This window comes from Salininema proteolyticum, from assembly GCF_042685645.1.
Lineage (GTDB): Bacteria > Actinomycetota > Actinomycetes > Mycobacteriales > Micromonosporaceae > Salininema > Salininema proteolyticum.
Genome location: NZ_JBHUNX010000001.1, coordinates 2,717,667 through 2,833,009, shown reverse-complemented (window position 1 = coordinate 2,833,009; position 115,343 = coordinate 2,717,667). Strand labels below are relative to the sequence as shown.

Sequence of the window (115,343 nt, the reverse complement as noted above, 5' to 3'; positions counted from 1 at the left end):
CTTACTGCCAGGACTGCGATCTCGCCGGCCCGGCGACTTCGGACGACATGCTGGTAGGCGGTTACAAACCCTGGGTCCGGGACACGGACGCGGCGGAGAGGCTCTGGGAGCTCTCGGCGGGATTGACGGGAGTGGACGGGTTCGGCTGACCCGCCCTCAGGGGTTGGTGTCCGGCAGTCGCCGGTCCTGGACCTCGTCCCCGACGTCCTGAGACGACGTCGGCTCCGGCTCGGTGGAGTCCGACGGGTCGGGTTCCTGCTCGGTGGGTTCCGAGGGGTCCGGTTCCGAGGTCTCGTCGGTGGGTTCCTCGGTGGGCGGCTCCTCCGTGGGCTCCTCGCTCGGTTCTTCCGTCGTCTCCTCCGGCGCGGACTCGGTCGGGTCCTCGGTGGGCTCCTGAGTCCATTCCCTTGTGCCCTCGGGGCTGGGCGGGGTGGACTTCTCCGGCTCCTTGACGGGTTTGGAGTCGTTGTAGTACGTGTCGAACTCGCCGGTGGTGGTCTGGCCGATGATGGTGAGGGCGCCCATGGTGAGGGCGAAGACTATGAGGCTGGACAGAGAGAGGACGAGGGCGTTTCGCTTGACCTTCCTCCGGCGGGCGGTCTTGTCCTGCTCCTCGGCGTCGACGAGGTGGAACTCCTGGGTGTCGCCGATGTCGGCGTCGGGGTCGGCGGCCACGAGGACCGTGTCCTCCCCGAACGTCCTCCCGGAGCCGAGCGGCCGGGTGTCGTCGGGGTCGAAGGCGCGGGTCGCGTCGTCGGCCCCCACGGCGGCCTGAACGCGCGTGCCGTCGGCCGCGGCGGAAAGGGTTCCGCCGGTTCCCGTCGCCTTGCCGAGCCCTGCTCCTCCGGGGAGCGTCCGGGTGGCGTCGGCGTCCTCCGGGGCGATGAGGGAGGGGTCGGCCTGGATCTCGGAGGGCACGCGGAACACCGCGGTGGCCTTCTCTGGTGTGCCGCCGCTCTTGCCGGGCTTGAAGGAGGAGCTGAAGTTGGACATCTGCGTTCTGACCTTGCTGTGAGTGGAACGCATGACCCGTTGCAGATAGACGGTGCCGACCGTGGCGCAGATGCTCAGTATGGCCGTGCCCCAGACGGTGCCCCAGAGGCCCGTCAGCTTGGCCACGATCGCTCCGATGGTGGAGGCGCCCGCGGCGGCGGCGATCTGTCCGAGGCTCAGCCCGCCCTCCGGGCTCTTCTCCTCGGCGGCCTCTCCGCCTTCGCGGCGGGACCCCGTGTTCTGGGCGGGCACCCGCCGGCGAGTGTCCTCGCCCTTGTCATCGGCGCTGTTCGGCGGCACCGGGCATCGCCTCCTGGAGTGTCTGGAACGGTGGTCGCCGCTTCGAGCGAAGGGAACCACCCGAGACACTCCATGGTCTCTTGTGCGAAGCCGTCTGCCTACGGATTGTGCGAACCATTACGATTCAATATAGGTTCGGTAACTAATACTATTCGAATCTCGTCCCGGGCGAGCCCGCGAATGTCCGAAGAGGCCAGTGAATAAACACACATTGATATAACAACGCGTGCATCCTCTATGACTCGGTATCCGCGACCCGCGGCGACGGCGAAGGGCTGGGGCTCGGACTGGGCGAGGGAGACGGCGAGGGCGAAGGCGACGGCGACGGAGACGGGGAGACCGACACGGAGACGTCGGTGGTGGGGGAGGCGCTCTCGGACTCCGTGACCGACACCGACGGCGAGGGCGACACCGACTCGCGCGGCGAGGCGGTGACGGTGACCGTCCGAACCGGCGTGATGTACCGGTCGGCCTGGCCGCTGAACACGCCCAGCAGGAACAGGGCCCCCAGGGTGATGCCGAAGACGACGAGGCTCGCGGCCACGATGCTCACCATCGTGCGGCGCCGCGAGGACGCACGGTGGACGTACTCGTCGGAGGTGGCCTTGAAGGACTCGATGACTGTCGTGTCGTCGTCGGAGGCGGACGGCTCGGACTCGGGCGACGCGGGCTCCTCCGTCCCGTCGTCGGCGTCGTCGGCCCCCGGTTCGGCGGCGTAGGCCTGCTCCTCCCACTCGCCCCCGGCCCCGCGCTTGATCGGCAGCTTTCCCACGGTCCTCTTGGTGTGGTGCATCGCCCGCAGGATGAACACGGACCCGGCGGTGGCGGCGACGCTCAGCATCGCGGTGCCGATGATGGTCCCCCAGATGCCGATGGCCTGGATGACGAGGGCCCCGATGGTGGAGGCCGCCGCCGCGGCGACCACCTGGCCCACGGTGACGGTCGGCCCGTCCTCCCGCTCGTCCCCGTCCTTTGGCCCGCTTCGCTCGGACCCGGCGCTCCTGCCTCCTCGGTAGAGCCCCATTCGCCACCTCCGGTCGTCGTCCCAGGCGAATGACCGCTCGCTCCGGGAGGCCGGGCCGCCGCGGGCCAGGGGTGGTCCCTTCGCCGGCAGCGGTCTCGCGGCCGCCGCCGTCGGCGATCAATCGTCTAGAACTAGAGGTTAGGCGCCCGGCGGCCCCCGGGGAGGGGAATCGGGGGCAAAGGGGAGGAACGGGCGGGAAGGGGTCCCGTACGATGGGGGACATGACAGTCGACGCGGCGGCCGAACCGGCGGAGCGCAGCGGGGAGCCCCCTCGCCGACCCGTGCGCGGATTCTGGAGGCCGTGGATGGGCCCGGCGGCGGTGCTGGCGGGATTCGCGGTGGCGGCCTCGGCCGTGCTCGCGACCGACCCCACCGACAACGCCGGCCCGACGACCTGCCTGTTCAAAATGATCACGGGCTTCGACTGCCCCGGCTGCGGCGGGACCCGCGCCTTCTACCACACGCTCACCCTCGACTTCCCCGAGGCGGCGCGCAACCACGCCCTGGCGCTCTTCGCCGCGCCGTTCCTGGTGTGGCTCTTCGTCCAGTGGGCGGTGCCCAGACTCATGCCGAAAGTGAGGTGGAGGCTTCCGCGCCTCCACCTCACTCCCCGGATCGTCGTCGGATTCTTCGCGGTGTGGGCGGTTTACTGGGTGTTGCGCAACCTGCCCTTCGCGCCGTTCACGCTTCTCTACGTGTAGGACGACGATCCCGCGTGCCGCGTCCGCTCCGCGGGGCGACGCCCGGCGGAACGAACCGGCCGACGCCTAGTTGCGCACGGCCCGGTGCAGGTAGACGTCGCCGGAGATGGAACGCGCGTTGATCTCGACGTTCCCCACGCCCTCCTCCGGCTTGGGGGAGGTGTCCCCGGCGGCCAGGTCGGTGACCACCGATCCGGCCTTGGAGTCGAGGTCCATCCACACGTCGGTGCCCGCCAGGACGCCGATGTTGATCGACCCCGACACCGACTTGGCGTTCACGGTCCCCTTCGACACGGAGTCGAGGGTGATCGAGCCGGACACGGTCTTGGCCTTCACCGAGCCCTCGGTGCGGTAGACCTGCACCGCCCCCGAGACGGTGTTGGCGCTGAAGTCCCCGCCGACGCGGTCCATGTCGACGGTGCCCGAGGCGGTGTTGACCCGCACGTCGTCGGAGGCCGACCGGACGGTCACCGAGCCGGAGGCGGTGGTGGCGCGGACGGTGGTGGCCTGCTCGACCTCGATGTGCCCGGCGGCGGAGTGGGCCGCGACCGGTCCCATGCGGCCGTGCGTCGACAGCGGCGCCGAGGCCGACTTCAGGGTGATGTCGGAGCCGAAGGGCACCTTCACGTCGACGTGGACGGCGATGTCCTTCTTGAAGAACCAGTTGGTCTGCTTCTCCGGTGCGACGATGCGCAGGTGGTTGGACTCGAAGTCCACTTTTGCCAGGTCGGCGGCGTCCTCGGCGTCGTCGCCGCGCTTGGCCGCGCGGATCTCGACGAAGACGGTGTCGGCCTCGTGGCCGGTCACGGTGGCGGAGCCGTCGGCCAGCGTGATGGACGCCGTGATGGGGCCGTCGGCCTCGAATTCGGTGTACTCGTTCATTGCTCGTTCCTTAGAGAGTGCGCTCGCGGTGGTGTCGGGCAGGGGGACGGCGGTGGTGCTCAGGCTCGCGCGTAGCCGGTGATGCGCTGGCTGTGGCGCGCTCCGCGAGCGGAGGTGGAGTTCTTGGAGTGCACGGCGGTGTTGATGGCGCGCACCAGCCACGCGTTGACCGAGACGCCCGAGCTCGCCGCGGCGGTCTCCACGTCCTCCTTCAGGGACTCGGGCAGGCGGAGGGTGATCCTGGCTACGTCGTCGTCCGTCGGCGGGGCCGGCGGCACGGCGGGAGCCTCGGTCTCCTCCATGTCGTTGATGGTGAAGCTGACCTCTTTGCCGCGGATCTTGAGGTCGACCGAGGCCGACGAGCCGGCCTTGTCGAGGTCTTCCGTGATCTCCGCGGCTGCCTCGGAGAGCGCCTCCATGAGGGCCAGCCTGGCCCCGGCATCGAGGGCCTCTGCCAGAAGTTCGGCGGTCCGCGCGGCGTCGTCGCCTGCCGGTGCGGCGGCAGCGGTGAGGCTGCGGCGGAGCGAATCGATGTACGGTGTCAAGTCCATGACGCCATAATGACATCATTATTGACGTCTGTCAACCGGGACGGTGAAAAAGAGCCTCCGAACCCGACCTCGGGGAGTCGCGGAGCACACGGCCGGTCACACTGACTATGTCATCGGCCAACCCGCGCCGGGGAGCGGCAGGGCCGGTCCGCGGTGCTAGTAGAGTCATTAGAGGCGCACGCGCCGCACCAGACCGGAACGCCGGGAACCCGGCAGTGAACAGGGGGACACTTCCATGCCAGAGATCGCTCCGCTCAACGTCCGACTCGTCGCCTGGACGCATTTCGAGCCCCCCGCCGACGTCCCGTGGGACACCGACGCCGAAGGCGGGCAGGCGCTCGCCGAGTTCGCCGGCCGCTCCTGCTACCAGTCCTGGAAGAAGCCCAACCCGAAGACGGCCACCAACGCCGGCTACCTCGACCACATCCTCCGGGTCGGCCACCTGTCGGTCCTGGAGCACGGCTCGGTCAGCTTCTACTTCACCGGAGTGTCCCGCTCCCTGACCCACGAGCTGATCCGCCACCGCCACTTCTCCTACTCGCAGCTGTCCCAGCGCTACGTCCCCGAGCGCGACGCCGCGATGGTGGAGCCCGACGTGATCGCCGACGACCCCGAACTGCACGAGAAATTCACCGCCGCCGCCGAAGCAAGTCAACAGGCCTACACCGAGCTGCTCGAAGGCCTCGAGAAGAAATTCGCCGACGTGGAGAACCGCACGCTGCGCCGAAAACAGGCGCGACAGGCGGCCCGCGCCATCCTGCCCAACGCCACCGAGACACGCATCGTCGTCACCGGAAACTACCGCGCCTGGCGCCACTTCATCGCCATGCGCGCCTCCGAGCACGCCGACGTCGAGATCCGCGCCCTCGCGATCGAGTGCCTCCGGCAGCTGCAGGACAAGGCCTCCAACGTCTTCGCGGACTTCACCATCACGGCCATGGAGGACGGCACGGAGGTCGCGAGCTCTCCGTACGTCACCGAAGGCTAGGAACCCGGTCCTCCACCGGGGAAGTCCCGAACAGCGAACACCTTCGAAGGAACATTGAGGGCCGCCCGCGGGGCGGCCACAATTGAGATAGTTGATTTGAGCAGGCTCGCATTGCAGTACGCTGCAAGGCGAGCCCAGAACAGTATTGGTGAAAAGACATGCGCAATGTGACTCGGCCCTTCGGGCGGACCTTGACGGCCATGATCACTCCGTTCACGCGCTCGGGGGAACTCGACGCCGACGGCTCCGCCGAGCTGGCCCGCTACCTCGTCGACGAGCAGGGCTGCGACGGCCTCGTCCTCAACGGCACGACCGGTGAGTCCCCCACCACCACCGACGCCGAGAAAATCCAGCTGATCGAGACGGTCGTCGACGCCGTGGGCGACCGCGCCCACATCCTCGCCGGCACGTCCAACTACAACACCCGCCACTCCGTGGAACAGGCCAAGTCCGCCGAGAAGGCGGGCGCCAACGGCCTGCTGCTGGTCACCCCGTTCTACTCCCTGCCCCCTCAGGACGGCATCGCCGCGCACTTCACGGCCATCGCCGACGCCACCGAGCTGCCGGTCATGCTCTACGACATCCCCGGCCGCAGCGGCATGGGCATCGCGCTGGACACCTATGGAGAACTGGTCAAGCACCCCCGCGTCATCGCGGTCAAGGACGCCACCCACAACCTGGCGTTCTCCCAGTACGTCCGCAACCGGACGGGCATCACCGTCTACTGCGGCGTCGACCCGCTCAACCTCGCCGCCTACTCCACCGGAGCCGTCGGCGTCGTGAGCGTCATCGGGCACCTCTTCGGCCGCCACATCAACGCGATGTTCGACGCCTACGACCAGGGGGAGGTCGAGAAGGCGCTGGCCATCTCCGACGCCCTCCAGCCCGCCCTGGAGGCACTCCAGGGCGGCGTCCAGGGCGTCATCGCGGTCAAGGCCGCGCTCGCCCTCAAGGGGCTGCCCGGCGGAGAGCCGCGCCTGCCGCTGACTCCGGCCGACGACGCGATCGTCGACCTGATCAAGAACAATCTCGCCGAGGTGGAGGAGATCCTGTGAGCCTGACCCGACCCAACGACCTCGGGGCCCCGGCGCCCATCGCCGACGGCGCCCTGCGCGTCGTCCCGCTCGGAGGCCTCGGCGCCATCGGCCGCAACATGACCCTGTTCGAGCACGACGGGCGCCTGCTGGTCGTCGACTGCGGCGTGCTCTTCCCGGACGTGGACCAGCCCGGCGTGGACCTCATCCTGCCGGACTTCACGCCGATCCTCGACCGCCTCGACGACATCGAGGCCATCGTCATCACGCACGGCCACGAGGACCACATCGGCGGCATCCCGTTCCTGCTGCGGCACAAGAACGACATTCCGCTGGTCGGCTCGCAGTTCTCCATCTCTCTGGTGGAGGCGAAGCTCAAGGAGCACCGCATCCGCCCGACCTCGACGGTCGTGGCGGAGGACGAGACGCTCGACCTCGGCCCGTTCGGGCTGGAGTTCCTGGCGGTCAACCACTCCATCCCCGACGCCCTGGCGGTGGGGATCCGGACCTCGGCGGGCACCGTCCTGCACACCGGCGACTTCAAGATGGACCAGCTGCCGCTGGACGGCCGGATCACCGACCTGGCCGGCTTCGCGCGGCTCGGATCCGAGGGGGTCGACCTGCTCCTGTCGGACTCGACCAACGCCGAGACGCCCGGCTTCGTGGCCTCGGAGCGGGAGATCGGCCCGGTCATCGACGACATGTTCGACGGCGTCACAGGCCGCATCATCGTGGCCTCCTTCGCCAGCCACGTCCACCGCGTCCAGCAGATCTTCGACGCGGCGCACAACCACGGCCGCAAGGTCGCCTTCGTGGGCCGCTCCATGGTCCGCAACATGGGCATCGCCCAGGACCTCGGCCTGCTCAACGCCCCGGCGGGGCTCATGGTGAGCATGGACGAGGCGGTCACCCTGCCCAAGGACAAGGTCGTGTTCATGTCCACCGGTTCGCAGGGCGAGCCGATGAGCGCCCTGGGCCGCATGGCCTCCGGCGACCACCGGCACATCAAGGTGGAGCCGGACGACACCATCATCCTCGCCTCCTCGCTGGTGCCGGGCAACGAGACGGCCGTCTACGGCGTCATCAACCGCCTGGCCATGACCGGCGCGACGGTGATCCACAAGGGCGTGGCCAAGGTGCACGTCTCCGGGCACGCCCCGGCGGGCGAGCTGCTCTACGTGCTCAACACCGTCAAGCCCTCCAACGTGCTGCCCGTCCACGGTGAGGCGCGGCACCTGCAGGCCCACGCCCGCCTGGCCGTCCAGTCGGGGGTGGACCCCGAGCAGGTCATCGTCGCGGAGAACGGCGACGTCATCGACCTCGTCGACGGAAAGGCCGTCCTGGCCGGGCACGTCGACAACAAGCTCATCTACGTCGACGGACTCTCGGTCGGCGACGTGGGCGAGCCGGTCCTGCACGAGCGCCGGATCCTCGGCGACGGCGGCTTCATCGCCGCCACGGTCGTCATCGACTCCGAGAACGGCAAGGTCGTCGGCGGGCCGACCATCTCGGCCAAGGGCTTCTCGAACGACCCCAACGCGTTCGACGACGTCCTGCCGCTGATCAGCGACGCCATGGAACAGGCGGCGTCGGAGGACGTCTCCGACCCCTACCAGCTGCAGCAGATCCTGCGCCGCACGGTCGGCAAGTGGGTCAACGACACCTACCGGCGCCGACCGATGATCGTGCCGCACGTCCTGGAGGTCTAGGAGTCCGCGGATTCCACGAGGGCGGGGATCGCTCCCCGCCCTCTTCTATGCCCTGGGCGGCGTTGCCATGCCCTGGGCAGCGGACTACTCGGGTGTCATCACGCCGGCGGCGCGCCGCCTCCGGGCGGTGCCTGCGGGCCCCCGGCGGGCGGTACCTGGCCCGGCTGGACGTTCACCGCCGGGCGGGCCGGCTCCTGGGGAACGTAGTACTGCGGCGCGGGGCGCTGCTGGATCCTCAGGTCCATCAGGAACGTCGCGGCGGCCAGGATGACCAGGCCGGCCGCGATGAGCCAGAAGCCGGTGCCAGCGCTGACCTCGATCTCCGGACCGCTGGAGGGCTCGGGTTCGAACGGGCTGCCCTCGTCGACCTGCTGCTCCTCCTCGGCCATCTTGATGAAGGCCTTCACCTGCGCGGTCGGCCCGTAGGCCGCGGCGATGCCGACGACGGCCAACAGGACGGCCGCGCCCCGAGCGGCCCACCGGGCGGAGGCAATCCGCATGACGGAGAGCGCGACGGCGGCGATGAGGAACGGGACGACGAGCGTGACCTGGCTGTCAGTGCTCCCGCTGAAAAGGCTGGAGAAACCGAAGAATCCGAGGGGGTCGCTCCCGCCCCCGTCACCCTCGATATTGGTCGGCGGCTGGGTCAGCCCGACCGCGAGCAGGAACGCGCCCAACAGGGCGACGCCCAGGCCGATCCCCAGGCCGGGAGTGAGCGCGGACCGCGGCGGCTCGGCCGCGACGGGCGGCGGAGCCGCGACGAACTGCTGTTGAGGCTGCTGAGCGGCGGGCGGAGGGGGCTCCGAAGCGGGGGCCGCGGCGGGCTGGGCCGCGCCCTCGGACGGAGCCTGGCCCGCGGGAGGGGCCATGTCGGGCACGTCCGGAGGAGAGGGGTTCTCCCCGGCCGGTTCCGGAGACGGATTCGTATTGGTCATGACTTCACCATACTGGACACCCGCCCCGGCCACCGGCCGTGGAAGATCAAGGACGGAGGCTCCCCGGCCTCTCAGAACTTGGCGGCCGACATCGACAGCGGATTCGGCGGGGCGATCCGCACGTCCTCGAAGACCATGTCGGAGGGCGCGTCGACCAGGCCGACCACCGTGTCGGCCACACTGGCGACGCTCGTGGCGCGCTTCGGGTCGTACTCGGCACCGATGTCCTCGCGCACCTGGCGCTGCATATCGGTGTCGAAGTGCGATGGGAACAGGCTCGACACGCGCACCCCGGCCGCCCTCTCCTCGCCGCGGAGCGTGTCCGCGACGGCCTTCAGCGCGTGCTTGGAGGCGGCGTACGAACCCCACTGGGCGCTAGCCGACAGGCCGGCACCGGAATTGACGAAGACCACGTGGCCCTCCGCGCGGCGCAGGGCCGGAAGCAGGAGGCGGGTCAGCTCGACCGGGGCCAGCACGTTGACCTCCATCGTCTGGCGCCACTCCTCCAGCGGCTGCTCCTCCACGGTACCGATATGGGCGACGCCCGCATTGTGGATCAGCACGTCCGCGCGCTCGATCTCCGCGTCGGCGACCGGCGCGGCCAGCGAGTCCGGATGCGACAGGTCCGCGATGACCGTCTGCGCCGCCCGAAGGCCCGCGAGCGACTGCTCGGAACGGACCACGGCGATTACGCGGTCGCCCCGCGCGATGAACTTCTCCGCCAGGGCGCGGCCCAGCCCGCGCCCGGCTCCAGTGATGACGATTGTCTTTGGCACCCCGCCACCATAACTCGCTCGGTCGCGCATCGCGATCGGACCGCGGGCGCTATCCTCGTGTACATGGCCGGAACCAAACGCCCCCGCAAGAGCTCGGGAGCCGCACGCAAGCGCACCGCCTCCTCGGGCGCTCGCCGCACGGCGTCGGGCCGGAAGACCGGCTCCGGGACGGCAAAGAAGGCCGCTCCGGCCAAGCGCCGCAAGACTCCCGCGCAGAGGGCGGCCGCCAAGAAGCGCCGCGCCGAGATGATCCCCGGTCCGTCCGAAGTGGCGGGCAAGGCGGCCAAGGGCATGTGGAACGGCACCGCGAAGGCCACTGGAGCCGTCGCGCGCTCGGTGCGCCAGGAGGCCGCCTCGGCCCGCGAGCTGGAACCCGAGCACCGCCGGGACGCCCTGGGGTTCTTGTGGATAGCCGTGGCCATCGTGCTGGGCGCCGCACTCTGGTGGGACGTGACCGGAGTCGTCGGCGACTACCTGACCTCCGCCCTGGAACTGGTCATGGGCCTGGCCACCCGCGTCCTGCCCGTGCTGTTCCTCTTCTGGGGCATCAAGATCATGCGCCAGGTGCCTCCGGAGGAGGGCCACGGCCGCTCCCTGATCGGCTGGATGGCCATGTGGGCCGCGAGCCTCGGACTCCTCCACCTGATAGACGACCGCCCGCAGACCATGACCGACATCATGGACGCCGGCGGCTACGTCGGCTGGGCCGTGGGCGGAGCCCTCTCTCTGGGCGTCTCCCCGTGGGTGGCCGTGCCGCTGCTGGTCCTGCTGCTGTTCTTCGGAATCCTCGTCGCCACCGCCACCCCCGTCCGGGCGCTGCCCGAGCGCCTGGGGTCCCTGTGGGCGCTGGCCACGGGAAGGGTCCCCGACTACGAGTCCGGAGAGGTGTTCCCGGACGAAGAGGAAGAGCCCGAGGAGAAGCCGAAACCCAAGAGGCGCAAACGCAAGAAGGAACAGGACGCGCAGGAGACCCTCCCCATAGAGCTCGGCGAGGACGGGGAGCCCGCCCTGCCCAGGCTGAAGCCGCAGGAGGTCCCCCAGCTCAACGCCGACGAAGAGGACGAGGAGCCTCCGCCCCCTCCGGCGCCCAAGCCGGCCGCTCCCAAGGAGAGGCCCGCCGCGGCCAAAGAGGTCGACACCCCGCTGGTCAACGAGATCGCCGACGGCGGCCAGTACCGCCTGCCCGAACTGGACCTGCTGACCGTCGGCCCGCAGGCGAAGAAGCGCTCGCGCGCCAACGAGACCGTCATCGCCTCCCTGCAGGAGGTCTTCGAGCAGTTCAACGTGGACGCCGCCGTCACCGGATTCACCCGCGGCCCCACGGTGACCCGCTACGAGATCGAGATCGGGCCCGCCGTCAAGGTCGAGCGCGTCCTCCAGCTGTCCAAGAACATCGCCTACGCCGTCAAGAGCGCGGACATCCGCATCATCAACCCGATCCCCGGCAAGAGCGCCGTGGGGGTGGAGATCCCCAACACCGACCGCGAGGCAGTGGCGCTGGGCGACGTGCTGCGCTCCAAACAGGCCAAGGACGACTCCCACCCGCTCGTCAGCGGCCTGGGCAAGGACATCGAGGGCGGCTTCGTCCTCGCCAACCTCTCCAAGGCCCCCCACATGCTCATCGCCGGAGCCACCGGCAGCGGTAAATCGAGCTGCATCAACTCCATTCTGGTGTCGCTGCTCATGCGCGCCACCCCCGACGACGTCCGCGTCCTCCTTGTCGACCCCAAACGCGTCGAACTGACCTCTTACGAGGGAATCCCGCACCTGGTCCACCCCATCGTGACCAACCCCAAGAAGGCCGCCGACGCCCTCAACTGGGTGGTCAAGGAGATGGACCAGCGCTACGACGACCTCGCCAAGGCGGGGGTCCGCCACGTCGAGGAGTTCAACCGCAAAGTCGACTCCGGCGAGCTGAAGACCATGCCCGGCTCCGACCGCCCTGCCCGCCGCCACCCCTACCTGCTGGTCATCGTCGACGAGCTGGCCGACCTCATGATGGTCGCCGCCCGCGACGTCGAGGAGTCGATCGTCCGCATCACCCAGCTGGCCCGAGCGGCCGGCATCCACCTCATCCTCGCCACCCAGCGGCCCTCAGTCGACGTCGTCACCGGCCTCATCAAGGCCAACGTGCCCTCGCGGCTGGCCTTCGCCACCTCCTCCCTCGCCGACAGCCGCGTCATCCTCGACCAGCCCGGCGCCGAGAAGCTCGTGGGGCGCGGAGACGGCCTCTTCCTCCCCATGGGAGCGGCCAAACCCGAGCGCATCCAGGGCTCCTGGGTCGACGACGACGAGATCGAGGCCGCCGTCGCCCACGCCAAGGACCAGCTCTCCCCGCAGTACATCGAAGAGGTCACCGCCACCCTCCAGCCCAAGAAGGACATCGACCCCGACATCGGCGACGACCTCGACGTGCTGTGCCAGGCGATCGAACAGGTCGTCACCACCCAGTTCGGCTCCACCTCGATGCTCCAGCGCAAACTGCGCGTCGGCTTCGCCAAGGCCGGCCGCCTCATGGACCTCATGGAGACCAGGGGAGTGGTCGGACCCTCCGAGGGCACCAAGGCCAGGGACGTCCTCGTCAAACCCGAAGACCTGGACGGCGTCATCTCCTCCATCAGGGGAGAGCCCGCCGCTCCGCCAAGCGACGTCCCCTTCTAGGGGACGGGTCCCTGTGTACCCGAAACAAGGAGGCTCGACGATGAGCGGACACAGAGAACGAGGCGTCGAGAGCGCCATCGAACAGGCCATCAGGCAGGGCGCGTTCGACGACCTGCCCGGCGCGGGCAAACCGCTGGAGAACCTCGACACCTCCGAGGGCTGGTGGCTGCGACAGAAGAGCACGCGGGAGAAGATCGGCGAAGAGGCGCTCCCCGCCACCATCCGGCTCCGCAAGGAGCTCGACGAGCTCGAGGACCGGGCCGACGGCTTCACCAAGGAGTCCGACCTGCGCGAATACCTCGAAGACCTCAACGCCCGGCTGAAGAAGGCCCTCATGTACCCCGGCGACGGTCCCCCGATCAACCGGGGCCTGGTCGACATCGACGAAGAGGTCGCGGCCTGGAGTGACAGAAAGAACCCGTAGCGCTCAGGCGCCGGCGGACGTGAGTAACGCATGTCCCACTCTCGTCCGCCGTCAATCCGCCCGGCGCGGTCGGTAGAATTCATCCAGTGTCAGCAGCGGAACAGAAAACAAGAAAAGTCTCGGTGATCACCCTCGGCTGCGCCCGCAACGAGACGGACTCCGAGGAGTTGGCCGCCCGGCTCGGCCACGGCGGCTGGTCCCTCACCGAGCAGTCCGACGAGGCCGACGTCATCATGGTCAACACCTGCGGATTCATCGAACAGGCCAAGACCGAGTCCATCGACGTCATTCTGTCCGCCTCCGAGACCGGCAAGAAGGTCGTCGCCACCGGGTGCATGGCCGAACGCTACGGCGACGACCTGGCGAAGTCCATGCCCGAGGCCGACGCCGTGCTCGGCTTCGACCACTACCCGCACATGGCCGAACGCCTCGACCAGATCCTCGCCGGCGAGACGATCGACGCCCACCGGCCCTCCGACCGCCGCAAGATCCTGCCGCTCAGCCCCGCCAAGCGCCAGGACGCCGCCGCGGTCGTCCCCGGCCACAACCGCGAGGCCCAGGCCGACGGGACGACCCTCGACCAGGGCCCCGCCCACCTCACCGTCATGCGCCACCGCCTCTCCAAGGGCCCCGTGGCCAACCTGAAGATCGCCTCCGGCTGCGACCGGCGCTGCACCTTCTGCGCCATCCCCAGCTTCCGCGGCGCCTTCGTCTCCCGCCACCCCGACGAGATCGTCGCCGAGGCCGCCTGGCTCGCCTCCGACGGCGTCAAGGAGCTCAACCTCGTCAGCGAGAACACGACCTCCTACGGCAAGGACCTCGGCGACCCCGACGCGCTCGCCGACGTCCTCAGGCGCCTGGCCGACATCGACGGCATCGAGTGGATCCGCCTCTCCTACCTGCAGCCGGCCGAACTGCGCCCCTCCCTGGTCTCCGCCATGGGAGCGATCGACAAGGTCGTGCCCTACTACGACCTGTCCTTCCAGCACTCGGCGCCCAACGTGCTGCGCCGCATGAAGCGCTTCGGCTCCACCGACAACTTCCTCGCCCTGCTCGACCAGGTCCGCGAGTACGACCCGGCCGCCGGCGCCCGCACCAACGTCATCGTCGGCTTCCCCGGCGAGACCGAGGAGGACGTCGCCGAGCTCGTCCGCTTCCTCGAGAACGCGCGCCTCGACGCGGTCGGGGTGTTCGCCTATTCGGATGAAGACGGCACGGCCGCCGCCGACCTCGACGGCCACCTCGACCAGGAGGTCGTCGACGCGCGCGTCGAGAAGATCTCCGGACTGGTCGACGAGCTCATCAGCCAGCGCTCCGCCGACCGCCTCGGCGAGACGCTCACCGTCCTGGTCGAGTCGGTGGCCGACGACGGCGTGGACGGCCGCGCCGCCCACCAGGCCCCCGAGGTCGACGGCACCACCGCCCTGGTGGGTGACGTCGACGGACTCGCCGAGGGCGATTTCGTCACCGCCCGGGTGGTCGACAGCTACGGTGTAGACCTGATCGCCGAAGTGATAGAGGTTTCACGGTGAACGACCAGCCCAAGCCCGTCTCGGCCTGGAACATCGCGAACGCCATCACCGTCGCCCGCATCCTGTTGGTGCCGGTGTTCGCCGTCCTCGTGGTCCAGTCGGGAATGGTGGACTCCGGCCTGCGCGTCGCCGCCTGCGCGGTGTTCCTCATCGCCTCGCTGACCGACTTCCTCGACGGCTGGCTCGCGCGCTCGCGAGGCCTGGTCACCTCCTTCGGCAAGCTCGCCGACCCGATCGCCGACAAGGCCCTCATCGGCACCGCCCTCGTCCTGTTCAGCCTGGACGGCGTCCTGCCGTGGTGGGTGACGGCGGTTATCCTGGTGAGGGAATTGGGAATAACGGCACTGCGGATGGCCGTTCTGAGACACGCGGTGATCCCCGCCGGCCGCGGAGGGAAGGCCAAGACGGTCTTCCAGATCACGGCCGTGGCCTGGTACCTGTGGCCCTGGCCCGAGTGGCACCTGGGCACGTGGGAGATCCCCTTCGTTCCGTTCGGCCACGTCCTGATGGGCGCGGCGGTCGTCCTGACCGTCGCCACCGGTATCGACTATCTGTGGAAAGCCTGGAAAGTGACTGGACGCGGTGTCGGGAAGACGGGGTAGGCTATAAACCTGTACTCATGTGAAGAGACTTGGAGGACGCGATGGTCTTGATGAGGGAATTGCTTGGACAGACCCTTCGCCGACGTCGCCGCGCCCAGAAGCGGACGCTGAGGGACGTCTCCAAGGACGCCAACGTCAGCCTGGGCTACCTCTCGGAGATCGAGAGGGGCCACAAGGAGCCGTCGAGCGAACTGCTCTCGTCGGTGTGCGGCGCACTCCAAGTGAAACTCAGCGAAGTGCTGGCCGAGGTCGCCCGCGAGGTCTCCAAGTCGGAGCGCGAGGAGCGCATGCAGGCCGAGGGCACGCAGGTCCGCCTGCTGCCGCGTCCGCAGCTGCCCGCCACCGAGCACCGCCGCCCGCTGGGCGCCGGCTCCGACAAGGCTCGCCCGGGCAACAACCTTCCGGCCAATCCCGGTCCCAAGCGGGGATCCGGCGGAGAGGTGACGAACTCTCTGCTGGAGACGGTCCGCTAGGGTCCCGGAGGGCCTTTCGCGAGACGGCGGACAACCGGCGCCGACTCGCCTTATCCGCCTAGGCGAGTCGTATTAGAATTGTGTCATGACCTGTCGGTAGTGCCGCAAGAGCGGTATCTACAATCAAGGAGTGCCCGTTTCGCGTCATGGCGGGGATGGGGCACACTGGTCACCGGAACGGTACGTCCCCCTCACAGGGGAGTCTCCGGTCCGATCGACACCCAATTGGCACCGAAGCGTCGGCGTAGAGCAAACCACCGGAAGGACCCGAGAAATGGCCAATCCGTTCGTCAAGGGCTGGAAATACCTCATGGCGCTGTTCGGCGCGAAGATCGACGAGCACGCCGACCCGAAGATCCAGATCCAGCAGGCCATCGAAGAGGCCCAGAAGCAGCACCAGACCCTGGTGAGCCAGGCGGCCTCGGTTCTCGGCAACCAGCGCCAGCTGGAGATGAAGCTCAACCGCTCCATGGAGGAGGTCGAGCGGCTCCAGTCGCAGGCCCGCCAGGCGCTCGTGCTGGCCGACAAGGCCCGCGCCGAGGGTGACGAGAGCAAGGCCCGCGAGTTCGAGAACACCGCCGAGGTCCTGGCCGGGCAGTTGGTCTCCACCGAGCAGTCGATGGAGGACCTGAAGGTCATGCACGACCAGGCTCTGCAGGCCGCCGACCAGGCGAAGCAGGCCGTCGAGAACAACCAGATGATGCTGCAGCAGAAGCTCCAGGAGCGCACCAAGCTCCTCGGCCAGCTGGAGCAGGCCAAGATGCAGGAGACCATCGCCTCCTCGCTCGAGTCCATGTCCGACACCGCCGCTCCGGGAAGCACTCCCGACTTCGGGGAGATCCGCGACAAGATCGAGTCGCGCTACTCCACGGCCATGGGCCGTGCCGACCTGGCCTCGAACTCGGTCGAGGGCCGCATGCTCGAGGTCAACCGCGCCACCCGCGACATGGCGGGCGTCTCGCGCCTGGACCAGATCCGCTCCTCCCTGGAGGGCGACAAGCTGTCGGGCTCCGGCTCCGGCTCCGGCGCCGGCGAGGAGAAGAAGGACGCCGCTCCGGCCGAGTCGAAGGACACGGTCACCAACGCCCGCCTGGCCGACATCCGCGCGTCGCTCGACGACGGCGGCGAGGCCGAGGCCTCCAAGGGCTAGCACGCCGACTTCAGCGGGAAGGGCGCCGGAATGGTCCGGTGCCCTTTCTCATGTCCGCGTCACGGGCGTCTTGTCCGTTCGGCGAGGGTAAGGGCGCTATCGGTGTTTTAATGTCGGAGTGCGCACAACACAACGCTCTGTCATAGCCCTGGTGTTGCTCCTGATGGCGGCGCTGCTGCCGGCCATGCCCGCGCAGGCGCAGGCCGGGAGCGCGGACATGGAGGTGACCTCCCAGCCGATCTCCGGGGCGCCGGGACAGACGGTCCGGGCGAAGGTCGGCATGCACAACCTGGGGCCCGACGGGTTCCTCGAACCGACCTTGTCGATCACCGCCCAGGGCCCGATCACGTTTCAGAGCGTCGAGCTGGTGGGGATGACGGGAGAGGCGTTCACCTGCAGCGTTCAGCTCTATTTCATCCAGTGCGACACGCCGCCGGGGTACTCTTGGCCGGCTGACGGAACCGGATACGTCATCGTCACCGGCACGCTCTCCGGCTCCAGCGGCCAGTCGGGCCAGATCTGCGGCAACGCGATCGACTCGCACCAGCAGGACACCTACAACCCCAACAATTACTCTTGCGCCGACGTCGTCGTCACCGACAAGGTGGCCGACCTGGCCGTGGTGACCACGGACGACCAGCACTCCTACCGCACGCCCACGACGGCCGGCGCCACCGTCGACCTCCCCTTCAAGGTCGTCAACAACGGGCCGGACGCGGCGGGCGTCCCTCAGGTCAACTTCTTCCCGCCCGAGGGGTACACGATCACCGCCATCACCCCTCCCGCCGGCTGGACCTGCGATCAGGAGCTGTACTCGTGCACCGGATCGCCCGGCTCGCTCGCCGCGGGCGACACCGCCGAGTTCACAGTGACGGGAACCGTCCCCGACAACGCCCAGCCGGGCGACGAGTTCCCCGTCCGCGCCGAGGTCTCCGTCGGCGGCGACTCCGCCGACACGAATCCCGACAACGACGTCGCGGTCAACACCCTGTACATCAGCGACGAAGAACCGCCGGTCATCGCGGTGGACAAACGGGCCCCGGCGACGGTAGAGCCGGGCGCCGACCTGACGTACACGGTCACCGTTTCCAACGACGGCGCCGGCGACGCGCCGGGAGTGTCCTTCACCGACACCGTCCCCGCGTCGCTGAGCGGCGTCACCTGGACCTGCGGAGAGGAGACGGGCGGGGCCGCCTGCTCCGAACCGTCGGGGAGCGGCAACGACATAGCCACCGCCGTCGACCTTCCCGCCGGTTCGAGCGTCACCTTCACCATCACTGGAACGGTGGCCGATGACGCGGGCGGCACGACGATCACCAACACCGCCAAGGCCACCGACCGCGACGGAGCGACGGCGGAGGACTCCGCCGACACGGACGTCCCGGTCGCCAACGACATCGCCCTCACCGGCTTCACCGAGGAGATCACCCCCGGCGAGTCGATACGGGTGACCGCTACCGTGACCAACAACGGCCCGTCGGACCTGGCCGGAGTCGCGACTGTCACTCTCCCCGCGCCCAACGGCATCACGTACTCCGACCCGCCCGACGGCTGCGCGTTGCAGGACGACGGTTCCCTCCAATGCGTCATCCCGGCCGCCCTGCTGCCCGAGGGCGGCAGCGTCGAGCTGACGTGGACGGCCACGGCCGACCCGGGCCTAGGCGCGGGCACGCGCGGCGAGGACGGGGACGTGGTCGCTTCGGACGACCCCGACGAGTCGAACAACGCCGACCGCCTCGAGTTCATCGTCGAGGCACCCTCGGCGGACCTCTCCATCGACAAGCGGCCCGCGTCGACCGACCCGGTCGCCCCGGGCGAGACGTTCGAGTACGTCCTCGCCGTCGCCAATGGCGGACCGTCGACCGCGACGGACGTGGCGGTCACCGACACCCTGCCGGAACAGCTGTCCTTCGTGTCCTCCGGCGACGGGTGCACCGCCGCCGGACAGGACGTCACCTGTCCCGCCCTGGCCACGCTCGAACCGGGCGGCAGCGCCTCCTTCACCATCACGGTGAAACTGGACCCCGCCTACACCGGCGACGGCAGCGACATCGTGAACACCGGGACGGTCGCCGGCTCGACCGACGACCCCGACGAGTCGAACAACACCGACACCGACTCCCCGTCCGTGGGCGATCCGGAGGCCGACCTGGCCTTGGACAAGGCGGCTCTGTACACAAGCCCGCTGACCCCGGGCGGCACGGTGACCTACCAGATCAGGGTGACCAACAACGGGCCCTCTGCCGCACAGGGTTACACCGTCACCGACCAACTGCCCGACGGAGTCGCCTTCGTATCCTCCATCTCCGGCTGCGCCGCCTCCGGCCGGACGGTCACCTGCGACTCCGCGGACACTCTCGAACCAGGTGACTCGGTCCTGCTGCGCTATCGCGCCCAGGTCGACCCCGCCTACACCGGCGACGGCTCCGACCTGGTCAACAACGCGGCCGTCACCTCGACGACCGACGACCCCGACGAGTCCAACAACAGCGACGGCACCGACCTCGACGTCGGCTCCCCGGAAGCCGACGTGGCGATCGCCAAGACCGGACCCTCCACACCGGTCAGCCCGGGAGACACCTTCGACTACCGGGTCACCGTCACCAACAACGGCCCCTCCGACGCCGAGGGGGTCACCGTCACCGACACCCTGCCCGCGGAGACGGCCTTCCAGTCCGGCGACGGCTGCACCGAGTCCGGCGGCACCGTCACCTGCGGGCCGATCGACACCCTGGCACCGGGCGAGACCCGCACCTACACCATCACGGTGCGTCTGGACTCCGGATACGTCGGCGACGGCTCCGACCTGGCCAACAGGGCGCACGCGGAAGCGGCGACCGACGACCCCGACCTCTCCAACAACGACGTGGAGATCGCCGGCCCCGTCGTCGGCCCCGCCACGGCCGACCTGGCCGTCACGAAGGAGGTCGAAGGGGATCCCGTCATCAGCCCCGGCGAGACCTACACCTACAAGGTGACCGCCGTGAACAACGGCCCGTCCACGGCGATCAACCCCCAGGCCGTCGACACCGTGGACGACGACCTGGAGATCGTCGACCACCCCGACTACTGCCGCGTCTCGGGACAGGTCATCACCTGCAAGCCGCCTCCGACCGGCGGCAAGGTCCTCGAACCCGGTGAGACTGTGGAAGCGACGATCACCGTGCGGCTCAAAAGCTCCTACACCGGCGACGGCTCGGACCTGACCAACGCGGTCACGGTCTCGGCCGACACCGCCGACCCGGACGAGTCGAACAACACGGCCACCGTGACCGGCGACGTCACCGTGGAAGACCCCGAAGCGGACCTGGCGATCACCAAGGCGGTCAGCCCGGACGAGCCGGTCGTCCCGGGCACGGCCTTCACGTACACCTTCACCGTCGTCAACGACGGGCCCTCGGACGCCGCCGACGCGACCGTCACCGACACCCTGCCGGAGGGCGTCGTCTACCGGGGCTCCGTCGACGGCGAATGCTCCGCCGGACCGGGCGGCCGCGAGGTCACCTGCTCCTCCGGGGCGCTCGCGGCGGGGGACTCGCACACCTTCACCGTCACCGTGCTCCTGTCCCCCGACTACACGGGCGACGGTTCGGACCTGCCCAACACGGCCACCGTCTCGTCCACGACCGACGACCCGGACGAGTCGAACAACACCTCGACGGCCGTCACGCCGACGATCGCCGACCCGGTCTCGGACGTGTCGGTGCGCAAGCGGATCGGAGACCGGCGAGAAGTCCGCCCCGGCACCGAGTTCACCTACCACCTCTTCGTCGCCAACGACGGCCCGTCGTCCACCACCGGGTTCACCCTGGTGGACACGCTGCCCGACGCGGTGTCCTTCGTGTCCGCCACCGACCCGTCGTGCACGGCCTCCGGACAGACCGTCACCTGCGACCTCGGCGACTTCCCCGTGGGAGCCAAGCGCATCGGCATCACCGTCCGCCTGGACGACCAGTACACCGGCGACGGCTCGGACCTCGTCAACACGGTCGTCGTCTCCTCGGACAACGACGACCCGGACGAGTCGAACAACACCGACGACGCGACCGGCCCCGACGTCCTGGAGCCCGAGGCGGACCTGGAGATGTCCAAGGAGATCCGGGAGGCGTCGGCCGCACCGGGAGAGACCTTCACCTACACGCTGAAGGTGACGAACCACGGGCCCTCGGCGGCTGTCGACACGACAGCCGTGGACACACTGCCCGACCGAGCCGAGTTCGTGTCCTCGCCAGACTGCACGGCTTCCGGACAGACCGTCACGTGCGGGCCGGAGGCGGTCCTCGAACCGGGATCCGAGGCCCGATACGAGATCACCGTCCGCCTCGACCCCGCCTACCGGGGCGACGGCACGGACCTCGTCAACACGGCCACCGCGTCGTCCTCCACCGACGACCCCGACGAATCGAACGACACCGACACCGCCACCGGTCCGTCCATCGACGAGCCGCGCGCGGACGTCGCGATCGAGAAGACGGGACCGGCCACCGCCGTGGCGGGCGAGAACGTCGAGTACACGCTGACGGTCGTGAACCACGGACCGTCCACCGCCACCGACGTCACGATCATCGACGCGCTGCCGGAGAACACCGAACTCGCCGGCTCGGACGCCGACTGCACGGCCACGGCGGAACGGGTGGTGCGCTGCGACATCGGCGACCTCGCCGTCGGAGAGACCAAGACGGTGACCCTGACGGTGAACGTCCACGGGACCGTCCCCGACGGAGTCGCCCTCCGGAACACGTCCGCGGTCACCGCCGCGGAGGACGACCCGGACCCCGCGAACAACGAGTCGGACACCGTGGTCGAGGTGGCGTCCAACGCCGACCTCGCGGTGTCCAAGCGGGCGAGGCCACAACCGGTCCGCCCCGGCGACGAGTTCGAGTACGTCGTCACCGTGGTGAACAACGGCCCCTCGTCGGCGATGTCGGTGGAGGTGACCGACGAACTGCCGGACGTCGTGGAGTTCGTCTCCTCGGCCTCGGGCTGCACCGCTGACGGACGGGCGGTCATGTGCCCGGAGATCGCCTCGCTCGACGAGGGAGAGAGCAGGGAGTACGTCCTCACCGTGCGGCTGGACGAGAACTACACCGGCGACGGTTCCGACATCCTCAACACGGCCACCGGAACCACGCATTCGCAGGACCCCGACGAGTCGAACAACAGCGACACGATCGACCTGGCGGTGACACCGCCCCCGTCGCCCTCTCCCTCGCCGACCGAACCGGTGGACCCCACCGAGCCTCCCTCGCCGGAGCCCACGGACACGCCCGAACCCGGCCCGCTCCCGGTGTCCGGCACGGACCTCGCCGGAGTCCTGGGCGCGGCCCTGCTGTCGCTCGCGCTCGGGGCCGTCCTGCTCGGCGCCGCACGGCTCGCGGCGAAACGGAGGACGGACTGACGCCGCGCGAGGACTATCATTGTCCCGCAACCTAAAACAATGAAGGAGGCAGGCGCATGCGCGTTGTCATCGCCGGAGGGCACGGAAAGATCGCGCGGGAACTCGAAGGGCTCCTCTCCGCCAGGGGAGACTCGGTGGCGGGCATCGTCCGCAACCCCGACCACGCCGCCGACCTCGCGGAGCGGGGCGCCGAGACGATCGTGAAGGACCTGGAGGACACGACCCCCGCCGCGCTCGCCTCCGACCTGGAGGGGGCGGACGCGGTCGTGTTCGCCGCCGGCGCGGGGCCGGGCAGCGGCGTGGAGCGAAAGTTCACCGTGGACCGCGACGCGGCGATCCTGCTGGCCGACGCCGCCGAGCGCGCGGGCGTCGAGCGGTACGTGCTCGTGTCGGTTCTGGGCAAGTACGCCTACACCGCCGAACAACTGGCCGACCCGGTCTACGGCCCCTATATGGACGCCAAGATGGAGGCCGAGGAGGACGTCCGGCCCCGGCCCGGCCTCAAGACGACGATCGTCCGGCCCGGCAGGCTCACCGACGACCCCGCGACCGGTCGAGTGAGGATCTCCGACCGGACCGGGCGCGACAGCGTCACGCGCGCCGACGTGGCCGGAGTCGTTCTGGCGGTTCTGGACACGCCCGGGACCATCGGCCAGACCTTCGAGGTCGTCGGCGGAGAGACGCCGGTAACCGAGGCTGTCGCCGAACGGGCCTAGGGTCCGGTGGCCCGGGTTAAGCTGATCCCGTGAACGAACCCATGCTGAAACGCCTGTCCGACCTCGACGAGGAGGCCCTCTTCGCGGCCTACGCCCCGCCTCGCAACCCTTGGCTGCGAGTGAACTTCGTGTCATCGGCGGACGGGGCGGCCACGGTCGACGGGCTCAGCGGGGGCCTGTCCGGCCACGAGGACAAGCGCGTGTTCAAGATGCTGCGCGCCCGCTGCGACGTGCTGCTGACCGGGATGGGAACGGTGGAGGCCGAGGCCTACGGGGCGCTCCTGCTCAGCCCCGAGCGGCGCCAGTGGCGGCTCGACCAGGGGCTTCCGGAGTTCCCCGTCATGGCCGTCGCCTCCAACTCCGCGCGCCTGGACCCCCACTCGAGCCTCATCCGGGACGCCCCGCGCAAGCCCGTCCTCGTCTGCGCCGCCGACGCCCCCGCCGAGAGGATCGCCGCCCTGCGGAACGTCGTCGACGTCATCGCCGTCGGCGAGGGATCCATCGACTATCCCGCGGCCGTGGAGGGCCTGCACGAACTCGGCCACCTGCAGGTGCTCTCCGAAGGCGGCCCGCACGTCTTCGGCGAGCTGCTGAGGGCCGGCCTGGTGGACGAACTGGACGTCACCTACTCGCCGCTGCTGGTCGGCTCGGGGCCGACGAGGATCGCGGGCGGACCGGAGGGGCTGGAGAAGACCCAGGAGATGACCTTGGCGCACGCGCTCGAAGCGGGCGGCAACCTCATCGCCCGCTACGTACGGGCCTGAGGCCGCGCAACGGCACCCGGACCGCGCCTCTCTCCCATCACCCGCTGTGCGCGGAACTGAGGCCGGCCGGAAAACCGGAGGCGGTCCGGGGCGGACTCGATTAGGCTGACGCCATGAACGACAACTCCCGGACCTCCCCGTTCCTGCCCAAACCGACCCTGAAGGGCGCGCTGACGACCCTCGAGCCGGCGACGCTCGACCACCTCCCCGACCTGGCCGAGGCCGTCTCCGACCCCGAAGTCGACCGCCTGACCGGCACGCACGCCACCTTCACCACGGGCCAGCTCGAGAAATGGTACGGCTCCCGCGCCGACCAGGACGACCGCGCCGACTTCGCCATCGTCGACAACGAGACCGGCCGCGCCGTCGGCGAGACCGTCCTCAACGGCTGGGACGAGGACAACCGCAGCGCCTCGTTCCGGACCTTCATCGGCGCGAAGGGGCGCGGCCGCGGGCTCGGAACCGAGGCGACGGCCCTCACCGTCGACTACGGCTTCCGCACGATCGGCCTCAACCGGATCGGCCTGGAGGTCTACGCCTTCAACCCCCGCGCGATCCACGTCTACGAGAAGGTCGGTTTCGTCCGCGAGGGCGTCCTGCGCCAGGCCCTCCGGTGGGAGGGCGAGTGGGTCGACGCGATCGTCATGTCCGTCCTCTCCGAAGCCTGGACGGCCCGGGTCACCGACATGGGTTCCTGACGGGCCGGAGAGCGGCGGAGAGGGCCCTATCTGGACGAATACTGGCCCATTCGGCCCCTCCGCGGGTCCGGTGATCTCTAGAATCACGACATGCGACCCGACCCGAGGCGGACCGGACGGCACCGTCGGCAGGACACCTGGCGGTTCCCCACCACCCGCCAGGGCCATGCGGGCGCGCCCTACACGAGCACGCCGCGCCGCTACGAGGACGGCGACGACGTCTGGACGAACCTCAGCCACGGCGCCGGGCCCCTGATCGGACTGCGGATCCTGCCGCTGGCGATCATGGCGCTCGTCGTGACCGTCAACCTCCTCTTCGCCCCCGAGGTCGAGGTGCGCTACTACATGTTGGCGGCCCCGCTGCTGATGGCGCTGGTCAACGGGCCGATCGTGACGCTCGCGGTCTCGGCCGCCGTCCTGGCCGTCTACGTGGCGGGGGAGGACTGCCCCGTCTCCGACTGCGAGTACGGCGGGACCTTCTGGGCGCGGGTGGCGAGCCTCGGAGGGCTGTTCCTCCTCGCCACCGGCATCACCTGGCTGCGCGGGCGCGTGCGGCGCCGCTACGAGAGCATCACGGCCGTCGCGGAGAAGACCCAGGAGGCCATCGTCCCCGAGGCGCCCGACCGGGTGGGCCCCTTCGCGATCGCCTCGGTCCTGCGCACGCCCGAGGGCTACGCGAACCTGGTGGGCGGCGACTTCTTTGCCGTCGAGCCCTACGGGCGCGGCATCCGGCTCATCCTCGGGGACGTCAAGGGACACGACCTGGCGACCATCCAGCTGACGAACATCCTCATGGGGGCCTTCCGCGAGCGCGCCATGGAGGAGTCCGACGTCACCGAGGTCGCCCGGCGCCTGCACGAGCGCCTGTCGGTCTTCAACGGCTCCGTGGAGCCCTTCGAGGAGTACTTCGCGACGGCGGTCGTCGCCGAGTTCGATCCCGACGCCGAGTCGGTGACGCTGGTCAACTGCGGCCATCCGCCGCCGGTGTTCGTCGGGCGGGAGGCGGACCTGGTGGAGGTCCGGCCGCTGCCCCCGTTGGGCGTGGAGCACGGGGAGAGCTTCTGCGGGAGGGCGCTGCGGCTGCCCTTCCGGCGCGGGGACATGGTCCACTTCTACAGCGACGGGATGTCCGAGGCGCGCAACCACGGCGGGGAGGTCTACCCGATGGTGGGGCTCATGAACGAGTATCTGGCGCGGGGGCTGGTGCGGGAGCCGGAGCCGCTGATCTGGTTCCTGCGCGACCAGTTCTACTCGCACGGGTTCGTCATCGCCGACGACATGTCCAGCCTGACCATCGGGTACGGGAACGACGAGGAAGAGGACTCCCAGTGAGGCGGGGCCGGCGGCGCGGTGTCGGGTTCGGCGGGGGACGTGCCGGACCGGGCCCGTGTCGGCGGGGCCGGTCCGGCGTCGCCGTCAGGCGGTCGGTTCCTCCATGCGGTGGAACCAGTCGGTGGGTAGCTGCCCGAGGATGACGGACAACCAGTAGATCTGCGAGGCGGCCGTGCTCTCGGCCAGCCACCCGCGGTACTCGGTGCGACCCATGCTCACGCGCGAGAGCGTCATGACGTGCTGGTCGGTTCGCGTGTCGTGCACGTCTATCGTCTCGTCCTGGAAGGTATAGCGGAAGTCCACGTTAGAGTCCCCTTGTCATTGCGTTCCAACAACACCAGGATCAAGGTAGACCGGCGGGGCCTGGAAGACAAGGGTTTCGGGAGGGGCGTCCGGGCTTTGTCCCGTCGGGACGGACGCGATCCCGGACATTCCGCGCGAATCGCCGGTCGGCGTCCAGCCGTATCGCCCGCCTGAGGGAGTTCACGCTCCCGGGCCAGTGGACGGGGAAATTGAGGGTTTCCCCATCGGCCGGACTCGTATAGGTTCTCACGATGGACCGAGCCGGAAAATCCTCCCCGCCTCGACCGCGCTCTCACGGCAGACCGAGCCTGATACGAAGGGCCGGTGCCGCGTCGGTTGTCGCCACCATTGCCGCTACGGCCTTTGCCCCCGTCGTTCTGGCGGCTACCGGTGGATCCGCGATCGCCGTTGCGGCGGGTGCGACCGCAGGTGGCCTCGGAGTCAACCAGTTGACCTCTCTCCTGGAACGCGCGGTGAGCCGACTCCGCAACGGCAAGGTCCGACCGACGGAGGAAAAGGTCGACCGGACGCTGGAGCGGCTATTCAGAGAGGGCCTGGAGGAGGTCGGTGCCGACTCGGAGAAGCTCCGCGACGAGATCATCGCGGAGCTCCAGCTGAGGACCGAGGACTTCGAGCGGGCGGCTCGACGGCACTCCGCCGAGTTCGCCGACCTCGCCGAGGCGCTCGGGATACTGGGCTCCGACCTCCACGAAGGCATCGCCGACATCGACCGACGCACCAGGCGGATCGAGTCCGGACAGGAACGGAGGTTCCACGACCTCTCGGCGCAAATCGCATCGATCGAGCGGCGCCTGGAGGAAACGGACGAGGTGCCCCGCACTTCGGCCCGAGACATCGCGCCCTCTCACCTTCAAGCCGAGTCCGTCAGCGCCGGGCCCGTGGAATGGGCCGGCGGGGACCTGGTCCGAATCAACGGCACGGAATACATGCTCTTGGCCGAGCAGTGTGAGGTCCGGCCCTACCGCGACGGATCGGGTCGGGAGAAGCTCGCTCTGGCGACTTGCGTGACGGCACCTCCGAACACCCGGGCGGACTTCGTGTGGATACACCGTGTCGAAAGGCTCGGCCGTTCGGCGGTCCACGACACGGTGGTGGAAGGGCTCCGCCGCCGGTACCGCCTGCTTCGCCGCCATGCCCAGAACCGAGTCGTCCCCGATTACGTCGACGGCGCAGCCGATGAGAACGGTGCGACCCTCGTTTTGGCGTGGCCGACCGATGACGGCGGTGGGCCGGCTACCACCCTTGAACGGCGCTGGACCGAGGTGCTGCCCGCGTGGAACCCGGCCGAGGCACGTCACTGGCTCTCCAGGCTCGGCGATCTGGCCTCGGGGATGGCCGACATCCATAAAACCGGAGACGCTTCCGAAGGCCTTGCGCCCAGTCGCATAACGGTGGGTCGGAGAGACCGTTTCCTGTTGCGGGACGTCGGCCCTTCCCTATGGACGAAACCCCGATCCCAGGTTGACGGCCGACCGGTCGACGTCCTCGCGATCTGCCGGACGGCGGCGGCCATCGCGTCAGGATCCGGCTTCGACTCCCCGGCCCGACCTCCGCTGGCCGTCCGGCAGGCTGTCGCGAACAGGACGTCGATCGCCGCTTGGGAAGAGGGCCTGGGGCCCGACGCCACTTCGCGACCCTCGATGAAGGAGGTGGCCGAGTCATTGCGCCGCCTGTGAGAAAGGAACAGCCCGTGGTCGAATCCTCCACCCGCTCCCTGCGGCTCCCGTATCCCCTGGTCGTCTTGGAGAGCGGCGCCTTCCGTCGGAAAATCGCGGAGGTTCGCGGACGCAGGCCCGAGATCCCCGGTAATCCGGCGGAGTTGGTGGAGGACCTCCAGCAGGGCCTGAGGGCAGAGGGGCTCGCAGTCCGTCTCTCACGGAACGCGGAGTCCGTTTTCGCGATCTTGTACACATCGGATTACAAGGTGGGACTGTACCCGACGAAGTTCGAGGACGCTTACCGCTTGGGGTGGATCGGATTGGTGTCGACCAACGACCGTATGGACGTGGCCGGGCGGCGTCTTCACCTGCGAACCGGAGGTCTCCGCCTCTGCGAGCGCCCCACGGACATACCGCCGAATTCCAAGAGCGGTTGGGAAGAACTTCAGAAGAACTGGGATCGGACCTCCGAACCCCGCCCTCGAACCGGAGACGACGGGTGGCCGACCCGGAGCCAGCTCGGCTTCCTCGACGGAGTCGAGAAGGTCGTCGACAAGGAACGAGACCTGGGGAAGTCGGCCCTGCAGTCGCCGTGCCAGTACAAGTCGGTCGAATCGACCGGGGAACGGCGTACCGGCGGCGAATCGGTCTACCTGTTCACGTTGCTGCAGATCGGCGAACTCAAGGAGGGAGACCTCGTCGAAGTCTACTCCCGGCCTCCCCGCCGCGGAAGGGTCGAGCGGATCCGCGGCCGGCGGGCCACGGTCGCGTTCGAGGGAACGGTCGATCTGGAAGAGTTGCCACCGCACGGGCGCATCGGCATCCGCGAGTCGTCGACCGTCTATTGGAAGAAGAAGGAAGCGCTGAAAACTCTGCGCGACGGCGCCTCGAAACACCCGAACCTCCTGAGCGCCGTCGCCGACGGTGAAGCTCCGCCGGCTCTGCGATCCGAGGTGAAGCCGGCCGCGGACCTCGACGGAGACCAGCTCGACGCTTTTCAAACGGCGCTGCACACGCCGATCCACCTGGTACAGGGGCCTCCGGGCACTGGAAAGACGACCACTATAAAGCAGATCGCGCGTACCAACGCGTTGACGTACGACCGCCGGGTGCTCATCACCGCGCACACCAATCGAGCGGTGGACAACATTATCGCCGACATGCCCGTCGAATTGGAAATCGTGAGGGTGGGGTCGCAGGTCAACGAGGATGCGAGGCCGTACCACCTGTCGGTACGCGCTCGGGAACTGGTCGAGCAGTCCAAGGCCAAGGTCTCCTCCGACCTGGATCGCTACAGGGCGCTCGACGAGGCCGCGGGCCTCGCCGACAGGTTGAGGGAGGATCTCGCCTCGCTGGGCGTCGCCGAACGTGCCGGACGCGACGCCGTGTCAGTCCATGAACGCCTTCGTGGCGAGGTACTCGGTCCCCTTCTCGCCGCCCTCGATACGGCTCGCCAATCCGGAGCAGTCGCTGAAACGGCGGAGAAGAAAGCGGCCAAACGCCGAGCGGCGTGGGACGGATGGTGCCACCGGTTCGAGAACCTGCGCGCCGGCTGGTTCGGATTCCTCTTCATCCTGGTGTTGAAGCTTATCCGACCAAGGTGTGACAAGGCCGAGAGGAACTGGCGCCTCGCCCTGGCCGAGGTGGAAAGTGCCGCTGCCTGTACCCGGCGATTGGAGTCCGATTGCGAACAGTGCGAACGCTCTGACCCCCGGCTCAGGAAGTCCGCTGAGGCGGTGAGCCACGCGGAGAAGGCAGTCGGCGAACTCGTCGCCGCCGTCGAAGACGTCGCCGAGCACACGGCCGAGTGCATTAGGTCCCTCCCCGACCCACTGGTCGGCGAACTGTCATTCACAGCCACCGGCGACCATGCGAGTTGCCGGAGATCGGTCGAAGCGCTTCTGGACCGGTTCGGCGCCTGGGAGCCTCTGCTTTCTCAGCGACGTGCCCTCTTGGGCGAATGGCGTTCACAGATCGAACCCGACTCCGCGAAGATTCAGGTCGAGCTGGTCCGGTATGCGCATGTCGTCGGCGCGACCTGCATCGGCGCGGCCACCGCACCGGCTCTGGAAGGGCTGGATTTCGATGTGGCGATCATGGACGAGGCGGGTCAGGTCAGTCTCCCGATCGCCTTCGTCCCACTTGTCAAGGCCGAGCAGGCGATCTTGGTCGGAGACCACATGCAATTGCCGCCTTTCGCGGACCGGGGCCTCCTCGACTGGGCCCGGAAGGAGGGAAGGGAGACCCTCGGCCTAGTGGAGAAGAGCGCCTTGGAGTTGCTGGTGAGCTCCCTGGACCCGCAGCTCTGCACCATGCTCCGAACCCAGCGCCGTATGCCGCCTGCCGTCGGTTCGTTCATCTCCGACAGTTTCTACCAGGGGAGGTTGCGGACGGAATACCATGGTGACCACCGAGATCCCCTGTTCAGCAAGGCACTCAACTTCATAGACACGTCGGGTCTCTCGACGGGGCGCCGATTCGAGCGGCCGGCCGCCGGAGGAGGGTGGGTGAACGAGGCGGAAGCGGACGTCCTGGAAGAGCTGATCGCTTACTACCACCGCTTCGAGGGGCGCCTGACCTGGGCGGCGATCACCGCGTACCGCGGCCAGCAGAAGGTCTTGCGAGACAGGCTCTACCGGCGGATCGGCGACACCGACCTGGTCGATCTGAACGTCGGCACGGTCGACTCCTTCCAAGGCGGGGAGCGGGACGTGATCTTCTACAGCTTCACCAGGAGCAACAGGGAGAACAGGGTCGGTTTCCTCAAGGAGTTGAGGCGCGCCAACGTAGCCCTTACCCGCGTGCAGAAGCGCCTAGTCCTGACGGGTGACCGCAGAGCGTTGGAGAACGCCGCCGACCCGGGGTTCCAGAGGTTGGCACGGAGGCTGTTCACCCATACCGAGACCGAGGGCAGCGTACTCGCCCATACCGACGTCGTGCGCGAGCTGAGGAGTCGGAATGGCCGCTGAGTCCTTCGAGTACTTTCCCAATAAGAAACCTCAGGCGGTTCTGGACCACGCCGTCTTCAACCTCGGCATGTCCCCGGAGCGGCTGCTGGCCTTCTTCTTCCCGCTCTGGGAGGTCGAAGTGGAGGTAGAGGTCGACGCCGACGAGGAATGGGACCTGATCGACCGGTTTCTCATCCTCGGGGTGGGAAAGGGGCGCCTGTCCACGCCCGAAGAACTGGCCGCCTTCTACAGCCTGGACGAACCGCTCGTGCGCCAGGCGTTGGGCTTCCTCACCTCGATCGGACACCTTCGGGGGGAGGGGCGGGGATATGAGCTGACGGACCTGGGGTTGCAGAGCATGGAGGACGATCGGCGGCGACGAGCGCCCAAGACGGACCGCCGCCGCCTGTACTTCGAGGCCTATGCCTGTTCGCCGTTGAAGCAGGCCTACTATGATTCCCGCCAGGTCGCCATCCTCGAGCATGCGCAGCTCGCCGAAGTCAAGCGGGAGGTGGAGGACGGGCCGCGGCTAGCCGCTTGTGAGACGGTCGACGCCTTGTACGGCTTCGATGCGGAAGCGCTCTCTTCGCTGGAGAACAGGCCCGATCGCAAGGAGTACAACATACCGGCCGGCGTGGGGTCCATGAAGGCGGTGGGGTCGCCGCGAAAAGTCTTCCTGCCGGCTTACCTGGTCCGTGATAAAGGCGAGAGGGGCGGGCGCATCGCCTGCTACACCCGCGCGAAGCAGGGGCCCGCAGGATACGACGAGCAGTTGAGCGCGATGTTGGGACAGGTCGATGTCGTCCAGGTGCTGTTCCACAACCTCGCAGGGGCCTCCCCCGGAACCGCCACGGACGAGCGAATCCTCAAGTGGGCCGGCAAGAATGCCCTTCCCGGCGTCGAGGCCGGAGCCTCTTCCAACGGAGTTCCGAGAGCGATACTGACGCCCGAGGCGGCCGAGTCGGTGCCGATGGTCGGGGACTTCGTCCTGGGCGGTGGAATGTACTTCCAGGTCTGGTGCGAGGACGAGCAGGTGCGCGTCGATTCGCTGCTGCGGCGTGCTTCGCGCTACTTCGCCGCTGGGGCGACCGCCGGTCCCGACCGGCTCTCGGCCTGGTTGCGAACCCTGCTGAAGCGACTCGAGTTCGAGTCCTGGGACTATGAGAGGGTGGCGTCCGTGGCAGAGAACGCCGGGGAAGGGGATTTCGCGGCCGAGTTGAGGAGGTGCTTCCGAGACGCTCCGTTCTGACGACTTCCGTACATGACCGACGTCATGTGGTTCGCGGGCGACGGGCCGACCGACGGCGTCGAACGTCGGTGGAGTCTGGAACAATGACGACCATGAGCGAAGCGATCGGACGAGTCCTGGGTACGGAGGACGCCACCCCCCTCGTGTTCTGGGTCGCGGTGGACACCGAGGCCTATGCCCAGCTGGACGACGTGCTCGTCACCGAGCGGGACGTCCCGGGCGTGGGGACGGTGCGCATCTCGGGCGTCGTGACGGCCGTGCGCAGCCGCCATGAGGGCGCCCAGTTCGACTCGGACGTGTTCGCCATCTCCGACGGCATCCTCCCCGCCCAGGTCCAGGAGGCGGCGGAGGTCACGGTCACGCGCGTCGAACCGGAGGTCTTCGTGCCGCCGCTGCCGGGGGAGACGGTGGAGCGCGCGGCGGGGGACGACCGCGAGCGCGCCCTGTACTTCGACGGCATGGAGCGCCAGGTCCCGCTGGGCTTCTCCCGCGACGGCATGCCGGTGTACCTGAACGCGGACTTCCTGACCGGCCGCAGGGGCGCGCACGTGTCCATATCCGGCATCTCGGGCGTGGCGACGAAGACCTCCTTCGCCACGTGGCTCTTGTACTCGCTGTTCCGCTCCGACGCCCTGGAGGGCGAGGCGGCCAACACCAAGGCCCTGATCTTCAACGTCAAGGGCGAGGACCTGCTGTTGCTGGACCACCCCAACACCCGCCTGGACGAGGCGATCTCCGACCAGTACGAGCGCCTGGGCCTCACCCCCGGGCCGTTCCCCTCCGTCCAGGTCGACGCGCCGCCGCGGATCGGGGACGCGAAGGGCGTCCCGGACGTGGCCTGCCGCTCGACGGGAGTGGAGGCGCTGTACTGGACGCTCGCGGAGTTCTGCTCCGAGGGGCTCCTCCCGTACGTCTTCGCCGACGCCGACGACGACCGCCAGCAGTACACGATGGTCGTCAACCAGGTGACCGCGCGGCTGCGCAAGGAGGCCCGCCCCAAGGACAACGGCGCGGTGGCCGTGGAGGGCGAGCTGATCACGAGCTACAACGGCCTGGTCGACTACGTCTGCGCGCGCCTGTCCGACGAGGCGGAGCGCGCCCAGTGGGCCGGCACGGCGGTCGGCCTGGGCACGATCTCGGCCTTCATCCGGCGGCTGGTCGCCAGCCAGCGGGACATCGGCCGCATCGTCCGCGGCGACCTGCCCAAGAAGCCCAAGGGCGCGGCCGAGGCGCAGGTGCGGGTGGTGGACCTGCACAATCTGCCCGAGCGGGCGCAGAGGTTCGTGGTCGGGGTCATCCTCCAGATGGAATTCGAGCGCAAGGAGAAGGCGGGGACGTCCCGGCCGCTCCAGTTCATCGTCCTGGACGAGTTGAACAAGTACGCTCCGAAGGACGGCTCCAGCCCGATCAAGGACACGCTGCTCGACATCGCCGAGCGCGGGCGCTCGCTGGGCATCGTGCTCATCGGGGCGCAGCAGACGGCCTCGGAGGTCGAGCGGCGCATCGCGGCCAACAGTGCGGTCCGCGTGGTCGGGCGGCTCGACGCGGCCGAGGCGACCCGGCCGGAGTACGGTTTCCTGACCAGTGCCCAACGGCAGCGGGTCCTGATGGCCAAGCCGGGCACCATGTTCGTCGCCCAGCCGGAGCTTCCGGTGCCGCTGGTGGTGGGCTTCCCGTTCCCGGCGTGGGCGACGCGGCCGGAGGAGGCGGGCAAACCCCCGCAGGGGAAGGCCCGGTCGGTGACGGCCGACAAGGACCCGTTCGACCTGGCCGACGATGACGACATCCCGTTCTAGAAAGGGCGCGCAGTGAGAATCCTCCACACCTCGGACTGGCATGTGGGCGTGGGCCTCAAGGGCCGCGCCCGCCTCGAGGAGCAGACCCGGGTCCTGTCCGAGATCATAGACGTCGCGCGGGAGTGCGAGGTGGACATGGTCATCGTGGCCGGGGACCTGTACGACACGGCGGCGCCCTCGTCGGCGGCGCAGAAGATCCTGACCACGGCGCTGTCCCGCCTGCGGGACACCGGCGCGGAGGTCGTCGCCATCGCGGGCAACCACGACAACGGACCCGCCCTGGAGGCGCTCCGCTCGTGGGCGCACGCGGCCGGCATCCACTTGCGCGGCCGCATCACCGGCGCGGCCGACCACGTCATCCGCGGGGAGACGCGCGAGGGGGAGAAGTGGGTCCTGGCGGCCCTGCCGTTCGTCTCGCAGCGCTACGCGGTGCGGGCGGCGGAGATGTTCGAGCTGAGCGCCGCCGAGACGGAGGCGAGCTACGCCGACTACATGCGCCGCCTGGTCATCAAGCTCTCGCAGTCCTACGCGGACGACACGGTCAACCTGTTCACCGGGCACCTGACGGTCGTGGGCGGGACGACGGGCGGCGGCGAGCGGGAGGTCCACACCGTGGCCGACTACGCGGTGCCGGCGTCGATCTTCCCCTCCCGGACCTCGTACGTGGCCCTGGGGCACCTGCACAAGGCCCAGACGGTGAGCGGGCCCTGCCCGATCCGGTACTCCGGAGGTCCGGTCCAGGTGGACTTCGGCGAGGAGACCTACCGCCCGTCGGTTTCGATCGTGGACGTCACGAAGGACACGCCCGCGCGGATCGAGGCCGTCGAGCTGGAGGGGTCCAAGCCCTTCGCGACGGTCAAGGGGACGCTGGAGCAGTTGAAGGAGGCCGAGGTCGAGGAGGACGCGTTCCTGCGCGTGTTCGTCCGCGAGCCCTCGCGTGCCGGACTGCGCGGCGAGATCCAGGACCTCTTCCCCGAGGCGGTGCAGATCCACATCGAGTCGCCGGTCCGCGACGACGACCTGCCGAAGCAGCGGCGCACGGGCCGGAGCCCGGCGGAGCTGTTCGAGAGCTACCTCAAGGAGAACGGCCACGAGGACCCGGCGGTACTGGGGCTCTTCAACGAGCTCTACGCCGAGTCGCAGACGGGGGAGGACGAGTAATGCGCCCGGTGAGGCTCGACCTGAACGGCTTCGGATCCTATGCCGAGGGCACGTCCCTCGACTTCTCCGACGTGGACTTCTTCGCCCTGACCGGGCCGACCGGCTCGGGAAAGTCGACCGTCCTCGACAGCATCTGCTTCGCGCTCTACGGGCGCACTCCGCGGCTGCGGAACAAACTGGACTTCACCATCGCGCCCTCGGCCACCGAGGGCAGCGTCCGGCTCGTCTTCCACGCCGGCGACGATCGCTACGTGGTGACGAGGAGCCTGCGCCGCAATAAGAACGGCAAGGTCAGCACGACCAACGCCGGGATCGAGCGGCTGCCTCGCGACGTCGACGCGACCGACGACGAGGCCCTGGTGGAGAACCTGGGCGTCCCGGTGGCCACGGGGGCGGCCGGGGTGACCAAGGCCGTGGAGCGGATCATCGGCCTGCCCTTCGAGCAGTTCACCAAGTCGGTCCTCCTGCCGCAGGGCGAGTTCGCGGAGTTCCTCCACGCCTCGGCCTCGGAGCGGCGCGACATCCTGGAGAACCTGCTGGGGCACGGCGTCTACGCCGACATCCAGAAGAAGGCCGCCGCCCGGCGCGACACCGCCGACACGACCAGGAAGACCCTCGAAGCGCAGGCGGCGAAGATCCCCGCGGTGACCGACGCGGACCTGACCGCCGCCCGCGAGGCCGTCGCCGGGCTGGACGCGGCCGGGCCGCGCGTGCGCGAGAGCGCCGAGGAGCTCGACTCGCTCTCCGGCGCGCTACAGGGGATCAAGGACGACCTGGCCGCGATCGACAAGCAGCTGGCCGGACTCACCTACATCAAGCGCCCCGCCGGGCTCGACGACCTCACCGAGCGACTCGAGGAGGAGCGCGCCCGCCTGCGCGAGCGCGGCGAGGAGGTCGAGTCCGCGGAGGCGGCGGACGAGGAACTGCGCGAACGGCTCTCGGGCCTCAACCTCGCCGTCATCACCCGCCAGCTCGACGCCTGGCAGCAGTTCCACGAGTGCGAGATCAACATAACCAAGGGCACCCAACTGGTCGACGCCCTCCGCGAGGAGATCGAGGAGCAGCGCGAACTGGTCGACGCCGCGCGCGAAGAGGTCGACGTCCAGACGCACATGGTCGAGCAGGCCCGCCTCGCCGACTTCGCCGGGAGCCTGCGCGAGCAGCTCTCCGAGGGGCACCCCTGCCCCGTCTGCGACCAGGAGGTCGAGGACATCCCCGAGCGCGACATCAACCAGGCGCTCATGGACGCCCAGTCCGCGGTCAAGGAGGCCAAGGACGAACTGGACCAGGCCGAGAAGCACCTCCAGAAGGAGGAGGCCAAGCTCGTCCAGTACGAGACGCGCCTCAAGGAGCGCCTGGACGAGAAGAAGCGCCTCAAGCGCAAACTCGCCGACGCCCCGGACGCCGAGGTCCTCAAGGGACAGCAGGAGGAGGCCGAAGCCGCCGACGCGCAGCTGAAGGCCAGCTCCAACACCCTGTCGGCCTCCCGCAAGGCCCTGCGCGCCGCCCAGAAGCGCTTCGACTCCGTCGAGGAGCGCCACCGGGGCGCCTGGCACGACTTCCGCCACGCCCGCGACCAGGTCGCCGCCCTCAACCCGCCCGTCGCCCCCGACGACCTCAACACCGCGTGGAACGACCTGGTCGACTGGGCGAAGGAGCTCCTCCTCAAGACCCAGGAAAGGCGCGAGGAACTGCGCACGCGCATGGAGAACTCCGGGGCGAGGGCCGAAGACCTGCGCCGCACCATGAAGGCCGACCTCCTCGACCTCGGCGTCAAGGCCGCCTCGGCGGTGCGCGGCACGGACTTCATCACCGCCCATCTCCAGGCCCTCGCCGACGCCGAGCACCGCCTCGAAGGACTCGTGGACGCCCGCGCGCGCCGCGTCGACCTGGAGGCGGACATCAGCCGCAACCTCCGCGATTACGAGATAGCCAAGGCCCTGACCGACCACCTGCGAGCCAACCGCTTCACCGGATGGCTCCTGACCGAGGCCCTCGACGAGCTCGTCGCCGGCGCCTCGCGCACCCTCCACCGGATCACCGGCGGACAGTACGACCTGGTGCGCCGCGACAACGAGTTCTGGGTCGTCGACCACCACGACGCCGACCTGGAACGCCCGGTGCGCTCGCTGTCGGGAGGGGAGACCTTCGCCGCCTCGCTCTCGCTCGCCCTCGCGCTGTCGGAGCAGTTGGCGGCCATGTCGACCGGCGGGACGGCCCTCGACTCGATCATGCTCGACGAGGGCTTCGGCACCCTCGACCCCGAGACCCTCGACTCCGTGGCCACCATCCTGGAGGCCCTGACGACCAGTTCGACGCGGATGGTCGGCGTGGTCACCCACGTCGCCGACCTCGCCGCGCGCGTCCCGGTCCGCTTCGAGGTCACCAAGAGCGGCAAGGGCTCGCGCGTGGAGAAGACGGTGAACTAGTGGAGATCACGGTAGACGCCTGGGACCCGTCCTTCGCCGAGAACGCCGAATCCCCCTCGCAGGGCGGCGCGGCGATCGTCGACGCCAACGTGGAGACCGACGCGGCGAAGTGGGAGCCGGTGCGTCCCTTCTCGGACGAGCCGCGCCGCATCGCCGTCGTCGACGGCGTCCGGCGCCTGGACGCGCGCGTGGAGCTGAGCGATGGTCCTGAGCGCTGGCCCGGCCTGTGCGTGTCCTGGGGCGCCGGAGCCGTCCTGTGCGACTTGGACGCCGGCAGGGCCGCCGTCGTGACCTCCGAGGTGCGCCGGGGCCTGTTCTGCGGCGCGGAGCCCGATCGGGACCTCAAGCCCTATCCGCACTTCCCGGTGGACTCGGACCAGATCGCCGACCTCGTCAACGCCTCGCAGAACTCCATGTCCGGCCTCGAGGCCGACGTGGCGGCGGGACTGGACGGGGCGGACCTCGCCGTGCTCGACGGACCGCTGCGGGGCCGGCGCGCCTCGGCCGGGGCCGTCGGCTATGTCAAGAGCCACCAGCGCTCGTACCTGGCCGGAGAACTGGGCGCCATGGTCGAGACGCTGCGGCCGGGCGAGCGGACGCCGGTCTTCCAACTGACCACGACCTGGCCGCGCTACAGCGCCTATGTGAGACTGCCGAGTTCGAGCCCGCGCGGCTGGAACGGGATCGCGCGCCTGGAGGCCCCCGACAACGGTGCCCCCGCCGACGCGGCCGAGGCGGTGCGGCTCATCGACTCAGCAGCGGCGGTCCTGCCCCGGCTGGCCTCGCAGAGCTTCAAGGACCCGCGCGCGCCGCAGAACCTCACGCCCATAGCGGGCCTGGAGAGGCGGCTCAAGCACCTCATGGGCGACGCCAGACTGCTGTTGCGCACCGTCCGGCGGAACTGAGTCTCAGGCGTCCTCCACATCGGAGGGCGAGATGTCGCCGACCGACCCGCTCAGGCAGGCGTCGACGAAGAACTGCCGGGCCTGCTCGTCGAAGCGCTTCTGCGCCGAGATGCCGACGAAGTCCGGGGCGTCGGAGTCCAGCGCGTCGAAGAGCTCCTCGCAGCGCTGCTCGTCCGGTTCGCCGTAGGTCTCCCGGATCAGGTCGTGGACCTCGGCCCCCTGTTCCGACACAGTGGACAGATAGTCCTTGCGCTCCTCGAAGCTGGGATCCTGCATGCAGCCGGACAGCACGGCCAGCAGCGCCGCGGCGCCGACCGCGAGCGCGGTGGTTCGGTCCTTCATCGTCTCCCCGCCAATCCTCGAAAAGGGACGGATGGATTATAGGGCCGAGCGTTCCTCTCGAGCGGGATTTCACGGCGCGGCAGGCACCCGATCCGGCTCCTCTCCGTCCAGCAGCGCCTCGACGACCTCTGCCACGCCGTCCTCGTCATTGGAGGAGGTGCGCTCCTCGGCCGCCGCGAGGGCCTCCGGGTGGGCGTTGGCCACGGCGAAACTGCGCCCGGCCCACTTCAGCATGGGGACGTCGTTCGGCGCGTCGCCGAAGGCCACCACGTCGCCGGCCCGGACTCCCAGGGAGGCGCACCACTCCTCCAGCGCCCCGGCCTTCTCGACGCCCTCGGCGGTCACTTCGAGCAGCCCGGCGCCGCCCGAGTGGGAGAAGTCCACTCCGGACGGATCGGCTTCCCGTGCCGCCGTCAGCAGCTCGTCGGCCGTCCGCTCGGGATGGTGGAAGAGCAGTTTGGCGATCTGCCGGGCCTCCGAGAACACGGCCTCGGTGTCGGCGGCGGTGATCCGCCGCTCGCCCACCGAGTCGACCCGCTCGTAGGCCGGTTCGGCCACGACCTCGAAGCCCGTCTCGACCGCGACGGTCAGGCCCGGGACGGCGGCCTTCAGCGCGAGCGAACAGGCCAGTGCCGTCTCCGCCGCGATGGTGCGGGAGGCGAGGACTTCGTGCGTGCTCGGACGGTACGTGATCGCTCCTCCGGCGCACAGCGCCACGTCCACCGACTCGCCCACCAGCGTCCACTCGTCCAGGACGCGCGGGGGACGCGCCGTCACCGCGGCGATCTCCCAGCCAGCGCGACGGGCCGACAGGAGCGCGCGGTGGCTGCGGTCGGAGAGGGACTTGTCGGTGCGCAGCAGGGTTCGGTCGAGGTCGGTGGCGATGACTCCAAGGCTCATTCGCCCATCCTCCCCTGTCCGGGACGGATTCGGGGGACCCTCAAGGCGAGGACGGTTCGGGGTCACAGCCGTCGGCCAGGGCGTCGGCCGACAGCCCCAGCTCGCGGCACAGGCTCGCCACGGTGAAGAAGGCGGGGCTGGAGATGCGCCCCGACTCGATCTTGCGAAGGGTCTCGGGGGAGATGTTCGCGCCCGCAGCGACGTCGGACACGGTGCGCCCGCCGCGAGCCTCGCGGAGAATCCTGCCGAGGGTTCTGCCGCGTTCGCGTTCGCCGGGGGTCTGCGGAAGCCGGATCATGATGGTATTATAATACCGGTATTATAATACCGGAAGGGATTACCGTGATCGAATTCTTCGAGCCGGACGAGGTCGAGCGCATGCGGCCCGCCGGCCGCTTCGTGGCCGAGACGCTGGCCGAACTCACCCGGGACGTCGTCCGCCCCGGAACGGACCTGCTGGAGATCGACGCCCACGTGCGCGACCGCATCGAGTCCCACGGGGCCGAGTCCTGCTACGTGGACTACCACCCGTCGTTCGGGGCCAAACCCTTCGGGCACTACATCTGCACGTCGGTCAACGACGCCGTCCTGCACGGGCTCCCCCACAAGTACAAGCTGCGCGACGGCGACCTCCTCACCCTCGACCTCGCCGTGAACGTCGGCGGCTGGGTGGCCGACAGCGCCGTCAGCGTCATCGTCGGCGGGGAGGGGCCCGACCGGGCCGAGGACCGCCGCATGATCGACACCTGCCAGGAGGCCCTCGACGCCGCCATTGCTATCGCGGTGCCGGGCAACCGGATCGGCGACATCTCCGCGACGCTCGGCAAGGTGCTCACCGGCGCCGGGTACGGCGTGAACACCGACTTCGGCGGGCACGGCGTAGGCCGCACCATGCACGGCGACCCGCACGTTCCCAACAACGGGCGCGCGGGGAAGGGGATGAAGCTCAGGCCCGGCCTGGCCATCGCCATCGAGCCGTGGGTCCTGGCCGGCACCGACCAGTACCGCTACGACCCCGACGGCTGGACCCTGCGCAGCGCCGACGGCTCGCGCGGAGCCCACGTCGAGCACACCATCGTCATCACGGAGGACGAGCCCATAGTCCTGACCGACCGCTCGTCGCTCTGACCCGTAGCGGAAGAGCCTCAGAACACGCCGGCCCCGACGGATCGTCCGTCGGGGCCGACGCTCCTTGTGACTGGAGCAGAGGTCCGTAATCAGGCCAGGGCGCCGCCGATCGCGTCGGCGGCGAAGTTGACCAGGGCGATGTAGGTGAGCGTGCCGAGCCCCACGCTGAGGAGAGTGCGCCTCCCGCAGCACAGGTGGACGGCGACCGTGACGCCGACGGCAAGGAGCGCGCTGAGCGCGTGCCCGGGGTCGTCGACGATCGTGCCGCGCAGAGTGGAGGCGGCGAGGATGGCGAGCACGCCGACCGGCATCCACACCGAGAGCCGCTCCACCATCACCGATTCGCGCAGGGGCCGCAGCACGGCGAACGGCACGGCGCGCAGGGACAGGTTGACGGCGAAGACGATCGCGAGCACGGCGGCTATGTACCAGGGTTCAGGCATCGGAGACGCTCCTGAATCGACGGGCGGTGACGAGGTGGCGCACGAACAGGAGCGCTGTGAACAGCAGCAGGGCGACGAACAGGATCGCGTCGGGCGCGGCGACGACGGCGACGGCGAAGCTCAGCGCCGCCAGCAGCAGCGAGGGAACCTGGCCCTTGGAGCGGGCGGCATCCAGGGTCAAGGTCACGAACAGCGCGCACAGGGCGAACTCGAGGCCCTTGATCGTCCCCGGCAGGGCCGAGGCCAGGGCAACCCCGGCGAGGCCGCCGGCCACCCAGTAGACCTGGAAGGACAGCTGCATCGACACCAGGCGCCACCCCGTCCACCTCTCCCTGGAGGCTGCGGTGACGGCGTAGGCCTCGTCGATCAGCGCGTACACCGAGTACGCCCGCGCCGCCCTGTTGCCGACCACGTGCAGGGGAAAGGAGAATGCGTAGAAGACGTGGCGGAAGTTCACCAGGAAGGTAGTGAGCGCGATGGTCGCCAGCGGCACGGCGGCGGCGATCATGCCGATCAGCAGGAGCTCCACCGACCCGGCGAAAGCGGCGACGGACAGCGCCGGGGCGATCCACCAGGGCAGTCCGGCCTGGACGACCAGCAGCCCGAACGCCACTCCCAGCGGGACCATGCCCAGCCCCGCCGCGAGCGAGTCCTTCACGCCTCGCGCGACCTCTTCGCGCGGCGGGCGCTTCACACGCACTTCCGGCGCGCCCGCCTCCGTCTCGATGCTCATACTCACAATTTTCGCAGGATTCCCGCGCACTACGATTGTTAAAATTGCCCGATCGAGGTCGAGAGGCGCAATATATGACGATGGACGAGATAGACCGCGCAATAATAGCCGAGCTGGAACAGGACGGGCGCATCTCCAATGTGGAGCTGGCCGACCGGGTGAGGCTCACGCCCGCACCCTGTCTGCGCCGGGTGCAGCGCCTGGAGGCCGACGGCGTCATCCGCGGGTACCGGGCCGTCATCGACCCCGAGTCCGTGGGCCGCGGATTCCAGGTCATCGTCGACGTCGACATCTCCAACGAGATCGGCAACGTCGAGGCCTTCGAACGGACCCTCTCGGACTTCGACGAGGTCGCCGAGATCCACCGCATGTTCGGCTCGCCCGACTACCTGGTGCGGATCGCCGTAGAGGATCTGGACGCCTACGAGCGGTTCCTCACGCGCCACGTTCTGACACTGCCGGGCATCATGCGCGTCAACTCGCGGTTCACCATGAAGACCGTCAAGCCCGACGGCGGCTCCGCACGGTGAGGCGGACTCCGCCCGGACATGTCGCACCCGTGTGTCACCATGCAGTCGCAGAAGGAGGAGCACATGATTCCGAACGAACAGGTCCACCGAGCCGTCGAGCGCTACCTGGGGGAGCACCCGGGCGACAAGGAGTATCTCCGCGAACTGACCGAGGCGATGGGCACCGGCGAGCTGCTCGCCTCCCGCCTGCGCGCCGAAGGGCACGTGACGTGCGGCGGCATCGTCGTCAACGAGAAACGCGAGATGCTGCAGATCCTGCACGGCAAGTTCGGCCGCTGGTTCTTCCCCGGCGGGCACACCGAGCCGGAGGACTACACGCTGCTCGGTGCGGCGGCACGCGAAGTGGAGGAGGAGACGGGGCTCTCGGACGTCGAGCCGGTCGGCGTAGAGGCGGAGCCCGTCCACATAGGCATGCACCGCGTGTCGAAGTGCGGCGGGAACGAGGGGGCCGAGCCGTGGCACTTCGACTTCCGCTACCTCTTCCGCCACCGGGGTGAGGGGGACCTCTCCCTCCAGTTGGAGGAGGTCGACGACGCCCGGTGGGCCCCGGTGGGCAGCCACAGCAACGACATCCTCAACGAGCGCGTCGAGGCGGCGCTCGCCCGATAACGCGATCGCCCTCGGCGGCGGCCGCCCCGCTGGCCGCTGCTACTGCCGACCATTGCTTCTGCCGGCCGCAGCCTCCGCCGGCCGCCGCACGCGGCGGCTCGACGGCTCCGATGCGTGGACGGTATCCGGCATTATGAATATATGTATTTAGAACTGGGGCCCTGGGGCACTCCCCTTTACATCCTCGTCCTGCTCGTCGTCGCCGGAGGCGGATTCTGGCTGTGGCGCCGCCGTAGTCGGCAGAAGAGCGGTCTGCAATCCGAGCTCGACTCCGCCGCCGCCCGCCTCCCCTCCGAGGCGCACCGGAGGGGGTGGAGCTATGAGCCCAGGAACGACGCCGCCAACCAGATCGTCGCTTTCCGAGACGCCGAGGTCGACCGCCATGCCGGGCCGCCACAGCCGGGTCAACCGCCTGACCCGCGGGGCGCCGACGGGAATCGGCGCGGCGGGCGAGGCGTCCTCCAGGGCGTGTTCCACCTCAACCCGACCGCCCGCGCCGAGCACGTCATGAACTTTCAGGGCCGCTTCGGTCCGTGCACCGTCTTCCAGCACGGCCACAACGAGTCGACGCGCGAGCGCGACAGGCTCGTCTACGTCGCCGACCCGGTCGAGAGGGCGAAGTACGTCTCGGTCTTCGCCGTGCGGCTGCCCCGCGCCATGCCGTACGTCAGCGTCTTCCGCCGCTCCGGGATCGACCTCCAGAGCCTGGACGTTCGAGTGGAGAACCACCGCTTCAACGAGGACTTCTTCGTCTTCGGCGACCAGCGGCGCTACACCATCGACATTGTTCACCCGCAGTTCGTGGAGTGGGCTGTGGCCAACGACTTCCCGAAGGGCACCTACCTCGTCATCGCCGGCGGATGGTGCGTCATGGCCTATGAGGGCGTCCTGGACCCCGATGGGATCGACCAGAGGCTGCGGCTGCTCGACGAGTTCCGCTCGCTCGTCCCCGAGCACACTTGGCGGACCGACTACTCCGGCCGGAACTGACCCCCGCCTCGCGGCTTCCCTTCCCCGAGGCGTCTTCGCTCCCGATTCCTCAGGGGCGGAGTGGAACAGGCGTCATACGATGGCCGTATGCACACGGCTCAATCATTCTTCGACGGCGGCATGGCAGGTCTTCTCTGCATAATCTCCGTGTTCGTCGTCTTCGGCCTGATCGCTCGCTACGGAGCGCGCGGCGGCAGAGGATTCGGTAGCGGCAGGGGCTCCGGAGGGGGCGGCTACTTCGGCGGAGGCGGGTCCTCCGACGACGGATTCGGCGGTGACGGCGGCGGGGGAGGAGACGGCGGCGGGGGCGGCGGAGGAGGCGACTGAACCCCGTCCGCCGCCCGGGCGCCGCTTACGAGTAGTCCCCGGTGATCAGGGCCTTGGCCAGGCCCGGGTCGAACTGCCCGGCGGGAATCCCCGCGCCGGAGTTGCAGTCGCCGTCCGAGTCGCCGGGCACCTTGACCCACAGCAGGGCGTCGGCCGGGCCCTCGGGAGTGGCCCGCGACGGCTCGCCGAGCGTCGCGCCGACCGGGTTGCACCAGCCGTCCTCGCTGTCGTCGGTCTTGCCCGACCCGTTGCGGCTGGTGTCCACGACGTAGCCGGCGTCGTAGCCGAGGAAGTAGTTGATCGTCCCGGCCTTGTCGTGGGAGGCGCCAGTGTCGTAGTGGTTGGAGACATTGAGCGAGAATCCGCTGATCTTCTCCACGCCGGCCTGCTCGAGGGCGTAGGCGATCTCGGAGGCGTCGCCGGGCCAGGTCGCGTTGCCCGCGTCCAGGTAGACGTTCGCGTTGACGGCCTTCGAAGCGAGCGCGTCGACCGCGTAGGCCAGCAGCTCCTCGCGGACGGGCTTGTCGTCGCCGCAGTCCAGCGACTGGGCCAGCGCGTCCGGTTCGACGATGACGACGGCCTCGTGATCCCCGATGTCGGAGGCGAAGGCGTCGATCCATGCCTTATAGGCATCGGGCGAGCTGGCGCCGCCGCCAGAGTGCCCGCCGCAGTCGCGGTCGTACATGTTGTAGGCGACCACGATCGGCGTCTGCCCCGTCGCGGTGGCGTCGGAGACGTACTCGCCGACGGGTTGGACGTCCCACGGGTCGTCCAGCTGGGTGCCGTACCACTTGGCGCCGGCCTTCTCGGCGATCTCGGCGCGGATGAGGTCGGCGTCGGGGTGGTCGGGATTCTCGCTCAGCCAGGCGTAGGGGTTGGAGTCGGGGTCGGTGTAGAACTCCGCGTCGGCCAGGGCCGCGGGCTGCTCGGGCGCCGGGGCGTCGTTGTCGTCGGCGTTGGCGGTGAAGGGGAGCGCCACCAGAGGGACGGCGACGGCCGCGGCGGCCGCTCCTCCGAGGACGAGCTTGCGTCGGGTGTTCACAGGGTTCTCCGAACTGTTGTGTTGGGGCGGTGGATGTCTCGGGGCACGGGGGCGGGCATTCCGAGTATACGAAACGGGGGCGCGACACCTCGCGCCCCCGTCGGGAGATCCTGTCGGCCGTCAGTGCGTCGGCCCGAGTCCGTTCGCTAGCAACTGGTCAGGTCTTTCGTTGAGCCGCGCGCGGAGCGTCGCGGCGGTAGCGGTGGAAGGAGCTCAGGCCGCTGCCGGAGGCGGCTTGCGGGCTCTGCGCAGTGCGTTAGATTGTGCCGATCGTGAGGTCCGATGGGCGGAAGCCCTATCGGACCTCGGGATCGGTGCAAGCTGTGCTTCCGGGGCGGCTCCGCCGACGCGCGTGCTGCGGAGGGGCTGAGCGGACACCCGACCACATACGTTCGCTACAGCGTCGCGCGCGCGTCGCGCAGGCGCCGCAGGCTGACCTCGCGGCCCAGCAGCTCCATCGACTCGTACAGCGGCGGCGAGACGGTCTTCCCGGAGACGGCCACGCGCACCGGCGCGAACGCCTTGCGCGGCTTCAGCCCCATCTTCTCCACCAGAGCGTCCTTCAACGCGGCCTCGATGGCCTCGGTGGTCCACTCCGGGAGTGCCTCCAGGGCCTCGACCGAGGCGTCCAGGACGGCGTCGGCGCCCTCCTTGAAGCCCTTCTTGGCGTGGTCGGGGTCGATCGCGAAGTCGTCGCCGGCGAAGAGGAACCGCAGCATCTCGGCGGCCTCGGCGAGGTTCGCCGAGCGCTCCTGCACCATCGGCATGGCGGTGCGCAGCACGTCCATCTGATCCGAGGACGGCGCCTCCGGCAGGAGCCCGCGGTCCTGCAGGAACGGCACGACCAGCTCCGCGAGGTGACCGGAGTCGACCGAACGGAAGTGGTCGGAGCAGATGGCGCGGAACTTCTTGTCGTCAAAGCGGGCCGGGTTCGACTTCACGTCGTGCAGGTCGAACGACGCCAGGAACTCCTTGACGGTGAAGACGTCGCGGTCGGGGCCGATCGCCCAACCGAGCGTGGCCACATAGTTGAGCACGCCCTCGGGAAGGTAGCCCTCCTCCTTGTACTGCAGGAGGTTCGAGCGCGGGTCGCGCTTGGACATCTTCTTGCCGCGCTCGTCGACGATCAGCGGCAGGTGCGCGTAGGAGGGCACGCCGTCGGCCAGCCCCAGCTCGGTCAGGGCCCGCCACAGCACGACCTGGCGCGGGGTGGACGGCAGCAGGTCCTCGCCGCGCACCACGACGTTGACCTTCTGCAGGGCGTCGTCGACGGGGTTGGTCAGCGTGTACAGCGGCGAACCGTCGCCGCGCGCGATCACGTAGTCGGGAATGGTCCCCGCCGGGTAGGTGACCTCGCCGCGCACGAAGTCGTCGATCGTGATGTCCTCGTCGGGCATCCGCATCCGGAAGACGGGCTTGCGGCCCTCGGCTCGGAAGGCCTCCTTCTGCCCGTCGGTCAGGTCGCGGTCGAAGTTGTCGTAGCCCAGCTGGGGGTCGCGCCCCGCGGCCTCGTGACGGGCCTTGACCTCGTCGGCCGTCGAGAAGGCCTCGTAGACGTACCCGGCGTCGATGAGCTTGGCGATGACGTCCTGGTAGACGTCGCCGCGCTCGCTCTGGCGGTAGGGCCCGTAGGGGCCGCCGATGTCCGGGCCCTCGTCCCAGTTGAGGCCCAGCCAGGTCAGAGCCTCGAGCAGCTGGTTGTACGACTCCTCCGAGTCGCGCGCGGCGTCGGTGTCCTCGATGCGGAAGATGAAGCCGCCGTCGTGGTGGCGGGCGTGGCCCCAGGAGAAGAGGCAGGTCCGCACGAGTCCGACGTGCGGGGTGCCCGTGGGGGACGGGCAGAAACGGGTGCGAATGTCACTCACTTGCGATCACCTTGTTGGTCAGAGTTCCGATGCCGGCCACGGAGACGGAGACGCTGTCCCCCGACTCGAGCGGGCCGATGCCGGCGGGCGTTCCGGTCATGATGACGTCGCCGGGCAGGAGCGTCATGACGTGCGAGACGTACGAGACGATCTGGGCGGGGTCGAAGACCATGTCCTTGGTGGAGCCCAGCTGGCGCACCTCGCCGTTGACCTCGCAGCGCACCTCGGCGTCGGCGGGGTCGAACTCGGTCTCGATCCACGGCCCGATGGGGCCGAAGGAGTCGAAGCCCTTGGCGCGGGCCCACTGCCCGTCCTTCCTCTGCAGGTCGCGAGCGGTGACGTCGTTCGCGCAGGTGTAACCGTAGATGGAGGCCGGAGCGGCCTCGCGGGAGACTTTGCGCGCGCCGGGGAAGCCGATGACGATGGCCAGCTCGGCCTCGTGCTCGACCTCGTCGGAGACGTCGGGGAGCACGACCGAGTCGCCCGGCCCCGCCACGGAGGTGGAGGGCTTGAGGAACAGCAGCGGTTCGGAGGGCACCTCGGCGTCCTGCTCGGCGGCGTGGTCGGCGTAGTTGCGGCCGACGCACACGACCTTGGAGGGCAGCATGGGCGACAGCAGCCGCACGTCATCCAGGGCCCACCGTTGGCCGGTGAGCGTGATCTCTCCGAACGGGAGCCCCTCGATCTCGGCGGCGGTGGCCCCGGGGCCCTCGCCGTCCAGGCGAACGAACGACATGCCCTGCGGGTGGGCGATTCGCGCTATGCGCACGCGTGTCTCCTTGTACTACTGGGAGGCGAGCAGGAAAAGTCCGCTGAGCACGGCGGTGATCAGGATCGACCCTATCGCGATCCCGAACCCGAGGCGGCGGAGCCTGCCGGACAGTCCGACTGCAAATCCTAGCGCGCACGCGGCCGGAGTGGCGACGAGACACGACAGCACTGTGGTGCCGAGCCGCACACGCCACGCGAAGTCCGGCGACAGGAAGAAGCCGAGGATGATCGCGAGCAGCAGGGTGACCACCATGCCGAGGACGATGCCGGCGCCCATTCGGCGCCTGTTGTAGACGGCCTGATCGCCGTATTGTTCACTGGGTCGCACGCCTCAAGGGTATAGGGTGTCCGCACCCGTTCCGGTGGAGGCGGGCGGCGGAGTCTCAGCTTCGGGGAGCGCGGCGCATGCGCCGGTGGGGGATGCCGTCCTCCAGGAACTCTTCGCCCACCGGTTCGAAGCCGTGCTTGGCGTAGAAGCCCATCGCGTAGGTCTGCGAGTCGAGGACCATCGCTGCGGGGTCCTTGAGGGCGACGGCCTCGGCCATGAGGCGGGCGCTGAGCCCGGTCCCCCTGTGGTCGGCGGCCGTGCAGACCCGTCCGATCTTCCAGCCGTCCTCATAGGGGTAGAGACGCAGGCAGCTGACGACATCGCCGCCGTCTTCGGCCCACAGGTGGACGGTCTCCGGCTCGGCGTCGAGGTCGTCCATGTCGGGGTAGGCGCAGTCCTGTTCGACCACGAAGACGTCCTGGCGCAGGCGCATCATGGAGAACAGGCTCGCCCCTGCCATCTCGGCGAGGGCGGCGTGGTGCAGTGCGGGAAGGTCGGACATGGCGGCAATGGTAGCTCCGAGCGGGAGCATTCCCGGTATTTTGACGCGGCTCACGTGATTTCCGGTGACGGGTCAGACAGGGAAATCTCGCGGACCGGGGAATAGGTCGCCAAAGGACTGGGATGTCTAGGGAAAAGCGCCGTCATTCGCTTCCGGCGTCACGAAAGAGAAGGCCTTTCGCATTGGGTCACAGTCGCACCGGTCGCGGGGGTCACGTCCCGGGGTCTCGAACAGGGGCCCTTTCCGCTGTTTCGGGCCTTTGTGCCAGTCGGCGTAACTACACTTCCGGGTAACGACATCACCGCGACAAACGAATGGTTGAACATGGACGTGCTCGACGTTGCCCGACTCCAGTTCGGAGTGACCACGGTCTACCACTTCCTGTTCGTTCCCATCACCATCGGACTGTCCATGGTGGTCGCCCTCCTGCAGACCATGTGGAGGGTGACCGGCAGGGACGCCTACCTGAGGGCCACCAAGTTCTGGGGGCACCTCTTCCTCGTCACCTTGGCGATGGGGATCGTGACGGGAATCGTCCAGGAATTCCAGTTCGGCATGAACTGGAGCGCCTACTCCCGCTTCGTCGGCGATATCTTCGGAGCCCCGCTCGCCTTCGAGGCGCTCCTCGCGTTCTTCCTCGAGGCGACCTTCGCCGGCATCTGGATCTTCGGCTGGGACAAGCTCAAGCCCTCCCTCCACCTAGCCTGCATCTGGCTGGTCGCCTTCGGCACCGCCATCAGCGCCTACTTCATCCTCGCCGCCAACGCCTTCATGCAGAACCCGGTCGGCTTCAAGTTCAACGAGACCTCCGGACGCGCCGAGCTGACCGACTTCTGGGCGATCCTCACCAACCCCGTGGCGCTCTCCGCCTTCCCGCACACCCTGTTCGCCTCCTGGCTCACCGCCGGCATGATCGTCATCGGCGTCAGCGCCTGGCACTTCCGCCGCGGCAACGACCTCGACGTGCACCGCCCGGCCATGCGCCTGGGAGTGCTCACCTCCGTCGTCGCCGGCATCGGGCTCGTCGTCTCCGGCGACGCCCTCGGCAAGGTCATGACCTCCACGCAGCCGATGAAGATGGCCGCCGCCGAAGCGCTCTACGAGACGACGTCCTCGGCCCCCTTCTCGGTGCTCAGCATCGGCAACCTCTCCGGCAGCCACGGCACGCCCATCATCGAGATACCCGGACTGCTCTCCTACCTCGCCACCGGGAGGTTCGGTGCCGAGGTCCAGGGCATCAACGACCTCCAGGCCCAGTACAGCGCCCAGTTCGGTCCCGGCGACTACACGCCCTACGTCCCCCTCACCTACTGGTCGTTCCGCGCCATGATCGGCTTCGGCATGCTCGCCGTCATCATCGCGCTGTTCGTCTGGTGGCGCACCCGCAAGGGCGCCATGCCGCAGAGCCGCTGGTTCTGGCTGATCGCCGTGTGGTCGATCGCCCTGCCCTTCGTGGCCAACTCGACCGGATGGATCTTCACGGAGATGGGCCGCCAGCCCTGGGTGGTCTTCTCCCTGATGCTCACCGAAGACGGGGTCAGTCCGACCGTGAGCGAGGCGGAGGTCTGGACGTCGTTCATAGGGTTCACGCTCGTCTACGCGATCCTGGCGGTCGTCTGCTACAAGATCTTCGCCAAGTACGCCCGGAAGGGCCCGCCCGACGCCGAGTCGGCCAAGGCCTCGGCCTCCGGGCCCGACGACGGCGACTCCGAAAAACCCATGGCGTTCGCCTACTAGACCAAGGACCGCAACATGGATCTCACGACAATCTGGTTCATCGCCATCGCCGTGCTCTTCACCGGCTACTTCGTCCTGGAGGGCTTCGACTTCGGGGTGGGCATGCTCCTGCCCGTCCTGGCCAAGTCCGACCGCGAGCGGCGCCTGGCCATCAACACCATCGGCCCCGTCTGGGACGGCAACGAGACCTGGGTGATCACCGCCGGCGGCGCCATGTTCGCCGCCTTCCCCGTCTGGTACTCCAGCCTCTTCTCCGGCTTCTACCTGCTGCTGTTCCTCATACTCCTGGCGCTCATCGTCCGCGGCGTCGCCTTCGAGTACCGCGGGAAGGGCAAGGGCGAGGAGTGGAAGGTCGCCTGGGACAGGGCCATCACCATCTGCTCCTACACCGCCGCGTTCCTGTGGGGCGTCGTGACCGCCAACCTCGTCTTCGGGGTCGAGCTCAACGCCGAGCACTACTTCACCGGCTCGGTCCTGGACCTGGTCAACTTCTACTCGCTGCTGGGCGGCATCACGTTCGTCCTCCTGTTCGCCGCGCACGGAGCGAGCTTCCTGGCGCTCAAGACCGCCGGCGAGTTCTCCGCCAAGGCCCACGCCCTGTCGTGGAAGCTCGCGCTGGCCACGGCCGTCCCCGCGGCGGTCTGGCTCATCTGGACCCAGGTCCACTCCGGATCGACGCTCTCCGGCGTGTTGATCGGCCTGACGGTCGTCTCACTGCTAGCGTCGATCGGGAGCAATCTGGCGGGAAAGGACGGGTGGGCCTTCACCTTCACGGCCGCCACCATCGGCTTCGCCGGGTTCGGGCTCTTCTCCGCCCTGTGGCCGAACGTCCTTCCCTCCACCGTGGACCCCGCCTACTCGTTGACCCACGAGAGCGCGGCCGCCACGAGCTACACGCTCACGATCATGACCTGGGCGGCCGTCATATTCCTCCCCGTCGTCCTGCTCTACCAGGGTTGGACGTACTGGGTGTTCCGGAAGCGGCTCAAGCTGGACGACATTCCGGCCTGACGACGGCCTGAGGCGGGCGGGGACTCCCCGCCCGCCCACACCACGACAGATCGGGGACCGACGTGACAGCGACAAGCACGAACTCACTGGAACCGCCGCGCACCCGCGGCATCGACCGGCGGCTCTTCCGCTACACCAGGGGAACCCGCCGCTATATCGTCCTCTCGGCCGTGCTCGGCGCGGTCACCACCGCCTGCATCATCGCCGGGGCCTGGTCCATCGCCACGCTCGTGTCCGGGGCCGTCGCCGGCGAGCTGACCCTCGAGGGCTCGATGCGGGAGATGGCGGTCCTCGCCGGGGCCATGGCCCTGCGCGCCATCGCCGCCTCGGTCCAGGACAGCGCCGCCCAGGCCTCCGCCTCCGGCGTCAAGCGCGACCTCCGCTCCGCCGCCCTCGCCTCCCTGGCCCGGCAGCCCGAGGACGGGCGCCACTCCGGCGAGACGGCCAACCTCCTCGTCCGCGGCATCGAGTCGCTCGACTCCTACTTCTCCCGCTACATCCCGCAGCTCGTCCTCGCCGTGCTCGTGCCCCTCTCCGTCATCGCCGTGATGGCCACCGCCGACGTCACCTCCGCCGTCGTGGTCGTGCTGACCCTGCCGCTCATCCCCGTCTTCGGCATCCTCATCGGCCTCTACACCAGCGCCCGCGCCGAGAAGCAGTGGAAGGTCACCGCCCTCCTCGCCCGCCGCTTCACCGACCTCGTCGCCGGACTGCCCACCCTCAAGGCCTTCGGCCGCGCCGAGCGCCAGACCGAGCACCTGCGCGCGTCCACCGTCGACTACCGCAAACGGACCATGAGCCTCCTCAAGGTCGCCTTCATGTCCGCCCTCGCCCTCGAACTGGCCGCCTCCATCTCCGTGGCGATCGTGGCCGTCGAGATCGGCGTCCGCCTCGTCCACGGCGACCTCTCCGGCATGGTCGGGCTCCAGATCGCCCTGTTCGTCCTCATCCTCGCCCCCGAGGCCTACCTGCCGCTGCGCCAGGTCGGCGTCCACTACCACGCCAGCGCCGAAGGCCTGGCCGCCGCCGACGAGCTCTTCGCCACCATCAAGGAAGAGGACACCGGAGAACCCGCCCGCGCGCCCGCCGCCGTCGCCCGGAGCGCCCCTATGATCCAGGTGCGCCGCGCCCGCTTCGCCTACCCCGGACGCGAACCGCTGCCCGAACTGTCCATGACCATTCCCGCCGGCGCGATCACGGTTCTCACCGCGCCCTCCGGCGCCGGGAAGTCCACGCTCTTCTCCGCCCTCCTCGGATTCCGCACCCCGCAGAGCGGCTCCCTCCTGGTCGGTGAACAGGACCTCGCCGAGGCCGACCTCGACCAGTGGCGCCACCGCACCGCCTGGATGCCGCAGAAACCCGTCCTCGTCGACGGCACCATCGCCGACAACGTCCGCCTGGCCGTCGCCGACGAAGTGCCCGACTCCATGGTGGAAGAGGCCGTCGCCGCCGCCCAAGCGCCCGACCCCTCCCGCAGCGTCAGCGCCTCCGGCTCCGGCGTCAGCGCCGGAGAGGCCGCCCGCATCGGACTGGCCCGCCTCTTCCTGCGCGTCAAGGCCCTCAACCCTCCCGTCCTCATCCTCGACGAACCGACCGCCCACCTCGACCGGGACACCGAGGCACGCGTGCTCGACGGCATCCGCCGCCACGCCGAAGGACGCACCGTCCTCATCGCCTCGCACCGGCCCGCCGTGGCGGCCATCGCCGACCGAGAAGTGACATGGTAAGCGCCGAAGGGACCGCAGCATGAGGAAAAGACTGTCGCTCGCCGCCCTCCTCGGGGCGCTCTCCCAGATCAGCGGGATCGGCCTGATCGCCGTTTCCGCCTACCTCATCTCCCGCGCCTGGGAACAACCTCCGATCCTCCACCTCATGGTGGCCATCACCGCCGTCCGCGCGCTCGGCCTCGGCCGCGGCGTCTTCCGCTACGCCGAACGGATCGTCAGCCACGACACCGCCTTCCGCGGCATGGAGAGCCTGCGCGTCGCCGTCTGGCAGAAGCTCATGCGCCTCGCGCCCTCCGGCCTGCCCCTGTGGCGCAACGGCGACCTCCAGACCCGCCTGATCGACGACGTCGACGGCGTCGGGCAGCGCTGGATCCGCGGCGCCATCCCCGTCATCACCACCTGCATCACCATGGCCGTCGCCCTCGCCGTCGAGTTCGCCGTATATCCTCCCGCCGGATGGGTCATGCTCGGCGCCGTCGCCCTGGCCGCCGTCGTCTCCCCGGCGCTCGCCGCACTCGCCGGCAAGACCGGTGCCCGCGCCACCGCCGAGGCCCGCGCCCATCTCACCGCCGGCGTCCAATCCTTCCTCGCCGGACGCGAGGAACTCGTCGCCGCCGGCACCGCCGACAAGGCCCTGCACGCCATGGACCAGGCCCAGGACAGGCTCACCCGCGCCGAAAAGCGCACCGCCTGGACCGCCGGGCTCGCCTCGGCCTCCATCTGGCTGGCCATGGGAGCCGCCGTCGCCGGAGCCCTCTACGTCGGCATGCCCGCCGTCGCCGACGGCAGCCTGCGCGGAACCCTCCTGGCTGTCATCGTCCTCACGCCCCTGGCCGCCTTCGAGACCCTCCAGGCCCTCCCACAAGCGGTCCAGGAGATCGGCAAGTCCCGCGCCTCCGGGCGCCGCCTCACCGAGATCTCCGAGACCCCGATCCCCCGCCCCGACCCGGCCGACCCCATGGAGGACCCGGTCGACCCGTCCATGGGCCCGCCCATGATCGAGGCCAAGAACCTCACCCTCCGCTGGCCCGGATCCGCCCTCCCCGCCGTCGACCGGCTCACCTTCAAGATCCGGCCCGGCGAGCGCATCGGGATCCAAGGCCCCTCCGGAGCGGGCAAGTCCACCATCGCCGCCGCCCTGGCCGGGTTCATCCCCTACGAGGGATCGCTGCGCATCGGCGGCATAGAGTTCTCCGACCTCACCGGAGACACCGTCCGCGAGAACATCGCGCTCTGCGGACAGGACGCCTACGTCTTCGACGCCACCATCGCCGAGAACCTCAAGATCGCCCGCCCCGAGGCTTCCGACGAGGACCTCGTCCGCGCCCTCCGGTGGGCCGGACTGCGCGACTGGTTCGACTCCCTCGATGACGGCCTCGACACCCGCCTGGGGGAGTTCGGCAAGGAGGTCTCCGGCGGGGAACGCGGCCGCATCGCCCTCGCGAGGGCCTTCCTCGCCTCCCGCGAAGTCGTCGTCATAGACGAACTCGACGCCCACCTGGACGCCGCGCTCGCCGAACGGGTCCTCCGGACGGCCGCCGCCGCCCTCGAAGGGCGCTCGGCGATCATCATCAGCCACCGCGACCTGCCCGACGGAGTGGCCGACCGGATCATCGACCTCCAGCCGCCGGCTGCCCTCGAACCCCGGACCGAGTCCGATTCCAAGGCCGCTGCCAGCACAGTCGCCCGATGACAACCATCCGGTTGTTTTTTGAAACGACATGATGAGAAAAACCAACCACGATCTTCCTAAGTCCGACCGGGCCGTGGAACCGTCCGGTCCCGACCGACCCCACACAGCCATGACCGGCGACGACACGAACCGCTACGACCGGGTAGGTTTAAGGCGTGCGGCAGTTGAGTACCAAGATCGCCGAACGCCTGGTCCTCCTGTGGTCGACCACGGCGCTCCTTCTCGCTGCGCTCACCGGCGTCGGACTCATCGCCTTCGCCGCCGCCTCCGGGATGCTCGTCCTGTTCTGGATAGGCATCCCCGCCACGCTCCTCTCCTTCGCGGCCATCCGCGCCTGGGCCAACTGGCACCGCCGCGCCCTGCTCCGCTACTGCGGCCACGAGATCGGCGTACCCTACCGCGAACCCGAGGCCCGCTCCTGGGACCGGCGCCTCCTCGCCTGGGTCAAACAGGCCGCCACCTGGCGCGACGTCGCCTGGCTGGCGATCAACTCCACCCTCGGCGTCCTCGTCTACACACTGCTCCTGGCCGTCCTGGTCGGCGGGATCTACCTGACAGTCCACCCGTTCCTCAACTGGTGGGTCTACGACCACCAGTCCGCCTTGGCGCCCGTCGCCACCCTCAACTCCGACTCCCCTTGGCGGGCGTTCCTCTTCCTCCCCGTCGGCCTCCTCCTCATCGCCACCTGGTGGCACTGGGGACTGCGACTGGTCCGCTGGTACACCCGCATGGCCAACGTGCTCCTCGGGCCCACCCGCGCCATGCGCCTGCAACGCCGGGTCTCCGAACTCAGCCGCTCCCGCGCCGACACCGTCGAAGCCGCCGCGGCCGAACTGCGCCGCATCGAACGGGACCTGCACGACGGGGCCCAGGCCCGGCTGGTCGCGCTCGCCCTGAACCTCGGCCTCGCCGAAGAGGTCCTCGCGACCTCCCCCCAACAGGCGCGCAAGCTCGTCGTCGAGGCCCGCCACGAGACCCAGTCGGTGCTCTCCGACATCCGCGACCTGGTGCGGGGCATCTATCCCCCCGTTCTGGCCGACCGGGGCCTGTCCGGCGCCCTCGTCTCCACGGCCCTGGGCCACCCCCTGCCCGTCGCCGTCGTCGACACCGCGCAGGTCAGCCTCCCCCTTCCCCTGGAGTCCGCCATGTACTTCGCCGCCAACGAAGTGCTCACCAACGTCTCCAAGTACGCCCGTGCCGGGGAGGTCACCATGACCGCCTCGACCACCGACGACGGTTACCGCCTGGAGATCGTCGACGACGGTCGCGGCGGCGCTCGCTTCACGCCCGGCGGCGGACTGGAGGGGATCCGGCGGCGCCTGGAGCCCTTCGACGGCGCCATCTCCGTGTACAGCCCCGAAGGCGGCCCTACCCGAGTGGCGATCGAAGTGCCCTGCGACGATATGAAGCCCCGGCGAGCCCCAACGCATCGAGAGGACGGACCATCGACATGAGAGTCGTGCTGGCGGAGGACAATTCTTTGCTTCGCGAGGGCCTGATCCGGCTACTGGAGGTGCACGACTTCGAAGTCTGCGCCGCCGTGTCCGACGGTGAGGCGCTCACCGAGGCGCTCCTGGAGCACCGGCCCGACGTGGCCGTCGTGGATATCCGCATGCCCCCGACCTTCACCGACGAGGGACTCAAGGCCATCGTCGCCGCCCGGAAGGTCATCCCCGAACTGCCCGTCCTCGTGCTGTCCCAGTACGTCGAGCAGCTCTATGCCCGCGAACTGCTCAGCGACGGCAAGGGCGCCGTCGGCTACCTGCTCAAGGACCGCGTGGCCGACGTGGGGGAGTTCGTCCAAGCGCTGCGGCGCGTCGCCTCCGGCGGCACCGCGATGGACCCCGAGGTCATCGCCGAGCTGATCGGCGGGCAACACAACCGGCTCGAAGACCTGACCGCCCGCGAACGCGAAGTTCTGGGCCTCATGGCCGAGGGGCGCACCAACACCGCCATCGCCGCCGAACTGCACGTCACCGAGAAGGCCGTCGGCAAGCACTCCGCCAGCGTCTTCCGCAAGCTGGGCCTGGCCCAGTCGGAGGACGACAACCGCCGCGTCCTCGCCGTGCTCGCCTATCTGGAGAACAAATAGGACTGGACGTATGTTCAAGGGACATATTCGCCCCGATCCATACCAAGGAGCCTGCCATGGGCAAACTCATCCACTTCGTCGCCCAGTCGGCCGACGGATTCATTCACGGGCCCAATGGAGAGTTCGACTGGCCCGTCATGGGGCCCGAACTGTCCGCGTACTCCCGCCGCTTCACCGAGACCGCCGGCATGTTCCTCTACGGGCGCGTCGTCTACGAGATGATGGCCGGATTCTGGCCCAAGGCCGAGGAGTACTCGGACGACCCGCACGACCATGCCTTCGCCCCGATCTGGCGCGAGTTCCCAAAGGCCGTCTTCTCCAACACCCTCCAGTCCGCCGACTGGAACACCAAGGTCGTCAAGGGCGACTTGAAGACCGCCGTGGCCGACCTCAAAGCCTCCGTCGACGGGGACCTCGTCCTCTTCGGCGGATCCGCGCTCGCCAACGCGCTCACCCGGGAGGGGCTCGTCGACGAGTACCAGATCAGCGTCCACCCCGTGGTTCTCGGTGGGGGACAGCCGACCTTCGACGGTTCGGCGGGCCGATTCGACCTGAAGCTCCTCGACGCCAAGGTCTACGACGGCAAGGTGACCCTGTTCCGCTACGCCCCGGCGTAGGCAACGGTGGGTGGGGTCGGCGCACCGCCGGTCCCACCGTGCCGCTACTGCCGAGGCCGGAACGTTCCCGCCGCCGAACGCACACCCCCACAAATGGCCCAGCCCCACGACCATCCATCATGGGTACAGTCCCGCCCGGCCCTAATCCCGCCACAGGCACGTTCCCACTGCCGATTCCGAGACGCCATATCCGCCTTCTGCGCGCAGTCAACGTCGTTCCACAGGCGCACCCGCTGGTACAGCTGCTTCCCGCTCCGCCTTCGATGGGCGTAGCTTTATACTTGTCGGCCTCCCGGCCTCCCGGCCTCCCGGCCTCCCGGCCTCCCGGCCTCCCGGCCTCCCGGCCTCCCGGCCTCCCGGCCTCCCGGCCTCCCGGCCTCCCGGCCTCCCGGCCTCCCGGCCTCCCGGCCTCCCGGCCTCAGCCATCACGTCCGAAAATGCCCACAGCCCCTTGGCACTAGCGTCTCGATCACAAGTGCGTGCGAATAGACGCTCTCCCTAAAGGTCCCTACAAACCCTTTCCCTCTCCTCACAAGAGACGCTCACCCTTGCCACACTTCTCAATTCCAACCGCCAACTCTCTCTCCCCTCCAAGGGCCGCCCCCCAACTACAACTCACCCCGATGACCCGCATTGATGCCATAAAACTCCGAACCCTAGCTTGCACATGAATGGCATTCCGAACAGATATCAAAATCGTTAGGTCCTCGCGCCACCAACGCCGGAAGCCGACTCCCACACCATGTCCCAAACGACTAGACGAATTGGAGCCCACACGACACGCCGAGCCGTGTCGTTCTTGACTTCCACAGAAAACTTGAGTGACACTGAGCATTGGTCCCGCAGACCCGACGTCTGTGGGAGATCGCGATCGCGCACCCAGCTCGATTTCGATAGCGGCTCGCCGGACCTTTGGTTTCGCGGCCTAACTCCGACGAGCCGCCCACAACAAACAATCCTCGAAAGGAGCGTTGTACCGACTCATCCTAGTTGATCAGGCTGTCTGAATCCAGCCGACTTTCCCTCTTCCGACGCGCGCGTTCCGTCGCGTCTATCTCGCGCCGTGCTCTGGCGCGCCTTGAGACCACACACTTTATCTCCCCCTGCGCTTTTGCAGGAGATCGGAGGGGCGAAGCATGCCCGTCATACTTTCCCGGCTCACCCTGGCCGGCTTCCAGATCCAGATCGTCAAACGCTCCGCCAAGACCCTTCTTTGGGTCACGGTGAACGGCAGGACCGCCGCTCACGTCAGTCCGTCCGGGCGGTGGATTCTTCCCGTACGCGGCTGGGCGATGAGCTCCGATATCGCCGACCGCCTGATCGGCGAGGCCGTCCGTGCCCAAGCCCGATACGCCGACTACCTCTCCACCACCGGGAGGGCAGCATGATAAACGACCTGAGCGACGTCGCCGTCGCGCTGGGCGCCATCATCACGATCACCGCCCTCTACATCGTTGCCATCGTCCTTTCTCACCGTGACGAGCGGAATGCCTGCGCTGTCTGCCGTCGGTCCCACGCAGCGATGGGGCGGGTGGCCTCGAAGAACTGTATTCGCACCGACGGGACCGTCCTCGGGTCGGTGTCGTTTCTGGCTCGGACCTTCGAGGTGCGTGAGGTCGACGTCTGGTCGGCCGTAGTCATCGCCGTCGAACCTGGCGGACGACGGCTCATCATCGCCGAAGTCGACTGGTATCAGGGCTATCCCGGACGGGTCTTCTGGTCTCCCGATCCGGCCCGTCACGCCCTACTCGGCGACCACAGCCGACTTCTGTTCGCACTCGAACAGCGCGTCCGTGCCGTCATCGACCGGTCCGTCTTCGGAGAGGATCTTCCCCCGCGTTTCGGCGAGGAGATCCGAGCCCTGAATCCGCATCAGAACTCTACCCAGGAGGAAATCCGTGGCCGTGCTCTATCTTCCGCCTGAGACCGACGACCTCGGGACCGTCACCCATTACGGCCGGATTTTCCAGGCTCGCTTCGACTCCGATGCCGGAACCGTCTTTCTCCTCCACTGCACCGACGACGCTGACACTCCGGTGGCCGAGCGACCGCCGGCCGCGATCGCGAACGTCAGCACCAGAGTCTGGTCGAAGCTCACGCTCTACGATCCCGAGCTGTACAAGGAGTCTCAGATGTTCCACTCCTGGACTCTCGAACTCCGCGACGCCGTCATGATCGCCCTCCATCGCCACCGAAACGAAAACCGACCAGACTGATCAACCGCTCGGCGGGGGCGCCTCTGCGCCCCCGCCGACGTCGACGGACTAGGTTACCGGCCCTCTATTCAGGCTCCAGCCACTGTGGTCCTCACCCTTACATCCCACGAGGGTGACTAGCGACAACCCCAATTAAAGATCTATCCTCCACAAAGCCCTAATATAGAAAACGTTGTTGCAGCAGTCGAAACAGCCATCAGAGCCTCACCACTACGGATCGGAAATATGAATTTCGACCTCTCACGGCCCTTGGCACGATCGCTCGACTCTCATGCGGGGGCTGTTATTCGAGAGCGATTTCGTCGGCATCAATGGCCCAGTTTTCGATGCTTTCGTTCAATCCGCTTCTTCATCAGGCTCGTGCCGTAATCGATCCAAAAGTGTACTTTGACGATGCTCTGCTCGTGAGCCCCGTGCTGCAACGGCGTGGTGACGCTAACGTGGAACCAGACGTGATCGGAACTGAAGCCTCACTTGAAGACTTGGGACGCGTCGCCTGGGAAATTTCCGGGTTGATCTAGCCCGCTCGCAGCAAGAGGACAGAAATTTTCGTACGAGGTACTTGACTGTTCAGCGGTGGCCCGGTTAACCTTCGTACTGCCAACTGAAAACCCCTCAATCCCTGAAAGTACCCCCCGGATGAGCTACCCCACCTCGGGCGCTGCCCCGCGCCCGAAACTCAAGCTTGCTCTAGCCACTCTACTGGGATCCGCCATGGTCGGAGTTCTCCTGGCGGTTCTCCCCGTGGCGGCCATGGCTGAAGGCCAAGATCCGCTGGAATGCGGTGATGACGAAAAACCAGCGCGGGACGAAGGCCAAGCGCTGGACCAGGCTACGGCGTGTGGCAGTGAAGTCCTCATCCTTGATTCGCGCGATTACAAGTCGCGTTCGTATGCCCAGCCTGACGGCACCATTGCTACTGAGCTGTTCACCGCTCCACGTTGGGTTCCCAATGACGCTGGTGAGTGGGTTGATGCTGATCCGGCAGTGATCGAGGCAGAAGATGGGAACCTCCAATCAAAGGCGACGGTCGTCGACCTGGAATTCGGAAGCGAGGGCGATACTGATTTCGTCTCTGCGGTCAACCAAGATGGAGAGTCGGTCTCGTTGTCTTGGGCAGAACCTCTGCCTGAACCGGTTGTCGAGGGGACAACTGTCCGCTATTCGGAAGTCTTGCCTGATGTTGACCTGGAGGTGTATTCGAAGGTCGACTCATTTTCCTATTCCTTGGTGGTGAAGACGTCGGAGGCAGCTAGCAGGGCTGAGTTGGAGCGCGTGGAGTTGGATCTTCGTACCGAAGGTCTTTCGGTCGATTCCGACGCTCAGTCGGACACGGCGGTCTTGCGAGATGACCGAGGTGAGGACGCTTTTTCGGTGGCGCAGCCGCAAATGTGGGACTCCTCAAAGACCGGCGATGGTGAGCCGGGGCGCGTGACGCCGATGGAGTTGGAAATAGATGGCGACTCTGTTGCCGTCGTTCCCGACGATGAATTGCTAGGCGATCCGGAAGCGGAATACCCAATATTCATTGATCCAGAGTTCATCGACACGGGCGCCAACTACAAGAACGTATATTCGGAGAAGACCGGTATAACGTGTGGTGGCGATAACGTGATGTGTACGGGTCGTCAGACGTGGAAAACCGACAACACATACGGGCACTGGCGTTCAGCTATGCGATTCTATGGATTGAACACTTTGCAGAATCGCGAAATCCAGCAGGCGACTGTATGGATCGATCAGATTCATACGGGTGCCGCCGGGGGAGCATTGCAGACGGTGCGACTTGCCTCAATGAGACCCTTTGGCATGGGTGAGACTCTTACGTGGGATGAGTTTAATGGCAAGATAGGCGGTGAGGTCGCGCGTGCTCGTGTAGCGACGTCGAATGACAATTATGGTGAATCAGACCAGCGGATTCAATGGGCCGATTCTAAAACTGCCAGCCAGATTCAGCACTGGGTCGATATCGGTGAGAACGCTGCAACGTTCTCTGTAATTTCTGGCGCGGATTGGAACGAGGAAGAGAAGCACGACTACTGGCGCAAACTGGATTCAGATTCGGCAAAGTTGAAGGTGTGGCATGCCCCAGTCAAGCCCACTGGATTGAAGGTGGAGGGCGAACACTGCTCCACGTCGGCTCCGGGAGCGGTGATCGACACTGTGACGCCGGCACTGACTGCTATAGCCCCGCCGTCCTTGGAGTCGGACAACCAGTTTCAGTTCTATGTGATGAACCGGGATGATGACCCGGATGCGAAGCTCGAGAAGATCATCGTAGATGACGTTGGCAACAGTCAATCGGTTTCGGTGCGAATTTCAGCGGGTAAATTGCAGAGGGGTAAGACTTACCGATGGAATTCCCGTGCTTCGGATAGTGATGGGAATTCAAAGCGGACTGGAGAATTCACAAACTACTGTTACTTCACAGTAAACTCGCTTCCAGAGGTCCCGTCGCAGTTGCAGACAGACTGGGCGACATGCGGTTCGAAGACGGATCCAACGTTGGTGACGACGTCGACCCCGAAACTGTCGGTCGTACCGCATGATCCTGATGGTGGAGCGGTACAAGTCAAGTACCGGTTCTACCGTGAGACAGGCGACAATATCAAGGAATGGTCGCGCGACGCAAAGGACGGCGTCGTGGAAAGCAATCGCCTGACTCAGAACTTGATCGATGCGGACGGTCTTTACCGATGGCGCGCAGCCACTCTCGATAGCTTTACGACGAGTCCATGGTCCCAGTACTGCTGGCTTCGCGTGGATACGACCGCTCCTGAACCACCGGATATCGTTCAGATGACCGAGAATCCCACTTCGGGAGATGCAGTTCAGTTTGAACTAGTTGGCAGTAACGAGGTAACGGCATTCGAGTACGTACTTGAAGGCCAGCCGAAAAAGACTGTGCAGACTGACACTGGCCGCCACAAAATCGAGGTGACTCCCACAACCTCATCGGTAGACCATGTCCTCCAGGTCTCGGCAATCGATGCTGCGGGTAACACGTCTAGTCCGACCAAGGAGTGGTTCACCACTATCGGAGTGCAGCCGGCTGAAGCGAACGGAACGTGGCGGTTCGACGGTGATTTGGCAGATGACGCTGACGTGAATGACCTCTCCTCCGTTGGATCGGAGATCTACGGTGATGATCGGAAGGGGCGTTCGCAGGCAGCGGCAGTGTTCGACGGGAGTGACGAGTCATGTGTTAGGGCCGATTCCGCGATCGTGGACACTACAGATTCGTTCACGATCGCAGGGTGGGTCAATGTCCCTGATAAGCAGTCTGCCGAAATGGCAATCATGGATGTGACCGGTAATAATGCCAGCAGACTGAAGCTAGCGCTTACTCCAGACGGTCAGTGGGCGGCGGTGATGCTACCGACTGACACTGCGAATACTCCTGCGGTGTCAGTGCTGGCTGAATCGTCGGTGACAGAATACGGGACATGGACCCATTTGGCCGGAGTTTACGATGTCGCTGCAGAGCGCCTTCGCTTGTATGTGAATGGTTCTCTGGAAGGTTCGAACCAGGTGACGATTGAGACGTGGAAAGCTGAAGGGGTCTTCTCAGTCGGCTGTGGTGTCACCGCTGATGGCGCTGTTTTCAACCCCATGACTGGCAGTGTCGATGATGCGGTGGTGTTCCCCCAGGTCTTGACGTCGTCGCGGATTGCGGCACTGATGGAAGGCGATGGTCTGCCAGCTGGTTTGCAGGCATGGTACCCGCTTCGGGGAGATGGTGAGGACCATTCTCGAAAGGGCAACGATCTGGAAGGGATGCCCGCTTCTCCTGTGTGGGGTGATGACCAATACGGTCGTGCTGGTAGTTCCTTGCAATTCGATGGGTCGGTCTGCCCGAAGTCAGGAACTGTCCCAGTACGTTCGGACTCCGGTTTCTCGGTGTCGGCGTGGGTGAAGTTGGACCCGAATCATGTTGACGAGCACCCGCGAGTATTCAGCTTCTATGGTCAGCAGCACTTCTCGGTGATTCTGAAGTTCAATTCGTCCACTGGTAGTTGGAACTCGGCTGTGACGGCGTCAGACAACCCGGATGCCGGTTGGGGACATGGTGCCGAAGGTACCGAAATCGCGATAAAGGGCGAGTGGGTCCATCTTGCGGTCGTGCTCGATGCGGATGACAGCAAGATTAGCCTTTATGCCGATGGTGCCCTGGCCGGTTCAGGTTCGATATCGCAAGATTGGGACACTTGGAGGGCATCCACATTCGCTATCGGTTGTGGCGTAAATGGAAACGAATGGGAAGGCTCAATCACTGACGTCAAAGTATGGCGTGGAACTTTGAGTGCTGATGATGTGTCCGCTACCCATGTTGAGCGTACGTCGATGTGGGAGATGGATGAGGCCGGCCAGGGCGGTGACCAGTGGGGGACGCATGATCTGTCCTTCGAGGGGACTCCCGGCTGGGAGGTCGATCGCTTCAATAAGTGTTGGGCGATGTACGGGCTCAAACTGGGCGGTACGGACTATGCTTATACCTCTAATCCAGTGGTAGCGACGGATGAGTCTTTCACGGTAGCAGCCTGGGCCAGAGTGGATGACCTTTCCGACTATAGAACGGTGATGTCGCAATCGGCAGAAACATATGGGGCGTTCAACCTCAACTACAATCCGGTGGTAGGACGTTTCCAGTTCTCGATGCCGCAGACGGATTCTGAGGACGCTGGCTGGACCCGAGTGGTTGCGAACGAGGCGCCGTATATTGATGAGGCTGAGGCCCGAGGTCATTGGTATCACCTTGTAGGTCAGGTCGACCTGGGCGCTGGCGTCATTCGCCTCTATGTCGATGGCGAGTTGCAGGGAGAAGCTCCTGTGGTGGATTCGCCGTGGAAGGCGGATGGCCCGGTGACGATAGGGGCGGCCGACCAACTTGGCGGAATGCGCAACTTCATGGTCGGTGGTATCGATGAAGTCAGAGTCTGGTCAGGCGCAGTCGATTCCGAGACAATCGCTGACATTGCTTCCGTTCGTCCGCAATTCGAAATCGACCCCGATCAGGCGGACTGTTCGGAGGAAACGGAGCCCCCGGTTGACCTGTGACCTGAATCGGTTATCGAAAGAATACTGCTGCAGTAGCAACCCCCTCAACATTAAGGAACTTCGTCTCATGGTGATGCAAGCCTGGTGGAGGCACAGACGCTCTGTAACTAGTGCAGTGGCGGCAAGCGTAGTCCTCCCCTTTCTAGCAGTGTTTCCTTCCACGGCGTCGGCTGAGCAAGCTGACGGGACAGACTGTCCTGGTGCTGAAGATCTCATAGAGCGTTCGCGAACTCGTGCACTTGAGCGGGCGAATACTTGCGGGGACGAGGTCCTTATTCTCGATTCGCGTGATTACTCGTCCCGTGCGTACGCTCAGCCAGACGGCTCTATCGCTACGGAGTTTCACACGGTTCCACAGTGGGTTCCGAACGCTGCCGATGAGTGGGTAGAGGCGGATGCGACTGTCGAGGAAACGGATGACGGGATCCTCAAAGCACGCGCGACAGTTTCCGATTTGAAGTTCGGTAGTGAAGGGGATACTGAGTTCGTATCGGCGACTAACGACGACGGCGAACAAGTGTCGCTTTCATGGAACGAACCTCTGCCTGCGCCGGTGGTGGAGGAGACGACCGTCCGTTATCCCGAGGTATTGGCCGATGTGGATCTAGAGGTTTATTCCAAGGTGGACAGCTTCTCATATGCGTTGGTTGTTAGGACGCCTGAGGCTGCTGAGGACGCCGGTTTGGAGCGCGTGGAGGTTGGAGTGCAGACACAGGGGTTGTCGGTCGCGGCGAACGAGGCCAGTGACACGGCGTGGTTGTCTGATGAGTCGAATGACACCTCATTTATAGTGGAACGTCCGTGGATGTGGGACTCATCTGAATCTGACGGTGGCGTTCCTCAGCGGGCCGCAGCTATGGACTTGGAAATGGACAGTGATTCGCTGGCTGTTGTTCCTGACGCGGCATTTCTATCTGATCCAGAAGTCGAGTATCCTGTCTATATCGACCCTGAATTCGTCGATCTCGGAGCGAGCTTTGAGAATGCATGGTCGCAGGGCACTGGGATCCAGTGCGGTAATTCGGGTACCAAGATGTGTACTGGGCGCCAGACGTGGCAGTATGACGGTTCTTACGGGCACTGGCGTTCAGCGATGAAGTTCTCCGGGCTGGATGTGATGGCGAACCGCGACGTCCAGCAAGCCAACGTATGGATCCGCCAGAATCATACTGGAGATGCCGGCGGGCCGAACCAGACTGTGCGTCTGGCTGCGATGAACTATTTCGACACAACAAAGGATATTACCTGGGACAACTTCAACGACTTGATTATTGGGGAAGTCGCGCGGGATTCGGTGCCCACCTCGAATGACGACGCTGGCGAGAGCGACCAGACGATCGAGTGGACTGGATCGAAGATCGCCAACCGGATCCAGTACCAGGTCAATCGTGGGAAGAATACTGCGTTGTTCGCTGTGATCTCTGGTAAGAACTGGGAAGAGGAGTCCTCGCGGGATTTCTGGCGGAAGCTTGATCCTGCAACGGCGAAGTTGAAGGTCTGGCATGCGCCGCTAAAACCGTTCAGTTTGGATACGGAGGGCCAGGACTGCTCGACTTCTTCTCCGGGTCCCGTTATCAATACAACGACTCCGACGTTTCAAGCTACTTCTCCGAAAGCACTCGAATCTGACAATATTCTCAAGTTCTACGTGTATGAGCGTGATGGTGTCCCCGATAAGCACCTGAAGAAGATCGAAGTCAGCGATGTCGCGGAGAACCAGTCGATAGATGTTACAGTTCCGTCGGGCGTGCTCGAACGAGGCAAGACCTATCGGTGGAACAGTCGCGTACAAGACACTGATAGCGGATCGACCCGATACGGTGAGTTCACCTCGTACTGCTATTTCACCATCAATGCGCTGCCCCAGACACCGACCGATCTCAGCGTTGAAGAGCTGGAATGCGGGACGAAATCTGATCCCACTCTAGTGACGACCCGTGAACCTAAACTATCCGCGACTCCGCAGGACCCCGATGGCGGCAATCTACGGACGATGTACCGGTTGTTCACGTCTTCCGGGGCTCTTATGGAAGAGTGGATCGTTGATGCGAAGGCGGGGGTCGCGGCGATTGACAGAATTGACGCGGGCGCGATTCCCACGGACGGTACTTATCAGTGGAAGGCTGTGACAATTGACCAGTTCACCTCTAGCTCGTGGTCTGCGTCATGTTGGATGCGAGTAGACACGACAGCTCCGGAACCTCCGGATGTAGTCCAGGTCAGTGAGAACCCTCAGCCGGGCGGCGAAGTGAGTTTTGAGCTCGTCGGTGGTGATGACGTAACAGACTTCGAGTATGTCCTAGAAGGGCAATCGAAGCAGAATGTGTCGGCGACGGCAGGACGAGCTGACATCACTGTGACGGCGTCGACGTCATCGATCGATCACGTACTAAAGGCGTGGGCGAAGGACTCGGCGGGGAACACGTCTAGCCCGACAACCCACTGGTTCACCACGATAGAGGAGCAGGCGGTTGAAGCAGTTGGAGCGTGGCGGTTCGACGGGGATGGTGACGATGACTCCGGCACAGACCATGAGGTCGATTCCGTCGACACCCTGAATTTCGGCGCCGACAGATTTGACCGAAGCGGTGCCGCTCTGAACTTGGACGGGGATGAGAGTCAGTGCGCTGTTACGTCGTCGAGTGTGTTGGACACGACCGACTCTTACACGGTGGCAGCTTGGGTTCGTCCAGAAGCGGACCCGGCGGGATCATTCTCAGTCTTGTTCTCCCAAGGGGGGCAGAACCGGCCGGCGTTTTATCTGGACTGGTTGAAATCTAAGGGGCAGTGGAACTTCACATTGCCTTCGGTGGACGCTGTCGAGACAGAATGGGTGAGCGCTCTGTCAGCGGACGGTCCGGAAGTGGGGACATGGCAGCATGTCGCGGCGGTCTATGACGCTCCGGCTGAACGCATCCGCCTCTATGTGGACGGAGCGTTGCAATCGTCGACACCTCTCACCTACAACACCTGGCAGTCCGACGGCCCGCTGGCAATTGGATGCGAGGTTACCGCTGACGGCACTGTAAGGGCGTCAGGGGATATGAGCATCGACGAGGCGATGGTGTTTCAAGATGTTCTCATCGGTGACCAGATCAGCGAGCTAATGGCGGGCGACCTTATGCCTGCATCCCTGCGCGCATGGTATCCCCTTCGCGGCGATGGTGCCGACCACTCATCGAACGGGAACGATCTCGCCGGAATGCCAGACTCCCCCACATGGATGCCCGACCAGTACGGTCGCGCCGACAGTGCGCTTTCATTCGATGGAACGTCCTGCCCTAGCGCAGGAGTTGTGCCGGTACGAACGGATGCTGCATTCACGGTCTCGGCCTGGGTAAACCTGGACTCTGACCACGCCAGTGCACAGCCGCGGGTGTTCAGTTTCCATGGTGACCAGTTCTTCTCGACCGAGTTGAAATATGACAGCACTTCTGGGCAGTGGAACGTCGGTGTCACCGAGTCGGATTCCCCGGATGCGGATCGCGGCGAGGGTGTAGTAGGTAGTGAAATCACTGCCCCGGCAATATGGGTTCAGCTGGCGGTTACCGTCGATCCAGATAACAATTTCATCGGGCTATACATTGATGGTGATCTTGTAGATGAAGGATCGATCGCCACGGACTGGAGTTCTTGGCGAGCCCCTGGCGTAACGCTCGGATGCGGGTTGGACGAAGCGGGAGAAATGGCAGGCCATTGGGATGGCTCAATGTCCGATGTAAGGTTCTGGCGCGGAGCGTTGAGTCCCGATGAAGTTGCCACAACCAGGGTTAAGCGCCTTTCGAACTGGGAGCTGAACCAGGAACACGAGGGTGCTGATCAGTGGGGAACCGCAGACTCGACGTTGCATGGAGACGAGGGAGAGGACTATTCCTGGGAAGTCGACCGCTATAATGAGTGCTGGGCAGCCTATGGACTAGCCCTTGATGACACTGGGTATGCGTCCACGGCGGACTCCGTGGTACGGACAGATGAGTCCTTTACCGTGTCCGCGTGGGTGAAACTTGACGCCCGTGACTCAAACCAAGTTGTCGTGTCGCAGACGACCGATCAGGAGGCCAGCTTCTATCTGGCATATTACGCCAGGACTGACAAATGGCAGTTCGCATTGAAAGATATGGACGGCGACACCGCCTCGTGGACGACGGTCGACTCGCTAGAGACTCCTGAAATCGGACGTTGGTATCACGTGGCTGGAGCGTACGACCTGGGTTCCAACAAAATCTCCCTGTATGTCGATGGTTCACTTGTGGCACAAGATCACGGACCGGCGCATCCTTGGCACGGCGATGGGCAGTTCCTTCTTGGCGCGGCCGGCGATGCTGAGGGTGACCGATGGTCGTACATGAGCGGCGCGCTCGATGAAGTTCGGGTGTGGTCGGGAGTCCTCGATCAGTTCGCGATCGCCGACATGGCATCCGAAGGTCAGAACTATGAACCGAATCCAGATGACGCGGACTGTGCTGATTCTGGCCAACCAGGAGTCGATTAAGGGCCGCAGTAAGCCGATTAAGTCCGCAATACTCTGCCTGTTTCAATCTGATCCCTGAACCTAGAACACTGTGAAGGAATAGCTCTGATGATGACTACCCCTCATCGGTCACCGCTTGCGGATCGTCCCGTAGCACGTGCTGCAACATACTCTGCTGCGGTTGTCACTGCGGCCGCGGCCGCGCTGCTTGGCCTCCAACTTCCTGTGGAAGCGCAGTCCGGGGATTCGGACCCGGATCTTGGAACGCCGGTCGGAACGACTCCAGTATCCGCCAGCCCGGTCGACTTGATCGATGCGGGTCTGGAGACGGACACGGGGAAGATCACCGTGCCGGGCGCGGGTGGTGCTGGTGGCTCGAGCGCTACCGGGGACTGGTCGGCGACGGACCTGTCGCATGCGGGGTCGTGGGCGCAAGGCGGATCGACCGGCGGGTTCACCTACTCGTACGGTATGGACGTCCCGGAAGCTTCGGGACCGGTGCCGGCGTTGGGATTGTCTTATTCCTCGCAGGCTGTGGATGGGCACACGTCCTCGTCGAACAACCAAGCCGGCGTGATCGGTGACGGGTGGTCGTACACGCCGGGCTATGTGGAGCGCACGTACACTCGTTGCGCCTTGGAAGAGGGCGGGAATACTCCGTCCGCTACTGGGGACCGTTGCTGGGAAGGCGACTCTCCTGCGATCACTATGGTGTTGAACGGGGTGAATACTTCCCTGGTACTTGACGATGATACTGGGAATTGGGTGTCCGCCGCGGACCCGGGAATGAAGATCGAGCTGCTTGGAACGGAAGCTGAACCGGGATCGGGAACGAGCGAGCGGTGGAAGGTTACCTCCACTGACGGTACAGTCTATGCGTTCGGTGCTCGCGCCGGTGACACGGATTCTAGGTTGACGATGCCGGTGTTCGGCAACCATTCCGATGAGGCTTGCTTTAAGGCCGATGATTTCGCCGAATCCTCCTGCCGTCAGGCATATCGGTGGATGCTCGATGAGATCACCGATCTCCATGGCAATCAAGTCCAGTTCGAATGGACTTCAGAGACCGGACACTATGGTGCTGCCGCGGATGTCGACAACCGCAAAGCCTTCCATCGCTCGGTGCGCCTGACCCAGATCGACTATGGTCTGCGCTCTGATGACGACTCCGTCCAATCAGGTCGCGTGAAGTTCGCGTACGATGACCGATGCGAGGCCGACTGCCGGACCACTGGCGGTGACCCGAAAACGGAAAACTGGCCGGAGACTCCGTGGGACGAGGGCTGTGCGGCGGCACCATGCGAGGACGTTCTGTCGCCGGCGTTCTTCCATACCAAACGCCTCACCGAAGTAGCCACTTTCGTTCCGACGGGTACGGTATCGTTCTCCAAAGTCGATTCTTGGACATTGGTACAGGAGTTCCTAGACTACGGCGATGGCGAGGAGACAGTCCTATGGTTGAAGACAATCCAGCAGACAGGACATATCGGCGGTATTGAATCGACCCCGCCGGTCCGCTTTTCCGGAATCGCCTTCCCCAACCGCGTCGAGCATTCGGAGGGCACACCCTCAATGTGGCGAACCCGCTTGACGGCGATTACTTCAGAGACCGGGTCGGTGACCGGAATCTGGTATTCCGCACCAGATTGCAACTGGGACGACCTTCCTGATCCATTGAACAACAGCCGACTGTGCTACCCCTCCTATTCGCCTGACAGTGACGGCGACGGCGAGAACGAGGTGGAGTGGTACCACAAGTACGTCGTGGCTCAAGTTGCCGAGTTCGACACCACCGGGGGGCAAGTACCGGTCCGCAACTACTACGACTATTCAACTGACGGTGGTGGCACCAGTCAGCTGTGGGCATGGGACGATTCCGAGTTCACCGACGATGACCTGCGCACATACAACCAGTGGCGCGGCTATCCCCAGGTCACTACCAAGTCTGGGCAGTCCGGAGATGACCAGCAATTGACCTCCCGTACCCGGTTCTATCGAGGGATGGACGGCCAGCCCACGACCGCGTCCGGCTCCGGCAGTAGGGACGTGGTGGTCACCGATGAAGAAGGCAACACAGTCCCAGACCACGAAGCGTTGACGGGAGCGCAGTTCGAATCCGCCTCCTATGACGAAGAGACGATTATTGAGTCGGAAGTGTCGCGGTACTGGACGAAACTCGCGAGCGAACGCACCCACGACGGCGGCAGTCTGAAATCTTGGCATGTCGGTCAGTCACGTAGTGACACCCGAAAGCTCATCGACCAGACTACTGATACTTGGATGCGCACTCGAACCTCGACCAGTTATGACGACCGGGGACGACCTGTATCGGTATCCGACGATGGCGACTTGGCCGTCGACGATGATCAACTCTGTACCCGCACATGGTATGCGGACAACCCGGACAAGAATATCCATAGCCTCAGCTCACGAGTAGAGGCTGTCGCCGTCACCTGTGATGAGACTGCCGTCTACCCCAGCGACCTGGTCAGTGACACCCGCACCTATTACGACGGTGCAACGACGATCGACGGGAAACCAACCCGGGGGCTGGTGACTAAGACTGAAACCGCGGACGAGTGGAACAATGGCGCGCCGGTTTGGGTGGCGCCAGTGACGGCGACGTACGACAAGCTCGGCCGCGTTCTAACCGGTACGGATGCTCTGGGCAGGACGACAACGCGCTCGTACACCCCCGCAGACGGGAACCCTGTGGAATCGGTGTCGACTACCAATCCCCTCGGGCACGTGGAAACCGTCCATCTCATGACATCTCGCAGCCTACCGGTCAAGACTGTTGACGCCAATGGCCGCTACTCCGAGATCGATTACGATGCGCTCGGCCGCAACATCGCGGTTTGGGCACCAGGATGGTCCAGAACTGAGCATCCAGACGTTCCGACTGCTGCTTGGGCGTATGATGTTTCCAATTCGAATCCCTCCACTGTCACGACTTATGCCGTGTCGGCTAATAGTAAGAAGACTCTGCGCAGTGTGACGATCTATGACTCATTGTTGCGTGAAGTCCAACAGCAGGAACCAACCGCGGTCGGTGGGCGATTGGTCACTGGAATCGAGTATGATACGCGCGGACTCGCGTTGTGGAACTCGGGGCCGAACTGGAACGTCGAAGCCGAACCCAACTCCACACTCGTATCTGTCACACAGGGTGAGGACCAAGCGCGTACGTTCAACACCTATGACGGTGCTGGCCGTGTGGTCAAGCAGGAGCTGATGTCGCACCAGGAGATCATTCAAACCACCGAAACCGCATACGGCGGATCGACCAAGGGATGGATGGTTCGCACTATCCCACCAGAAGGTGGTACTGCGACTGGTGAGATCACCAACGCTCAAGGCGAATTGGTTGAGAAGCGCACGTATCACGACGCGGCCGCGACCGGGGACTTCGACGCCACTGTATATGATTACACTCCCCGTGGCAACCTCGACACCGTCACGGATCCCACTGGTAACGAGTGGGCCTATGCCTACGATCTGCGCGGACGTCAGACCAAGGCAACCGATCCTGACACCGGCACCACCACGGCAAAATATGATGTTGCCGGACAGCTGATCCAGACTATCGACGCAGGTGGTCAGAAGCTCACCACCACCTATGACAAATTGGGGCGCAAGTACAATCTGTACGATGGTGACGAAGAAACCGGTAGTCGGATCAACGCTTGGCGATACGACCAGGTTGATGGTGGACTTGGGCTGCCTCACCTGTCTGTCTCTAGCATTGACGGGACGGACATCATTACCGAGGTCCGGAAATATGATGACAGTGGGCGTCCAACGTCGGTCACCCAGTGGGTTCCGGAAATCCCGGGCTTCGAAGATGTTGCCGACTCTTATAACATCCAGCAGTTCTATTTCCCCGATGGTTCGGTCCGCAACACTAACTTGCCTCAGATCGGCGGGATGGAGGATGAGACCGTCATCTACTCGTACAATGATCTAGGGCAGATGGAGAGGATGCGGGGGAAGTTTTACTACGACTCCCTCAGTACCGACTATGTTTCTGAAGCCACCTACACCGCATGGGGTGAACTTGCCCAACGTGTACTTGGGGAAAACTCGGGGGAGAAGGTGTACCAGACGTGGACCTTCGAAGACGGTACTCGACGCCTCGACCAACACCGACTTTCCCGTGACTCCGTCTCCAGCCCACTCGTCGCACATTTGCAGTACGAGTATGACGAAGCCGGCAACATTCTCTCCATTGCAGACAGTGTTACTGATTCTCCCGGCCAGCCAGAGCGCCAGTGCTTTGCATACGACTATCTACGACGCCTTACCGATGCCTGGGCACAAGCGGGAACAGATATCTGTGGCGATGCTGACGATACGGCTACAATTACACCCGGCGGTCCGGGTGAATACTGGACTCAGTATGAGTACGACGTGACTGGCAATCGCACTACTGTCACCGATTACGATGCCAGCGGAACGCCCGCCACCACCAACTACTCCTACTCGGGAGATAAGGGGCACCTCCTCGACACCGTGGTCACGGGTTCCAGCGATACGTCCTATGGCTGGGATGAAACCGGCAATCTCACCGAGCGGACTACTGGTGAAAAGACCGAACAACTGTCCTGGAACGCTGCCGGCAAACTTGACTCAATGACTACCGACGAGGGCACCACTAAGATGCTCTATGACGGAGAGGGCAACCGTTTCGGGCGAATCGACCCTGACGGAAGCCAAAACTTGTTCGTCGCCGGTCACGAAATCACGGTCAACGCAGACGGCGCCATGGACGTTACCCGCACTTATAGTCACAATGGCGACATGATTGCCACTCGCTCAACTAATGGTGAGCTCACCTGGATTGGCACTACCCACCAAGGTACTGCGGCTTGGGCGATTCTCGCATCGACCATGGCTGTCACCTATAGGCGCCAAGACCCGTTCGGCAACAAACGAGGAGAAACCACCAAGGGCTGGAGCGCGACTCAACAAGGCTTCCACACCGGAACCGAAGACCCCACCGGGCTTGTATCCATGGGAGCACGCTTCTACGATTCCAACACAGGACGGTTGATCTCGCGCGACCCCATAGCCAATTTCCAAGACTCCCAACAAGTCAATGGCTACTCCTATGCGAACAACAATCCAATTGGCCAGTCGGATCCAACTGGCCTCACTCCACAATGGGATGTTTTGGACCCGGCAACTGGCTGTTCCATCGATGGATGCTGGGTGACAGACACAAACAATCCAGGTAGTGACAACGATACTGGTGGAAAATCAGAGGGAACAAAATCATCTGATGAAGGTCTCCTGGATTCATGTGACTGTAAGGAGGTTGAGCTTCCAGGAGGGAATCAGCTTCTTGTAAATGATCAAGGAGATGCATTGCTGAATGGAGTTCCCTTGACAGGGGCAAACGGAGACCTGGAGGAACTAGGGCTTGAGGTGCAGGAAATGCTTGCTCTTAAGGGCTGGGGAAATGATTTTTGGGGCACTACCTGGGCACTGTACATGGTCTGCAGCATAAACAACTTTGATGGATTTGAATGTGGTCAATGGACATTCAATTTCCACGAGGTTGCACAAGTTGCGGAGTGTGCAACAGTCGGTGCAGGGTGTGACGATAGTCTGATGGATGTACCGATTGCAAATCCTGATGGGTCAAGGGCTACTGCTGGAGAAGCTCTCAACGGATTTATGGCATTGGAAGCTAAATCCGGGTTGCCGCCCTCGAAGGGGGGCGCAGTTATGGTTGCTATCACAACCGCTGCAATGGGCGCTTCTTGTGCAGTATTTCTTGGGGCGGTATGTGCGATTGCAGTGCAAATGGAATTGCTGAATATTGCTACTGGAAATGCGGCCGGACTGAATACATATGAGCAGATGGCGATACACGTTGGCATGGGATTGGTCGGCGTAGGCGTCAAGAAGGGACTAGACAGATGGAAGGGGCGGGCAGGTAGGAATGCGGGACGTGATGGTCAGTAAACAATATTCAACGAATCCAATGTAATTAGGGGTTGCAGCATTGTGTTGCGGCCGCCTACGGCAGCAAATGAGGAAAATGTTAGAGTATATCATATGTCTATGAAACTACTCTCGAAATCTTCCATGATTGTGCAATTTGCTATTATTGATATAATAGCAATTGCTTCAGGCGCTTTTATTCTGCACCTTGTTCCGAAGTTGTATATATATATCATTGTTGCACTATCTCATTTGACTATTTTGGCCTGTGTTTCAAGGTTTCTGAAAATGGGTTCTATCTTGAAGCGAGAGCCGGTAATTGCCATACTTCTTTGGGCATGGGTTGGGCAAGGCGTTGTCATAATGGGAGCTGACACTCAGATTCATCTTTATGTTCGATTTCTGACTGGCCTGGCTGTATTCATTGGTGGTCTCGTATTTCATCGGTTTGATCGCCCTAACCTCGAGTAGTCGACATTAGAGGATTTCGAAAGGCTAATGCTCGGAGGGTCACCGACTGGCTGCCGGAGGACTCCTGGCAGAACCGGGGGATCGGACAGGGCGCCAAGGGATGGCGGACCTACCGGTGGGCGATGGTCACCTTCGACGACCCGACCAACGAGGAGGGCTGTCACTACCTGCTGGTGTGCGAGAATCGCGACGGTGAGCGGGCGTTCTACCACGCCTTGGAGGACGAGCGGAAAAGTAGACACTCTCGCTCTTGAATTATGCGGCGCGGGTGAAGTTTATCCGGCCTTGATTTTCGAACTCTTCGGGCGTGAGGTATCCCAGTGTTTTCTGGATCCGGTTGCGGTTGTAGTCGGCTTCGATGAACTCGAACAGTGCGAGGTGGACCTCGTCTAGATCCTTCCATTTCTGCAGGTTGATCAGCTCTTTCTTGAGCGTTGCGTTCGTGCTCTCGGCCTGGGCATTATCGAAGCATGATCCTGTGCGTCCGACCGAGGGGATGGCGCCGGCCGCAAAGCATCGGTCCCGGAAGGCCTTGGACGTGTACTGGCTTCCGCGATCGGAATGAACGATCACCTGGCCTGGTCTTGCGGCCAGGTCGGCGAGTGCTCTATCCAAGGCGCGCAGCACGAACGCGGTGTCCATGGTGCGGGAGGCCTCCCAGGAGACGATCCGGCGGGAGCAGCCGTCAGTGAAAAGCACGACGTAGACCCAGCCCTCGCCGGTGGGGACGTACGTGATGTCGGTGTACAGCACCTCGCCAGGGTTGTCCGGTACGAAGTCGCGGCCGATGAAGTCAACCAGCCCTTCCCGTTCCTGGCCTGGGACGGTGGTCTTCGGCCCCGACCTCGGATGGACGCAGACGAGACCGAGTTCCCGAGCCAGGCGGCGGATGCGCCTCTCGGAGTGCCGTCGGCCCTCGCGCGCGAGATGAGCGGTCAGGCGTCGGATCCCGTAGCGGCCCTTCGTCGCCTTGTGCAGGCTCTTGACTCGGGCAGACAGGTCGGTGTTCTCCTCATCCCGCCGTGATGGTCCGCGCCGTCGCCAGGCGTAGTACCCGGCTGGGCTGACCTGCATGAGGGCGCAAGCACGGCGCAGTGACAAGCGTTCCCGGCGGGGGCGGGACTGGTTGGCGTCGTCGATCTGGGCTATCAGCGCGAATCGCCGCGATTTCGGTTCGCGAACCAGCCCATCGCTGAGATGAGAATCCGTGTTCCACCGGACATCGCGAGAACCGCCCCAGCTGGAAGCGAGGCGGACCTACCTGGGTTGTTCTATGTCTCGTCCTTCCTCTCCACACTGACGCTATATCCCAAGGCTTCAAGCTGATTACTCAGGCGCTTGGCCCGATGCTCCACGCTGAAGCGACGCGACACCCAGTCCGCACCAAGATCCCTGAACGGAACGTGGTCGTGGACGATATGCCAGTAGGCGATAACGAGGTCATGGCGCGGGGCCCCGACGGCCTTCTGCCCGCCGGCACGGCCTTTGATCTGCATATGGTGAGCCGCCAAGTACGAATCCTTGTTGCGAATAGCGCTCCACGCTGCCTCGGTCAGCGCCAGTTTCAACCACTTGGGTCCCGGACGTGACATGCCACCCCGACGCTTTCCACCTGACGCGTGGTTGCCCGGACAGACTCCGGCCCATGACGCCAGATGCCCGGTGGTGGGGAACTGGGTCATGTCCGACCCGATTTCCGCCACTACGACCTGCGACAACCGCCCACCAAGCCCGGGAATCGTCTCCACCAGGTCCATCATCTCGGCATGAGGCTCCAGCCTGCGCGCTACCTCCGCGTCATATTCGGTGACCCGAGCTTCCAACTCGTCGATATGGGACACCAGCCCTTGGACCAGGACACCGTGATGCTCCACCGTAAACCGATTAGCCAACACCTCGGTCAACGCTTCCCGCTTGGAACGCATGCGCTCTCGCGCCAGCTCGGACAACTCCCGCGGCGAGGTCACACCCTCCATCAGCGCTTCCAACATGACTCGCGAGGACTTCGACCACACCCCCGCCACGACCGAAGTCAGCTTGATACCCGCGTCCTGAAGGACCTTCTCCAGGCGCTGCAGCACTCGAACACGCTCCTGAGACGCGGCCGTTCGCGCCCGCGTCAAGTCACGCAGCTCCCGAAACTCCTTCGGCGGCACAAAGGACGGCCGTACCAGACCGCATTCCATAATCCGGGCGATCCACACCGAATCGGCCACATCCGTCTTCCGGCCCGGCACATTCTTCAGATGAGCGGCATTGACCAGCCAACAGGTCAACCGCACTTCCAAGACCGCAAAGACTGGCTTCCAATACACCCCGGTGGCCTCCATGCCCACCAGCTCGACCTGTTCGCACACTAGCCAATCAGCCAGCTTCTCCAGTTCCCGCACCGTCGTTCCGAACGTCCGCGTCTCGCTCGATCGCGATCCGCGGCGTTTCTGGCTGGGCATCCTCACCGTCGCCACCACGGTGTCTCGATGCACATCTAGTCCCGCACACCGCTCATACAGCACTCGCACGCCGCACCACCTCCTTCTCTCGGCGATGCCGGCCGGAAGGAGCCTGCCAAATTAAGAGTCTGAGATTCGCGCTCGAAGCAGCAGTAAAAAGTTCCTCAAGCTCCAGCGTCATACTTTTCCACGGCCTCACACGGGACCAAGCGATACCGACGTCTGCCCAACAGACACCACAAACAGTATGCGACCAGCCACTACTCGACACAACCCCCAGGTCGCAGCGCTCCACAACCCGAGGATTCTCCAACCGCCAAAGTGTGACGGCAACGCCGTTTCATCGATACTTTTCCCAGGATCTCGTTGTCCTGTTCCAGCTCACGGACACGTTTGCGCAGTTCACGCAGTTCAGTCAGGACTTCGGGGGGAACGTCGGGCTTCTTGTCATCGGCGGGCACGGTGCCATTCTGCTGCGCTTGCCGACGCCAGTTCTTCAGGGACGCCAGGCTGATACCCAGGTCACGGGCGACTCCGGACAAGGTCCGGCCCGGAAGGCACGACAGAGCGACAGCCTTCTCCTTGAACTCCTCGGTGTAGGGGCCCTTCTTCGGCATCGTCGTCAGATTCCTCTCTCCAGTTAGGAGAGTGTCCACTGAAGTGCTCGTCCTTCACCAGCGCTTTAACTGAACCCCTAACCAGACTCGTCCTGCCTTGATCTTTGGCCGCAATCCGGGAGGGGTACGGATACTCGGATCATGCGACTGCCGTCGGCATGGGGTTATCGGGCTGGTCGGCGCAGTTCGTACGTAGCTTTTCCGGGGTGGTCCGACCACCAGAGGTCTTCGAGGGGAGGCACGACGAAGTCCTCGCCCTGCTTCTTGCGCGCCATCTTGATCGTGTAGGCGAGGGACTAGAGCGCTTTCACGGCTTCGGCGTAGGACTGCGATTTGCTGGGATCGCCTTGGCCGTCGACGGCAAGGAAACGCTGTTGGGGAACGTCGATCAGCTCCCAGTCGGTGTTCTTGGGCGCGTAGAGATGCTTGAGGTGGCGCTTGACGTCGTAGGGTGCCACGGGCGACTCCGATCAGGATGAGTTCGACGGAATGGAACTCTATCGGAGCAGGGCGACGGAAACCGTTGCTCGGCCCGCCGCCCCGCTACGCGGGTCGCTCAGCGAGGCGAGAGCTCCGCCATCGGGCCCCAGCCGCCGTCGGGCGCATCGCCGTTGTAGATGATCTTGGGCTGGGCGGAGATGTAGTCCGGGATCTCGCCCATGGCCTTCTTGAAATGGTCTGAGTTGACGTGGGCGTCGCCGGCCTCGGCGTCGCGGAAGGCCTCGAGCAGAACGTATTCGTTCGGGTTGTTAATGCTGCGGGACCACTCGAAGAAGACATTGCCCTCCTCGGCGCGAGTGGCGTTGGTGAACTCCGCGATCTTCTCGGGCCAGGAGTCGGCCACCTCGGGCTTCACGGGGAACTTGACGTTGATCAGGATCATGGCGCGCTTTCTAGCGGATCGACTTCTCATGCGGAGGAGGCCTCCACGGTGAGGGTACTCCTCGCGCCTGATTCGGGAACCGAAAAGCGGCGGAGGGCTCCAGGGGGAAGAACCCTCCACCGCCCCTATTTCGGAGAAATGTCGGAGGTTCCCTCATGCGGCACCGCGGACGGAGTCCTGGCAGGAATCGGCGCTGCGGCGAAGGAACCGACATTATTGGAAACATTCCTGACAGAATGTGTTCCTCGGTTCAGGATAACGAACAGGGTGCGAGGGCTGGGATTTCGCGCAGAGTACGTAACGGCCGACACAGTTCGGCCATTATGCTGCATCGGTATACCTGTCTATATGATGCATAAGAAGGATGCACTGCGCAGTAGGTGAATTCGGGTGCGTGAGGGAAAGCTCTTATGCCGCACGGACCTCGACGGCCGCCACACCTGATTCTGGGGCCTGGGTCACAGAAAGTACTCGACGCTCGGCATCCCAATTCGTCTCACAGTCCGCGCCACAGGAGACCGAGCCGCCGCCTGCGCCGAAAGACTCGGGAAGGTAGATCTCGGTGGGCGCCGTGACCTGGGGATCGGTGCGGTAGGAGAGCGTGAGGTGAATGTCGGTGGTGGAGATGGACAGGGGCTCGCCGGCCACGGCACGGGGATAGGCGCGGTTCAGGGTGTCGGCCAGGGGCTGGGGCTCGCCGTCGCCGTTGTAGGGACCCCATGAGCCCGGATCGTTCGACCAGTAGGCGTACCCCATGCCAGTCCGCTCGGTCATGTCGATGACGGCGTCCACGTAGTCCAGCGCCCCGGGTGCTGTTGCGTCCAGGCCGAACTCTCCGAGGATGACGGGCGCGTCGAGCCGCTCGGCGGTGCGCAGGACGCTGTCCTCCCAGGTGGCGAGCGCGTCGTCGACCTCTTCCTTGGCCGAGGCGTAGCTCTTGCCGAGGTCCATGGGAAGGGGATAGAGGTGGGGCGCGAAACCGATCCGGTCCTCGCCGTCGCGGGGGTCGTCGAACGCGGGCAGCGCACTGGTCATGCCCCAGTTGACCCCGACGGCCTGGGGTTCGACGAACAGCCAGGTGTCGGAGTCGCTCTGGCGGATCTCGGCGATGGAGCGCCGGTAGAACTCGGCCAGGGGGCCGCGTTCGAACTCGGCAGCCTGGAGGGTGCCGCCCCAGGGCTCGTTCATGAGGTCGTAGGCGAGCACCGCCTCGTTGTCCGCGAAGCGTTCGGCGACGGCGCCCCAGGACTTCGCGTAGTGGTCCATGAGGTCGAGATCGTTGTCGGAGGTGCCCCAGAAGTTGTCGAAGGAGCGGATGACGCCCGGCTCCAGGTAGTAGAGCTCCCACATGTCGAGGTCCTCGGCCACGGGCAGCCGGTCGTTCTGCGTGGCCCACTCGGGGGCGCCGTTGCCGGCAACGTGCTCGGAACTGGTGTAAGTGGAGTACAGGTCCTGGTGCATGTCGAGCATGACGTGGTAGCCGCGCTTTTCGTACCAGCCGACGCGTTTCTCGACTTCGTCGAGGTAGTCCTGATCGATCTCGCCGGGCTCGGGTTCGACGGCCTGCCACTGGAGGAGGAGCCGGACGAAGTTGGTCCCCATGTCGGAGTACTCGCGGGCCACGTCCTCTTCGGTGAGGTCGGCCAGCCCGGTGGGGTTCTTGGCGGAGGACGCGGTGTTGAACCCGCGCAGGAAGAGGGTCCGCCCTTCGGAGTCGGTGAGGAGTCGTGGCGAGACCTCGGGAGCGGGGCCCCGTGTGAGGGCGCCGGCGAACCCGGCGATGAGGGTTCCGACCATGACCATGACGGTGCAGAGAACCACTCTGTTCCTGCCGAAGGGACCGCTCATCGCACCTACTCCTGAGTAAGACTTAAATGTAGAATAATGTATATGATTGAGACCATCTCTCGCAATCGGGCCGCGGTCACTACTTTGGCAACGAGTCTCCTCCTGCTCGTCGTGGTGGGAACGGCGTCGTTCCAGACGTGGCTCCACGCGAGGATCGGCTACCTCACCCCGATCGCCGCGCTCGGCGAGCCCCGTTCGGTCCCCGGCCTGCGCTTCAGTCCGATGGGGCATCAGATGACCGCCCACATGGTCGTCGACGGCCTCTTGGCGTTGGCCGTCGCGGTGGCGCTTGCGGCCTGGGCCAAGGGGTACGGAGAGAAAAGGCCCGAGGCCGGATCCCTGCGGTTCGCGTGGGGGATCACGCGTATCACCATGCTCCTGTTCGCGGCGGCCAACACAGTCCGCGTGACGGTCTACGGCTTCCAGGCCGAAACGCCGGGCACGCTCTACCTGCTCCAGGTGGGGGCCTCCTGGGTGCTCGCTGTCGTCTACGGTCTTGTCGTCGGAACGATCATCGGTGCGGTGGCGAGCGCCGTAAGGCGAACGGGCCGGGAGCGTAGAGAGGCTCCGGCCGGCTGAGGTGGGGGAAACCCTACCCCTACTCGGCGGTCGGCCCCACCCCGAAGTCGGGTGTCCGCCCCAGTGACTTCTCCTATCTGAGCTGCGAAAATAGTGTTGTCGGACGAGAGATGGGATTACCTATGACGACACTCGCACCCCAGGCCGCACCGGTGAAGAAACGCCAGGGCAAGGCAGTAATGGGAGAGAAGCGCTCCCTTTGGCAGCAGACCCTCGTGTACCTCTTCCTGGTCATCCCCACCCTCGCGCTCGCCGCGGCGATTCCGATCGCGTGGCAGACGGGGTGGATGAGCGGACTGGACGCGGTGATGGCGATCGTCTTCTTCTTCGCCACCGGCCACGGAGTGACGTTCGCCTACCACCGAATGCTCACGCACGGATCCTTCAAGGCCAACCGCCCGGTCAAGATCGCCTCCACGATCCTCGCCGGCATGGCGGTGCAGGGCAACGCGGTAGGCTGGGTCGCCGACCACCGCCGCCACCACGCGTTCTCCGACAAGGAGGGCGACCCCCACTCGCCGTGGCTCTTCGGCACCGGCCCCGTGGCCCTGATGAAGGGCTTCTGGCACTCGCACATGGGCTGGATGTTCCAGCGCGAGAACACCTCTAACGTCGAGCGCTACGCCCCCGACCTTCTCAAGGACAAGGACATCGTCTGGGTCTCCAAGCTCTTCCCGCTGTGGACCGTCCTGACCTTCCTGCTTCCGGCCGCCATCGGCGGACTGGCCACCATGTCCTGGACCGGCGCCCTGACCGCGTTCTTCTGGGCCGGCGTCGTCCGCGTCGCCGTCCTGCACCACACGACCTGGTCGACCAACTCGGTCTGCCACATGGTCGGCGAGCGCCCCTTCAAGGCCCGCGACAAGGCCGCGAACTTCTGGCCGCTGGCGATCGTCTCCTTCGGCGAGTCCTGGCACAACATGCACCACGCCGACCCGACCTCCGCCCGCCACGGCGTCAAGCGCGGACAGATCGACACGACCGCGAGGATCATCTGGATCTGCGAGAAGTTCGGCTGGGTCTCCAACGTCAAGTGGCCCTCTCCCGAGCGCCTGGCGCGCCTGGAGAAGGAGGCCGCCCACTAGGGTGGCGTCCGGTCCCGGCCGGAGCGAATATAGGTAAGCTTCCTTGCGCACACAAGGATGGGGCGGCCCCGAGGGGCCGCCCCTCATTTTCTGCGTTGGAAACGGCTGTGGATTACTGCAGGCCGTGGCGCTTCAGCAGCGGCTCGATCTCCGGGTCGCGCCCGCGGAAGCGCCGGAAGGACTCCAGCGGGTCGATCGAGCTGCCCCGGCTCAGCAGGGTCTCGCGGAAGTGGTCGCCGTTGGCGCGCGTCAGGCCGCCGTTCTCCTTGAACCAGTCGACGGTGTCGGCGTCCAGGACCTCCGACCAGACGTAGGAGTAGTAGCCCGAGGCGTAGCCGCCGGTGAAGGTGTGGGCGAAGTAGCCCGAGCGGTAGCGCGGGGCGATCTCGTCCATGCGGATGCCGATCTCCTCCAGGGCGTTGCGCTCGAACTCCTCGACGACCTCGACCGCGTCGCGCCCCTCGGCGGTCGGCACGTCTTCGGGCGCCAGCCGGTGCCAGGCCTGGTCCAGGAGGGCCGCGGCCAGGTACTCGGTCTTGGCGAACCCGGCGCCGAAGCCGTTGGAGGTCTTCCACTGCTCCAGCAGCTCGGCCGGGGCGCTCTCCCCGGTCTCGTGGTGCTTGACGTAGTTGGCCGCGACCTCGGGCCAGAGGATCCACATCTCGTTGACCTGCGAGGGGTACTCCACGAAGTCCCGGGGCACGCTGGTGCCCGAGGGGGTGGGGTACTCGCAGTCGGACATCAGGCCGTGCAGGGCGTGGCCGAACTCGTGGAAGAGCGTGCGCACGTTGTCGACCGTGACCAGCGCCGGCTTGCCCTCGGCGGGCTTGACGATGTTCAGGTTGTTGATGACGACGGGCTTGGTGCCGGCCAGGGCGTTCTGGTCGACGAGGTTGTTCATCCACGCGCCGCCGCGCTTGGACTCGCGGGTGAAGAAGTCGCCGAAGAACAGGCCCAGCACGGAGCCGTCCTCGTCGCGGACCTCCCAGACGCGGACCTCGGGCAGGTAGCCGGCGATGTCCGGGCGGGCGTGGAAGGTCAGGCCGAACTCCTTCTCGGCGGCGTAGAAGACGCCGTGCTCCAGGATGGTGTCCAGCTCCAGGTAGGGCTTGAGCTCCTCGGGGTCGAAGCCGTACTTCTCGGCCTTGACCTTTCCGGCGTAGTACTTCCAGTCCCAGGCGGCCAGCTTGAAGTCGCCGCCCTCGGCGTCGACGGCCTTCTTCAGCTGCTCGGCCTCGTTGCGGGCGTTGCGCACGGCCGGGGCGACCATGGCCGTCAGGCGCTCCCACACGGCGGCCCCGCTGCGGGCGGTGACGTCGGCGGCGACATAGTCGGCGAAGTTCGCGTAGCCCAGCAGACGGGCCTTCTCGGCGCGGAGGCCCACGATCTCCAGGATGGTCGGGGCATTGGCCTTGCCGCGGCCGGTCGAGGCCTCCCAGACCTCGCGTCGGAGGTCGCGGTCGGCGAGGTCGGCCAGGGCGGGGTTGGCGCTGAACAGCTCCATGCCGATCAGGTAGCCGTCCTTGCCGCGGTCGGTCGCGGCGGCCTTGGCGGCGGCGATGCCGGCCTCGCTGAGGCCCTCCAGGCGTTCGGCGCTGTCGACGAGGACGGCGGCCTCGTTGATGTCGGCGCGCGTCTGGCGGTTGAAGGCGGCGTGGAGCTCGGCCAGGCGGGTGTTGATCTCCTCCAGGCGCTCGCGCCCGGAGTCGTCGAGGGAGGCGCCGGCGCGCTGGAAGCGGGTGCGGTAGCGCTCCAGCAGGTAGAGCTGCTCGGGCGTGTAGTCCGCGTCCTCGCGGCCCTCCCAGAGGGCGTCGACGCGCTCGGCGAGGGCCTTGTTGAGGTAGATCGAGTCGTCGTGGGCGGCGAGCTCGGGGCTGACCTCGGCCTCGATGTCCTCGAGGTCGGGGGAGGTGTCGGCGGCGTTGACGGTGAAGAACGCCGTGGCGGTCCGGTCGAGGATGCCGCCGTTGAGGACCCTCTCCAGCTCGACGACGGTGTTGTCGAAGGTCGGGGCGGCCTCCTGCGAGGCGACGGCGGCGACGGCCTCGGCCTGTTCGGCGATGCCCTTCGCGAAGCCCTCGCGGTAGTGGTCGGGGGTGATCTCCTGGAACGGCGGGACCTGGTAGGGGAGCCGGGACGGGGTCAGCAGCGGGTTGACGTCAGTGGCCGACATTTCTCTCCTTCGTGTGCGCACGGATTGCAGCCATGTCCTGACCGGGTGTCGGACAGGGGTGTGACCGCGTTGTCTTAGAGGTTAGTGCGGTCAAAGTTTGCCGACAACCTGTTGGGGCCCGCGGCCGGACCATTAACATCTTCTCTATGCCGCAAACCCACGCCGAGACAGGTCCCGCCGTATTCGCCGCCAGCGACATCCACGGGCACTTCGAACAGTTCCAGCACGCCCTGCGGGAGAAGGGCCTGGTCGGCCCCGAGGGGAGTTGGACGGGCGGGGACGCTCAGCTGTGGGTCCTCGGCGACCTCTTCGACCGGGGCGGGCAGGGCCTGGAGACGCTGCGCCTGCTGCGCCGCCTGCAGGGCGAGTCGGCGGCCGCCGGCGGGACGGTCGAGGTGCTCCTGGGCAACCACGAGCTCCTGCTGCTGGGTTCCAAGCGGTTCGGCGGGCAGGGCTTCCGCGACTACGACGGCAACGAGCGCCAGTTCCTACAGTGGTGGGTGATCAACGGCGGTTTCGAGCGCGACGCCGAGGAGCTGGAGGACGAGGAGGCCGAGTGGCTGCTGGGCCGCCCGGCGATGGCGTTCGCCGCCGACTGCCTCCTGGTCCATTCCGACGCGGTCAGCTACCTGGACTGGGGCCGGTCGATCGACGAGGTCAACGCCGAGGTCCGCTCGGAGCTGGCGGCGACCGAGCCGGAGCGGTGGTGGCAGCTGTTCCGCGAGCTGACCCGCCGCCACGAGTTCGAGGGCGAGGAGGGCGCAGCCCGGGCCCGCCGGATGCTCGAGACCTACGGGGGACGCATGATCGTCCACGGCCACTCCACGATCCCCGACACCACCGGAGCCGAGCCCTCAGAGATCAGCGAGCCGCGCCGGTATGCCGACGGGCTCGTCATGAACATCGACGGCGGCATCTACGAGGGCGGCCCGTCGCTGGTCGTCGAGCTGACCGCCGAAGGCGCCTGAACCGTCCGGCCGTTATCGGCCCCCGCCGTTTCGGAGCGGCCACGACTTCGCCGTGAACATCACTGTGCGTTACTTTCGGTGTGCCGTAGGTGCATTTCACGGTTCGTGCCGCACTGTTCTCTGTGCACTGGAAGTAACTGGATATTCACCCAATGGTGTGAAATAGCAGGTATTCACGGTGGCGTATTCCACCCGTCCCTGACGGGGCCTTATGTCCGTTCTCGCCTGGACGGTCCACTTCACTCCGAATTGGAGGGGGTTGTGCTCTGGAGTCCGGGGCGGCATTCTGTATATGCGGGAATCACTCGCGGCTTTAGTCTTGGGGCCGTGGAGATTACCGTTCTATTATCGATAATATAGATAAATAATTCAATAAGAAGTCCGCAGGCGCGGTTGCCCGACCGCACTCCGGAACCCGCAGCCGACCGCCGATGTTCCAACCGACACTCGGCGACCCCTCGCGCCCGCAGCCCGCGGGAGGCGCCGTGCCGCCCGGAAAAGCAAGGGGAGAGCCGACTAGAAACGGATGACACCAGTGGAGTCCAGAGAACAGCACATGGGCCGACGCGTCGCCTACTGGCGGGGCCGGAGGGGCATGAGCCAGCAGGTCTTCGCCGACCGGCTGAGCAAGTCCAAGAGCTGGGTGGACAAGATCGAAAGGGGCGTGCGGCGCCTCGACAAGTACTCCGTCATCACCGAGATCGCCGCGGTGCTCCAGATCGACGCCGGACAGCTGGTCACCTCCGAGCCCGCGCACAAGCCCCACCACATCACGCTGCTCGACCAGATCGAGATCGAGAACATCCGCCAGAGCCTGGAGCGCTACGAACGCCTCGGCCTGTTCCTCGACGCCGCCGAGATCGAGGCCCCCGACCTCGCCGTGCTGCGCAACCAGGTGGCCTACACCTGGAGCGCCTACGAGAAGGGGCACTACCCCAACGTCACCCGGTCGCTGATCGAACTCCTGCGGACCGTCCCCGCCGCCGAGAGCAACGCCGAAGGCGCCGAGAAGGCCGGCGCCGCCGAGCTGGTCAGCCAGGTCTACCAGATCTCCTCCTCCGTCCTGCGCAAGATCGGCGAGTCCGCCCTCGCCTGGCTGGCCGCCGACCGGGCCATCAGCGCCGCCAACCGGGGCGACGACGAACTGCTCGTCGGCACCTCCGCCACCCGCGTCGCCAACGCGCTGCGCTCACAGGGACGACACGACGCGGCCTTCGACATCAACATCCAGGTCGCCCACGGGATGATCTCCCACTACCGGGACGCCGCCGACCCCGAGACCCTGAGCGTCTACGGCCTCCTCCTGCTGCAGGGGGCCATGGCCGCCTCGCACACCGGCGACACGGCCAGCACTAGGGACCTCCTCTCCAGCGCCGAAAAGGCCGCCCAGCGCCTGGGCGGCGACGCCGACTATTACTGGACCTCTTTCGGGCCCACCAATGTCGAACTGCACAAGGTGGCCGCCCACATCGAACTGGGGGAGGGGCACGCCGCCGTCCAGACGGCCGAGAAGATCCCCCCGCAGGCGCTGGACAACCTCGTCGCCGAAAGGCGCGCGCACCACCACCTCGACCTCTCCCGCGCCTGCCTCCAGACCGGGGACATGGAGCGGGCCAAGGCGAACATCCTCACCGCCCACGCGATCGCCCCGGCCGAGATACAGTGCCGGCCCATCGCGATGGACGTCGTCGAGCAGATCCTCAACCGCTACCGGGGCGAGCCCGGATCCGCCCTGCGCCGGCTCGCCTCCGAGGTCGGCGTCAGCGCCTGAACCGCCGTCCCGGCGAGGCCGGGGAGTCCGCGGCCGGGGCGCTCCGGCCGCGAGACCCGTTGCCGCACCGTCACCTTCCTACCGCCGAACGTTCGCCGCCCCTTCAGGCTCCGTCCGTTGAGACCGCGCCCCCGAACCGATTCCATAAGGGGGACACAGTCATCGGACCCAAGGAGTACCCATGCCACTCTCCCGGCGACACCTGCTGGCGGCCGGAACGGCCCTCGGCGCGACGGCACTGGCCCCCGCCGCCCTCGCGGACAGGGCCACCGCCCGGGAAGCGGACGGCCGCTACCCCGTCCTCATCGGACCCCCGACCGGACCGCGACTCCACATCATGTCCTACAACATCCGCCTCGACGCCGACGCCCCGCCGCGCTCCTGGGACAACCGCCGCCCGCTCGTCCGCACCCTCCTCCAGGGCGAGCAGCCCAGCGTCCTCTGCACCCAGGAGGGCTTCTTCTACATGCTCCAGGACCTCAAAGCCGACCACCAGGCCTACGACTGGATCCACCTCGGCCGCGAAGGCGGCTCGGCAGGAGAGGCCACGTGCGTGCTCTACGACCGCCGCCGCCTCTCCGTCCTCGCCTACGACCACCTCTGGCTGTCCGACACGCCCCGCCTCATCGGCTCCAAGAACTGGGGCAACGACGTCGTCCGCATGCTGACCTGGGTGCGGTTCCGGGACCTGCTCACGGACAAGGAGTTCTACGTGGTGAACAACCACTTCGACCACCGCTCCGAACCCTCCCGCCAAAAGGGAGCCTCCCTCAATCTGGAGGTCGCCTCCGACTTCGACGCGCCGGTGGTCGTGGCCGGCGACTTCAACACCGAACCCGGCGGCGAGTCCCACCGCATCCTCACCGAAGGAGGACTCGTCGACTCCTGGGACGCCGCCGAGGAGCGCCTCACCGAGGAGTACGGGACCTTCAACGGCTGGGACCCCGAACCGCGTCCGGCGCCCGAAAGCCGGCGCATCGACTGGATCCTCGGAGAACCCGGGATCCGCTACCACGCCGCGGCCGTCAACACCTACTCCGCGCCGGGCGGCCGCAACCCCTCCGACCACTGGCCGGTCCAGGCGCTCATCAGCCTGCCCTGAAAGGGAGGGCGACCCCGCGCCCGGCGGTAGGACACGGCACTCCTCGAACCCGCCGCCAGGCCCCGCGCGCGTCCGGCATGGACCAGCGCCCTGACCGTCGCGCGCCCGGTCGACTAGAATCGACCGGGTGCCGACGATTTCCGACATCACCAGCCACCTGGACAGCATCTACCCCCGCCACTGGGCCGAAACCTGGGACCGCGTCGGACTCGTGACCGGACGCCCCGACGGGCCCGCCGACCACGTCCACCTCGCCGTGGACCTCACCCCGGCCGTCCTCGCCGAGGCCGTCGACCTCGGGGCGACCATGATCGTCACCCACCACCCGCTCTTCCTGCGCGGCGTCTCCAGCCTCGACCCGCTGGCCGACTACAAGGGCGAGATCGTCCACACCCTCATCGAGAAGCGCATGGGCCTCTACACCGCCCACACCAACGCCGACGTCGCCGACCCCGGAGTCTCCGACGCGCTCGCCGCACGGCTCGGCGTCACCGACCTCGCGCCGCTGCAACCGCTCTCGGGCGAGGAGCACGAGGGCACCGGACGCGGCATCGGGCGTGTCGGGCGGCTGCCAGAGCCGATGACCCTGGCGGAGTTCGCCCGCCATGCGGCCGCCTCCCTCCCCGCCACGACCTGGGGCGTGAGAGTGGCCGGGGACCCCGGACGCCAGGTGTCCTCGGTGGCCGTCTCCGGAGGCGCCGGTGACTCATATCTAAAAAACGCCGCCGCCGCGGGAGTCGATGTATATTTGACAGCCGACCTGCGCCACCATCCGGCGAGCGAATTCACCGAGAACGGCGGACCCGCCCTCGCCGACGCCGCCCACTGGGCCACCGAGAGGCCCTGGCTGGACACCCTCGCCGCGCAGCTGTCGGATGTCGCCGAGACCGTCACCCTCTCCGACATCCCCACCGACCCATGGACGATCCACGCGGAGGCAGACCACCAGTGACACGCGCCGACTTCTTCGACCAGCGCCGCCTGCTCGACCTGCAACGGGCCGACAGCTCGCTCCACCAGCTGCGCTACCGGCTCCGGCAGGCCGCCGAGCGCTATGAGACCGACTCCCTCGACCGGACTGCCGAAGAGCTGCGCGACGGCCTGGGCACCTTCGAGGCCCAGATCGGCGACCTCGGCCGAGACATCGACCTGGCCGACCGCGAACTGGGCGGCGTCGCCCGCCGGGCCGACGGCTGCCGTGACGAAATGATCTCCGGGCAGGCCGACTCTCACGAGATGACCCGCCTCCAGAAGGAACTGGAACACCTCTCCCGCCGCGAGGCCGACCTGGAGGACCGCAAGCGCGAGGCGCTCGAACGGCGCGGGAAGCTCGAGAAGGCCGTCGACGTCGTCACCGCCAAGCTCGGCGAACTGGACGCCGAGAAGGAGAAGCGCGAGGCCGGCCACGAGAGCGCCGTCGCCGGATACGAGCGCGAGGTGGCCGAGACGCAGACCGAGCGAGACCGCCTCGCCGAGGTCATCCCGACCGCCCTGGTCGACCTGTACGAGCAGATCCGCGCCAAGCAGGCCGTCGCCGCGGCCGAACTGCGCGGGCGCCGCTGCATGGCCTGCCGCATCGAGAAGACCACCGCCGACATGAAGGAACTGCTGGACGCGCCGCTGGACGCCGTCGTCCGCTGCGAGGAGTGCGGGGCTATCCTGCTGCGCATCGAGGCCGCCGGCGGCCCGGCCAAGCCGGGACCCGAGTCCGAGCTGGACGAGTTCCTGAACTGACGCCCCCACCCGCGCGGGCACGGCCCAGTTAGAAACGGACGAGGGACTAGTAATCTTGAGGCGGCCGGAACGGCCGCCCCTATGGAGAGGTATTGAGTTGGACAACTGGATGATCTGGCTGATCGCCGCCGTCGTCGTCATCGCGGCGGCCGCAGGGATCACCTGGGCACTCACGCGCAGCAAGAACGAAATCGGCACCGCCGCCGAGCCGGAGGTCGAGGCCGGAGAGCCGACCGAGGAGGCCGAGCCGCCGAGCGCGACCACCGTCGAGGCCGAGGCCGCTGAAGAGCCCTCCGAACCGGAGGCCCCGGCGATCGAGAAGCCCGAGCCCACCGCCGGCCGCCTCGTCCGACTGCGCGCCCGCCTCTCCCGCTCCAACAGCGTCTTCGGCAAGGGCCTCCTCGCCCTGCTCTCCAGCGACAAGCTCGACGAAGAGGTCTGGGAGGAGATCGAGGACACCCTCCTGACCGCCGACGTCGGTATCCAGGACGCCACCGCCATCGTCGAGAACCTGCGCGAACGCGTCCAGGTGCTCGGCACCCGCGACCCCGCCGAACTCAAGCGCCTCCTCCGGGAGGAGCTCACCGCCGTCCTCGATCCGGACATGGACCGCTCCATCAACACCACCGGAGCGGAGGGCAAGCCCGCCCCCGTCCTCGTTGTCGGCGTCAACGGCGCCGGCAAGACCACCACGTGCGGCAAGATCGCCCGCGTCCTGGTCGCCGACGGCAACAAGGTCGTCCTCGGCGCCGCCGACACCTTCCGCGCCGCCGCCGCCGAACAGCTCAGCTCCTGGGGCGACCGTGTCGGAGTCCCCGTCGTCCGCCGCGACGAGGGCGCCGACCCCGCCTCGGTGGCCTTCGAGGCCGTCAAGGAGGGCGACGAGCAGGGCGCCGACGTCGTCCTCGTCGACACCGCCGGCCGCCTGCAGAACAAGGCCGGACTGATGGACGAGCTGGGCAAGGTCAAGCGCGTCATCGAGAAGCGCGAGCCCATCACCGAGACCCTCCTGATCATCGACGCCACCACCGGCCAGAACGGCCTTCGCCAGGCCGAGGTCTTCAGCCAGGTCACCGACGTCTCCGGCGTCGTCCTCACCAAGCTCGACGGCTCGGCCAAGGGCGGCATCGTCATCGCCGTGCAGCGCGCCCTGGGCGTGCCCGTCAAGCTCGTCGGCCTGGGCGAGGGCCCCGACGACCTGGCCCCGTTCGAGGTCGAGGGCTTCGTCGACGCGCTGGTTGACGGCACGGACTAAGATGGATCCAGCCCCCACCCCCGGTGTCCTGCACAAGGATTCCCTGACCGCACGATTAAAGGCATGGGCAAGTGAGTCAAGAGGAGATCCCGCTCCACGGCGGCAACACGAGCACGGTGGTCCGCCTCGGCGACACCGTCCGGCGCAACACCGGGCCGTGGACCCCGGCGGTGCACGCGCTCCTGCGGCACCTGGACAAGTCGGGCTTCGTCGGCGCCCCCAAGGCACTGGGGGTGGACGAGCACAACCGCGAGGTCCTCTCCTTCGTCGAGGGCGAGCCGGGCAAATACCCGCTCGCCCCGCACTGGACGACCGACGACACCCTCGTCGACGTCGCCCGCATGCTGCGCGCCTTCCACGACCACCAGTACGGTTTCCAACCCCCGCAGGGGGCGAAATGGCGCTCCCTGGGCGCCCCGCCCCCGGACACCGAGGTGATCTGCCACCACGACGCCGCCCCGCACAACGTGGTCCGCCGCCCCGACGGGACCCTCGCCCTGATCGACTTCGACCTCTCCAGCCCCGGCACACGCCTCTACGACGTGGCCTACTCGGCGTGGACGTGGGTACCCCTGTTCACCGACCGCGACTCGGTCTCGCTGGGCTGGAAGAAACCCGACCGCTCCCGGCGCCTGCGGCTCTTCGCCGACGCCTACGGCCTCGCGCCGCGCGACCGGACGCGGCTGATCCAGGTGGTGCGCAAGCGCATCGTCGACCACATCGAGGGCATCCGGCGCCTCTCCGACGCGGGCGACCCGGTATTCGAGCGCCTGGTGCGCAAGGGCCACCTGCGCCGCCCGGCCCGCGACCTGCGACTGATGGACGCCGAACGGTTCGTCCTCGACGAGGCCCTGCGCTGACGGTCCCTAACCTGCTCCGCCCCTCCCAAACCCCCGCGCCGACCGGCCCGGCCCAGCGTGTTGACCGCCGCGGCCCCGCCGACCGCCTTCGAGACCCGCGGCGGGAACCCGCGAAAAAAGACGTTGCGCGCTCGCGGGGCCCGTTGTAGAGTTCTGTCCATGATCATTTAGCACAGCCTGAGAGGCTTCTTCGGCGCCGCGTCTCGGCGCCCTCCTCGACCGCACTCCGCCCGTTTCCCGGGCTCGCAATGTCATTTCGCCGTACCCGGCATCATTCTGGTCTTAAGCAATGAGGAGATTCGCATGTCTCAGCAGAACTCGCCTGCCCGATCCACGTCCACGGAGGCCGCCGCGGAAGCCGCTGCCCCGGAGGGCGACCAGGTGACGCGGCCGCTCAACCGCGAGCAGCGCCGCGCCCTGAAGAAGGGCAGGAAACTCGGAAACGCCCAGGGCCGCAAGGGGATCGTCCCCGGAAAGTCCAAGGTGCGCAACCAGGTTCCGCAAGGGGCCGTCGGGAAGTTCACCCTCCCGTCGTCCTCGCGGAGCTGATCCGCCGCCGGAGGAGTCCGGCCGCACGATTCGAACAGCACAGCGGGGGGCCGCCGAAGCGATTCGGCGGCCCCCGCTTCCGCTACACCGTGAAGGGCTCCGGGTTCTCGGCCAGAGCCTCCAGCTCCGCCTCGCGGGCCTTCTCCACGCGGTCGTACTCGCGCGACACGGCGAGGGCCGCCTGCAGCTGGGTCCATCCGGGGACGAGCCCCGCCCCGTCGCCCAGGTCCAGGGTCAGGCCCACCCCGTCGGGCAGACCGGCCTGGTTGGCCATCTTCTCCACCACCGGATGCGGCGCCCGGTTGGGCATGCAGCACCACTTCGGACTGGCCAGCTGGAAATCGCGGGCCAGCATCGCCGCCGCGGCGGCGACCGGACCGTCGAGCACCACCGGCACCTCGCGGGAGGCGGCGGTGACGATCGCGGCGGCCATCGCGCCGAGCTCGGCGCCGGCCACGTGCGCGACGATCTCACCCGGTTTGCGCTCGAAACCGCGGTTGAGCGCCAAGTGGTCGCGGAGGGCCGAGACCCGCTCCATCCACGAGTAGTCGTCCACAATCCCGTCGGGGAGGGCGCTCAGGGGAAGGTAGTTGGCGATGTCGTTCTTGAGGACCCCGGCGCACACGGCGACGGCGGCCATCTCGGCGCCCAGACCCAGTCCGGCCATGAGCAGAACGTCCGCCCCCGAGTCGATGGCCGCGTCGGCCGTCTCGCGCCCCACCAGCAGGGCGTCCTCGACTTCTTCCGGAGTCAGCAGCGGGCCGCCGGACCCCAGCGAGGGGGCGACCTCGACCAGTTCGACCGGCAGGCCGGCGTCGGCGAACGCCGCGCCCAGCGGTCCGGTCTGCGCCTCCACGTCGGCCATCTGCTCGGCCAGCCCGCCCTCGAAGCCCGCGTCCCACGCCTCGGGGTACTCGCCGGCGAACAGCAGCGCCCTAGGGGTGGAGAAGGGGACCGGCTCAGCGGTGCCCTGGACCCTGGCCGCCCAGGTCAGCGAGCCCTCCCAGGTTCCGAAACCGGAGGGCCGCCGGACCAGCCGCTCGAGTCGGCGGCGTGCCCGAGACGTCCACACCCCGTTGGGGAACTTGGCCTTGACCTCCGCTATCGGAGCCAGTTCAGTAGAATCCGTCACGCCTCAAGGCTAACCCGTCGCGAAAAGGCCATACTGGGAGCGTGACCCGAAATGCAGCATCGACCGGCGTGCCCTTCGCCAAGGGGCACGGGACCGGCAACGACTTCGTCATAGTCCCCGACACCGAGGGCCGGCTGAGCCTGAAACCCGAGGACGTGGCCCTGCTGTGCGATCGGCGCCGCGGCATCGGCGGCGACGGACTGCTGCGCGTGGTCCCCGCCGAGAGCGGCTCGGAGGCGGAGTGGTTCATGGACTACCACAACGCCGACGGATCGATCGCCGAGATGTGCGGCAACGGACTGCGCGTCTTCGTGCGCTACCTGCTCGACACCGGCCTGGCCGACGGAGACGTCATCCCCGTCGACACGCGCGCCGGACTCAAGACCGCCGTGCTGGACGGCGAGAACATCCGCGTCGACATGGGCCCCGCCGAGTTCGGGGAGGCCTCCTCGGCCTCGCTCGACCACTACACCTGGGCGGGCCAGTCCGTCTCCATGGGCAACCCGCACCTCGTCTGCCAGCTCTCCGAGTCCGACGACCTGCAGCACCTGGACCTCCACTACCAGCCGGTCTTCGACGCCGAGGTCTTCCCCGAGGGCGTCAACGTCGAGTTCGTGACCGGCCACTACCCGCACGTCGCCATGCGCGTCCACGAACGCGGAGTGGGGGAGACGCTCTCCTGCGGCACCGGCGTCGCGGCCGTCGCCGCGGTCGCGCTGAACCGCCACGACGCCGACGCCAAGGAAGGCCACGTGACCGTCGATGTCCCGGGCGGACGCCTCGAAGTCGACATCACGCCCGAGACGGTCTTCCTGAGCGGACCCGCCGTCGTCGTGGCCGAGGGAACGACGACCCTCGCCTGAGAGAACACGCACCGCAAGGCCGCGGGAACGCGACCATAGAAAAAAGGGGGCCGGCACAAGCCGGCCCCCCTTTTTTCTGAGATTCCCCTACACCCCGCTGCTCACCTTCTTGACCGCCTCGGCGACCGCGGGAGCCACCTTCGAGTCGAAGACGCTCGGAATGATGTAGGTCGGGTTGGCCTTGCCCTCGCCCACGCAGTCGGCGATCGCCTCCGAGGCCGCCAGTGCCGCCTCGTCGCGCCAACCGGTCGCCTGCGCGTCCAGCAGGCCCCGGAACACGCCCGGGAAGGCCAGCACGTTGTTGATCTGGTTGGGCTGGTCGGACCGGCCCGTCGCCACGACGGCCGCGTAACGCGCCGCCTCCTGCGGGTTGATCTCCGGGTCCGGGTTCGCCATCGCGAAGACGATCGGGTTCTCGGCCATCTCCGCCACGTCCGAACCCTTCAGGATATTCGGAGCCGACACGCCGATGAACACGTCCGAACCCTCCACGGCGCCCGAGAGGTCGCCCGAGTAGTTGTCCTTGTTGGTGTTCTCCGCGATCCACTTCCACGTCTCGTTGTCCGTGTCCATGCCGCGCCACAGCGCGCCCTCGCGGTCGACGGCGATGATGTCGCCCACGCCCTTCTGCATCAGCAGGCGCATGATCGCCGTGCCCGCAGCGCCGGCGCCGACGACGGTCACCCGGATGTCCTTGAACTCCTTGCCGACCACCCGCAGCGCGTTGATCAGGCCCGCCAGCACCACGATCGCCGTGCCGTGCTGGTCGTCGTGGAACACCGGGATGTCCAGGCGCTCGCGCAGGCGGGCCTCGATCTCGAAGCAGCGCGGCGCCGCGATGTCCTCCAGGTTGATGCCGCCGTACGTCGGCGCCATCGCCGCCACGATGTCCACGATCTTGTCGGTGTCCTGCGTGTCCAGGCACACCGGCCACGCGTCCACATCGGCGAACTTCTTGAACAGCGCCGCCTTGCCCTCCATGACCGGCATGGCCGCCTCGGGGCCGATGTTGCCCAGACCCAGGACCGCCGAGCCGTCCGAGACGACCGCCACGGTGTTGCGCTTGATCGTCAGCCGGCGCGCGTCGTCCGGATTGTCGGCGATCGCGCGGCAGACCCGCGCCACGCCCGGCGTGTAGGCCATGGACAGGTCGTCGCGGTTGCGCAGCGGAACCTTCGATTTGACCTCGATCTTTCCGCCCAGGTGCAGCAGGAACGTCCGGTCGCTGACCTTCTTGACGTCGAAGTCCGGCATCGAGGCCAGTATCTGCGTCACCTGCTCGGCGTGGTGCGAGTCGGTCGTATCGCAGGTCAAGTCCACCACCATGCGGTCGGCGTCCGACTCCACGACGTCCAGGGCGGTGGTGATGGCGCCCGCCTGCCCCACGACGGTCGCCAGCCGGCCCGCCGCGCCCGGATCGGCGGACAGGGCCAGGCGGACGGTGATGGAAAACCCGGCGCTGGGCAGGCTGGTGTCAGACATTGCTCTCCTCGGTAACCACGTCGATGTGCTGGTCTTGTGAACAGGATTTAATTCTGCCACCACCGTCCGGTGAGCGCGCGCTCACCGGGTCGGGAGCGTGATGCGACACGCCCCGTAAGGCCAGGTCAGAGTGGGATGACCGTTGTGGTTTCCTCTAAAAGAATTCGCCAACCCGTGGCAAACATGACAAGCTTGGCGCAGCATGCCGCCAAGAGTTGTGACGGCGTGGACACGCCAGGATAATAAGAGGTGACATGAATATTTCAGACGTGGATTACGGGCCCGAGTACGACCCCACCACAGGCGACCTCGACCTCGAGGCCCGCCAGGCTCTGCGCCGAGTGGGAGGCATCGCGTCCACCGAGCTGGAGGACGTCACCGACGCCGAGTACCGCCGCCTGAGGCTGGAACAGGTGGTCCTGGTGGGCGTGTGGACCCGGGGTACCCTGGCCGACGCCGAGAACTCCATGACCGAGCTGGCCGCGCTCGCCGAGACGGCCGGGTCGCAGGTCATGGACGGCCTCCTGCAGCGCCGCTACAAGCCCGACTCCGGCACCTTCATCGGCTCCGGCAAGGTGCGGCAGGTCAAGGACGTCGTGGAGGCCACCGGCGCCGACACGGTCATCTGCGACGGAGAGCTCACCCCCGGGCAGCTGATCGCCCTGGAGAAGGCCGTGAACGTGAAGGTCGTCGACCGTACGGCCCTCATCTTGGACATCTTCGCCCAGCACGCCAAGTCCGCCGAGGGCAAGGCGCAGGTCGAACTGGCTCAGCTGCAGTACCTCATCCCGCGCCTGCGCGGCTGGGGCGAGGCCATGAGCCGGCAGGCCGGCGGAGCCAACGGCGGCGTCGGACTGCGCGGTCCCGGTGAGACGAAGCTGGAGACCGACCGCCGCCACATCCGGGCGCGGATCGCCAAGCTCCGCAAGGAACTGGCCAAGCTGGAGATCACCCGTGCGACCAAGCGCGAATCGCGCGCCAAGAACGAGGTCCCCTCAGTGGCCATCGCCGGGTACACCAACGCCGGCAAGTCCAGCCTGCTGAACCGGCTGACCGGTGCGGGGATCCTGGTGCAGGACGCCCTGTTCGCCACGCTCGACACGTCGACGCGGCGCACCGAGACCGACGAGGGCCGCCAGTACACGGTCTCCGACACCGTCGGGTTCGTCCGGCACCTGCCCCACCAGCTGGTCGAGGCGTTCCGCTCCACTCTGGAGGAGGTCGCCGAGTCCGACCTGGTCCTGCACGTCGTCGACGGCTCCCACCCCGACCCGCTGGGCCAGGCCGAAGCCGTCCGCACCGTGCTCGCCGAGGTCGGCGCCGACGACATTCCCGAGATCGTGGTGGTCAACAAGATCGACTCGTCCGACCCTGACGACATGATGCGGCTGCGGTCGGACTGGCCCCAGGCCGAGTTCGTCTCGGCGCACACGGGCGAGGGCATCGACAAGCTCAAGGAGCGCATCGACGCGGAGCTTCCCAGGCCCAGCGTCACCGTCGACGCCGTCGTCCCCTACACGCGGGGCGATCTCGTCTCCCGGATTCGGGAGCACGGGGAGATCCTCGAGGTCGAGCACCTTCCTGAGGGCACGCACGTGCAGGCCCGGGTGGGCGGAGCGCTGGCCAATGAGCTCGCGCCGTTCCTGAACGGCGACGGCGGGGCCCGGCCGGCGGACGAATAGGACGCGATGACGACGTGAAGCAATGAAACGCATACGCACAGCGAATGGGCGTGTGTCCTCCGAACAGTACGGCGGGCGCACGCCCTTCGTGTAACAACAGGGGTGAAGTCCGGACATTCGGACTAAGACCCTTCGATGTCCGTACCTGTGGGGATGGCCCGTTCGAGGGATACGCACGAGGTGAAGCGCCCGTTGAAAATTCGCGAGATAATTTCTCAGAACGGGAAACGCCCGGTGGAAGGCGCTCTTCGCGTCTCCGCGGATCAGTGTTATTTGTCAACTGTCGCGGGGGTCTGCTCTTGGGGCCACCAGGTGTTCTGCAACACTAATCGAATGCGTCCACTGCACTCATCCATTCGAAACGTAATCGCCGTTGCGCTGGCGGCCGCTGCGGGACTGGCCGCCCCCCTGCTCCCGGCGACCGCCCAGGCGCAAGAGGGCAGTGGAGAGACGGCGTGCACTCTGAACGACATCCGCCTGAACAACTCGGTGGCGCTCGCCGCCGCCGACGACGGCTGGTGGGTCGTTCCGGCGGGGGACGACCAGGCCCACTTCGGCGGGACGCAGTTCTTCCGCGTCGGCTCGGACTGCAACGTCCATGAACAGACCTCGGTGCAGATCACGCACACGCCCTACGTTCCGACGGGGCTGTCGACCGACTCGCAGGGACGCGTCTGGTTGGCCGACACCGGGTTCATCCCCGGGGAGCAGCGGCCCGGCGACCAGGTGGCCATGACGTCGATGGACCCGGCCACGGGCGAGTTCCAGATCTTCCGCTTCGCGTTCCCCTCGGACGTCGAGGAGTTCGACGCGGCCACGGTGACGCCCGACGGCGAGGCCTATTTCTTCGTCTCCGAGGGCGAGACCCTCGACGTCTACGGCACGGACGACGACTACCAAGAGCAGCAGACCCCCTTGGACGCGGTCGGCTCGGTGACGCTTCCCGAGTCGGCCCAGATCAACGCGGCGGCCTTCGACCCCAAGGGCGAGAAGGTCGTTTTTCGTAGCGCCTCCAAGGCCTTCGAGTACAAGGTCGACCCCTCCGACTGGGACGCCGTCGGGGAGTCCGAGCCCGGAGTGACCGAACTGGACGACGGATCCGGCGGAAGCGGCATCACCTACCAGGGCGAGGGCGAGTTCGCGACCCTGACGCAGGGAGGCCAGGCGGCCTCCACGGTGAACGCCTACGAAGCGGCGGAGATCCCCGCGGCGGAGAAGGAGAAAGAGGGCGACGAGAAGAAGGACGGGGCCGCCTCGGAGTCCGAAGAGGGCGGCAGCATGCTCGACTGGATCCTCGACAACCTCGGCCCCAGCGGCATCGTCAAGGCCCTCGTCGTGATCGCCCTGGTGGGCGCGATCCTCATGGGCGTCGGCATCTTCTACATGCGCAAGTACCGCCGCGGTGAGATGACCGCGAAGGGGGGCCGCCGCCGCAAGGGAAAAGGCGGGGCCGGTGACGATGCGGGGGAGGAGGACCCCGCCGACGCCGACGCGTCGACGGACGGCTTCTTCACCGACGACGACGGAGACATGGTGAAGATCGGCGTGGACTCCGGCGCGCCCGACGAGGACCTGGGGAGGGTCGCCAAGAAGGCCGGCGCCGGGAACGTCTACGGAAGCGGTCCGGCAGGCGGTGCCGCCGGCAGTGCGGCGGCGGGAGCCGCCTCGGCCGCGGACGACGGCGACGGGGGCCCTTCCGGCAAGGTGTACGGGGCCGACAAGGGTGCCGGTGAGGCGGGAAGCGTCTACGGTGCCGGCAAGGGAGCGGGGCCGGCCGGATCGGGGCAGGTGTACGGCGCCGGGCAGCCCGGGGGAAAGACTTACGGCGGAGGAGACGGCGATTCCGCCTCGGGCACGACCTACGGTGCGGGCGCTGACAAGCCCGGACAGGGCACGACCTACGGCTCCGGAGGAGACGGGGCCAAGGGCGCCGTGTACGGAGCCGGAGCGAGCGGCCCGGCCAAGGGAAGCACTTACGGCGGCAAGCAGGACGAGAACCAGGGGCGCGGGGCGGCGGCCGGCGCGGTCTACGGCTCGAAGCAGGCCCCTCCCAGTCCGCAGGGCGCCCCGGCTTCGCAGCCGCCCAGCCCTCAGAATCCTCCGCGCCCGCAGGGCAGCACCTACGGGTCCGGGGGAGGAAACACCGGGCAGGGCTCGGGCGGTTCGACCTACGGCGCCGCGAACAACGGCCAAGGGGCGATGAGCCCGGGGAGGTCCGGTCCGGGCGAAGCGGGTCAGGGGCCGGGAAACCGCGGCGGATCGACCTACGGGTCGCCCGCCTCGTCGTCGCCGAGCGGGTCCGTTTACGGTTCCGGCGCCGACAACGGCGGCCGTCCGGCGGGCGCGAGCCCGACCGGTTCGGTGTACGGCTCCGGCAAGGGAAGCGGCTCCATATACGGAGCCGGCGGTTCGGGTCCGGCCGAGCCCCGGCCCGAGAGCGGATCCGGTGCTCCCGGGCAGGGTTCGGTGTATGGAGCGCCCTCCGGCGCGGAACCGGACAAGGGCGGCTCCGTCTACGGTGGCGACCGGTCCGACCGATTGCCGGACGAGGACGACTACTGGAGTTAGCCCGGTCCGGTTCTGAGTCTGACCCGGTTCGGTCGGAACAGGCCGGGACGTGTAGGCCCGGCGCGGGTCGGAATTCCCGGTCACCGGTCCGGTGTGGAGGCTTCGCCTCCTCATACGGCGGTTTCTGGTCGGGCGCGGCGACAGGCGTTCGCCACGCCGTCGCGAACGCGTTGTGCACCTCGGTGGCCGCGGAGTGGAAGGCTCTGGTCGGGCCTCTCCGTTTCCGGGCCGATGCGGTCCGGCTTTCTCGCGGCTCGGCCGCCTCAGCGGGCGCGACGGTAGGGGCGCTTCGAACGCGCCATTGCGGCTGCCATCGCGAGGACGGCGTTCTATCGGTCGCCCGGAGTCGACGTTCGGAGCGGAGATGCCGCTGATGGCGGCGGTCTGAGGGCGCGACGGCCCTGCGGACGCCGGTGCCTCGCGGGCTCCGCTGCCCGGCGGGTGCTGAAGTCCCCGCGGGCGGTCAGATCTTGCGCATCACGGCGACGACACGGCCGAGGATCTCGGCGTTGCTCGCGTCGATCGGGTCGTAGTGCCGGTTGGCGGGGAGCAGCCACTGCTGCCCGCTGTGGCGCCGCCACGTCTTCACGGTGGCCTCGCCCTCGATCATGGCCGCGACGACCTCGCCGTTCAGGGCGTCGGGCTGCTGGCGTACGACGACCCAGTCGCCGTCGCAGATGGCGGCCTCGACCATGCTGTCGCCCTTGACCTTCAGGAGGAAGTGGACGCCCTCGCCGACGAACTCGGTGGGCAGGGGCATCACGTCGTAGTCCCGCTCCTCGGCCAGGATCGGCTGCCCGGCGGCGACCTCGCCGACCATGGGAACGTAGCGGGGGCGCGGGTGCTGCGAGCAGGTCTGGACGCCGCCGGGAGTCTGCTGGCGCACGCCCACGGCGCGCGGGCGCCCGGCCATACGGGAGAGGTAGCCCTTCCTCTCGAGCTGCTTCATCTGGTAGGCGACGGAGGAGGCCGAGGCGAGGCCGACTTCGGCCCCGATCTCTCGAACGGAGGGGGGATATCCGCGGTTGTTGATGAACTCCTCGATGTACTCGAGGACCTGCTGCTGCCGGCGCGTCAGCTTCCGCTTCTTCGCCGGAACGGTCGTGGTCTCGTTAGCCACGGTTGACTCCTGTATATGACATTATTGGACGGCATGTCTGATTCCGCGAATGTAACCTACTGACTTCTTCAAGTCAAACATGAGTGCGATCTCGGCGTGTCGCGATTACGGGCTCCTGTACCCCATGGCACGTGCGGTGTCGGACATTCGCCCGCCGTGTCCGCGGCGTCCCCCGACGGGGTGGCGGTGCCGCCCCGGACGAGTGGGCCGGGCCCTGTATCGGCTCCCACGTCGGACCCCCGAGGCATGATTCTCGGAGAGTGCGTATGGTCTCCTAGAGGGCGCCTCCGTAAAATTCCCCTGGGGCCTCTGCGCTAAACTCAACACAAGATGTTGTGTCCCGATGTATTATTGTTCCCTAGGTGTTGGGTTTTCCAGCCATCGCTCCCTAGGGTGATCCATGGGGAGAACCCACCCGCCGGAACGCCGGGCCCCCGGTCCGCCTCCGACGGGTGCGCGCCGAATCGCCGCCAGAGGAGGAACCTCCGTGAGATGCCCGTACTGTCGCCACCCCGACAACAGAGTGGTGGACTCCCGGGACGTTGAGGACGGTAAGCAGATACGCCGCCGGCGCATCTGCCTCAATTGCGACAAGCGTTTCAACACCTTCGAGGAGTTCATCCTGGAGGTCGCCAAGCGCTCGGGGACGACCGAGCCCTTCGACCGGGCCAAGGTGGCCCTCGGTGTCATGAAGGCCTGCCAGGGCCGCCCCGTCGACAGCGACGACGTGGCCAAACTCGCCCAGGCCGTGGAGGACGAGATCCGTTCCCGCGGAGTCGCCGTGGTCTCCAGCCACGACGTCGGACTGGCGGCCCTGACCCCGCTGAGAGACCTGGACGAGGTGGCCTACCTGCGCTTCGCCAGCGTCTACCGCTCGTTCGCATCGATCGAGGATTTCGAGAAGGAGATCGCGTACCTGCGCGAGACCCGGAAGGCCCCCGCCGCGGGGGCCTGACAGCCAGCAAAAGAACACCCGCCCAGGGCAATCCCAGATTGCACCAGCCACGTTTGAGAGGACCGAGGCCAAGTCTCATGGCTAAGACAGCGAAAGCCACCGCAGGCAAGAACGCCAAGCGCACCGGTGAGGGTCTGAAAGTCCGGCGCGTCTTCACGACCGACGGCGTACACCCCTACGACCAGGTCGAATGGGAGAAGCGCGACGTCGTGATGACCAACTGGCGCGACGGCTCGGTCAACTTCCAGCAGGACGGGGTCGAGTTCCCCTCCTTCTGGTCGCAGAACGCCGCCCAGATCGTCACCTCCAAGTACTTCCGCGGAGCCGTGGGCACGCCCCAGCGCGAGTCCAGCCTCAAGCAGCTGATCAGCCGCGTGGTCGACACCTACCACGAGGCCGGCCGCAAGAACGGCTACTTCGCCTCCGACGAGGACGCCGAGATCTTCTCCGAAGAGCTGACCTGGCTCCTGCTGCACCAGTACTTCAGCTTCAACTCGCCGGTGTGGTTCAACGTGGGAACCGCCGCCCCCCAGCAGGTCTCGGCCTGCTTCATCCTCTCGGTCGACGACTCCATGGAGTCGATCCTCGACTGGTACAAGGAGGAGGGCCTCATCTTCAAGGGCGGCTCCGGCGCCGGCGTCAACCTCTCCAAGATCCGCGGCTCCAACGAGCTGCTCTCCAGCGGCGGCAATGCCTCCGGCCCGGTCAGCTTCATGCGCGGCGCCGACGCCTCGGCGGGAACCATCAAGTCCGGCGGCGCCACCCGCCGCGCGGCCAAGATGGTCGTCCTCGACGTGGACCACCCCGACGTCGAGGAGTTCATCGAGACCAAGTCCCGCGAAGAGGACAAGATCCGCGCCCTGCGCGACGCCGGATTCGACGTCGACCTGGGCGGCGACGACATCGTGTCCGTGCAGTACCAGAACGCCAACAACTCGGTCCGCGTCTCCGACGAGTTCATGAGGGCCGTCGACGAGGGCACTGACTACGCCCTGCGCAACCGCATGGACGGCTCCGAGGCCGGCCGCCGCGACGCACGCTCGGTCTTCAAGAAGATGGCCAAGGCCGCGTGGGAGTGCGCCGACCCGGGCATCCAGTACGACGACGTCATCAACTCGTGGCACACCAACCCGAACACCGACCGGATCAACGCGTCCAACCCGTGCTCGGAGTACATGTCGCTCGACAACTCGTCGTGCAACCTCGCCAGCCTGAACCTCATGAAGTTCCTGGCCGACGACGGCTCCTTCGACGTCGACCGCTTCGCCGCGGCCGTCGAAACGGTCATCACCGCCATGGAGGTCTCCATCTCCTTCGCGGACTTCCCGACCGAGAAGATCGGCGACACCACCCGCAAGTACCGCCAGCTGGGCATCGGGTACTCCAACCTGGGCGCCCTGCTGATGGCCTCCGGCCTGGCCTACGACTCGGAGGAGGGCCGCTCGCTCTCCGCCGCGATCACCGCGCTCATGACCGGCGTCTCCTACCGCCGCAGCGCCGAGATCGCCGGAGCGGTCGGCCCCTACGAGGGCTACGCCGTCAACGCCGAGCCGCACGCCCGGGTCATGGCCAAGCACGCCAAGGCCGTCGAGGACGTCCGCACCTTCGGCGACATCGACGCCACCATCCTGGGCGCCGCCCGCGACGAGTGGGGCAAGGGCAACAAGCTCGGCGCCGTCAACGGCTGGCGCAACGCCCAGGCCTCCGTGCTCGCCCCGACCGGCACCATCTCGTTCATGATGGACGCCGACACCACCGGCATCGAGCCCGACCTGGCCCTGGTCAAGCACAAGAAGCTGGTCGGCGGCGGCTCCATGGAGATCGTCAACCAGACCATCCCGCGCGCGCTGGACCGCCTCGGCTACGGCGAGCGGGAGGCCGGCGAGATCGTCGACTTCATCGCGGAGAACGGCCACGTCGTGGGCGCCCCGCACCTGTCGGAGGACCACTACACGGTCTTCGACTGCGCCATGGGCCAGCGCTCCATCTCCCCGATGGGCCACGTCCACATGATGGCCGCCGTCCAGCCGTTCCTCTCCGGCGCGATCTCCAAGACGGTGAACGTGCCCGAGTCGGCCACGATCGACGACATCGGCGAGATCTACCTGCAGGGGTGGAAGCTGGGCCTCAAGGCCCTGGCCGTCTACCGCGACAACTGCAAGGTCGGGCAGCCGCTGTCGGCCAAGAAGAACGAGTCCGAGGAGGCGGAGACCGCCTCTTCCGAGACCGTCTCCGAGGCCGGCGCCCCGGTCCGCAAGAAGCTGCCGCAGCGCCGCTCCTCGCAGGTGACGTCGTTCAACGTCGCCGGCGCCGAGGGCTACATGACCGCCTCGACCTACCCCGACACGGGCAAGATCGGCGAGGTCTTCCTCAAGATGTCCAAGCAGGGCTCGACCCTCGCGGGCGTCATGGACGCCTTCTCCATCGCCATCTCGGTGGCGCTGCAGTACGGCGTCCCGCTCGAGGAGTACGTCCGCAAGTTCACCAACATGCGCTTCGAGCCGGCCGGCATGACCGACGACTCCGACGTCCGCATGGCGAGCTCGCTGGTGGACTACATCTTCCGCCGCCTGGCGCTGGACTACCTGCCCTACGACGAGCGCGCCGCTCTGGGCATCCTGACCACCGCCGAGCGGACCGCCGAGCTCAACGGCGAGGACCCGGCCACGGTGTCCGAGCAGGCCGACTCCGACGCGGAGAAGGCGGAGGCCCCGGTGTCGCCCGCGGCGAAGCCGGCGTCGTCGAACGGCTCCAACCTGCTGTACTCTTCGGCGGCCCGCGAGGCGGACGCGCCGCTGTGCATGAACTGCGGTACGCGCATGCGCCCGTCCGGCTCCTGCTACGCGTGCGACGGCTGCGGCGCCACCAGCGGCTGCAGCTAGGACCCTACTCCCGGCGTGAGGCCCTGAGGGCTCTGGCGTCAGGCTGTTGAAAAGGGGACGACCTCCGGGTCGTCCCCTTTTTCCGTGCCCGGTGAAGGCCGGGCGCGGACCCGGCGGCGGGCTGAACGCCGGGCCCCGGCTCGGACGCGACCTGGTCGCGGCCGGGTCGCGAGGCGGTTCTCAGGGCATGGAAAAGGCCCGCCGAGAGCGAACTCTCGACGGGCCATTCGTCGTTCGGGGAGCGCTAGCCCTCGTAGTTGACCACGATGCGGGTCCAGGCGCCCAGGTTGATCGTCGCGCCGTCGCCGACGGGGATCTCCACGTGCGGGGCGAGCGGCTCGTCCGAGCCGTTCAGGAACGTCCCGTTCGAGGAGCCGACGTCGACCAGCACCCACGACCCGTCCGGTTTGTTGACCAGTTTGGCGTGGCGGGCGCTGACCCCGGGGTCGGCGGCGTCGTTGGACAGGTCCACGTCGGGCGTGACCCCGCGCTTGGCGGAGAAGCGGCCGATCGTGACCTCCCCGGTCTCCAAGCCGAACCGCTTGGGGCTGCGGAAGGACGGGAACTGAAGCTGCCCCGACTCGTCGCCGGCGGTCACCTTGTTGAAGTAGCTCTGGTCGGTGTTGACCGTGACCGCCCAGCGCGAGACTCCGCCCGCGCCGCCCCCGGGCGGGGCGTAGGCCGCCGCCACGTCGGTGGGCTGCTGGTCGGGCATGGAGAATCCCCCGCCCGCGTCCTGCTGCGGAGCACCGCCCCAGGCGCCTTGGCCGGCGTAGGGGTCGGCCTGCTGCTGGGCGTACGGGTCCTGCGGCGGGGCCGCGGTGTTGCCGTACGGGTCCTGGGCCTGCGGCTGGGCGTAGGCGTCGGGGGCCGGGGTCCCGAAGGAGCCCTGCTGCTGACCGTAGGGGTCCTGCGGGGCGGGCTGCTGGTTGTACGGGTCCTGGGGGGCCGGCTGCTGGCCGTACGGGTCGTGGGCGGGCTGCTGGCCATAGGGGTCCTGGGGAGCGGACGGCTGTCCGTAGGGGTCCTGGCCCGGCTGCTGGCCCCATCCGCCCTGCTGCTGACCGTAAGGGTCCTGCGGGGCCGACGGCTGACCGTAGGGGTCCTGCGGCTGCTGCTGACCATACGGGTCCTGACCGGGCTGCTGGCCATAGGGGTCTTGAGGAGCGGACGGCTGTCCGTAGGGGTCCTGGCCCGGCTGCTGGCCCCATCCGCCCTGCTGCTGACCGTAAGGGTCCTGCGGGGCCGACGGCTGACCGTAGGGGTCCTGCGGCTGCTGCTGACCATACGGGTCCTGACCAGGCTGCTGACCGTACGGGTCCTGGCCGGGCTGCTGCTGTCCGCCGTAGGGGTCGGGCTGCTGTCCGTAGCCGCCCTGCTGCTGACCCCAACCACCGCCGTACGGGTCCTGGCCCTGGGGCTGGCCCTGCGGCTGAGCGCCGGCCCATGCGGGGTTCGGCGTCCCACACTGCTCGCAGTTGGGTCCCTGCGGGAAAGCGCCACACGTGCACTGGTATCCACCAGGCTGCGGGGCACCACCGGGATAATTCGGCTGGTAGGTCACTATCGTCCCCCTCTTAGCAGTGTGGTTCCTTCAGCTTCGCTGTCCACACGCAGCTTTGTTGTACCTTCTTGTATGTCAACGACGGGCCCGCCGATAGGTTGCGGCGGGGAAAGCTCGATGACAGCAACACTGATATTGTCATGCCCTCCGCACTGGAGTGCTTTACCTATCAACGCTACAGTCTTTGCGCTCACATCGCCTTCGGGCAGAGGCGCGAGGTCCCCCGGCCCACTAAAGTACCGCGACAGGCCGTCGCTGCAAACCACGATGTGACCTCCGTCGACGGTCAGGCGGATGAGGTTGGGGTTCAGATTCGGAGCGTCGGCCCCCAGCCAGGCCAGGAGCGCCTTCGCGTAAGGGCTCTTGTAGCGCTCGTCGTTCGGGTCGGCCCCGGCGTAGTCCAGCCGGGCGGCGATGGTGTCGTCCACGGTCAGCTCGTTGGACTGGTCGGCGCCCGCCCAGTAGACGCGCGAGTCGCCCACCCAGCAGATGACCACCTCGTCGCCGTCGGTGATCGCCGAGACGTAGGTGCAGGACGGCGGCGAGTCCGGGTACTGGCGCCCGACCTCGGCCACGGCGGCGTGGGCGGCCTCGACCGCCCGCTGGGAGGCGGCCTCGGGCAGCTCCCCGGCGTTGAGCGCCTCCAGCATGGCCTGGGCGGACGCCTCCGTTCCGGCCAGCGAGGCCCGCTCGGAGTCCGTCGCGCCCGAGACGCCGTCGCAGACCACGGCGAAGGCGTGTCCGGCCTCCGAATGGCCCGCCGCGATCGAGTCCTGGTTGTAGTGGTGGCGTTTGCCCACGTCAGTGCCGGCGCCGATATTGCCGTGCCGGAACTCGGCGTGGTCGCTCGACCCGCCCGGGTGGTCCGGGTTGTCGACCTCGGCCGCCGACGAGATCCACCCGGCCGGGGGAGTCTCAGGCTCCTCCTGCTCGGCCAGGACCGTCACGGGGAGGGCCGCGGTGGCGTCCCCGTCGTCCGGCACGGAGGCGACCGGCGTGGGCTCCTCCACGAGGTCGCCCCCGCAATCCTCGCAGTACCGCCCGATCTCGGCCGGCAGGGAGCAGAGGCTGCACTTCTTCGGTGCCATGGTCGGCTGTGTCATGGTGGCTTCCTCGGGTGGTGGCTCTACAGGAGGGTGCGGGGCCGGCTGGTGTTGGCCAGGTCGATGTAGTGGATCTGCTTCTCGCGGTCCTGCTGGGCGTGGGCGAGGCTCCGATAGGACGATTCGAGGGCGAAGCGCAGGTCGCGCTCGGTGGCGTCGGTTCCCAGGACCGGCGGGGCCCCGGTCGTCCCGGTGGCGTTGAGATAGTGCAGCGCGTAGTTCAGCAGCCTGGTCGCCACGAGGTGGTGGCGGCCGGGCTCCAGCCTGAGCCCGGTCAGCGTGTTGCCCAGGTGGTGGAGGCGCTCCATGTCCGGCGGCATCGGCGAGCGCAGCGACAGCTGGATCGCGGCGACCTGCGCGGTGTGGTACTGCGAGGAGGTCGTCGGGATCTGCTGGAGGGTGCGGATGGCGTCGTCGATTCGGCCGGCCCTCTCCAGCAGGCGGGCGTGGCCGAACGCGGCCGAGACGAAACGGCGGTCGACCGCCCAGATCCGCTCGTAGTGGGCCGCGGCCGTGTCGATGTGGCCGGAGCCCTCGGCGCAGGCGGCGAGAGCCAGGCGCGGCGCCAGCTCTCCGGGCAGGTGCGAGAACACGTTGTCGAAGGAGGTGTAGGCGCCCGCGACGTCGCGCCCGGCCAGCTGGAGGATGGCCGCGTACCAGTTGGCCTGCCAGGTGTTGCCGTCGGACTGGACGAGCTCGCCCAGGGCCTGGGCGGCCGAGGCGAGGTCGCCGAGGTCGATCAGGGCGTCCACGCGGCGCAGGCGGACCTCGTGGGTCTGGGCCGGGGCGTTGGCCAGCTCCGCGAGCACGACCGCCGGCTGGGAGGCGGTGACGGTCTGCAGGAACGCCGTGGCCGGGTCGTCGGGGTCGGGCAGGGGCCGGGGGAGCGACTCCACGACCGACTGGGGGTCGGAGAGGAGGGCGAGGTCGTTCTCCACGTCGGGGACGCCGAACACGGCCGCCTCGCCGGAGAAGAGCGTGGAGGCCTCGTAGAGGGGCCGGCCCTTCTCCACCGACTCGACCTCGCCGAGGACCCCGCGCACCTGGGTGCGCATCTCGGCGGCGTCCTGGAAGCGGGCCATCGGCTCGTCGTTGCAGGTGCGCTGGAGCAGGCGCTGGAAGGACGGGAAGCGGCGGAACAGCTCCGTCTCCTCGGCCGGCGGGAAGGCGTTGCGGTACTTCTTGGTGAAGCCCTTGAAGTCCAGCGCCATGACGGCCATGGACCGGCCGATGGTGTAGAGGTCGGAGGTGATCGACGGGCCCGCCGAGAGGATCTCGTCGTTGGGCACCGCGTATCCGGGCGTGCCGTAGACGGCCGACTCCATGTCGTCGATGCGGCGCACCGCGCCGAGGTCGATGAGCTTGAGCCACGTCTGCACGTGGATCACGTTGTCCGGCTTGAAGTCGCAGAACAGGAGGCCCGAGTCGTGCAGGTACTCGAACGCGGGAAGGATCTCCAGCGTGTAGGTGAGCGTGTCCGCCAGAGGCATGGGCAGGACGGTGCCGTCCTCCTCGGGCTCCTCGCGGATGTCGCGCAGCGACTTGCCCGCCAGGTACTCCATGACGATGTAGGTCTGCATCTCGCCGGAGCGCTCGTCGGAGGCGGTGACGAAGTCGATGATGTTGACGACGCCGGGGTGGTCGATGCCGACTAGGAAGCGGCGCTCGTTGATGGCCGCCTCGACGGCGTCCTCGTCGGAGGTGGAGATGAGGCCCTTGACCACGACCCAGCGGTCCTGGAGGTCGTCCTGGAAGTTGGTGTCCTTGGCCAGGTAGATCCAGCCGAGGCCGCCGTGGGCGATGGTGCCGAGCACCTCATAGCGGTCGGCGAGGGAGTCGCCGGGCCGCAGCGAGGGCGTGAACCAGTAGCGGGTGCGGCAGTGGGGGCAGTAGCCCTCGGTGCGGCCGGGGCGTCCGGCCTGCGCGCGCCCGGCCTTCTTTCCGCACGAGGAGCAGACGCGCTTGCCCTCCGAGACCTTCGCGTCGGCGAGCACCGCCTCGGCCGGGTCGCGGGGTTCGACCGGGGGCATGGACGCCATGCCGGTGCGTTTTCCGCCGGTGCGGCTCGAGGACCTGGTCGTGGGGCCTGAACCGCCGGCGGTGACGGGGCCGGAGGTGGCTCCGGTGACCGGCCCGGTGATCGGACCCGACATGGTGCCGACCGAGACGGCCGGGGACGGGTGCGGTGTGACGGGGGAGTAGGGCACGGGGACGCCGGGCCGGCCGACCGGCTGCTGCGACTGGAGGCGGCGGCGCACGGCGACGGTGTCGGTGTGCTCCTCCTGCGTGGGAGCAGCCGTGGGGGCGGCGTTCGCCTGCGGCGCCGGGCCGTTCTGCTGAGCGTGCGGGGCCTGCGGCAGGGGGTGGTGCTGCGGTTGCGCTGCCGGAGCCTGCTGCTGGGCCGGGGCGGGCGCCTGGTTCGCCGGCATCTGCGGCGCCTGCGGCACGTCGGCGCCCTCGCCCGGGCGGTAGCGCTGGGTGTAGTTCTCTTCCTGGGTCATCGCCTCACGCCTCGCTACCTGTACTCTGCCTTGGGCGGGCTCGTCTTGCCGAGTTCGCCTTCGAGCCACTTGCCGTACGCCGCCTCCCAGCGACCGTCCTCCCGCATCTTCTCGAGAGTCTCGTTGATGAACTCCACCAGGTCGGTCGAGCCTTTCGCGACTCCCACACCGTAGGGCTCCTCGGCGATCGCGTCGGGGAGGATGAAGAGGTTCGGATCCTGCGAGGCGTGCCCGGCCAGGATCGTGTCGTCGGTGGTGAACGCGTCGACCGTGCCGCGCTGCAGCAGGGAGATGCAGTCGTTGAAGTCCTTGACCGTCAGCGCCTGGGCGGAGGTCTGCTCCAGCACCTGCGGCAGCGAGGTCGAACCGCCCGAGGAGCAGACGGTGTGGTCCTCGGTGAGGTCGTCGAGCGTCTCGATCCCGGAGGTCGAGTCGACCATGGTCTTCTGGTGCGCCTGCAGGTATACCGACGAGAACTCGATGTTCTCCCAGCGCGCGCAGGTCATGGACATGGTGCGCACGACGAAGTCCACGCGCCCGGAGTCGAGGGCGTCCTCGCGTTCTCCGGAGGTCATGGGCACCCAGTGGATGGAGACGTCCTCCCCGCCGATGGCCTTGGCCAGTTCGGTGGCGATGTCGATGTCGAAGCCGCCGAGCCGCCCAGTGGAGGGGTCGCGGTAGCCCATCAGGTTGGTCGTCTGGCTGACCCCGATGGAGATGACGTCCTCGTCGTTCAGCTGGGCGCGGGCCTTGGCCGCGCTGGCGCCCGAGGGCTTGAGGGACTGGGTGCGGTCGAAGCCGCCCTCGCAGGTCTCCTGCACTTCGACGGGCTCCAGGTCGGGGCTGACGGTGGCGCCTTCGGGAAGGGGTTGGGGGACGGGGACCTCGTCGACGTTGATGCCCTGGCCGGCCGAGCAGCCGGTCAAGAGGGCGACGGAGGCGGCCGCCGTCGCGGCGGTGGTCCTTATTCTCATGCTTGGTACTCCCGGATGCGTCGCTGGAGGCCGATCGCCGCGGAGCCCACCGCGAGCGCGGCGAGGGCTCCCAGGCCGATGGCTGTGCCGGAAAGGGCGCGGCGGGCGTCGTCGAGACCGCGTTCGAAACGCCCGCGCGACGTCTCGGAGGCCTCGTCGAGGGCGTCGTCGACGGCCCTGAAGGAGGCGACGACGGTCCCTTCACCGCTGCCCATGGCCAGTTCCAGGGCCTTTTCGTACTCGCCGTCGCCCATCAGCGCGAACACCTCGCCGTGGCGCTCGCGCCACTGGACGGCGGCCTGTTCGGCCGCCGCGAGCTTGTCGCCCAGTTCGGTTCCCTCGTACTGGGCGGCGATGTCGGCCAGCATGGCCTCCTCGCCGATGAGCGCCTCCATGTTGGACTCGAAGGTCTCCTTGGCGGTGGCGTCCTCTCCGCGGGCGAGGAAGAGGATCGACTCCGAGGCGGCGGCCTGCTGGGCGGCGATCTGCGCGTTGGAGACGTCCTCGAACGGTTCGGAGCCGGTCCCGGCGGCGCGGTCGAGGTGCGCCGTGGTGGCCAGGGAGGAGAGGATGAGCCATCCGGACATGGCGGCCATGGCCAGGGTGGCGCCCATGAGGCCCAGGTTGAAGGTGCGGTTGGTGAGCCGGCTGAGCCAGACGGACGCGGTGATGAGGAAGGCCAGTGCGACGATGGCCGCCGCGAAGGCCGCCCACGGGATGGACGTCGCCGAGGACTGGTCGGCGTTGAGCTGCCGCTGGGCGCTGTCGCGCAGCTCCTCGGCCTTGGGGAGGATCTGCGTGCTCATCATGGTCGAGGCCAGGCGCAGGTGCGCGGAGGTGACCGGCAGGTTCATGCGGTCGTAGGTGCGCGCGGTCTCGACCAGGCCGGTGTAGGTGGGCAGGGCGACGTTCAGCTCGGCCACGATGGCGGCGTCGGAGTCGTTGGCGACCTGGGTGGCCGCCGAGGCCAGGGCCTGGGAGGCGTCGCGGACCGCTTCTTCGTAGCTCTCCTGCGCGCCCTCGACCTGGAGGTCGCTGAGAAACGTCGAGGAGGAGACCGCGTCGGCCGTCGCCAGGGCCTGGTAGAGGTCGGAGGAGGTGACGACGAGCTTTCCGGCTCCCGTACGGGTGCCGTTGATGGTGTCGTCCTTGGCGATCATGGAGGAGGCCGCGGAGCCTCCCGCGATCACGATGAGCAGGATGGAGAGCGTCATCGCCCACATGAGCCGGCCGGGGGTGCGCGACAGGCTCAGGCGGAGGCGGGACGGGCTTTCGTCCCGGGCCGGCTCGACCGGGTCTTCGGCCGGCTCCGGCGGAGCGCCTACTGGGGACGGACCGACAGGAGCCTGGGGCGGGGCCGGTGCTGACAAGGTAACCTCACATCAAGTGGTCGAGACTTGCGAACGACTCTCAGTACATCGTATAAGGAGCGCGCAATGGTGGTCGTGCGGTGTCCGCCGGGCCGCTGCCGGGCACACGGACTCCCGGCCCGCGCTCGCGGCGGGACCGGTCCGGCTGGACGATTATAGTTCCGGCCCTTGCGGTTCGCCGTCACCGGGCCTATCGTCGGAGGATGCTTCACGTCATCGGCGCCGGGCTTCCCCGCACCGGCACGCTAACACTCAAGAATGCACTGGAGAAGCTCCTCGACGCACCCTGCCACCACATGATCGAGGTGGCTCACAACCTGGAACGCGACGTTCCCCGGTTCACCGCCGCCGCGGCGGGCGAGCCGACCGACTGGAACGAAGTGTACAAGGGCTACCGCGCCGCGGTGGACTGGCCCACCTCGGCCTTCTGGAAGGAGCTGATCGAGGCCTACCCTGACGCCCCGGTCGTCCTCTCCTTCCGCGACTCGCCCGAACAGTGGGCGACCAGCATGCTGAACACCGTCCTCAAAGGCTTCGACGATCCCCCGGAGGAGATGGTCGAGTCCGGCTGGCACGACATGGTCGAGGCGGTGTGGCAGAAGGCCGCCGGCGGCACCGACCGTTCCGACAAGGCCGCCCTCGAGGCCTTCTACTCGCGCCACCTCGAAGAGGTGCGCTCCACCGTCCCCGAGGGCCGGCTCCTCGAGTTCAACCCGCGCGAGGGATGGGAGCCTCTGTGCGGCTTCCTCCAGGTGCCCGTCCCCGACGAGCCCTTCCCGCACGTGAACTCCACCAAGGAGTTCCAGGAGAGAGTGGCGCGCGTTCAGGCCGGCGAGGATCCGGCGGACCTCTGACCTTGCTGCGCACACGGTGAAAAGGGGGCCGGGTTCGACCCGGCCCCCGCGATGCCCTTCCTTCTTAAACGCCCGTCGCGGACTTCCAGTCGCCCGATTGGATCAGCTCCGCCCAGGCGTTCCAGGCGACGTCGGCCATGATCTGGAGCGCCTCGTCGTCCGGCAGGGATCCGTTGAGCCAGTACGTCTGGACGGACGCCTGGCCGTGCACGAAGTTGATCCCGAGCTTGGGATAGGTGCCCTCGGTGGTCTCGATCCTCTCGTTGCGGTAGGTGTGAACCTCGTCGGGCTCGCCGCCCTCGAACGTCACCGAGTCTCCGGGGACCTCGACGTCGCCGTCGTGGTAGGGGTTGAGGATGTTCTGGAAGAACTCCTCTCCGCCGCCCTTGCCCAGGGAGGTGACGAACAGCGTGGGTTCGCCGTCGTACTCGTAGTACCACTCGCACTTCAACGACGCCCCCTCCTCGTTCACGTCGGACATGCTGTTGGGGGACTCGTTCCACGTCGCGTCGACCGATTTCCTGCCGGCCGATACGTCCAGCGCACTGCACGTCGCCACGTCGAAGAACTCGTCGGGGAGGGCGAGGACGTCGACGTCCGCGAGGCTGAGGGCCGTCTGCTCGGGTGTCGGGGGATCGGCGGGTTCGGGGGAAGAACCGGAGTCCTGGGAGCTGCTCTCGGACTCGGGCTCGCTGTCATTGCACGCCGTCAGAGAAAATGCTGCGACCAGTGCGAATGCGGGGATAAAGGCGCC

90 protein-coding genes and 1 pseudogene (2 of these 91 cut by a window edge) are annotated in these 115,343 nt (G+C 67.0%); 58 read left to right on the top strand and 33 right to left on the bottom strand.

The window, feature by feature from the left end:
• Window positions 1-149: the end of an oxidoreductase gene (locus ACFTE1_RS13110; protein ID WP_380622578.1), read on the top strand. It extends 805 nt beyond the left edge of the window; 149 of the gene's 954 nt are visible here — the last part of the coding sequence; the start codon falls outside the window, past its left edge; its stop codon occupies window positions 147-149.
• Between the two features lie 7 nt (window positions 150-156).
• Here ACFTE1_RS13110 and ACFTE1_RS13105 read toward each other — a convergent pair whose 3' ends face one another.
• Both ACFTE1_RS13105 and ACFTE1_RS13100 read right to left on the bottom strand, forming a co-directional pair.
• Window positions 157-1,293, bottom strand: coding sequence for a hypothetical protein (locus ACFTE1_RS13105; RefSeq protein ID WP_380622580.1), 1,137 nt, complete (start codon window positions 1,291-1,293; stop codon window positions 157-159).
• A gap of 235 nt (window positions 1,294-1,528) precedes the next feature.
• Window positions 1,529-2,317, bottom strand: a complete 789-nt coding sequence (locus ACFTE1_RS13100) for a hypothetical protein (protein ID WP_380622582.1) — start codon at window positions 2,315-2,317, stop codon at window positions 1,529-1,531.
• Window positions 2,318-2,538: 221 nt separating this feature from the next.
• Between ACFTE1_RS13100 and ACFTE1_RS13095 the strand changes: the two genes are divergently transcribed.
• Window positions 2,539-3,018 carry a DUF2752 domain-containing protein gene (locus tag ACFTE1_RS13095; protein ID WP_380622584.1) on the top strand — a complete coding sequence of 160 codons (480 nt, stop codon included), beginning with the start codon at window positions 2,539-2,541 and terminating at the stop codon, window positions 3,016-3,018.
• A gap of 66 nt (window positions 3,019-3,084) precedes the next feature.
• Here ACFTE1_RS13095 and ACFTE1_RS13090 read toward each other — a convergent pair whose 3' ends face one another.
• Both ACFTE1_RS13090 and ACFTE1_RS13085 read right to left on the bottom strand, forming a co-directional pair.
• The gene (locus ACFTE1_RS13090) at window positions 3,085-3,900 is read right to left on the bottom strand and encodes a DUF4097 family beta strand repeat-containing protein (protein WP_380622586.1); all 816 of its coding nucleotides are present in this window, start codon (window positions 3,898-3,900) and stop codon (window positions 3,085-3,087) included.
• A gap of 59 nt (window positions 3,901-3,959) precedes the next feature.
• A complete protein-coding gene (locus ACFTE1_RS13085) occupies window positions 3,960-4,451 on the bottom strand; it encodes a toxin-antitoxin system HicB family antitoxin (RefSeq protein WP_380622588.1) in 492 nt (163 codons plus the stop codon).
• Between the two features lie 235 nt (window positions 4,452-4,686).
• Between ACFTE1_RS13085 and thyX the strand changes: the two genes are divergently transcribed.
• The 3 genes from thyX (at window position 4,687) to ACFTE1_RS13070 (ending at window position 8,182) form a co-directional block, all read left to right on the top strand.
• Entirely contained in the window at window positions 4,687-5,439 is a 753-nt protein-coding gene (gene thyX / locus ACFTE1_RS13080; RefSeq protein WP_380622590.1) for an FAD-dependent thymidylate synthase, read from the top strand.
• 158 nt (window positions 5,440-5,597) lie between these two features.
• Window positions 5,598-6,494, top strand: a complete 897-nt coding sequence (dapA, locus tag ACFTE1_RS13075; protein ID WP_380622592.1) for a 4-hydroxy-tetrahydrodipicolinate synthase — start codon at window positions 5,598-5,600, stop codon at window positions 6,492-6,494.
• Between the two features lie 98 nt (window positions 6,495-6,592).
• A complete protein-coding gene (locus tag ACFTE1_RS13070; RefSeq protein ID WP_380623104.1) occupies window positions 6,593-8,182 on the top strand; it encodes a ribonuclease J in 1,590 nt (529 codons plus the stop codon).
• A gap of 98 nt (window positions 8,183-8,280) precedes the next feature.
• On the opposite strand, the gene ACFTE1_RS13065 is transcribed toward ACFTE1_RS13070, so the two are convergent.
• Together ACFTE1_RS13065 and ACFTE1_RS13060 are read right to left on the bottom strand one after the other, a co-directional pair.
• Window positions 8,281-9,117, bottom strand: a complete 837-nt coding sequence (locus ACFTE1_RS13065) for a hypothetical protein (protein ID WP_380622594.1) — start codon at window positions 9,115-9,117, stop codon at window positions 8,281-8,283.
• A 71-nt stretch (window positions 9,118-9,188) separates the two neighbouring features.
• Window positions 9,189-9,893: an SDR family oxidoreductase gene (locus ACFTE1_RS13060; RefSeq protein ID WP_380622596.1), complete on the bottom strand. Its 705-nt coding sequence runs from the start codon at window positions 9,891-9,893 to the stop codon at window positions 9,189-9,191.
• A gap of 63 nt (window positions 9,894-9,956) precedes the next feature.
• Here ACFTE1_RS13060 and ACFTE1_RS13055 point away from each other — a divergent pair, with 63 nt between their 5' ends.
• The 11 genes from ACFTE1_RS13055 (at window position 9,957) to ACFTE1_RS13005 (ending at window position 25,643) form a co-directional block, all read left to right on the top strand.
• Window positions 9,957-12,554, top strand: coding sequence for an FtsK/SpoIIIE family DNA translocase (locus tag ACFTE1_RS13055; protein WP_380622597.1), 2,598 nt, complete (start codon window positions 9,957-9,959; stop codon window positions 12,552-12,554).
• A gap of 40 nt (window positions 12,555-12,594) precedes the next feature.
• On the top strand, window positions 12,595-12,978 hold the full coding sequence (locus tag ACFTE1_RS13050; protein ID WP_380622599.1) for a DnaJ family domain-containing protein: 384 nt from the start codon (window positions 12,595-12,597) through the stop codon (window positions 12,976-12,978).
• Window positions 12,979-13,064: 86 nt separating this feature from the next.
• Window positions 13,065-14,510, top strand: coding sequence for a 30S ribosomal protein S12 methylthiotransferase RimO (gene rimO / locus ACFTE1_RS13045; RefSeq protein ID WP_380622601.1), 1,446 nt, complete (start codon window positions 13,065-13,067; stop codon window positions 14,508-14,510).
• Window positions 14,507-15,112 (top strand): CDP-diacylglycerol--glycerol-3-phosphate 3-phosphatidyltransferase, encoded by a 606-nt coding sequence (pgsA, locus tag ACFTE1_RS13040; protein ID WP_380622603.1) that lies wholly within the window; start codon window positions 14,507-14,509, stop codon window positions 15,110-15,112. The genes rimO and pgsA overlap by 4 nt, the downstream gene beginning before the upstream one ends.
• Window positions 15,113-15,153: 41 nt before the next feature.
• Window positions 15,154-15,585 carry a helix-turn-helix domain-containing protein gene (locus tag ACFTE1_RS13035; protein ID WP_380622605.1) on the top strand — a complete coding sequence of 144 codons (432 nt, stop codon included), beginning with the start codon at window positions 15,154-15,156 and terminating at the stop codon, window positions 15,583-15,585.
• A 274-nt stretch (window positions 15,586-15,859) separates the two neighbouring features.
• The gene (locus tag ACFTE1_RS13030; protein ID WP_380622607.1) at window positions 15,860-16,735 is read left to right on the top strand and encodes a PspA/IM30 family protein; all 876 of its coding nucleotides are present in this window, start codon (window positions 15,860-15,862) and stop codon (window positions 16,733-16,735) included.
• A gap of 118 nt (window positions 16,736-16,853) precedes the next feature.
• On the top strand, window positions 16,854-22,133 hold the full coding sequence (locus ACFTE1_RS13025) for an NEW3 domain-containing protein (RefSeq protein ID WP_380622609.1): 5,280 nt from the start codon (window positions 16,854-16,856) through the stop codon (window positions 22,131-22,133).
• 56 nt (window positions 22,134-22,189) lie between these two features.
• On the top strand, window positions 22,190-22,849 hold the full coding sequence (locus tag ACFTE1_RS13020) for an SDR family oxidoreductase (RefSeq protein ID WP_380622610.1): 660 nt from the start codon (window positions 22,190-22,192) through the stop codon (window positions 22,847-22,849).
• A 29-nt stretch (window positions 22,850-22,878) separates the two neighbouring features.
• Complete coding sequence (locus ACFTE1_RS13015; RefSeq protein ID WP_380622612.1) at window positions 22,879-23,613, top strand: pyrimidine reductase family protein; 735 nt, start codon at window positions 22,879-22,881, stop codon at window positions 23,611-23,613.
• Between the two features lie 113 nt (window positions 23,614-23,726).
• Window positions 23,727-24,311: a GNAT family N-acetyltransferase gene (locus ACFTE1_RS13010; protein WP_380622614.1), complete on the top strand. Its 585-nt coding sequence runs from the start codon at window positions 23,727-23,729 to the stop codon at window positions 24,309-24,311.
• Window positions 24,312-24,401: 90 nt separating this feature from the next.
• Window positions 24,402-25,643: a PP2C family protein-serine/threonine phosphatase gene (locus tag ACFTE1_RS13005; RefSeq protein WP_380622616.1), complete on the top strand. Its 1,242-nt coding sequence runs from the start codon at window positions 24,402-24,404 to the stop codon at window positions 25,641-25,643.
• A gap of 84 nt (window positions 25,644-25,727) precedes the next feature.
• Here ACFTE1_RS13005 and ACFTE1_RS13000 read toward each other — a convergent pair whose 3' ends face one another.
• On the bottom strand, window positions 25,728-25,946 hold the full coding sequence (locus ACFTE1_RS13000) for a hypothetical protein (protein ID WP_380622618.1): 219 nt from the start codon (window positions 25,944-25,946) through the stop codon (window positions 25,728-25,730).
• Window positions 25,947-26,395: 449 nt separating this feature from the next.
• Between ACFTE1_RS13000 and ACFTE1_RS12995 the strand changes: the two genes are divergently transcribed.
• The 7 genes from ACFTE1_RS12995 to ACFTE1_RS12965 all read left to right on the top strand — a co-directional run bounded on the left by ACFTE1_RS12995 (window position 26,396) and on the right by ACFTE1_RS12965 (window position 38,113).
• Window positions 26,396-27,643 (top strand): hypothetical protein, encoded by a 1,248-nt coding sequence (locus ACFTE1_RS12995; protein ID WP_380762741.1) that lies wholly within the window; start codon window positions 26,396-26,398, stop codon window positions 27,641-27,643.
• Window positions 27,644-27,891: 248 nt separating this feature from the next.
• Entirely contained in the window at window positions 27,892-30,594 is a 2,703-nt protein-coding gene (locus ACFTE1_RS12990; RefSeq protein WP_380762739.1) for a DEAD/DEAH box helicase, read from the top strand.
• Entirely contained in the window at window positions 30,584-31,822 is a 1,239-nt protein-coding gene (locus tag ACFTE1_RS12985) for a hypothetical protein (RefSeq protein ID WP_380622622.1), read from the top strand. Before ACFTE1_RS12990 ends, ACFTE1_RS12985 begins: the two co-directional genes overlap by 11 nt.
• Window positions 31,823-31,890: 68 nt before the next feature.
• The gene (locus ACFTE1_RS12980; RefSeq protein WP_380622624.1) at window positions 31,891-33,618 is read left to right on the top strand and encodes an ATP-binding protein; all 1,728 of its coding nucleotides are present in this window, start codon (window positions 31,891-31,893) and stop codon (window positions 33,616-33,618) included.
• A gap of 12 nt (window positions 33,619-33,630) precedes the next feature.
• Window positions 33,631-34,779: a metallophosphoesterase family protein gene (locus tag ACFTE1_RS12975; RefSeq protein WP_380622626.1), complete on the top strand. Its 1,149-nt coding sequence runs from the start codon at window positions 33,631-33,633 to the stop codon at window positions 34,777-34,779.
• The gene (locus ACFTE1_RS12970; RefSeq protein WP_380622628.1) at window positions 34,779-37,208 is read left to right on the top strand and encodes an AAA family ATPase; all 2,430 of its coding nucleotides are present in this window, start codon (window positions 34,779-34,781) and stop codon (window positions 37,206-37,208) included. Before ACFTE1_RS12975 ends, ACFTE1_RS12970 begins: the two co-directional genes overlap by 1 nt.
• On the top strand, window positions 37,208-38,113 hold the full coding sequence (locus tag ACFTE1_RS12965) for a DNA double-strand break repair nuclease NurA (protein ID WP_380622630.1): 906 nt from the start codon (window positions 37,208-37,210) through the stop codon (window positions 38,111-38,113). The genes ACFTE1_RS12970 and ACFTE1_RS12965 overlap by 1 nt, the downstream gene beginning before the upstream one ends.
• A 3-nt stretch (window positions 38,114-38,116) precedes the next feature.
• On the opposite strand, the gene ACFTE1_RS12960 is transcribed toward ACFTE1_RS12965, so the two are convergent.
• The 3 genes from ACFTE1_RS12960 to ACFTE1_RS12950 form a co-directional block, all read right to left on the bottom strand.
• Entirely contained in the window at window positions 38,117-38,455 is a 339-nt protein-coding gene (locus ACFTE1_RS12960) for a hypothetical protein (RefSeq protein ID WP_380622632.1), read from the bottom strand.
• A 69-nt stretch (window positions 38,456-38,524) separates the two neighbouring features.
• Window positions 38,525-39,355 carry an HAD-IIB family hydrolase gene (locus ACFTE1_RS12955; RefSeq protein ID WP_380622634.1) on the bottom strand — a complete coding sequence of 277 codons (831 nt, stop codon included), beginning with the start codon at window positions 39,353-39,355 and terminating at the stop codon, window positions 38,525-38,527.
• A gap of 40 nt (window positions 39,356-39,395) precedes the next feature.
• Window positions 39,396-39,653 (bottom strand): helix-turn-helix domain-containing protein, encoded by a 258-nt coding sequence (locus ACFTE1_RS12950; protein WP_380622636.1) that lies wholly within the window; start codon window positions 39,651-39,653, stop codon window positions 39,396-39,398.
• Window positions 39,654-39,697: 44 nt separating this feature from the next.
• On the opposite strand from ACFTE1_RS12950, the gene map reads away from it, so the two are divergent.
• Window positions 39,698-40,483 (top strand): type I methionyl aminopeptidase, encoded by a 786-nt coding sequence (gene map, locus ACFTE1_RS12945; RefSeq protein WP_380622638.1) that lies wholly within the window; start codon window positions 39,698-39,700, stop codon window positions 40,481-40,483.
• A gap of 89 nt (window positions 40,484-40,572) precedes the next feature.
• On the opposite strand, the gene ACFTE1_RS12940 is transcribed toward map, so the two are convergent.
• A complete protein-coding gene (locus ACFTE1_RS12940) occupies window positions 40,573-40,926 on the bottom strand; it encodes a branched-chain amino acid transporter permease (protein ID WP_380622640.1) in 354 nt (117 codons plus the stop codon).
• Window positions 40,919-41,659, bottom strand: coding sequence for an AzlC family ABC transporter permease (locus ACFTE1_RS12935; protein ID WP_380622642.1), 741 nt, complete (start codon window positions 41,657-41,659; stop codon window positions 40,919-40,921). The genes ACFTE1_RS12940 and ACFTE1_RS12935 overlap by 8 nt, the downstream gene beginning before the upstream one ends.
• Before the next feature lie 74 nt (window positions 41,660-41,733).
• Here ACFTE1_RS12935 and ACFTE1_RS12930 point away from each other — a divergent pair, with 74 nt between their 5' ends.
• The 4 genes from ACFTE1_RS12930 to ACFTE1_RS12915 all read left to right on the top strand — a co-directional run bounded on the left by ACFTE1_RS12930 (window position 41,734) and on the right by ACFTE1_RS12915 (window position 44,115).
• A complete protein-coding gene (locus ACFTE1_RS12930) occupies window positions 41,734-42,189 on the top strand; it encodes an Lrp/AsnC family transcriptional regulator (protein ID WP_380622644.1) in 456 nt (151 codons plus the stop codon).
• A gap of 63 nt (window positions 42,190-42,252) precedes the next feature.
• Window positions 42,253-42,798, top strand: coding sequence for an NUDIX hydrolase (locus ACFTE1_RS12925; protein ID WP_380622646.1), 546 nt, complete (start codon window positions 42,253-42,255; stop codon window positions 42,796-42,798).
• Between the two features lie 141 nt (window positions 42,799-42,939).
• Window positions 42,940-43,788 (top strand): hypothetical protein, encoded by an 849-nt coding sequence (locus tag ACFTE1_RS12920; RefSeq protein WP_380622648.1) that lies wholly within the window; start codon window positions 42,940-42,942, stop codon window positions 43,786-43,788.
• Between the two features lie 87 nt (window positions 43,789-43,875).
• Entirely contained in the window at window positions 43,876-44,115 is a 240-nt protein-coding gene (locus ACFTE1_RS12915) for a hypothetical protein (protein ID WP_380622650.1), read from the top strand.
• Window positions 44,116-44,140: 25 nt separating this feature from the next.
• Here the strand turns inward: ACFTE1_RS12915 and ACFTE1_RS12910 are convergent, their stop codons facing one another.
• The 5 genes from ACFTE1_RS12910 to ACFTE1_RS12890 form a co-directional block, all read right to left on the bottom strand.
• Window positions 44,141-45,157, bottom strand: a complete 1,017-nt coding sequence (locus tag ACFTE1_RS12910; RefSeq protein ID WP_380622652.1) for a glycoside hydrolase family 6 protein — start codon at window positions 45,155-45,157, stop codon at window positions 44,141-44,143.
• A gap of 395 nt (window positions 45,158-45,552) precedes the next feature.
• Complete coding sequence (gene gltX, locus ACFTE1_RS12905) at window positions 45,553-47,022, bottom strand: glutamate--tRNA ligase (RefSeq protein ID WP_380622654.1); 1,470 nt, start codon at window positions 47,020-47,022, stop codon at window positions 45,553-45,555.
• On the bottom strand, window positions 47,015-47,791 hold the full coding sequence (locus ACFTE1_RS12900; protein WP_380622656.1) for a fumarylacetoacetate hydrolase family protein: 777 nt from the start codon (window positions 47,789-47,791) through the stop codon (window positions 47,015-47,017). The genes gltX and ACFTE1_RS12900 overlap by 8 nt, the downstream gene beginning before the upstream one ends.
• Before the next feature lie 15 nt (window positions 47,792-47,806).
• Window positions 47,807-48,121, bottom strand: a complete 315-nt coding sequence (locus ACFTE1_RS12895) for a hypothetical protein (protein WP_380622658.1) — start codon at window positions 48,119-48,121, stop codon at window positions 47,807-47,809.
• 55 nt (window positions 48,122-48,176) lie between these two features.
• A complete protein-coding gene (locus tag ACFTE1_RS12890; RefSeq protein WP_380622660.1) occupies window positions 48,177-48,623 on the bottom strand; it encodes a GNAT family N-acetyltransferase in 447 nt (148 codons plus the stop codon).
• A gap of 324 nt (window positions 48,624-48,947) precedes the next feature.
• Between ACFTE1_RS12890 and ACFTE1_RS12885 the strand changes: the two genes are divergently transcribed.
• The 14 genes from ACFTE1_RS12885 to ACFTE1_RS12820 all read left to right on the top strand — a co-directional run bounded on the left by ACFTE1_RS12885 (window position 48,948) and on the right by ACFTE1_RS12820 (window position 75,665).
• Window positions 48,948-50,360, top strand: coding sequence for a cytochrome ubiquinol oxidase subunit I (locus ACFTE1_RS12885; protein WP_380622662.1), 1,413 nt, complete (start codon window positions 48,948-48,950; stop codon window positions 50,358-50,360).
• A gap of 15 nt (window positions 50,361-50,375) precedes the next feature.
• Window positions 50,376-51,371: a cytochrome d ubiquinol oxidase subunit II gene (gene cydB, locus ACFTE1_RS12880; protein ID WP_380622664.1), complete on the top strand. Its 996-nt coding sequence runs from the start codon at window positions 50,376-50,378 to the stop codon at window positions 51,369-51,371.
• Between the two features lie 62 nt (window positions 51,372-51,433).
• The gene (gene cydD / locus ACFTE1_RS12875; protein WP_380622666.1) at window positions 51,434-53,098 is read left to right on the top strand and encodes a thiol reductant ABC exporter subunit CydD; all 1,665 of its coding nucleotides are present in this window, start codon (window positions 51,434-51,436) and stop codon (window positions 53,096-53,098) included.
• Window positions 53,099-53,117: 19 nt separating this feature from the next.
• A complete protein-coding gene (cydC, locus tag ACFTE1_RS12870; RefSeq protein ID WP_380622668.1) occupies window positions 53,118-54,791 on the top strand; it encodes a thiol reductant ABC exporter subunit CydC in 1,674 nt (557 codons plus the stop codon).
• Window positions 54,792-54,955: 164 nt separating this feature from the next.
• Complete coding sequence (locus ACFTE1_RS12865; protein ID WP_380622670.1) at window positions 54,956-56,245, top strand: sensor histidine kinase; 1,290 nt, start codon at window positions 54,956-54,958, stop codon at window positions 56,243-56,245.
• A complete protein-coding gene (locus ACFTE1_RS12860; protein ID WP_380622672.1) occupies window positions 56,242-56,883 on the top strand; it encodes a response regulator in 642 nt (213 codons plus the stop codon). Before ACFTE1_RS12865 ends, ACFTE1_RS12860 begins: the two co-directional genes overlap by 4 nt.
• Window positions 56,884-56,939: 56 nt before the next feature.
• Window positions 56,940-57,500, top strand: coding sequence for a dihydrofolate reductase family protein (locus tag ACFTE1_RS12855; protein WP_380622674.1), 561 nt, complete (start codon window positions 56,940-56,942; stop codon window positions 57,498-57,500).
• Between the two features lie 1,136 nt (window positions 57,501-58,636).
• Window positions 58,637-58,888: a hypothetical protein gene (locus tag ACFTE1_RS12850; RefSeq protein WP_380622676.1), complete on the top strand. Its 252-nt coding sequence runs from the start codon at window positions 58,637-58,639 to the stop codon at window positions 58,886-58,888.
• Window positions 58,885-59,424, top strand: coding sequence for a hypothetical protein (locus ACFTE1_RS12845; RefSeq protein WP_380622678.1), 540 nt, complete (start codon window positions 58,885-58,887; stop codon window positions 59,422-59,424). Before ACFTE1_RS12850 ends, ACFTE1_RS12845 begins: the two co-directional genes overlap by 4 nt.
• Window positions 59,399-59,716: a hypothetical protein gene (locus ACFTE1_RS12840; RefSeq protein WP_380622680.1), complete on the top strand. Its 318-nt coding sequence runs from the start codon at window positions 59,399-59,401 to the stop codon at window positions 59,714-59,716. The genes ACFTE1_RS12845 and ACFTE1_RS12840 overlap by 26 nt, the downstream gene beginning before the upstream one ends.
• 639 nt (window positions 59,717-60,355) lie before the next feature.
• Complete coding sequence (locus ACFTE1_RS12835) at window positions 60,356-64,774, top strand: LamG-like jellyroll fold domain-containing protein (RefSeq protein ID WP_380622682.1); 4,419 nt, start codon at window positions 60,356-60,358, stop codon at window positions 64,772-64,774.
• Window positions 64,775-65,228: 454 nt separating this feature from the next.
• Complete coding sequence (locus tag ACFTE1_RS12830; RefSeq protein ID WP_380622684.1) at window positions 65,229-69,266, top strand: LamG domain-containing protein; 4,038 nt, start codon at window positions 65,229-65,231, stop codon at window positions 69,264-69,266.
• A gap of 87 nt (window positions 69,267-69,353) precedes the next feature.
• Complete coding sequence (locus ACFTE1_RS12825; protein WP_380622686.1) at window positions 69,354-75,215, top strand: RHS repeat domain-containing protein; 5,862 nt, start codon at window positions 69,354-69,356, stop codon at window positions 75,213-75,215.
• A gap of 99 nt (window positions 75,216-75,314) precedes the next feature.
• Window positions 75,315-75,665, top strand: coding sequence for a hypothetical protein (locus ACFTE1_RS12820; protein WP_380622688.1), 351 nt, complete (start codon window positions 75,315-75,317; stop codon window positions 75,663-75,665).
• A gap of 255 nt (window positions 75,666-75,920) precedes the next feature.
• Here ACFTE1_RS12820 and ACFTE1_RS12815 read toward each other — a convergent pair whose 3' ends face one another.
• The 6 genes and pseudogenes from ACFTE1_RS12815 to ACFTE1_RS12790 all read right to left on the bottom strand — a co-directional run bounded on the left by ACFTE1_RS12815 (window position 75,921) and on the right by ACFTE1_RS12790 (window position 81,463).
• Window positions 75,921-76,766 (bottom strand): IS3 family transposase, encoded by an 846-nt coding sequence (locus ACFTE1_RS12815; RefSeq protein WP_380622690.1) that lies wholly within the window; start codon window positions 76,764-76,766, stop codon window positions 75,921-75,923.
• 170 nt (window positions 76,767-76,936) lie between these two features.
• On the bottom strand, window positions 76,937-78,184 hold the full coding sequence (locus ACFTE1_RS12810) for an IS110 family transposase (protein ID WP_380622692.1): 1,248 nt from the start codon (window positions 78,182-78,184) through the stop codon (window positions 76,937-76,939).
• A gap of 191 nt (window positions 78,185-78,375) precedes the next feature.
• Window positions 78,376-78,732, bottom strand: coding sequence for a transposase (locus ACFTE1_RS12805; protein ID WP_380622694.1), 357 nt, complete (start codon window positions 78,730-78,732; stop codon window positions 78,376-78,378).
• A gap of 203 nt (window positions 78,733-78,935) precedes the next feature.
• A pseudogene (locus ACFTE1_RS12800) lies at window positions 78,936-79,190 on the bottom strand (GyrI-like domain-containing protein); the annotation flags it as partial.
• A 98-nt stretch (window positions 79,191-79,288) separates the two neighbouring features.
• Window positions 79,289-79,615: a putative quinol monooxygenase gene (locus tag ACFTE1_RS12795; RefSeq protein ID WP_380622696.1), complete on the bottom strand. Its 327-nt coding sequence runs from the start codon at window positions 79,613-79,615 to the stop codon at window positions 79,289-79,291.
• A 408-nt stretch (window positions 79,616-80,023) separates the two neighbouring features.
• A complete protein-coding gene (locus tag ACFTE1_RS12790) occupies window positions 80,024-81,463 on the bottom strand; it encodes a cellulase family glycosylhydrolase (protein WP_380622698.1) in 1,440 nt (479 codons plus the stop codon).
• Between the two features lie 42 nt (window positions 81,464-81,505).
• Here ACFTE1_RS12790 and ACFTE1_RS12785 point away from each other — a divergent pair, with 42 nt between their 5' ends.
• Both ACFTE1_RS12785 and ACFTE1_RS12780 read left to right on the top strand, forming a co-directional pair.
• The gene (locus tag ACFTE1_RS12785) at window positions 81,506-82,042 is read left to right on the top strand and encodes a hypothetical protein (RefSeq protein ID WP_380622700.1); all 537 of its coding nucleotides are present in this window, start codon (window positions 81,506-81,508) and stop codon (window positions 82,040-82,042) included.
• 122 nt (window positions 82,043-82,164) lie between these two features.
• A complete protein-coding gene (locus ACFTE1_RS12780) occupies window positions 82,165-83,127 on the top strand; it encodes an acyl-CoA desaturase (RefSeq protein ID WP_380622702.1) in 963 nt (320 codons plus the stop codon).
• Between the two features lie 112 nt (window positions 83,128-83,239).
• Here the strand turns inward: ACFTE1_RS12780 and ACFTE1_RS12775 are convergent, their stop codons facing one another.
• The gene (locus ACFTE1_RS12775) at window positions 83,240-85,300 is read right to left on the bottom strand and encodes a M3 family metallopeptidase (protein ID WP_380622704.1); all 2,061 of its coding nucleotides are present in this window, start codon (window positions 85,298-85,300) and stop codon (window positions 83,240-83,242) included.
• A gap of 146 nt (window positions 85,301-85,446) precedes the next feature.
• Here ACFTE1_RS12775 and ACFTE1_RS12770 point away from each other — a divergent pair, with 146 nt between their 5' ends.
• The 8 genes from ACFTE1_RS12770 (at window position 85,447) to ACFTE1_RS12735 (ending at window position 93,539) form a co-directional block, all read left to right on the top strand.
• On the top strand, window positions 85,447-86,268 hold the full coding sequence (locus ACFTE1_RS12770) for a metallophosphoesterase (RefSeq protein WP_380622706.1): 822 nt from the start codon (window positions 85,447-85,449) through the stop codon (window positions 86,266-86,268).
• A gap of 556 nt (window positions 86,269-86,824) precedes the next feature.
• Complete coding sequence (locus ACFTE1_RS12765; protein ID WP_380623106.1) at window positions 86,825-88,039, top strand: helix-turn-helix domain-containing protein; 1,215 nt, start codon at window positions 86,825-86,827, stop codon at window positions 88,037-88,039.
• Window positions 88,040-88,220: 181 nt separating this feature from the next.
• Window positions 88,221-89,141, top strand: coding sequence for an endonuclease/exonuclease/phosphatase family protein (locus tag ACFTE1_RS12760; RefSeq protein ID WP_380622708.1), 921 nt, complete (start codon window positions 88,221-88,223; stop codon window positions 89,139-89,141).
• 145 nt (window positions 89,142-89,286) lie between these two features.
• On the top strand, window positions 89,287-90,093 hold the full coding sequence (locus ACFTE1_RS12755; protein WP_380623108.1) for a Nif3-like dinuclear metal center hexameric protein: 807 nt from the start codon (window positions 89,287-89,289) through the stop codon (window positions 90,091-90,093).
• Window positions 90,090-90,875 (top strand): zinc ribbon domain-containing protein, encoded by a 786-nt coding sequence (locus ACFTE1_RS12750; RefSeq protein ID WP_380622710.1) that lies wholly within the window; start codon window positions 90,090-90,092, stop codon window positions 90,873-90,875. The genes ACFTE1_RS12755 and ACFTE1_RS12750 overlap by 4 nt, the downstream gene beginning before the upstream one ends.
• Window positions 90,876-90,984: 109 nt before the next feature.
• Window positions 90,985-92,130 (top strand): signal recognition particle-docking protein FtsY, encoded by a 1,146-nt coding sequence (gene ftsY, locus ACFTE1_RS12745; RefSeq protein WP_380623110.1) that lies wholly within the window; start codon window positions 90,985-90,987, stop codon window positions 92,128-92,130.
• 71 nt (window positions 92,131-92,201) lie between these two features.
• Complete coding sequence (locus tag ACFTE1_RS12740) at window positions 92,202-92,990, top strand: aminoglycoside phosphotransferase family protein (protein WP_380622712.1); 789 nt, start codon at window positions 92,202-92,204, stop codon at window positions 92,988-92,990.
• A gap of 303 nt (window positions 92,991-93,293) precedes the next feature.
• The gene (locus ACFTE1_RS12735) at window positions 93,294-93,539 is read left to right on the top strand and encodes a hypothetical protein (protein WP_380622714.1); all 246 of its coding nucleotides are present in this window, start codon (window positions 93,294-93,296) and stop codon (window positions 93,537-93,539) included.
• 82 nt (window positions 93,540-93,621) lie between these two features.
• Here the strand turns inward: ACFTE1_RS12735 and ACFTE1_RS12730 are convergent, their stop codons facing one another.
• The gene (locus ACFTE1_RS12730) at window positions 93,622-94,671 is read right to left on the bottom strand and encodes a nicotinate-nucleotide--dimethylbenzimidazole phosphoribosyltransferase (protein ID WP_380622716.1); all 1,050 of its coding nucleotides are present in this window, start codon (window positions 94,669-94,671) and stop codon (window positions 93,622-93,624) included.
• A gap of 68 nt (window positions 94,672-94,739) precedes the next feature.
• Here ACFTE1_RS12730 and dapF point away from each other — a divergent pair, with 68 nt between their 5' ends.
• Window positions 94,740-95,534: a diaminopimelate epimerase gene (dapF, locus tag ACFTE1_RS12725; protein WP_380623112.1), complete on the top strand. Its 795-nt coding sequence runs from the start codon at window positions 94,740-94,742 to the stop codon at window positions 95,532-95,534.
• 87 nt (window positions 95,535-95,621) lie between these two features.
• On the opposite strand, the gene ACFTE1_RS12720 is transcribed toward dapF, so the two are convergent.
• Window positions 95,622-97,016: an NAD-dependent malic enzyme gene (locus tag ACFTE1_RS12720; protein ID WP_380622718.1), complete on the bottom strand. Its 1,395-nt coding sequence runs from the start codon at window positions 97,014-97,016 to the stop codon at window positions 95,622-95,624.
• 254 nt (window positions 97,017-97,270) lie between these two features.
• Between ACFTE1_RS12720 and hflX the strand changes: the two genes are divergently transcribed.
• Both hflX and ACFTE1_RS12710 read left to right on the top strand, forming a co-directional pair.
• Window positions 97,271-98,698 carry a GTPase HflX gene (gene hflX / locus ACFTE1_RS12715; protein WP_380622720.1) on the top strand — a complete coding sequence of 476 codons (1,428 nt, stop codon included), beginning with the start codon at window positions 97,271-97,273 and terminating at the stop codon, window positions 98,696-98,698.
• A gap of 333 nt (window positions 98,699-99,031) precedes the next feature.
• On the top strand, window positions 99,032-101,266 hold the full coding sequence (locus tag ACFTE1_RS12710; protein ID WP_380622722.1) for a hypothetical protein: 2,235 nt from the start codon (window positions 99,032-99,034) through the stop codon (window positions 101,264-101,266).
• 463 nt (window positions 101,267-101,729) lie between these two features.
• Here the strand turns inward: ACFTE1_RS12710 and lexA are convergent, their stop codons facing one another.
• A complete protein-coding gene (lexA, locus tag ACFTE1_RS12705; RefSeq protein ID WP_380622724.1) occupies window positions 101,730-102,386 on the bottom strand; it encodes a transcriptional repressor LexA in 657 nt (218 codons plus the stop codon).
• Window positions 102,387-102,873: 487 nt separating this feature from the next.
• Between lexA and nrdR the strand changes: the two genes are divergently transcribed.
• Window positions 102,874-103,341 (top strand): transcriptional regulator NrdR, encoded by a 468-nt coding sequence (gene nrdR / locus ACFTE1_RS12700; protein ID WP_380622726.1) that lies wholly within the window; start codon window positions 102,874-102,876, stop codon window positions 103,339-103,341.
• A 77-nt stretch (window positions 103,342-103,418) separates the two neighbouring features.
• Window positions 103,419-106,223, top strand: a complete 2,805-nt coding sequence (locus ACFTE1_RS12695) for a vitamin B12-dependent ribonucleotide reductase (protein WP_380622728.1) — start codon at window positions 103,419-103,421, stop codon at window positions 106,221-106,223.
• Between the two features lie 244 nt (window positions 106,224-106,467).
• Here the strand turns inward: ACFTE1_RS12695 and ACFTE1_RS12690 are convergent, their stop codons facing one another.
• Genes ACFTE1_RS12690 through ACFTE1_RS12670 form a run of 5 tightly spaced genes read right to left on the bottom strand, consistent with a single transcriptional unit; the run spans window position 106,468 to window position 113,579 of the window.
• Entirely contained in the window at window positions 106,468-107,787 is a 1,320-nt protein-coding gene (locus ACFTE1_RS12690; RefSeq protein ID WP_380762734.1) for an FHA domain-containing protein, read from the bottom strand.
• A complete protein-coding gene (locus ACFTE1_RS12685) occupies window positions 107,787-108,890 on the bottom strand; it encodes a PP2C family protein-serine/threonine phosphatase (RefSeq protein WP_380622732.1) in 1,104 nt (367 codons plus the stop codon). Before ACFTE1_RS12685 ends, ACFTE1_RS12690 begins: the two co-directional genes overlap by 1 nt.
• 23 nt (window positions 108,891-108,913) lie before the next feature.
• Entirely contained in the window at window positions 108,914-111,391 is a 2,478-nt protein-coding gene (locus tag ACFTE1_RS12680; RefSeq protein WP_380622734.1) for a tetratricopeptide repeat protein, read from the bottom strand.
• A 14-nt stretch (window positions 111,392-111,405) separates the two neighbouring features.
• Entirely contained in the window at window positions 111,406-112,365 is a 960-nt protein-coding gene (locus ACFTE1_RS12675) for a glutamate ABC transporter substrate-binding protein (protein WP_380622736.1), read from the bottom strand.
• A complete protein-coding gene (locus tag ACFTE1_RS12670) occupies window positions 112,362-113,579 on the bottom strand; it encodes a hypothetical protein (RefSeq protein ID WP_380622738.1) in 1,218 nt (405 codons plus the stop codon). The genes ACFTE1_RS12675 and ACFTE1_RS12670 overlap by 4 nt, the downstream gene beginning before the upstream one ends.
• Window positions 113,580-113,938: 359 nt before the next feature.
• Between ACFTE1_RS12670 and ACFTE1_RS12665 the strand changes: the two genes are divergently transcribed.
• Window positions 113,939-114,589 carry a sulfotransferase family protein gene (locus ACFTE1_RS12665; protein ID WP_380622740.1) on the top strand — a complete coding sequence of 217 codons (651 nt, stop codon included), beginning with the start codon at window positions 113,939-113,941 and terminating at the stop codon, window positions 114,587-114,589.
• Between the two features lie 64 nt (window positions 114,590-114,653).
• Here the strand turns inward: ACFTE1_RS12665 and ACFTE1_RS12660 are convergent, their stop codons facing one another.
• Window positions 114,654-115,343: the 3' portion of a hypothetical protein gene (locus ACFTE1_RS12660; RefSeq protein ID WP_380622742.1), read on the bottom strand. Its footprint extends 30 nt past the window's final position; the window shows 690 of its 720 coding nt (coding positions 31-720); its start codon lies beyond the right edge, outside the window — the gene reads right to left on this strand; it ends in the stop codon at window positions 114,654-114,656.

What these genes read in the sequence shown, in the direction of transcription:
- ACFTE1_RS13100 (WP_380622582.1), bottom strand. Translation starts at nt 2,317, where the DNA reads ATGGGGCTCTACCGAGGAGGCAGGAGCGCCGGGTCCGAGCGAAGCGGG.
- ACFTE1_RS13095 (WP_380622584.1), top strand. Translation starts at nt 2,539, where the DNA reads ATGACAGTCGACGCGGCGGCCGAACCGGCGGAGCGCAGCGGGGAGCCC.
- ACFTE1_RS13090 (WP_380622586.1), bottom strand. Translation starts at nt 3,900, where the DNA reads ATGAACGAGTACACCGAATTCGAGGCCGACGGCCCCATCACGGCGTCC.
- ACFTE1_RS13085 (WP_380622588.1), bottom strand. Translation starts at nt 4,451, where the DNA reads ATGGACTTGACACCGTACATCGATTCGCTCCGCCGCAGCCTCACCGCT.
- thyX (WP_380622590.1), top strand. Translation starts at nt 4,687, where the DNA reads ATGCCAGAGATCGCTCCGCTCAACGTCCGACTCGTCGCCTGGACGCAT.
- dapA (WP_380622592.1), top strand. Translation starts at nt 5,598, where the DNA reads ATGCGCAATGTGACTCGGCCCTTCGGGCGGACCTTGACGGCCATGATC.
- ACFTE1_RS13070 (WP_380623104.1), top strand. Translation starts at nt 6,593, where the DNA reads ATGACCCTGTTCGAGCACGACGGGCGCCTGCTGGTCGTCGACTGCGGC.
- ACFTE1_RS13065 (WP_380622594.1), bottom strand. Translation starts at nt 9,117, where the DNA reads ATGACCAATACGAATCCGTCTCCGGAACCGGCCGGGGAGAACCCCTCT.
- ACFTE1_RS13055 (WP_380622597.1), top strand. Translation starts at nt 9,957, where the DNA reads ATGGCCGGAACCAAACGCCCCCGCAAGAGCTCGGGAGCCGCACGCAAG.
- ACFTE1_RS13050 (WP_380622599.1), top strand. Translation starts at nt 12,595, where the DNA reads ATGAGCGGACACAGAGAACGAGGCGTCGAGAGCGCCATCGAACAGGCC.
- ACFTE1_RS13035 (WP_380622605.1), top strand. Translation starts at nt 15,154, where the DNA reads ATGGTCTTGATGAGGGAATTGCTTGGACAGACCCTTCGCCGACGTCGC.
- ACFTE1_RS13030 (WP_380622607.1), top strand. Translation starts at nt 15,860, where the DNA reads ATGGCCAATCCGTTCGTCAAGGGCTGGAAATACCTCATGGCGCTGTTC.
- ACFTE1_RS13020 (WP_380622610.1), top strand. Translation starts at nt 22,190, where the DNA reads ATGCGCGTTGTCATCGCCGGAGGGCACGGAAAGATCGCGCGGGAACTC.
- ACFTE1_RS13010 (WP_380622614.1), top strand. Translation starts at nt 23,727, where the DNA reads ATGAACGACAACTCCCGGACCTCCCCGTTCCTGCCCAAACCGACCCTG.
- ACFTE1_RS13005 (WP_380622616.1), top strand. Translation starts at nt 24,402, where the DNA reads ATGCGACCCGACCCGAGGCGGACCGGACGGCACCGTCGGCAGGACACC.
- ACFTE1_RS12985 (WP_380622622.1), top strand. Translation starts at nt 30,584, where the DNA reads ATGGCCGCTGAGTCCTTCGAGTACTTTCCCAATAAGAAACCTCAGGCG.
- ACFTE1_RS12970 (WP_380622628.1), top strand. Translation starts at nt 34,779, where the DNA reads ATGCGCCCGGTGAGGCTCGACCTGAACGGCTTCGGATCCTATGCCGAG.
- ACFTE1_RS12960 (WP_380622632.1), bottom strand. Translation starts at nt 38,455, where the DNA reads ATGAAGGACCGAACCACCGCGCTCGCGGTCGGCGCCGCGGCGCTGCTG.
- ACFTE1_RS12955 (WP_380622634.1), bottom strand. Translation starts at nt 39,355, where the DNA reads ATGAGCCTTGGAGTCATCGCCACCGACCTCGACCGAACCCTGCTGCGC.
- ACFTE1_RS12950 (WP_380622636.1), bottom strand. Translation starts at nt 39,653, where the DNA reads ATGATCCGGCTTCCGCAGACCCCCGGCGAACGCGAACGCGGCAGAACC.
- ACFTE1_RS12940 (WP_380622640.1), bottom strand. Translation starts at nt 40,926, where the DNA reads ATGCCTGAACCCTGGTACATAGCCGCCGTGCTCGCGATCGTCTTCGCC.
- ACFTE1_RS12935 (WP_380622642.1), bottom strand. Translation starts at nt 41,659, where the DNA reads ATGAGCATCGAGACGGAGGCGGGCGCGCCGGAAGTGCGTGTGAAGCGC.
- ACFTE1_RS12930 (WP_380622644.1), top strand. Translation starts at nt 41,734, where the DNA reads ATGACGATGGACGAGATAGACCGCGCAATAATAGCCGAGCTGGAACAG.
- ACFTE1_RS12925 (WP_380622646.1), top strand. Translation starts at nt 42,253, where the DNA reads ATGATTCCGAACGAACAGGTCCACCGAGCCGTCGAGCGCTACCTGGGG.
- ACFTE1_RS12920 (WP_380622648.1), top strand. Translation starts at nt 42,940, where the DNA reads ATGTATTTAGAACTGGGGCCCTGGGGCACTCCCCTTTACATCCTCGTC.
- ACFTE1_RS12915 (WP_380622650.1), top strand. Translation starts at nt 43,876, where the DNA reads ATGCACACGGCTCAATCATTCTTCGACGGCGGCATGGCAGGTCTTCTC.
- ACFTE1_RS12890 (WP_380622660.1), bottom strand. Translation starts at nt 48,623, where the DNA reads ATGTCCGACCTTCCCGCACTGCACCACGCCGCCCTCGCCGAGATGGCA.
- ACFTE1_RS12885 (WP_380622662.1), top strand. Translation starts at nt 48,948, where the DNA reads ATGGACGTGCTCGACGTTGCCCGACTCCAGTTCGGAGTGACCACGGTC.
- cydB (WP_380622664.1), top strand. Translation starts at nt 50,376, where the DNA reads ATGGATCTCACGACAATCTGGTTCATCGCCATCGCCGTGCTCTTCACC.
- cydC (WP_380622668.1), top strand. Translation starts at nt 53,118, where the DNA reads ATGAGGAAAAGACTGTCGCTCGCCGCCCTCCTCGGGGCGCTCTCCCAG.
- ACFTE1_RS12860 (WP_380622672.1), top strand. Translation starts at nt 56,242, where the DNA reads ATGAGAGTCGTGCTGGCGGAGGACAATTCTTTGCTTCGCGAGGGCCTG.
- ACFTE1_RS12855 (WP_380622674.1), top strand. Translation starts at nt 56,940, where the DNA reads ATGGGCAAACTCATCCACTTCGTCGCCCAGTCGGCCGACGGATTCATT.
- ACFTE1_RS12850 (WP_380622676.1), top strand. Translation starts at nt 58,637, where the DNA reads ATGCCCGTCATACTTTCCCGGCTCACCCTGGCCGGCTTCCAGATCCAG.
- ACFTE1_RS12845 (WP_380622678.1), top strand. Translation starts at nt 58,885, where the DNA reads ATGATAAACGACCTGAGCGACGTCGCCGTCGCGCTGGGCGCCATCATC.
- ACFTE1_RS12835 (WP_380622682.1), top strand. Translation starts at nt 60,356, where the DNA reads ATGAGCTACCCCACCTCGGGCGCTGCCCCGCGCCCGAAACTCAAGCTT.
- ACFTE1_RS12825 (WP_380622686.1), top strand. Translation starts at nt 69,354, where the DNA reads ATGATGACTACCCCTCATCGGTCACCGCTTGCGGATCGTCCCGTAGCA.
- ACFTE1_RS12820 (WP_380622688.1), top strand. Translation starts at nt 75,315, where the DNA reads ATGAAACTACTCTCGAAATCTTCCATGATTGTGCAATTTGCTATTATT.
- ACFTE1_RS12805 (WP_380622694.1), bottom strand. Translation starts at nt 78,732, where the DNA reads ATGCCGAAGAAGGGCCCCTACACCGAGGAGTTCAAGGAGAAGGCTGTC.
- ACFTE1_RS12795 (WP_380622696.1), bottom strand. Translation starts at nt 79,615, where the DNA reads ATGATCCTGATCAACGTCAAGTTCCCCGTGAAGCCCGAGGTGGCCGAC.
- ACFTE1_RS12790 (WP_380622698.1), bottom strand. Translation starts at nt 81,463, where the DNA reads ATGAGCGGTCCCTTCGGCAGGAACAGAGTGGTTCTCTGCACCGTCATG.
- ACFTE1_RS12785 (WP_380622700.1), top strand. Translation starts at nt 81,506, where the DNA reads ATGATTGAGACCATCTCTCGCAATCGGGCCGCGGTCACTACTTTGGCA.
- ACFTE1_RS12780 (WP_380622702.1), top strand. Translation starts at nt 82,165, where the DNA reads ATGACGACACTCGCACCCCAGGCCGCACCGGTGAAGAAACGCCAGGGC.
- ACFTE1_RS12775 (WP_380622704.1), bottom strand. Translation starts at nt 85,300, where the DNA reads ATGTCGGCCACTGACGTCAACCCGCTGCTGACCCCGTCCCGGCTCCCC.
- ACFTE1_RS12770 (WP_380622706.1), top strand. Translation starts at nt 85,447, where the DNA reads ATGCCGCAAACCCACGCCGAGACAGGTCCCGCCGTATTCGCCGCCAGC.
- ACFTE1_RS12765 (WP_380623106.1), top strand. Translation starts at nt 86,825, where the DNA reads ATGGGCCGACGCGTCGCCTACTGGCGGGGCCGGAGGGGCATGAGCCAG.
- ACFTE1_RS12760 (WP_380622708.1), top strand. Translation starts at nt 88,221, where the DNA reads ATGCCACTCTCCCGGCGACACCTGCTGGCGGCCGGAACGGCCCTCGGC.
- ftsY (WP_380623110.1), top strand. Translation starts at nt 90,985, where the DNA reads ATGATCTGGCTGATCGCCGCCGTCGTCGTCATCGCGGCGGCCGCAGGG.
- ACFTE1_RS12735 (WP_380622714.1), top strand. Translation starts at nt 93,294, where the DNA reads ATGTCTCAGCAGAACTCGCCTGCCCGATCCACGTCCACGGAGGCCGCC.
- ACFTE1_RS12720 (WP_380622718.1), bottom strand. Translation starts at nt 97,016, where the DNA reads ATGTCTGACACCAGCCTGCCCAGCGCCGGGTTTTCCATCACCGTCCGC.
- hflX (WP_380622720.1), top strand. Translation starts at nt 97,271, where the DNA reads ATGAATATTTCAGACGTGGATTACGGGCCCGAGTACGACCCCACCACA.
- ACFTE1_RS12710 (WP_380622722.1), top strand. Translation starts at nt 99,032, where the DNA reads ATGCGTCCACTGCACTCATCCATTCGAAACGTAATCGCCGTTGCGCTG.
- ACFTE1_RS12695 (WP_380622728.1), top strand. Translation starts at nt 103,419, where the DNA reads ATGGCTAAGACAGCGAAAGCCACCGCAGGCAAGAACGCCAAGCGCACC.
- ACFTE1_RS12685 (WP_380622732.1), bottom strand. Translation starts at nt 108,890, where the DNA reads ATGACACAGCCGACCATGGCACCGAAGAAGTGCAGCCTCTGCTCCCTG.
- ACFTE1_RS12680 (WP_380622734.1), bottom strand. Translation starts at nt 111,391, where the DNA reads ATGACCCAGGAAGAGAACTACACCCAGCGCTACCGCCCGGGCGAGGGC.
- ACFTE1_RS12675 (WP_380622736.1), bottom strand. Translation starts at nt 112,365, where the DNA reads ATGAGAATAAGGACCACCGCCGCGACGGCGGCCGCCTCCGTCGCCCTC.
- ACFTE1_RS12670 (WP_380622738.1), bottom strand. Translation starts at nt 113,579, where the DNA reads ATGACGCTCTCCATCCTGCTCATCGTGATCGCGGGAGGCTCCGCGGCC.
- ACFTE1_RS12665 (WP_380622740.1), top strand. Translation starts at nt 113,939, where the DNA reads ATGCTTCACGTCATCGGCGCCGGGCTTCCCCGCACCGGCACGCTAACA.